This is a genomic window from Nosocomiicoccus sp. HMSC059G07 (assembly GCF_001815515.1).
Lineage (GTDB): Bacteria > Bacillota > Bacilli > Staphylococcales > Salinicoccaceae > Nosocomiicoccus > Nosocomiicoccus ampullae_A.
In genome coordinates this window covers 157,326-272,668 of sequence record NZ_KV820808.1, presented here as the reverse complement: position 1 = coordinate 272,668, position 115,343 = coordinate 157,326, and the positions used below count along the sequence as shown (strand labels likewise).

Here is a 115,343-nt window from a genome sequence, read left to right as displayed (position 1 = left end):
TTTGCGATCACAGTGGTCACACCGGTGTTACAATCTATTTTTTCATCGATGGGCCACTTTAATGCAATTAGTCCGGGACTTGTTGTTGGAATTATGATTTTACCAATGATTACAAGTTTAACTGATGACGCGATTACGAGTGTACCTGATGCAGTTAGAGAAGGGTCTTATGGACTCGGTGCAACGCAGTTAGAAACTGTTTTTAAAGTAGTCTTACCGGCTGCTTTATCAGGGATTTTAGCGTCAATCGTACTTGCAACAAGTCGAGCTATCGGTGAGACGATGATCGTTTCAATTGCAGCTGGGTCAACACCTAATAGCAGTTTCAACTTATTTGAGTCACTTCAAACGATGACAGGGTTTATCGTACAAGTGACGTCTGGTGATGCAGCATTCGGTTCTCAAGTGTATTACAGTTTATATGCTGTTGGTATCACGCTATTTATATTTACTTTAATTATGAACGTATTAGCGATGTGGATTGCAAAAAGATTTAGGGAGGAATACTAATGGCTATGGATGAAGCAGTATTAGTCAAAAGACAATCAAAGCGTCGAATGCTGAATTCTATTATGAGCAAAGTATTCTTCTTATCAACGATGATCGGTATTGTTGTGTTAATTATTCTTTTAGCATCGATTTTAAAACAAGGTGTCGGTGCGTTATCTATTGATTTCTTTACTAACTTTAGTTCAAGTCGACCAGAAAGAGCAGGAATTAAGGGTGCCTTAATTGGTACTTTATGGTTAATGGCTCTAACAACACCTATAGCAGTTATATTATCTGTCGGAACAGCTATTTATTTAGAAGAATATGCGCCGAAAAACAAACTCACTCACTTTATCGAAGTGAATATTTCGAACTTAGCCGGAGTACCATCTGTCGTATTTGGTTTACTTGGTTTAACAATATTTGTAAGACAATTTGGCTTAGGGAATTCAGTTCTCGCTGCGAGTTTAACGTTAGCGCTAATGATAATGCCGGTAATTATCGTATCGAGTAAAGAAGCATTACGTAGTGTGCCAAATTCTATTCGAGAAGGTTCAATCGGACTTGGTGCATCTAAATGGCAAACGATTTATAGAATCGTTTTACCTGCAGCAGTACCTGGTATTATAACGGGTATTATACTAGCGGTATCTCGTGCAATAGGTGAAACAGCGCCACTCGTTGTAATTGGAATTCCAGTTGCATTATTAGCGACTCCAAAAAGTGTTTTTGATTCATTCCAAGCACTTCCAATGCAAATATATAACTGGGTAAAAATGCCACAAGAAGCGTTTGTTAGTTTAACATCAGCTGGAATTATCGTATTACTCGCGATGTTATTACTCATGAACCTTGTCGCAGTACTCATAAGAAATAAATATTCAAAAAGATTTTAGGTGAAATAAGATGGAAGTAAAAGTAAAAGAAGACAATAAAGTAAAAGATATATTAACTCAAGATCAAACTTTAGATAAAACTTCTGGTAAAGAAGTATTTATGACAAATAATTTAAATCTTTGGTACGGAGACACGCATGCATTAAAAGATGTAAACTTAGCATTTAACGAAAAAGAAATTAGTGCGATTATCGGACCATCTGGTTGTGGTAAATCGACTTTCATTAAGACGTTAAACCGAATGGTCGAGCTCGTTCCTAACGTTAGAATTGAAGGAGATATTTTATATAGAGAACAAGATATTTTAAATAAAAAAATGTCTCTTGAATCGTTAAGAACAAAAGTTGGAATGGTGTTCCAAAAGCCGAACCCATTCCCAAAATCTATCTATGAGAATATCGTGTACGGTCCAAGAGTACATGGTATTAAAGATAAAAAGACACTCGATGAAATCGTTGAGAGAAGTTTAAAACAAGCAGCACTTTGGGACGAAGTAAAAGATCGTCTTAAAGATAATGCATATGGTCTATCAGGCGGACAGCAACAACGTTTATGTATTGCTAGAACACTCGCGATTGAACCAGATGTTATATTAATGGACGAACCGACAAGTGCACTAGATCCAATCTCTACAATTAAAATCGAAGATTTAATGCAAGAGTTAAAAGAAAAATATTCGATTATTATCGTGACACACAACATGCAACAAGCAGCTCGTGTTTCAGATAAAACGGCATTTTTCTATAACGGATCGGTAATCGAATATGATGATACTAAAGTCATCTTTGAAAACCCTCGTGATCAACGTACAGAAGATTATGTAACAGGTAGGTTTGGATAATGAAGCCGAGACAAAATTTTATTAATAATTTAGATGAAGTCACTTCATATGTTTTTAGATTATCAAACGAAGTAGAAAAAAGAATTGATAAACTCATTCACTGTATAGAACATAGAAATGTAGATGCGCTAAAAGATATTTCTAAAGAAGATATTGTTGTCAATGACTTAGAGCTTCTAATTAATGAAAAGATTATATCTTTAATTACATTAGAAGCACCAGTTGCCTCTGATTTAAGAATGTTAATCTCTTATATTAAAATCGCAGAAGATTTAGAGCGAGTGGCAGATAACGTTGTAAATATTGCAAACGTAAGTGCTGAATATAATATCGGTTCAGAAGAAATTATCAACAAATTTAAGTCGATGTTACAGCTGTCAAAACTCATGCTTTCAGATGCGACCGTTGCCATGGAAACAAAAGATTTAGCTTTAATTAAAGAACTATTATCTAGAGACGAAGATATCGATATGCTTTATATCGATACGACGTCAGAAGCAATCGAAAAAATTGAAGATAAAGTCATTATGAGTCAAGTTGTGTTAATCGCTAAATATATTGAACGTATCGGTGATCACTTAGAAAATATAAGTGAACATCTATACTATTACTTGACTGGTAGACAGTATCAATAAAACCACTTTATAAAAGTGGTTTTTTTATTTAAACTATTATAATAATATCTGTTAAAATGGAGAGAGAAAGGATGTCTCCATGAGTAAAAAAGAACTACGTCACGAGATGATTGTAAAGTTAAAGTCACTTAATCCAACGGATAAAAGACAAAAAGAACAGAATATATATCAATCTTTAAAGAAATTTATACACGAACACAGTATAAACTCTGTTGGGATTGTTTTATCGATGCCACATGAAATTGATACGCTTCCGATTATTGAATACTTAAACGATAATAATATTGCTGTATATGGTCCAAAATCGAACTATAAAACAAAAGAAATGGACTTTTATAGAGTGAATAGTGCTGATGAAATTTTCAAAGATGAAAAAGGGATTTTTATACCAACATCAAACGAATTAAATAACGACGTCGATTTACTAGTCGTCCCAGGAGTTATATTTAATGATAAAGGTTATCGTACGGGCTATGGTGGTGGCTTTTACGATAGATTTTTAAAGGGTTATCAAGGAAAAACTGTGTCAATTTTATTCGATGAACAGTTCGGTGAGGTGATCGTTGAATCACACGACATGCCTGTCGATTATTTAATCACGCCGACAAAAAATATTAACGCAAGAGAGAATAGACTATGATTAACAAATGGCAAGCAGCGTATGAAATTGTACGTTATACAAAATATGTATTTTCACGTTATGACGAAGTTGCAGACACGATTTGGTTAAAAAACAGAAAAAATCGTTCACTAATGATTTTAGTTGATGGTCAATTTGAGGATGAAGAAATTGAAACTACAACTAAAATATTATATGACAATAAAGCGAATATCGATGCAGCTGTCGATTTTAATGTAAGTAAAATATATGTCCACTATATCGATTGTGAACCATTTAAACGTCAATTTAAGTCTAAAGCTCTAAAAGTTATTCACACAGGTACGGATAGTATTGCAAATGTCATATTAAATCCATTCTATAAAATAGATACGAAATATAAAAAATCTAAACCGCTAGATTGGTATAAGAAGCGTGTTTTATCAAGTAACCCGCTTGAAACGTATCTAATTAAATTTACACCGATGACGTTGATACTTATAATGATCAACACACTCATCTTTTTAACGAATTTATTTTATATTCATATACGTGATTCAGTCCACATCACGAACAACTTAGGTTTAACACATCACGGAGTCAATCAAGATACGGAGTTTTATCGACTCATTTCGAGTGCGTTTTTACATGCAGATGTCGAACACTTTTTATTTAATATATTTGCGATATACGTCCTAGGTAAATTTGTTGAATCGATATACGGCTCTACGAAAATGCTTATAACTTATGTTTTAACAGCAATCGTAGCAAATATTGTTTCTCTTGTGTTTATTACAAATGCACTTTCTCTAGGTGCAAGCGGGGCAACTTACGGTATGATGGGGCTACTCGTTATACATCTACTTGTTTATAAAAAAGTTCAAAAGAAACTCATATTTCAAGTACTCGCTGCCTTTGTTGTCATTGGTATTTTAACGAGCTTCTTTAGTAACATCAATCACTATGCGCATGCAGGTGGGTTTATATATGGGCTTATATTAGGTGTTATTTATAACTTTAAAAAAGTAGATTTCAAAATTGCTATCGGAGCATTTATCTTAATGATTGTTTTACCGGTGTCTATGTGGATGATCCAACGAGATCATGTATCATATCAACCGTATGATGAGGAAGCACTCCGTTATTTTTATGAAAAGGATTACACTCATGCTCTCGAAAAAGTGAACGAAACATTTAAATATGGAAACGAGACGAGTATGAGTTATTATATACTCGGTAAACTTTATGAAGTTGCAGGGGATGATGCAGCCGCTGAGGAAAACTTTAATGTCGCTTTTGAGCTCGATCCAAAGAATGAGTATGTATTAAAACGTAAATTGTTAGAATTACGTAAAAACCAAGACTTTGAAGCGATGGCAAAACTTAGTGAGGATGTTAATGTAAATAAAGTAAAAGATGAAGAACTTTCAGTCATACTTGAAGAATTAAGTTTTAGAGGATATTAAAAAGCTCGCGAATATTCGCGAGCTTTTGTTTTAAAGGTCTGGATAACCAAATGTAAAGATTGTTGCGAGTGAGAAGAATCCGAATGTTGCGATTCCTGCGATACTAAAGATAATACCTAGAATGTTTTTAGATCTTACCGCGTTTATTAATGCGTATACACTTAAAACTGCAATAAGTAACATTAATAGTGACATCGTGTTTACACCAATGTGAATCGATGTACCACCAATTTTAAACAGTTCACCTGTATTAATAAAAGGCATTTTTAATCCCCCAATACTTTTAACATTACGTTAACTCTATTGTATAATTGATACATGTAAATGTCTAGACTATTTTGAGGTGACACTATGGAAATCATTACATTACCACTTGGAGCGTTAAATACAAATTGCTATATTGTTTATAATGAGAAGAAAGATTGTTTGATTTTTGACCCAGCAGATAATAGTGATGAAATTATTCGTACAGTTGAGGAACACGACCTAACCGTCAAAGGAATTTTACTTACTCATTCACATTATGATCATATCGGTGCGTTAGAGGAAGTATCAAAACACTTTAATTTGCCTGTATATATGAGTGAACAAGAGTCAGACTGGTTACTTGATCCGACTAAAAACGGTTCGATTCGTTTTATCGAAGTGATTACTGCTGACGTTGAGAGAGTTTATGTTGGTGAAGGGGAGCTTTCAATTGGAGAATTTGACTTAAAAATACTTCATACGCCAGGTCATTCTCCAGGGAGTTTGAGTTATATATTTGAAGACGATATGTTTATTATTTCTGGAGATGTGCTCTTTAACAAAGGTGTTGGCCGTACAGATTTATATGGTGGTAACACAGAAGCGGTTATGCATTCAATTAAAGAGAAGTTATTTAATTTAAATTTAGAGTATGACGTCTATCCTGGTCACGGTATGCCAACGACATTGCTCGAAGAAAAATACGAAAATCCTAACATAATATGGTAAATAAAAAAAGAGAGTTCAGACAAACGTCTGAACTCTCTTTTATTTTTTTACTGGTTACCAAATGCTGGTTCCATAAGGAAAGTTGAATAGTAAGTAAATCCAACAAAGAATAGCATGAGGTAAGCTGCGAATACATACATATACATTCTTTCAGTCAGTTTCATATATCCAAGTAATATAAAGAAACCAGTTTGACCGATGAAGAAAAACGCCATTTCTGTCATATCACCGACATAGAATAAAATCGCAAAGATTGCTGTCCAAAAACCGAGCGTTTTAAATACTTTATCCATCGTAATCCTCCCACCAAACCATAATCTATTAACTTAATTATAATCAACTCTAATCGATAAGTAAATACCAAATCAGGAATTGTAAATTCTTAAAACTTTTAAAAATAAAAAAAGATAAAACCGACTTTTTGAGCATATGTGTATAGGAGGGATGAAATGGAGAATCTTTTACACCATTTATTAAAACAAAGTATATCTGATTCTTATACAGATATACATATTACATTAGAACACTCACACGGTTTAATTAAAATAAGACAATTTGGCAAAATGAAAAATTTCGCTTGTTGTAATACGCATACGTACAAACAGTTCGTTAATTATTTAAAATTTATTGCTGAACTCGATACGAATGAACATAGAGTCCCCCAAAGTGGCCGAATTGAAAAAGATGTAGATGACGTAACTGTGAATATTAGAATTTCAACGTTGCCTACCTCTTTAATGAATGAGATCGTCGTGATTCGAATTTTAAATAGTGCAAAAGACATCCCTTCTGAAAAGTTATTTAGGAGGCCTGATGAATATAGTCATTTAAAGGAATTGTGTCTGAAAAAAGATGGATTAGTACTATTTACTGGACCAACTGGATCTGGTAAATCGACTGTGATGTTTCGATTGTTAAATGATATTAGAAACGTTGGTGACAAACAAATTATTACGATTGAGGATCCAATCGAATTTGATTTACCAAACATTATACAAGTTGAAATTAATGAAAAAGCAAAACTAGACTACGCACCGATTCTAAGGGGAGTAATGCGCTGCGACCCTGATGTTATTATGTTCGGTGAAATTAGAGATTCAACAATTGCGACAGAACTAGTTAAAGCGAGTCTTTCGGGTCATTTAGTTTATTCAACGTTTCATAGTAATAGTGCATATAGTGCGATACTTCGACTTAAAGAATACGGAATTTACAATGAAGAGCTTGCTGAATCGATACAAGCAATTGTAAATCAGAGAATTATTCATAATAAAAAACAATCTTTTATTCTATATGAATATATTACAAAAAACGATATTAAAAAGATATTGAGTGGTGAATCGATACGTTATGACACGATACAAGATAAACTTAAACAATTATATGAAAACAACTTGATAGAGGCGAATACGTATGAAGCATATAAAGCGTTTGAAAAATAAATTAAAACAGTACGATGCAGAATTTCTTAAAAAGCTCGCGCATCTATTAAGTAATGGTTTTACTCAAAAACAAGCATTAATTTTTTTAGTAGAACAATATGAAGTTCTAAATATCAAAGATAAAACAAAGCTGTTAGAGCTCATACGAGATGGTAAAAATTTAGAAGAAATACTCACATATATTGGTTATAGCCCTGCAATACTTGCTCAAATTAGATTTTCTGCTGTACACGGTGATTTAATTAATATTTTAGAATCGTGTTACTCATATATCACCAAGCGTAGACAAACGATTAAAAATTTAATGAAGTCACTTCAATATCCGATTATTTTAATCTCTATATTTATAGTGATTTTAATCGTATTAAATTACACTGTTATTCCACAGTTCAATACACTATACGAAGCGATGGGTACACATAAAAGTAATTTGATGACAATACTTACATTCATGCTGAACGTATTACCGAAAATCGTACTCGTTATCATATCAATTGCTATGATTTTTCTAATATATATATCAATCATATTGAGGTCTAATAATATAGAGTTAAAACAATCTCACTTATTAAAACTACCAATTATTAGCACTTACTATAAATATAATGTGACGTACAAGTTCTCAAGAGAATTAGGGCTCATGCTAAGTAACGGCATTGAATCAAAAGAAATTGTAAATATATTAAAAAATCAAAACTTGGATAATGAATTAAAGTATTTAGGACAAACTATAGAGAAGTTATTATTGTCAGGTTTTTCGATGAGTGAAGCGGTTAAACAAATTCCACTCATCGATCAACGTATAATCCCATTCATTCAGCACGGAGAATATAATTCAAACGTCGGTAAAGAATTAAGTCTATATAGTGAATATGTCCTAGAAGGAATTATTTTTAAACTTGAAAAATTAACAAAGCGTATTCAACCGATCATATTCGTCATACTCGGTTTACTCGTTATTTGTCTATATCTCGTTATTGTATTACCTGTATTTCAAATGATGTCTGACTTAAATTAGGAGGAAAACAATGAAATTTAATATTAAAAAACTAATTCAAAAAAGTAAACAATCAGAAGGATTTACGTTAATAGAAATGTTACTCGTACTACTCGTCATCTCCGTGCTTATCATCTTAATTATCCCAAATATTGCAGCACAATCTAAAAACGTTCAAAACACTGGCTGTGACGCGCAAGTTAAGATGGTTCAAAGCCAGATTGAGGCATATACGTTAAATGAAGGTGAAACACCAACTAACATTAACCAATTAGTGCCAAATTACTTAACAGATAAGCAAACATCATGTGCCAATGGAACAGGGATCACAATTGTTAATGGACAAGCTACAAAAGAATGATGGATTTACGATGATTGAAATGATACTTACATTATTTATTGTAAGTATCATTTTATTATCTACAATTACCTACATCCCAAGATATAACGAAAACAATTATGAAGATGAACTAAAAAATATAGAATACATATTTCAAAACGCCCAAATTAGAGCTCGTACGTATGATACATATCAACACGTTATTATCTATCATTCGACGAATGAAATTGTTCTGAAAGACTATAAACAATATTATGAAAAAAGGTATCAGCTTACATCTTGTTTTATCGTTGAAGGTGGATTAGAAGACGTCATTTACTATCCAACAGGAAATACATCAAAATTTGGCACGATGATATTAAATTGCGATGACGATGTTATTAAGATAATATTTCAAATTCAAAAGGGGAGGTATCGTATTGAAAGATGATGGTTTTTTATTAATCGATAGTGTCATCTCGTTGAAAATTATGCTTATAATTACGACGATTTTAGTGCCAACAATCATTCATTTAAACCATGTAGACAAACAAGCAGATAATAAACTTGAAATGTTAAGGAGTCTTTATATAGAGATACAAAATAGTGAGGATCAAGATGATTTCTTAAAAAGTGAACGTTATTTTATAAGAGGTGATGAAATTTGTGAAGCGTCTGCAAATAGATGCATTAAAATTAAATGAAGGTTTTACATATATTGAAATGTTACTGAGTCTATTTGTTCTATCTATGATCTTATTTATAACTATTCCAACGATACGACTATTTGGTTCGATTGAATTAAATGAACAGAGTTTTGATATCGATGTTTTTATAGAAGACATTTTTGAAGTAGAAACAAATAAGAAAGATATTGTAATTACAAAAAACAGCCTTACTTTTGATAATGAACACGGAACGATTACGTATCGACTATCTAATAATCGTATTGTCAAATCGATAGACAAAAAAGGCTTTATTCCTTTGATGACGAACGTCCTTGAATTCAACGTTACAGAAGATAAACATCATGTATATATTATGATTGAAGAAGGCGATGAAACATATGAAATGTATATTAAAAAATGATGGATTTATAAGTGTCACATCGTTAATCATATTAGGTTTTATAACAAATGTTTTCTACACATATTATATGCGCTTATATATGATCATTGAGATTAAAATGAATCTTATTTATTATTATGAAAGTAAGGTTAAATTGTTTTTAGGAGCATAGCTATGATATTAATAGGATTTATGGGTGTTGGTAAAACAACTGCTGGTCAAAAGTTAAGTGAGATAACACAAAAGGAATTTATAGACTTAGACGTATATATAGAAAACAAGCATCAAAAAATATCTGACATATTTAAAAATTACGGTGAAAGTGTATTTCGGAAATACGAATATGACGCACTAAAAGAATGTTTAGATGTAGACATACTATCTACTGGTGGTGGGATTGTAGAATATGAACCGTCTCTCAATCTTTTAAAAGAATCTACTCAACTAGTGATCTATATCGATGCACCGTTCGAGGAAATATATAAACGTATTAAAAATGATAGCAGTAGACCCAATGCATTAAGATCATATGAAGAATTACAAGATTTATATGAAAAACGTAGACCTCTATATAAGAGCATTGCTGATATTACGATAAGGAACGAAACGACGGTAGATGAATTAATTCACAAACTTTTAATCGTTGAATAATTGAGTTAACAGTATTTAAGTTGCAATTTGTGAATATAGTATATATAATGAATTCGGATACAAAATCATTGAAAATTGATGTTTTCGGTTGAACGATGTCGGAGAGAACGTATAATTACGTCGCCGAAGGAGCAAGCCTTTTTAGGTGAATCTCTCAGGCAAAAGGACGATATCGTGACGAATCCTGAAGATATTTCAACAGGGCACTTTTTAATTAAAGTGTCCTTTTTTTTATAAAAAAGGGGGATATTATGAGTGAATTAAAGAAAACACCACTTAATGATTATTATCGTGAAGTTGGTGCAAAACTTGTAGATTTTGGCGGCTGGGAAATGCCTGTTCAATTTACGAGTATTATTGATGAACATAACGCTGTACGCGAAGACGTTGGTATTTTTGATGTCTCTCATATGGGAGAATTCAAAGTTACAGGTAGTGAAGCAGTTGACTTTTTAAACTACGCATTAACAAATGACGTATCTAAATTAAAAGTTAATCGTGCGCAGTATACGACAATTTGTAACGAAGACGGTGGAGTAATTGATGATTTATTAATTTATCGTCTAGATGACAATACGTTCTTCTTAGTTCCGAATGCTGGAAACAAAGACACAGATTATGAATGGTTAACTAAGATTGATGGCTATGACGTAGAAATATCAGATGAGTCAGATGATTACGCTGTAATCGCAATTCAAGGGCCAAATTCAAGAGCGATGGTACAAAAACACGTTGACGAAGATCTTTCAGAGATGAAAATGTTCGACGCAAAACAAAATGTATCACTTGCTGGACATGACGTACTATTATCTCAAAGTGGTTATACAGGAGAAGATGGTTTTGAAATTTATATGAAGCCAGATTCATTAGAAGAATTATGGAAACTATTCAAAGATGATGGTGCAACTGAATGTGGTCTTGGTGCGAGAGATACGTTAAGACTTGAAGCTGGTTTACCACTTCACGGTCAAGATTTATCTCCAGAAATTACTCCAATAGAAGCAAGAATCGGATTTGCTGTAAATGCAAACAAAGATAAATTTATTGGTAGTGATATCTTAAAAGATCAAAAAGCAAATGGTGCTCCACGTCGTTTATCCGCATTTGAAATGACTGGTAAAGGTATTCCAAGAACTGACTATGAAGTATTTGATACTGAAGGTAACAAAGTGGGATACGTTACAAGTGGTACAAAATCACCATCCTCTGGTAAAGCAATTGGATTTGCTTTAGTAGACACTGACTTCTATGAAGACGGTAAGGAATTTATCGTTAAAGTTCGTAAACGTGAAATTCCAGCTCAGTTTGTTAAAAATTTTAAATAAAACATTAAACTTTTAAGGAGTGTAAATATGAGTCATCGTTATTTACCAGTAACAGAAAAAGACAAGCAAGAGATGCTAGATGTCATTGGCATTAAAGATGTTAATGAACTATTTTCAGATATCCCTGAAGAAGTAAGATTTAAAGGCGATTTAAATATTGAACCAGCTAAAGATGAACATTCACTAGTGAGAGAAATGACGCAAATTGCTAACAAAAACATTACGTCAGTTACTCACACATCATTTTTAGGTGCAGGTGTATATGATCATTATATTCCTTCGGTTGTAGATTCTATTATCTCTAGATCCGAATTCTATACTGCATACACACCATATCAACCTGAAGTTTCTCAAGGTGAATTACAAGCAATCTTTGAATTCCAAACGATTATCTCAGAATTAACAGGCTTACCAATTGCAAACTCATCAATGTATGATGGAGCAACTGCATTTGCTGAAGGTGCAACGATGGCTGCTGGTGCAACGAGAAAGAAAAAAGTTGTTGTATCAGGTGCAGTTCATCCTCAAACGTTAGAAGTCGTCAAGACTTATGCAAACGCTCAAAATGTAGAAGTAGTTGTCGCTGATTTAGACGGAACTAAGACTGACTTAAAACATCTTGAAGAATTAGCAGATGAAGACACAGCAGCAGTAATGGTACAATATCCAAACTTCTTTGGTTCAATTGAAGATTTAGAAGCAATCGAAAAGATTGCACATAAGCATAAAGGGTTATTCATTGTAAACTCTAACCCACTTGCACTTTCATTACTTACACCTCCAGGTGAATTCGGTGCAGATATCGTTACTGGGGACACACAAGTATTCGGTATCCCGTCACAATTCGGTGGACCACACTGTGGATACTTTGCAGCGACTAAAAAATTAATGAGAAGAATGCCAGGACGCCTTGTCGGACAAACTAAAGATGACGAAGGTAACCGTGGTTTCGTATTAACTTTACAAGCACGTGAACAACATATTCGTCGTGAAAAAGCGACTTCAAACATCTGTTCAAACCAAGCGTTAAACGCTCTAGCATCATCAATTGCAATGAGTGCTTTAGGTAAGTATGGTGCGGTAGAGATGGCAGAAAACAACATCCAAAACGCACATTACGCAAAAGAAGCGTTTAAATCTGCTGGATTTGAAGTATTTGGTGATATGAACTTTAACGAGTTTGTCGTTAAGTTAAACAAAGATGTCACTGAAATTAATGATGAGTTATATGAAGACGGATTTATCGGTGGTTATGATTTAGGATTAGACTTTGAAGCGTTCAAAAATCATATGCTAATCGCTGTTACAGAACTACGTACAAAAGATGAAATTGACGCGTTTGTTGAAAGGTTAGGTGCTTATAATGGCTAAAAAAGGTTCAAGCCCATTAATTTTTGAAAGAAGTATTGAAGATCGTTATGCATATTCGTTACCTAAACTTGAAATCGAGAAAAAAGAACTTTCTAGTTTATTAGATGATAAATTTATCCGTAAAGAAAAAGCTGAGTTACCAGAAATTAGTGAACTTGATTTAATTCGTCACTACACTGAACTCTCAAACAAAAACTGGGGAATCGATTCAGGATTCTATCCATTAGGATCTTGTACGATGAAATACAACCCTAAAATTAACGAACAAGTTGCTCGTCTTGCTGGATTTGCTTATTCACATCCATTACAAAACGAAAAAGCAATCCAAGGATCATTAGAAGTAACTTATCGTTTACAAGAATCATTAAAAGAAATTACTGGGATGGATGAAATCTCATTACAATCAGCAGCAGGAGCTCAAGGTGAGTGGACAGCTTTAATTATGATTAAAGCATTCCACGAAGCAAACGGCGACTTCCAAAGAACAGAAGTAATTGTTCCAGACTCAGCACACGGAACAAACCCAGCTTCAGCAACAGTTGCTGGATTCGATTCAGTTACAGTTAAATCAAACGAAGACGGAACTGTAGATATCGAAGACTTAAAACGTGTTGTAAGTGATAAAACTGCAGCAATCATGTTAACTAACCCGAATACTCTTGGTCTATTCGAAAAAGATATTTTAGAAATTAGAGATATCGTACACGGTGCGGGTGGTAAGTTATACTATGACGGCGCGAACTTAAACGCGATTATGGCTAAAGTTCGTCCTGGAGACATGGGCTTTGACGCAGTACACTTAAACTTACACAAAACATTCACCGGTCCACACGGTGGTGGTGGTCCTGGTTCAGGTCCTATCGGAGTTAAAGCGGACTTAGCGAAATTCTTACCAAAACCTCACGTTAAAAAAGAGGGAGATACGTATAAACTCGATAACGATATTCCACAAAGTGTTGGGCGCGTAAAACCTTACTTTGGTAACTTTGCGATTTACTTACGTGCATACACGTACATCAGAACGATGGGGCCAGAGGGGCTTAAAAAGGTTTCTGAAGATGCAGTGTTAAATGCGAACTACATGATGAGACGTCTTGAAGGTACTTATCATTTACCATACACACAACACTGTAAACACGAATTTGTTTTAAGCGGTGTGAATCAGAAGAAAGAAGGAGCACGTACTCTAGATATAGCAAAACGTTTATTAGATTACGGTTATCACCCACCAACAATCTACTTCCCACTTAACGTTGAAGAAGGTTTAATGATCGAGCCTACTGAAACAGAATCGAAAGAAACGTTAGATGGATTTATCGATGCATTACTAAATATCGATAAAGAAATCAAAGAAGATTTAGACTTGGTATTAGAAGCTCCACATACAACAGTAATCGGAAGACTTGATGAAACACTTGCAGCACGTCATCCAGTATTACGTTATGAAAAAGAAGATATTATCGAAGATAAAAAATAATTGAAAAAAGCGATTCGAATTTTTCGAATCGCTTTTTCTTTATTTAGAATTAATTTTACCAGTCCATTTAGCGATACCACTTTTTAATACGTAAATATCTTTATGACCCTGTTTCTTTAAAATTCTTGCAGCTCTTAGCGCTGTACGACCATTTTGGTCGTATAAGTGTACAGGTTGGTCTGTACGTAGTGATTTCGCTCTCGTATTAAATGTGCTTAGAGGGATGTTACGTGCACCTAATATATGTCCGTGCTTATAAGAATCTTTTTCTCGTAAGTCGACGAGTTGCACTTTACGTAAGTTTTGACTAAATTCTTCTTCACCTACAATATTAACGCCTCTAACACTTAATACAGCATTAATTATAAATAAAACTATTAAAATAGCTAAAACAATTAATAAAATTATTGTCGTAGTACTCACACAATCGCTCCTTTTTAGATACAATATATATTATAGTGTGTTTGTCACAATTTTAAAAGTGTAATCTGGGGGAGAGAAATTTGACAGCAAAATGGAGTTATATTAAAAGTGGTAAACAAGATGCGTTTTATAACATGGCGCTAGACGAATTACTCATGAAGAAAGTTGAGAAGGGTGAGATTAATCCAGTATTACGTTTGTATGAGTGGGAAATCCCAACTCTGTCAATTGGTTATTTTCAAAAGATACATAGAGAAATCGATGTTGAAAAAGTAAAAGAGTATGGCTACCAGCTCGTAAGGCGTAAAACGGGTGGTCGCGGTGTATTACACGATAAAGAACTAACGTACAGTCTCGTGTTACCTGAAAATTACGAAGGAATGCCACATACTGTAACAGAAAGTTATAAAGTATTATCGATGGGATTACTAGAAGGGTTTAAAAATTTAGGTTTAGACGCTTATTTTAGTATTCCGGAAAAAACTAAAACAGAAATACGTTCGAGCGTATGTTTTGATACACCGAGCTGGTATGAACTTGTCGTTGAAGGAAGAAAAATCGCAGGAAGTGCACAGACAAGAAATGATGGTGTTATTATGCAACACGGTTCAATACTTCTAGATGTTGATATCGATCATCTATTTGATATGTTTAAATTTACAAATGAACGTTTTAAACAAAAAATGAAAAGTGATTTTAAATCAAAGGCTGTTCCGATTAATGATCTAACAGACAAAAATATAACAGTCGATGAATTATACATAGCATTTAAAGACGGATTTGAAAAAGGATTATCAATGACAACGACGGAATATACGTTAACAGAAGACGATTTAAACCAACTTGACGTCTTAATCGAGAAATACAAATCTGAAGAATGGAATTATAAACGATAATAAAAAACGTAAGTTTAGAATTAATCTCTAAACTTACGTTTTCTTTTCGTTTTACGGACCGCACGTCTATATTTTCTTTCGTCTTCAGATAAAATGAAGAAGTAATATATACCATAAAAAATTAAACCAATAATGACTAAAGAAACAGCCATATTAAATATTAAATTAAAAACAGTATCTAAATTAGTGAGAAGACCAATAATTGCTATGATAATTACGATATAAAATAATATTTTTTTCAATTGAATCAACCTTTATAAATATTTATTGAGATCTTTGATTTTATTCAGCTGTTTTTCGATATTCTTTTTATCATCTTTACCAATCGCTTCGTTTAAAGTGTTAATCTCTTTAAGTAAGTTACTATTAAACACTTCTATTTTATTATGTTGCCGATTTAACATATCTTGAAGTTTTAATTCATCTACGTCGCTGTTATATGTGTTTATAATCTCTTTTAAATTAGATTCGATATTAGAAACGGTACGTCCGTCAATATCCTCTTCTTCCTTAAAGTTTTCCGCTTCTATTGAAAGAACATCTAACTCTTTTTTAACACCATTTGCATATACACGGACGACATTTTGATATTTAGAGATGTTAGTATCTTTCTTATCACGACTAATACGTGAAATTTCTTCTTCTATATTTTTAAAATCATCTTTCAGTTTTTGATTTTCAACTTCAACAGAGTGTAGCTCCTTTTCAAGCTGTTTAACTCTATTAGATTTTTCTTCATATTTTTCATTTAAATTTTCTGGTGAGCAAGCTACTAAGCAAAGTGAGATTGCTCCAATATATAATGATTTTTTCATTAGAATCCCTCTCAATACTTTATTATTCTACCATTTCTTTAAAATTATTAAAAAGAAAATGAAAAGTCTTTTAAAATACGGTAAACTACGGTTAAGGAGTGATTATGAATGAGCATTATCGAAAAAACAAAAGAGTTACTAAAGAAATATGAAATAGATGCGCTAATCGTATCTAGTACTTACAACAGAAGATACGTCTCAGGGTTCACAGGATCAAGTGGCGTAGTAATAGTAACTGATGAAGGACAGTACTTAGTATCTGATTTTAGATATAATGTACAAGGACGTGAAGAAGCACCTGATTTTGAATTCGTGTTACAAAAGGGAAGTTTAACGTCGTTTGTCATCGAATTTTTAAAAGAAAAAGGCGTTAAAAAACTCGCGTTTGAAGCAGCCTATACGAATTATAATGAGTACAATACATTAAATGAGCATTTTGAACTCGTACCGATTAACAACGAGTTTGAAACTTTCCGTATGGTTAAATCAAATGAAGAAATTGAAAAAATTAAAGTCGCTTGTAAAATCGTCGACGAAGCATATGAACGTATTTTAAAATTTGTAAAAGTCGGTATGACAGAGTTAGAAGTTAAAGCTGAGCTAGAATATATTATGGCGCAACTCGGTTCAGAGGGTCCGAGCTTCGATACGATAGTAGCGAGTGGTCATAGAGGGGCATTACCTCACGCAACACCTTCAGAAAAAGTTATTGAAGATGGAGATCTTGTGACGTTAGACTTCGGTGCAACTTATAAAGGGTATGTTTCAGATATTACACGTACGTTTGGTGTCGGTAATGTTTCAGACGAACTCAAAAAAGTGTATAATATTGTATTAGAAAGTCAGTTAAAATCTTTAGAAACAATTAAAGCTGGATTTACTGGTAGCGAGGCAGATAAGGTAGCTAGAGATATTATTGATCAAAATGGATATGGTGAAAACTTTGGTCACTCACTCGGTCACGGAATTGGTCTAGAAGTACATGAAGGTCCAGGACTCGCAAAAACTGTCGATACAGTGTTAGAAGAAAATATGATTATTACTATCGAGCCAGGTATTTATGTTGAAGGACTTGGTGGCGTTAGAATTGAAGATGACGCGCTCGTAACTAAAGATGGACTTCAAAAACTGACACATAGTAGTAAAGAGTTATTCATAATCAAGTAGGAGGATAATTTAATGATTTCAGTAAATGATTTTAAAACAGGACTTACAATTGAATTTGATAACGGTATTTGGAGAGTTATTGATTTCCAACACGTTAAGCCAGGAAAAGGTGCGGCGTTTGTACGTTCTAAATTAAGAAACTTACGTACAGGTGCAATTCAAGAAAAGACGTTTAGAGCAGGTGAAAAAGTCGGGACAGCACATATCGATAACAATAAGATGCAATTCTTATATAACGATGGTGACGGATATGTGTTCATGGACAATAACACGTTTGAACAAGTAACGATTCCAAAAGAACAGTTAGAACATGAAATTAATTTCTTAAAAGAAAATATGAACGTGTCTATTATGACGTATGAAGGTGAAACTTTAGGTGTTGAACTACCAAAAACTGTAGAGCTTGAAGTAGTAGAAACAGAACCAAGCATTAAAGGGGATACTGTTTCTGGTGCGACAAAAGAAGCGAAACTCGAAACAGGTTTATCTATTCAAGTACCACTATTTGTCAATAATGGTGACGTACTTGTAGTAAATACTGAAGAAAGTTCATACGTTTCAAGAGCATAATCTTTTTAAAAGCAGATATTTTATCTGCTTTTTTTAATTACCATTTGAATTGGTCATACCACTAAAGTAAAATACTATTATAAACAGTTTAGGAGATTTGATTATGAAATTAGAATATATAGACCAACTCATTGAAAAAATGGAAACAGCTAATTTAGTTGAACTCACATATAAAGACAAAGAAGTGGATATTAAACTTAAGCGTGAATCAAAAGTGCCACAATATCAAGCGCAACCTGTACAACCAGTACAGTCTGTCGAAGCACCTGCTCCACCAGCGCCAGTAGCAAGTGTTCCAGAAACTAGCGCTCCTGCTGCTGATACTTCAAACATTCATACGATTAAAGCGCCGATGGTTGGAACATTTTATAAGAGTCCATCACCTGAAGCAGATCCTTATGTTCAAGTCGGCGATAAGATTGAAAACGATACGATCGTATGTATTTTAGAAGCGATGAAACTATTCAACGAAATTGAAGCAGAAGTTTCCGGTGAAATTGTAGAGATTTTAGTTGAAGATGGAGAAATGGTTGAATATAACCAACCATTATTCAAAGTTAAATGATAAAAAAAGTATTAATCGCAAACCGAGGAGAAATTGCAGTACGTATTATTCGTGCGTGTCATGAACTCGGTATTGAAACAGTGAGCGTATACTCAGAAGCGGATAAAGATAGCTTACACCGGAAACTCGCAACTGAGTCGTATTGTATCGGCCCTAAATTATCTAAAGACAGTTACTTAGATATGATTAGTATCATAACAATCGCTCAAAATACAAACTGTGATGCAATCCATCCAGGGTATGGCTTTTTAGCTGAAAACGTCGATTTCGCAGAGATGTGTGATGCGAGTAATTTAATCTTTATCGGTCCACATTATAAAACAATCGCTTTAATGGGTGTTAAGGACGTTGCAAAGGATACGATGCAAAAAGCAAATGTCCCGACAGTTCCAGGATCTGATGGTGTTGTAAAATCACTAGACGATGCAAAGAAAATTTCAGAAGAAATCGGATATCCTGTCATTATTAAAGCAAGCTACGGTGGTGGCGGTAAAGGTATTCGAGTTGCACGTAACGAGCAAGAGTTAATTCAAAACTACAAGTTAACTGAACAAGAAGCCGAAAGTGCGTTTGGGAACAAAGATTTATATATCGAAAAATATATTAGCAATTTTAGACATATTGAAATCCAAGTACTCGGTGATTATCACGGCAATGTCGTTCATCTTGGAGAAAGAGATTGTACTGTTCAACGCCGAATGCAAAAGTTAGTTGAGGAAGCTAAAAGTCCAATTATTTCTGAAGAAGTTCGAGAAGAAATGGGGCAAGCTGCAGTACGTGCAGCGAAATTCATCGACTATGTAAACGCAGGTACAATTGAATTTATATATGACCTTGACGAAGAAACGTATTACTTTATGGAAATGAATACGAGAATTCAAGTCGAACATCCTGTTACAGAAATGATTACAGGGATCGACTTAGTTAAGATGCAAATCAAAATTGCAATGAGAGAAGAAATACCATTCACTCAAGAAGACATTGAGTTTAATGGACATGCGTTTGAATTCAGAATTAACGCAGAAAATCCTTATAAGAATTTTATGCCTTCTGCTGGTAAAATTACGAAGTTTAAAGAACCAGGTGGATTCGGTGTACGTTTAGAAACTGCATGTTATCAAGGATATACAATTCCACCATATTACGATTCGATGATTGCAAAACTAATCGTATATGGAAAAGATAGAGACGACGCATTACAAATTGCACGTCGTGCGTTAGATGAATTCATCGTTGAAGGTATTAATACGACGATTCCTTTCCATCAAAAAATCATTAATAATGAAGCGTTTATTAATAACGATTATAATACGAATATGCTAGAAAACCATGATATAATGAGTGAATGAGGTGATTATAGTGGAAGTATTAGGACACGATGAATCTATTGGTAAAATTAAAATTTCAACAGAAGTACTTGAAGTTATTTCAAGTATCGCTGTTTTAGAAACAAAGGGTGTTTCATCTTTACAAAATAACTTAGCGAGTGGAACAATTGAAAAAATTGGTAAAAAATATCGCGGCAAAGGTATCCGTGTGGATGAGTCAAACGGATATTTAAAAATTTCTGCGTACGTCAATCTATCTGATGGTAGAAATGTGCACAAGATTGCAGAAAATATCCAAGAAAATATAAAACAATCTATCTCAACGATGCTCGATATTAATGTAATTGATGAAATTAATGTTCACATCGTAAATATTGCGAAGTAATAGGTGTTTTTATGAATAGACATGAACAAAGAATCAAAGCATTTCAAATACTATTTCAAATCGATAATGACGCCGTGTCACTAGAAGATGTGAAATTTAAAGAAATGTATAGTAAATATGATTATATTAAGCAATTAGTCGACTATTATATTGAACATCAAAATGATATTGATGATAAAATTAGTAGTTTACTAAAAAACTATACGTTAGATCGTATTAGCAAAGTCGACAGAAATGTCTTACGTGTATCTGTAACAGAGATTATTTCTACAGATATACCGAAAAAAGTGATTATTAACGAAGCTGTAAAAATCACAAAAGTCTATAGTGACGTAAACAGTTTTAAATTCGTAAACGGTGTGTTAAAAAACTTTAAAAACGAGTGATATTATGACGAACGAGCAAGTGCTAACTGTGAGTGCTTTATCATCATATATTGAAGAAAAATTTGTTAGAGACCCGTACTTAGAACGGGTCTTTATTAAAGGTGAGATATCTAATAGTAAATTACATAGTTCAGGTATTTTATATTTCACTTTGAAAGATGAATCGACAACACTACGCGGTATTATGTTTAGTAATAGTGTGAAGCGACTAAAAAAAGTTCCGAGTGATGGGGACGGAGTCATCGTAGAAGGTAGGATATCTGTCTACAAACCCGGAGGATATTATCAAGTTATCGCAAACGATATTGTACTCGATGGTCAAGGACAGTTATATGAAAAGTTAGAACAAAATAAAAAGATGCTTCAAGCGCAGGGTTATTTTGATCCAGCACATAAAAAACAACTTCCTTATTTTCCAAAAACAATTATTTTAGTCACAAGTGCGACAAGTGCTGCATATGAAGACATGATACATGCTGCTGAAAAGCGTTTCCCACTTACAAAAATAAAAGTCATTAATACGTTAATGCAAGGTGAAAAGAGTATCGATTCTGTCATTAACAACTTAGATTATGTAGATCAGTTACATGCTGATGTTGTTATTTTAGCGCGTGGTGGTGGTTCAATTGAAGACTTATGGACATTTAATGAGTTAGAAGTTGCCAAAAAAGTATTTAATATGAAAACACCAATTATCACTGCAATTGGACACGAAACAGATACGACACTCGTGGACTTTGTATCTGATAAAAGAGCGACAACACCAACGCAAGCAATGGAGCATGCTTTGCCTGATCAACGATATTTAAAAGAGAGAGTTATCGAATCACAATTAGTATTGAAAAAGAAAATACAAGATACACTTCTCAACAAACAATCAAAACTTGAAAGCCATAAAAGCTATTATAAATTTAGAATGCCAACACGGTTGTATGACCAACATTTACAACAACTCGTCTATAAAAAAGATCAATTAGAGTCGTTGTATAATAAAAAGTATAATGAAAGACACCATCAATTTAGTCATTTGAATTATAAAATCAATACGCTCAGTCCACGACATATTATTGAAAACGGACAAACACAAAATAAGCAATATCGACAGTCATTAACTAAATTAATGCAATATAAGATAGAACATTCTAAATTGCAAGTAAAAAACAAACTTGAAATTTTAGATAGTTTAAATCCACTAGAAATTCTAAAACGTGGATACTCATTTGTTAGTTTAGATGGACACGTCTTAAAGAGTACAAATGATGTGGATGTCGGAGATGTAATCCAAGTGAAATTAAGTGATGGTCGCTTAGAAACAAAAATTACTGAGGTGTATAAAGATGAGTGAATCAGTAAAGGAAACACAAAGCTTTGAAGAAAAAATGAAAACACTAGAGTCAATCATTGAACAATTAGATCGTGAAGATGTTCAATTAGAAGAGTCTTTAGATTTATATAAAAAAGGTATCGAACTTTCTAAACAGTGTGATGAGATATTAAAAAATGCGCAACTTGAAGTCGAAGCTTTAGAAGGTAATACAGATGATTAATAGCTATCAAAAATATTTAGACGATGTCGATAAACATATTAAACATCATTTAAGTTTAAATCATGTGTCTGATCGTATTAAAGAATCTTCGTTATATTCAATTTCCGCAGGTGGTAAAAAAATACGTCCACTCCTTCTCTTTAAAACGTTGAGAGCACTTAATCACGAATTAAGTAACGGGGTACCTATGGCTGCTGCTATAGAAATGGTCCATACGTATTCATTAATACATGATGATTTACCTGCGATGGATAATGACGATTATAGACGTGGAAAACTGACAAACCACAAAGTGTATGGTGAAGCAACTGCAATTCTAGCTGGTGATAACTTATTAACAGAAAGCATTCATCTATTAACTCTCGCGGATTATAGTAACGATGTTAAAGTTAAACTTATTGAAACTCTTACTTCTGCAGCAGGTCAAAATGGAATGATCAGTGGCCAGATGAACGATATTTTAAGCACAAATGCATCGATTGATTATGAAACGTTAGAACAAATTCATCGTCATAAAACTGGAAAACTAATGGTTGCACCAGTAATATCAGCAGCAATTATTGCAAACCAAAATGAAGATGTTATTGTGACATTACAGCGATTTGCGGAAGAACTAGGATTATTATTCCAAATTAAAGACGATCTTTTAGATGTACAAGGTACTAAAGAAGAAATCGGTAAAGAAGTCGGCACAGACGAAAAAAACAATACGACGACATATGTCTCTTTATTCGGTATTGAAGGTGCGACAGATCTTCTAAAGAAAAAAGAGAAAGAGACGACTGAATTATTATATCGATTAAAAGATGAAATTGATATTATTCATTTAGAAGATATCATTACCATTGTTGTAAATCGTACGAAATGATATTCATACATATGGATATCATTTCTATTTTTATAATCTTTTTTAAATGATATAATTAGAAAAAGATAGGTGGGTGCTATATGAAACTTGAAGAAATAGAAAATCCATCATTTTTAAAAGATAAAAGTGATGAAGAGCTTGAACAATTAGCACAACAAATTCGAGACTTTTTAATAGAATCATGTGCAGTAACAGGTGGGCATATCGGTGCTAACTTAGGTGTCGTCGAGCTCACTTTATCATTACATCGTTTTTATAATTCACCAGAAGACAAACTTTTATTTGACGTTGGTCATCAAGCGTATATCCATAAAATATTAACTGGAAGAACGACAGATTTTAAAACGCTACGTCAATATAAAGGTCTGTCCGGATTTCCTAAAATGTCGGAATCAGAGCATGATGTATGGGAAGCAGGCCATTCATCTACTTCGCTTTCAGCTGCATTAGGTATGGCGAAAGCACGAGATATCAGAAATGAGAAATATGATGTCGTTCCGATTATCGGTGACGGTGCATTAACAGGTGGAATGGCCCTAGAGGCGTTAAACCATATCGGATCTGAAAAAACGAAAATGACGATTATTTTAAATGATAATGAAATGAGTATCGCACCAAACGTCGGTGCAATACACAATATGTTTGGACGTATTCGAACGAATTCAAGCTATAACAAATTTAAATATGATGCTGAAGAATTACTCGAAAGAATTCCGTCATTTGGACCGTCTTTAAGAGATTTAGCTGATAAAGTTAAAGACAGTTTAAAATATTTAGTCGTAGACGGTGTATTTTTCGAAGAACTCGGTATTAAATATATCGGTCCAGTAGATGGACACAATTTTAAAGACATTACTAAAGCTTTAGAATCAACAAAAAATTATGACGGACCAGCAATTATTCATGTCATCACAAAAAAAGGTAAAGGGTATTACCACGCTGAAAATGATGAGGTAGGTACTTGGCATGGACTCGGACCTTATAAAATTGAAACTGGTGAAACAATTGGTGGCAGTGGTACACAGTCGTGGAGTGAATTCGTATCGAATTCAGTATTTGACCATGCGTTAAAAGATGAGCGTATCGTCGCATTAACACCAGCAATGCCGGTAGGTTCGAAATTAACAAAGTTCCAAAACGAGCTACCAGAAAGATTTTTTGATGTTGGAATCGCGGAACAACATGCCGTCACGATGTCTGCTGGACTCGCAGCTTCAGGTATGAAACCATATCTTGCTATTTATTCGACATTTTTACAACGTGGATATGACCAAGTGTTACATGACGTAGATCGTCCAAACTTAAATGTATTTTTTGGAATTGATCGTAGTGGATTAGTCGGTGCTGATGGTGAAACACATCACGGTATTTTTGATGTGAGTTTCTTACTACCACTTCCTAACATGACGATTATGATACCTCGAGACGAAGTTGAAGCGAAGTTAATGATTGACTACGCTGTCGAATACGATGGTCCAATTGCATTACGTTATCCTAGAGGAAATGTTAAAGGTATTGAAGTCACTGAACGTCAGCCAATTGAAAAAGGCAAATGGGAAGTCGTCCATAAAGAAGATAAGAAGGACGTTGTAATCATCAGTTACGGTCCAACGTTAGATATTGCTGAAGAGGCAAAAGACATGCTATCTGAAACGAATATTAATGTTGAAATCGTCAATGCGCGATTTATAAAGCCGGTAGATGAAGAAATGTTACATGAATATGGTAAAGAGAATGTACCGATGTTAATTGTCGAAGAAGTCATTGAAGCAGGTGGTCTTGGCCAATTTATTCAAGGGTTTATGTCGCAACATGACTTTACAAATGATGTTAAAACAATCGCTATTCCTGACTTATATATTGAACAAGGTGACGTTGAACAGTTACTTATAGAAGCAGGAATTACTTCAGATAATATTGTAAATACAATTCAAAAAATGGTAAAACATAATGGCTAAGATCCGTGCAGATCAATATATATTTGAACATTTTAGTCTTGGCACAATTGAAGACGTCAGACGTCTAATTATGGCAGGAAAAGTGTTAAATAATAATGAACCAGTGTATAAACCATCTGATATTATCGATACGAAGAAGGTTGATATTCGCTTTAAAAAAGTGAAAACTTACGTTTCAAGAGGCGGTATCAAATTAAAAGCTGCGATTAATGAATTTAATTTAAACTTAGAAAATTGTATCGTTCTTGATATTGGAAGTTCAACAGGTGGTTTCACAGATTGTAGTTTACAGCATGGTGCAGAGTCTGTTTACGCAGTTGATGTCGGTACAAACCAACTCGACTATAAACTTAGAACAGATTCACGTGTCACAGTGATGGAGCAAACGAATTTTAAGCATACGGCAATTGATGATTTTAAAAATTTACCAAACGTCATGACGATTGATGTGAGTTTTACTTCTATCGTCCCGATTATTAGACACATCACTGAACTTTTCAATCACGAATACACAGTCATTGCATTAATTAAACCACAATTTGAAAGCTATTTAGAAGAAAAAGAGGATACACTGATTATTCAAAGCGACGTGACGAAGAGAAACGTAATAGAGCGCGTTGTTGAAGTATGTACTTCTCTTGGATTATCAACGTATGATATTATTCGTTCACCAATTACTGGTACAAAAGGTAACGAAGAATTTTTACTTCACATAAAAAATGATGGGGAAAATTCAGTGATCGAACAACAAAAAATCGACCAATTATTTTAAACTATCCGTTTTCGGATAGTTTTTCTTTTCTTTTAGTTTGTTATACTACACGAAAACATGATATTATTGAATAAATATTAATGATATACATTGAGGTGACAATTATGTCTAGTAAAGTAGTAAGGCAAATTAAAATTAGAGAAATTATTACGAGTAACGACATTGAAACGCAAGAAGAACTTGTCCAAAAATTACGCGAAAATAATTTCGATGTAACTCAAGCAACGGTGTCACGTGATATTAAAGAATTACAATTATTTAAAGTTCCAAAAGCGGATGGTACGTATATTTACAGCATGCCTGAAGATAGACGTTATCATACTCTTGAAAAACTCGGCCGCTATTTAATGGATAGCTTTGTAAAGCTAGATTATCAAGACAGTTTAATAGTATTAAAAACGTTACCTGGTAACGCACAGTCAATCGGAGCTATTATTGATCAACTCGAATGGGAAGAAGTTATCGGTACAATTTGTGGAGATGATACGTGTCTCATAATCTGTAGAGGGGAAGAAGCAAGAGATAGCGTTAAAGAGAAAATTTTTAATCTGATTTAAGGAGCTGAGCATTATTTTACTCCGTCTAAATATTAATAACTTTGCGGTACTAGAAAATGTAGAGCTTGATTTTTACAACCATTTAACGATTATTTCTGGTGAATCCGGAGCCGGTAAGTCGATGTTAATTGATGCGTTGTCATACTTAGCGGGTAAGCGTGCTTCAATGGATGACATTCGTTATGATACGAGTGGGCTCGTATTAGAAGGGGTGTTTGATTTTCCAAATACCGCTACACTAAACGCCTTACTTGAACAATATAACATCCCAGTTGATGAAGTTTTTATCGTTAAAAGAGAGATAATGCATAACAAAAAAAGTATCGTTAAAATCAATAACCAAATGATTACTCTTGGCCAACTTCAAGAAATTATGCAAGAAGTATTTACTATTCATACGCAACACAAAAACGATGAATTATTAGAAACAAGCCGTCAAATCGATTATCTCGATCGATATATTGAACTCTATGATGAAGAAGATTTTAAACAGTATCAGCAGTTATTTTATCAATATGACTCTATACAAAAACGTATCGCAGAACTCGAATATAAAGATCGCAATCGATTAGAACAACTAGAACTATTAGAACACCAAAATAATGAACTTCAATTAATGAATTTCACGACAGAAACTGAAGAAGATGATTTAGAAAAAGAACTCGAATACTTAATGAATTTTGAAAACGTCAATGAGAAGTTCGAACAAATTAAATCGATTTTAGACGGTGAAATTAGTGTTCAGTCTCTTTTATATGACGTCGTGCATCAACTTGAGGGGATTACACCATTTGATGAAAAGTATTCTATATATACTGAAAAACTCGAAGAGAGTTATCATTTATTAACTGAGCTAAATAGTCAAGTTACGAATGATTTGAGTACGCTTGAATACGATGAAGCGCGTTTAAACGAAATCCAAGACCGTTTAAATAGTATTAATCAGTTAAAACGTAAATTTAATGAGACATTTGAAGGTTTATTACGTTTAGAGCGTAAACTAGAGACGGATATTAATGATTTAAAAAACTTTAGTCAATCATATGAAGAATTAATCAATGAAAAAGAAAAAGTGTTTAAACAATTAAATGTATATGCTAAAAAGCTACATGACATTCGTCTTGACCGTAAAGACTTTTTAGAATCTGCGATTGTGAAAGAACTAGAAGACCTCGATATGAAAGATGTTCAGTTTAAAATCGATGTAAAGGAAACTCAATTTAACACACTCGGATTTTCTAACGTTGAATTTTTCATTACGACAAATAAAGGTGAACCGTTGAAACCATTAAACAAAGTGGCTTCAGGGGGAGAAGTTTCACGTATTAATTTAGGGCTCAGATCGATCTTTTCAATGTTTGAAAATCAAGCCCTCGTAATTTTAGATGAAATCGATTCAGGAGTCAGTGGTAAAGTCGCGACTAAAATGGCAGAAAAAATGAAACTACTCGCAAAGACGAGACAAGTATTTGCGATATCTCATTTACCTCAAGCAGCAGCGGTGGCAGACCATCATTTACACGTGTATAAAACAGTTGTTAATGATCGTACTGTTTCGAAAGCTGAATATTTAGATGAAAATGAACATATTGAAGAGATTGCACGTATGTTAAGTGGGTCTACGATTAATGATGCAGCAATTAAAAACGCGAAAGAATTAATAAAGACGAGTAAACAGTAATTTGTTTACTCGTCTTTTGCTTTAAATCGCTCTTGAACTCGTTTATTTTTTCGCTCTCTATGAAGGACGTATCCTGCAACGAACCAAACTCCGAACACTAAGAGTACTAACCCTACAATAAATTGAAGGACAAGAGAACTAAATGGATCAATTGTGATACCGAATATACTGTCGCGAATTAATTTTACGCCATATCCTGCAATAAAGACAGGAATCACTAATATTAATAGTGCAATTATTTTTTTCATGTAATCAAACACCTTACTCAACATAATTATATAGTCTGTTAATGAAATCATCGTTTGTTAATGTATAATAGGAGATAATACATTTGTTTCATCGTATTTATTCTAGTCTATATAGAAAATGCGAGCAAGTAGTATATTTTTTTACAACTTTCACTGGTCTGACCAGTAACTTATGGAGGGTTTTATGGAAAAGTCATATGACATCGCGATAATCGGTGGAGGTACAGGCGGCTATGTAGCTGCGATACGTGCAAGACAACTCGGCTTTACTGTCGCACTCATTGAAAAAGATAAACTCGGTGGCACGTGCTTACATAACGGTTGTATACCAACGAAAAGTTTGCTGAACACTTCAAATTTAATAAAAACTGCCAATCAGTTATCTGAATTCGGAATTTCTGAAGTATTGAATTTTAATTATGAAAAAATAATTGATAAAAAAAATAAAACTGTAGACACGTTATATAACGGTGTGTCATCACTCATGAAAAAACATCAAATTGACGTTTACTATGGTCATGGGAGGATATTAGGGCCGTCAATTTTCTCACCGATGGCAGGCACAATCGCTGTAGAAACTGAAAACGATTCTATTATTATTAAAAATGATTATGTCATTATAGCGACTGGGTCTAAACCGATCGAACTTGACTTTTTACCATTTGATGGGGAATTTGTATTGTCGAGTAAAGAATTTTTATCTCAAAAAAAATTACCTAAATCTGTAGGTATTATCGGCGGTGGAGTCATTGGATTAGAACTTGCATCTATATTATCTAATTTAAATGTCGACGTGACGATAATTGAAGGTAGTCAAAATATAATTCCTAATGAAGATAAAGACGTTATTCGTACGCTTAAAAAGCATTTAGAACAGAGTAATGTAAAAATTACAACTGACTTTAAAATTAGTAATCAGACCTTTACAGTTGATGACGGTGTTTCTATAAAGTATAACGACGAAACATTGAATTTCGAGCAAGTAATTGTTGCGATTGGGCGTAAAGCCAATATCGATGATATTGGCTTAAACAACACGAAAGCAAAATTCAATACTTATATTGAAACGAATGAATTTTACCAAACAGCAGACAGCCATATATATGCGATTGGAGATGTATTAAATACATATCAACTCGCACATGTTGCTTCAAAAGAAGGCATAATAGCGGTTGAGCATATTAAAGGTTTAAATCCAATCACACTAAATTATGACACTGTACCGAGATGTATATATACGAATTTAGAAGTTGGGGTAGTCGGTCCTACAGAAGAACAGTTAAAACAAAAAGGGATCGAATATAATGTGAGCGTATTACCACTTCAAGCAGTTGGTAAGGCGATTATTGAAAATGGCGGAGAAGGTTTTGTTAAGTTAATTACTGATAAAGATAATATGTTATTAGGCGCATCGATTGTTGGACCAAATGCGACTGAAATTATTAACGAATTATCGCTTGCATCGTTTTTAAATAGTTCGGTAGAAGAACTATATAATTCAGTACATGCGCATCCGTCAATAAGTGAAGGAATTATGGAATCTGCATTACTTATTGACGAAAGAGGGATTCATTTTTAAGGAGAGATTCGAATGATAGATTATAAAACATTAGATTTAACAGAAGACGACTTAAAAGAAATGTATCGTTTAATGTTAACGACACGAAAAATTGATGAACGTATGATGTTATTAAACCGTGCGGGAAAAATTCCATTTGTCGTATCGTGTCAAGGTAAAGAAGCGGCACAAGTCGGTGCAGCTTATGCTTTAAAGAAAAAAGTTGACTATTTAAACCCATATTATAGAGATTTAGGAATGGTAACAACACTTGGTACAACACCCTTAGAAAGTATGCTTGCAGCATTTGCGAAGCGAGATGATACGTCAAGTGGAGGTAGACAAATGCCCGGTCACTTTAGCGATTACGAGTTAAATATTGTGACTCAAGGATCAACTGTAACAACTCAAGTACTTCACGCAGCAGGTATTGCGTATGCATTAAAAATGGATGGTAAAGAAGCTGTATCATTTACTTCACTCGGTGAAGGTTCTACGTCTCAAGGCGATTTTCATGAAGCGCTAAACTTTGCGAGTGTTCATCAATTACCGTATATATGCTTTATTGAAAATAATGGTTACGCGATTAGTGTCCCAAAATCACTTCAATACAATATTGATGACTTATCAGAGCGAAAACATGCATATGGAATACACGGAGAACAAATTAACGGCAATGATCCACTTGAAGTATTTCAATCTGTAAAAGCTGCTCGAACACGTGCTATCAACGGGGAAGGTCCTACGATAATCGATGCGCTAGTTTCGAGAATTGGGGCACACTCTTCAGATGACGATGATTCTTATAGAGATAAAGCACATGTACAAACATTAAAAGACACGGACTGCTTAATCACGTTTAAAGATTATATATTAAAAAATACAACGATAGAAGAAGAGTGGTTCGAAGCAATCGATGAAGAAGTTAAAAATATTATTAACGACGCGACAAAAGAAGCAGAACATGCACCATATGCAGAACCTTCTTATGCGTTAAAACACGTGTATGAGGAGGAATTATAATGACAAAAACGATGACATTGTTAGAAGCAATCCATGACGGATTAGACTATGAGATGGGAAAAGATGAGAATGTATTCGTTCTAGGAGAAGATGTCGGTCAAAAAGGTGGCGTGTTTAAAGTAACGGCTGGACTCCAAGAGAAGTACGGAAAAATGCGAGTGCTCGACACGCCACTCGCAGAATCATTAATTGTCGGTACAGCAATTGGCGCGTCACTCGCTGGTAAAAGACCAGTTGCTGAAATACAGTTTGCAGAGTATATATTACCTGCGACAAACCAGATTATGAGTGAAGCAGCTAAAATTAGATATCGCTCTAATAATGGATGGCATTGTCCAATTGTAATTCGTGCACCATTTGGTGGAGGGATACACGGGGCACTTTATCATTCACAATCGATTGAAAGTGTATTTAGTTCAACACCTGGTTTAAAAGTTGTTATACCTTCTACACCAAGTGATGCAAAAGGATTACTTATTTCCGCAATACGCGATAACGATCCTGTTTTATTTTTCGAGCATAAAAAAGCATATCGTTTACTTAAAGAAGACGTACCGACAGGTGAACATGTTGTACCTATTGGTAAGGCAGATATTAAACGTGAAGGTAAAGATATCACGGTAATAACTTACGGGTTATGTGTTCATATGGCCATTGAAGCGGCTGAACGATTAGAGAATGATGGATACAGTGCTAAAGTTGTTGATTTAAGAACAATTTACCCGCTCGATCAAGAGACGATTATAGAATCTGTTAAAGACACAAGTAAAGTATTACTCGTCACTGAAGATAATTTAGAAGGTAGTGTAATGAGTGAGGTATCTGCGATTATATCTGAACATGCATTTTACGATTTAGACGCACCAGTTATGAGGCTTGCCGCACCTAACGTACCAGCGATGCCATATGCACCACCAATGGAAGACTATTTTATGGTGAATCCAGATAAAATCTATGAAAAGATGAAAGAACTTGCAGAACATTAAAAGAGGTGAAACGATTGATAGAAGTCATTAAAATGCCAAAACTCGGAGAAAGTGTGCATGAAGGAACAGTAGAAGCGTGGCTTGTTGAGCCTGGTAGTAAAGTAAATGAATATGATCCGTTATGTGAAATTTTAACCGATAAAGTAACAGCTGAAGTCCCTTCTAGTTTTGAAGGAGTGATAGAAAAAATACTCGTAGATGTTGGTGAAACAATAGAAGTCGGAACACCAATTTGTGAAATTAAGGTATCTAACAAAGTTCATGAAAAAGAACCAGAACAAAAATCTCAACCACAAACTAATAAAAAAGATAATAATAGTACAGACACACAAAAAGAGATTAAAAGAATATCACCTGTCGTGATGAGATTAGCATCAGAACATAACGTTAATCTAGATGATGTTGAAGGTACAGGACAATTTGGACGTGTTACAAAAAAGGATATTTTATCGTATATCGATAATCCTGTGAAAAATGAAGCACCAAAAACAAATAAATCATCGATCGGTATTAAAACTACTAGTGACACTTCTAGACTAGAATTAACCGGTGTTAAAAAAGCAATCGCAAATAATATGGTGAAATCTAAAACTGAAATTCCACATGCTTGGATGATGATAGAAGTAGATGCAACAGAGCTCGTTCATTTAAGAAATAAATATAAAAATGCATTTAAATCTGAAGGTATTAAATTAACTTATTTTGCATTCTTTATAGAAGCAGTAGCAAAAGCCCTAAATACAAATAAAATACTCAATAGCAGTTGGCAAGGGGATTCTATTAAAATCCACGATTCAATCAATTTAAATATCGCAGTATCCGCTGATGACGACTTATACGTTCCGGTCATTCATAATGCAGATATGTTGTCGATTCGAGGAATCGCAAAAAAACTTGCACAACTTGCTGAAAAAGGTAGAACACATGCGCTAACTTCGGAAGATATGCACGGTGGGACATTTACAATTAATAACACAGGCGCATTTGGTTCTATTCAGTCACAAGGCGTCATTAACCACCCACAAGCTGCTATATTACAAGTTGAATCTATCGTTAAAAAACCTGTTTTTATCGATGAAATGCTCGCAGCAAGATATATGGTAAACCTTTGTTTATCTATCGATCATAGAGTACTGAACGGTGTAGATGCAGGTAAATTTTTACAAGATGTTAAGAAAAATATTGAGTCTATTGATAGTGAAACAACGCTTTAATCTTTACAAATAAAATATTTAACATTACACTTTAATTATTACAGTAAAGAGGTGCTATCTATGGATTTAGATTTTAAAATATATATGGAAGATTTAGTGGAAAATGCGAGAAAAGAACTCACAGATGTTGGGTACGAACAACTTTTAACGCCAGAAGAAGTTAATGAAGCGTTAGACAAAGAAGGTACTGCACTTGTGATGATTAACTCAGTATGTGGATGTGCAGGTGGTATCGCACGTCCAGCAGCGATTCACTCACTAAACTTCGACAAAAAACCAACACATTTATATACAGTTTTTGCCGGACAAGAAAAAGATGCAACTGAAGCAGTTCGTGAACGTACACCAGACTTTTTACCGTCATCTCCAAGTTTTGCGTTTTTCAAAGACGGAAAAGTGGTAGATATGATAGAGAGACATGAAATTGAAGGTCACGATGTCATGAGTGTCATTACAGATCTGCAAGCATGGTTTATGGAACACGGCGATGACATTTAAAAAAGTGGTCCATTGATGGACCACTTTTTCTTATAGTGCTGTGAGATAGCTTAATCCCATTAATAAACCTGAAACAACGATTAAGATAATCATTGCCCAAATGATAATGTTTTGTGCTTTTTTCGGCATATTGTGAACCCTCATTTTCTCAAATTATATAATTTTATATTACTTGTTCAAGTAATAATTTTCAACTAGGAGTGTAATTAATGAACAAAGAAAGAGTAGTAGAACTATTAAAAGAACTCGTAATGATCGATTCAGAATCTGGTGATGAAAGAGAGATAGCTAATCGTTTATTCAAAGAGTTCGATCAACTTAAATTAAAAGGTTTTGAAGATGATACACAATCTGAAACAGGTTACGGTGCAGGGAACTTATTCTTTACACTAGAAGGAAATAAAGAAATAGAGCCGATTTGTTTTATGGTTCATATGGACACTGTTAAGCCAGGTAACGGAGTTAAACCCGAAGTTCGCGATGGATATATGTATTCTGATGGAACGACAATTCTCGGTTCGGATGATAAAGCAGGGATCGCTGCAGTAATTGAAGCAATTCGATCAATTAAAGAAAATAATATCCCACATGGTGATATTGAAGTTATCGTAACAGTTGGTGAAGAAACAGGTCTTGTCGGTGCAAAAGCTTTTGACACTTCAGTTGTTAAAAGTAAAATAGGATACGCAGTAGACGGTACAGGTCAAGTGGGTACAATTGTAAACCGTGCACCTGCACAAAATAAAATTGAAGCACACATTCATGGTAAAAAAGCTCACGCGGGAATCGAACCAGAAGTCGGTGTATCTGCAATTAATATCGCAGCGCTAGCGATAAGTAATATGACACTTGGTCGCGTCGATGAAATGACGACATCAAACGTTGGTATTATTAAAGGTGGGGAAGCGACGAACATCGTATCAGACTATGCATATGTGTTACTTGAAGCAAGAAGTTTAGAAGAGGATCGTCTTGCAAAACAAACAGCACATATTGAATCTGAATTTAAAAAAGCAGCGCATAAACTCGGTGGAGAAGTCGATGTTGACATTGACTTAATGTATCCAGCACTGCATTCAGAGGAAGAATCAGAAGCTGTAAAACTCGCAAGCGATGCTTCCGTAAAAATTGGTCGTGAACCCAATATTATTTCTTTAGGTGGAGGCAGTGACGGTAACATCTTTGCAGGCCAAGGAATCGACACAGTCATTTTAGGCTTAGGATATGAAGAGATTCATACGACATCAGAAAGAATGCCACTCGAAGAATTATATAAAATCACAGAACTTATTATTAAAATGGTTGAGTTACAAGCAACTAAATAATAACAGGCGACATATGTCGCCTTTTTTAATCAATTATGGACTGCCATACTTGTACAATGACTGAATCGTCAATCGAGTGTGTAAGTCCTTTTATTAATTCTATTGAAAATGTTAAGTCTAGCTCAACGTGCTCTTTTACGAGCCATCTTCTAAATATATACTCGTAAAGTTTTTTTGTTTCGACGTCTAATTGACCGTCCGACTCAAAAATTTGATATAAACCACTAGGTGTATACGTCGTTGTAAAAGGTGTATTCATGTCTGATGCTGTGCCGACGAATACTTGAATTTCTCCGTAACTATATCGTTCCATTACGAATAGCCCTTTAATTGGTCCGTTATTATGCTTTAATATTTCGCTAATAATACCGCTATTTAGTAAGTAGTTTAAGTATCGAGTTTTCTTTTTCTCATTATAACTATTCATATTGAAAAATTCTTCGACACCAATTAATCGATACCCATCAAGTGAACGTGTTTCAGAAAAAGGTTCACGTTTTGTCGTAGGGTTTATTTCAAATGAAATACGGTATTGTAGAGGCATTTCTTCGATAAATTTATCAGTATCATACACGCTTATACCGAAGAATTTTTGGTAATCATCTTTAAACTGCGCTAAATCTTTATGGTTATAGTATTTTATAATATCTGTTAAACGTCGATGACCATCATAAACTTCTAAAGCAATTTCAGTTAATTGACGGCGTTTTTGATAGTCTGCTGGAGACATCCCAACGAGAGCAGTAAATAGCGTTAAAAAACTTTTCGATTCAACATCCATTTCCATTAACACTTCATCGAAATCTATGTCTTCACGTAAATGATCTTCTATGAATACAATAAACTGTTCTATAAATTGAATAGAGTCCATAATGTCACCTTACTTTCCTTTATATATTATTCCACGAAGGGGTCTAAAAGACAAGATGACTATGATATAATTAGATTACTTTTATATGGAGGTTACTATGTATATTAATATATTAGGTTCTGCGGCAGGCTTACCTTCAAAAAAACGACATACTCAAGCGATAATTTTAGATATGGTTGATGAGCTCAACGAATATTTTTTAATTGATGTTGGAGAAGCATTTCAACATCGTTTACTAAATACGTCTATTAAACCATCTAAAATTAACCATATATTTATTACGCATTTACATGGTGACCACATTTACGGTTTACCAGGTTTTTTATCGAGCCGTGCGCATCAAGGTGGAGAAGGTAAACCACTAAAAATTTACGGACCAAAAGGACTTTCTGAATGGTTAACAACGACGTTTCAAGTAAGTGAGACAATATTGAATTATCCAGTTGAAATAGTGGAAATTGAAGATGGATCTTTTATCTCGATTAAAGATGTTACTATAGAGGTAAAAACACTTGATCATAATATAGAAAGTTTTTTATATGTATTTAAAGAAAATGATCAAAAAGGTGCGTTAAACGTTCTAAAGTTAAAAGAAATTGGTATACGTCCTGGCCCAATTTATAGTGAAATAAAAGATAGTGATACGTTTGTACATGATGGTGTTACTTATGATACGAACGACTTTTTAGGGCCTGTAATAAAAGGGAGAAAAGTATGTATTCATGGAGATACACGACCGCTTCAAAGTGAAGTATATTTCGATTTACTAAAAGACGCGGACTGCGTTGTTCATGAAGCGACATTTTTAGATCATGAATACGAAAAGGCGTATAGTTACTATCATTCTGAAATACATGACGTGTTAAGTATTCAAAAAGATTTACGTGTGAAACACTATATATTCACACATATTAGTAATCGATATGAGGAGGAATTTATTTCGAACTTTATTAAAACGTTACCTTCAAATGTGTCGGTTGCACACGATTATTTTAAATATGAAATTGCTAGAAAAAAATAAGTCAGCCATTTTTTATGGCTGACTTATTTTTTTACGTAATTTCTTCAAAACATTCTTTTTATCGTTATCTTCTTGATGTGTAACTGTTTTTGGATCTCTATGTTCTTTGTAATGTTTCTTCTCAACTTTAGAACAAATGTCTTCAATTACTTCGTCTCGTATAGTTTTTGCTGTTTCATAATGGCGTAAGTTTTTCTTGAGCTGAGAAACAGTACTTACACCTTGTACGATTACGACATTTTTATTCATTAAATATTTATAAGCGATAGCTTCAAGAGGGTAGCCATATTCTTTGATCATTAATATAATTTCTCTTAATTCATCCTGTGAATATCCCATATAACCATGTTTAAACTTTGTTTTAAGTGCTACATCATAATTTTCAGTGAGGAGTCCTTGCATTAACGGACCTCTGGCTAAAAATACATAGTCGTCAGATAGATATTCTTCACTTCGATTATCGATAATGTTTAGTGGTGCCATCAGTACTGATATATCACTATTTTCAGTGTAGTAGTCAATGACATTTTTACGCGTAGTTGAGATACCGTAACTTTTAATGTCGCCTTTTCTTTTTAATGACTCAAACTCACGGATTGTTTCATCCATATTATCGTGAACAGTTCCACCGTGTAACATTAATAAGTCAATCACATCGCGTGATAAACGAAGTTTTGACTGACTAACAGCATGTTTAATATATTCTGCACTTGGATTCCATTTAATTTTTTCACGAAGTGCTGCATCAAATTCATTACCTACTTTTGTTCCGATATTATATTCGAAAAACTGTCCGTAATCGAATAAAATTGAACCAATAACAGCTTCATTTTTACCATATTGATATAAGTCCGCAGTATCGAAGTAGTTAATACCGGACTCAAATGCTAATCTAATAATCTCACTTAACTCTTCACGGTCATCTAGTGGTAAATTCATCGTACCTAGTGCAAATTGTGAAATGGATTGCTTATCTTTAGTAACAAAATGTTTCAAAATGTCACTCCTAACGTTTACAATATTATATATAAATAAGTATAACTCAATTTAACTACTGAATATAGTGAGGTAATACAAGATGAATCAAAATGATGATCAATTAGTTGAAAAGAAACTATCGCATAAAGATATTTATAAAGGAAAAATTATTGATGTTACTGTGTACGATGTTGAATTACCAAACGGAGAAACGAGTAGTAGAGAAGTTGTGTATCATCAAGGTGCAGTAGGAATTATCGCTGTGCACGATGGATATATGTATTTTGTAAAACAGTATAGAATTGCGGCAGAAGAAGTTTTATTAGAGATTCCTGCTGGTAAGATAGAACCGAAAGATACACCTGAACAAACAGCTATAAAAGAGTTAAAAGAAGAAACGGGTCTAGTCGCTAAAGAGGTTCAATATTTACAAGAGTTTTATGTATCTCCTGGATTTTCTAATGAAATCATCTATTTATTTGAAGCAGATCAATTAGAGCTTGAAGAACAAAAATTAGATGAAGATGAATTTTTAGAAATTGAAAAAATTAAAATAACTGATCTAGAACACTTAATGAAAGAAAACGTGTTTAGAGATGCGAAAACGTTAATCGCAGTTCAACACGTTTTATATTCAAACAATTATAAATAAGAACATAAAACAGTCGTTTTTATTTAAACTATTTTAAATAAGCACCATTTCTAGTATAATTAACTATGAAAATCGGAGTGGTGCAAGTGGAAACTAAATTGAAAACAGTTAAAGAACAGTTACAACAATCAGGTTATAAACTGACACCTCAAAGGGAAGTCACGTTACGCGTATTACTTGAAAATAACAGTAAACATTTAAGTGCAGAAGATGTGTTTCAACGCGTTAAAGAAAAGTATCCTGAAATTGGTCTTGCAACTGTATATCGTACATTAGAATTACTATGTGATCTAAAAATTATTGTTAAAGCAAATTTCGGCGACGGTGTCTCAAGGTATGATTTTAAAGAGCCTGGTGAAAAGCACTTTAATCATCATTTAATTTGCGTAAAGTGTGGAAAGATTATTGAAGTTGAAGATGATCTTTTATATGACGTTGAACAAATCGTCGAACACGAGTTTAATTTTAAAGTACTGAATCATCGTTTGACATTTCACGGTGTATGTCACGAATGCCAAATGAAGGAAGACAATAATGAAAAATAACGAAAGAGATATAGAAGATTATCTGTCGTTTTTAAGAATAGAACGCGGTCTTTCTAACAGTACTTTAGACTCTTACGCACAAGACCTTAATTTATATCGCGATTTTTTAGATAAATTAGACCTTACTTTTAGTACAGTTTCTTCTACTGATATCATTAACTTTTTAAAAGAAGAAAAAGAAAAAGGCAAACGCTCGAAAACACTTGCACGACTCCAGTCAACGTTAAGAAATTTCCATCAATATTTAATTAATGACGGGAAAACAGATAAAAATCCTGCTGCACTTTTGAGTAGTATAAAAATCGAACAATCACTTCCTGACAGTTTAACGATTGAAGAGATGGAACAGCTACTAGATACACCGGAACCTACGACATCAGGCATTAGAGATAAAGTTATGATGGAACTACTCTATGCAACAGGTATCCGTGTTTCAGAACTCATTTCAATGAATACGATCAATGTAAATAGTGAAATGGGTTTTATTACTGTTGTCGGTAAAGGCCAAAAGGAACGTATTATCCCAATTACGGATTACGTCGCAGAGTTATTACAAGAATATATAGTCGATATACGAATCAATCTACTAAAAGATAAAGATACGGATGCATTATTTTTAACAAATCGTGGTAATAGTTTTACAAGGCAAGGCGTATGGAAGATGATTAAAAAGTATAATTTACTGAGTGGTATTTCAAAAAATGTCACACCACATACATTCAGACATACTTTTGCAACACATTTAATTGAAAATGGTGCAGACTTAAGAATTGTTCAAGAACTACTTGGTCATACAGACATTTCAACAACACAAGTATATACACATCTTTCTAAAAAATCAGTGAAAGAAATGTATGACAAATTTCATCCGCGAAAATAAAGGAAGAAGGTTAATTATGTTTAAAAGAATTCATTTAATCGTATTAGACTCTGTTGGAATAGGAGAAGCTAAAGATGCTGAAATCTTTGGTGATAAAGGAGCACACACTTTAAAACACACGTTAGAATCTAAAGCAGTAGATCTTTCAAACCTTGAATCACTTGGTCTAGGATGTATAGAAGAATTACCTGGATTAAATTGTCCTAAACAACTGAATGCATTTTTTGCGAAGATGAGTGAGGTATCACGTGGGAAAGATACGATGACTGGTCATTGGGAAATTGCAGGTTTAAACATTAAAACACCATTTAAAACATATCCAGACGGATTTCCTGACGCACTTATCAAAAAAATAGAAGAAAAAACGAATCGTAAAGTCGTATGTAATTTACCATATTCAGGAACTGAAGTGATCGATGATTACGGTGAAGACCATATGAAGACGGGTGATTTAATCGTCTATACTTCAGCAGACCCTGTACTTCAAATTGCTGCACATGAAGAGGTCATTCCTGTCGATGAATTATATGAGATTTGTGAAACGGTCCGTGAACTGACATTAGACGATGAGTTTTTAGTTGGTCGCGTAATTGCAAGACCATTCATTGGAGAAGGTAAAGGTAAATTTACAAGAACTGAAAATCGTCACGATTATGCACTCAGTCCGTTTGAACCGACTATATTAGATGCGTTAAAAGATAACGATTATACAGTATATGCCGTCGGTAAAATAAATGATATTTTCAACGGTCAGGGTATTACTGATATGGTTCGTACGAAAAATAATATGGATGGTGTCGATAAATTACTCAATGTTATGGATAAAGATTTTGAGGGACTATCATTTACTAACTTAGTAGATTTTGATGCAGTTTATGGTCACCGAAGAGATAGTGAAGGATATGCGGATGCATTAAAAGAATTCGATGACCGTTTACCAGAGATTTTTAGTAAATTAAAAGAAGATGATTTACTGATTATCACTGCAGACCACGGTAATGATCCAACATTTACAGGTACAGACCACACACGAGAGTATGTTCCATTAATTGTAACTTCAAAAAAGCAGTTTGATTACAAAAAAATAAATGACCGTAAAACTTTTAGTGATGTAGCTGCTACTATTGCAGACAATTTTAATGTACAATTTAGTACACATGGTAATAGCTTTTTAGGAGAAATAAAATAGATGGATAAGGCAAAAGTATTTGTATTTCTATTTATATTGATCGTCTCGTTAATTTGGGGTTTCATTTACTGGATATACGTCGTCTAAGACTAAACGTCACGTTTAGTCTTTTTTAATTAAAGATAGGTTGTGAACTTATGAAAAATTATGAAGTAGAGTTAGACGTCTTTCACGGACCACTCGATTTATTACTTCATCTTATTAAAGAGTTAGAAATTGATATTTATGATATACCGATGGCAGTATTAACGGAACAATATATGAATTATATTAAGCAGATGACAGAGCTTGAAATTAACGTTGCGAGTGAATATTTAGTTATGGCGAGCGAGCTTTTAAGAATTAAAAGTAAGATGCTTTTACCTGAACCGCCACTTGAAGAATATACAGAAGATCCGCGTGAAGAGTTAATTTCACAATTGCTAGAGTATCAGAACTATAAAATGTATGCTGAGGAGTTAAAGCAACTAAAAGAAGCAGCTGAACAATTTTTAGTGAAAGCACCTCATGAATTTGAAGAAGTCGAAGTGAGTGATACATTTTCTATTTCCCTAGAAGAACTCATTACAGCTTATAACAAAGTAAGACAAAGAGTTGACGTTCAAAATACACACAGTTTTATTACGACAGAATCGTATACACATGAGGAAGCGACACTCTTTTTAAAAAAACGGTTTGAAAATCAGAATGAATTAACGTTAGAAGAAATGTTTTCGTCTGGCGTAAAACGATATCAAGTCGTTCAAATATTCCTAACGCTGTTAGAAGGTATTAGCCAAAGCACATTTAAGTTCGAAAAAAATAACGATGAATATACATTTATAAAATTAAAGGACGTAGCATAATGAGTGTAGAAAAAATTGATATCGTAGAAGCGATGCTTTATATCGCAGGAGACATTGGTGTGAAAGAGTCATCATTAATTAAAAATATCCCAATTACAAAAGATGAGTTAGAACAATCTGTAGAGTTATACAACAAACATAAAAAACACTTAAATATTCTCGTTCATGATGACATTTATTATTTAAAAACGACTCCGATTGTTGAAGAATACATTCTAAAGTTATTAAAGGAACGTCCAAGTAATAAATTGTCAAACCAAGCTTTGGAAGTATTGTCTATCATTGCGTATAATCAACCAGTAGCAAGAGGTATGATTGAAGAGTTACGAGGTGTATCTCCAGACGGTCCAATTCAGACACTTTTAAATAAAAATTTGATTCAACGTGTATCCATTGAAAATGACCGCCGAACATTTTATAAGACGACACAGACATTTTTAGAGATTTTCGGTCTCGAGACAATTACAGATTTACCAAATGCCGATGAAATTGAAGAAGATGAACATATCGAACTATTCTTTAACCAGTTAAAAGGAGAAAATGATGAGTAAAGTTAGACTAAACAAAAAAATTGCAGATGCAGGTATAACGTCCCGTCGTAAAGCAGAACAATTAATATTAGATGGTCAAGTAAAAGTAAACGATAAAGTATGTAAAGAACTTGCAACGTTCGTTACTGATAAAGACAAGGTAGAAGTTAATGGTATTCCAATTGAAAATGAAACGCCGATTTATATTTTATACCATAAACCGACAGGAGAGGTGTCTACAGTAAGTGACGATAAAGATCGTCGTACGGTTGTAGACAAGTTCGACCACTTAAATACGCGCATTTATCCAGTTGGTCGTCTAGATTACGATACTTCGGGAATTTTATTACTCACAAACGATGGAGAATTTACAAATTATATGACCCATCCACGTTATGAGGTAGAAAAAACATACCGCGCAAAAATAAATAAAAGTTTAACAAATAGAGAACTTAAAGAGTTAGAAAACGGAGTTATGCTAGAAGACGGAAAAACTTCTAAAGCAATCGTTGAAGTTATTAGAGATAAAAAAGATATGGATATGATTGTACAATTAACGATTACTGAAGGTAGAAACCATCAAGTCCGTCGTATGTTTGAATATTTTGATGCAGAAGTAATTAAACTTAAACGTATTGGCTACGATTTCTTAACAATTGAAGGAGTTCCGACTGGTGAATATCGATTCTTAACACCTCACGAAGTTAAACAATTAGTCGGACATGCAAAAGCAGTTTCGAAGTAGTTTAATTGTCAAAGTTCTGTCAAAAACAAGATACTATAACTGCTATAATATATATAAGATATTAAAGAGGGGGGAGCGTTCATTGAGTAGATCCGTACGTAATATCATACGTATAACGATTATTATCGGAATCGTTGTATTAACTGCTGTGACTCTTTGGTTCAATTTTTCATCGAAAAATCAATCGACGAAAGTCGGAGACACCGCTGTAGATTTTAAATTGAAAACAACAGAAGGTGAGGTCATACACCTATATGAACTCACTAAAGAAAAAGGAGTTATCATCAACTTCTGGGGTACATGGTGTAAACCATGTCGTGAAGAAATGCCACACTTAAGTGAAGCGAACGACTTAGGTGAAGGAAGCGATTATGAAATCATTACAGTAAACGTTTCAGAAAACAAACAACAAATTAATCAATTCTTAAATAGCATTGACGAAGAAGTCAATTTAAGAATGGCTATGGATAGTGATCGTAGCGTAACTAAAGCTTATAACGTTGGACCTTTACCAACGACGATTGCTGTTGATAAAAATAATAAAATTGTTAAAAAACAAGAACATCAGTTAACTCAAGAAGACATACAAGATTTTATAAGAGAATTAAATGATAAAGGTGAATAATATGTCTAGCGAAAAGGATTCAATCAAATGCCCGCACTGTGGACATGTCAATCCACCGGGTACTCAATTATGTCAGTCATGTGGATTACTGATTAATGAAGATTATGATAAAAAGAAAATTAAAGATGTCATGCGTTACGATGGAAGTGCAGTTCGTTCTAAAGTAAAATCGTCTTCTTTATTCGATAAAATTTGGATATTTTTCACTTCCATTAGAAACGGTGTTATTATTATCGCGTTAATTGCTATAGCATCGGCAATCGGAACGATTCTACCACAAGAATACTTTATTCCTGTCGGTGTAAATGCAAGTGATTATTACTATGAAAACTACGGTTCGTTTGGAAAATTATATTATAGTTTAGGATTCCATAACTTATATTCTTCATGGTGGTTCTTACTATTAAATGCAATGCTTGCATTGTCTATTATTGCAGCGAGTATCGACCGTGGAGTGCCGTTATTTAAAACACTATATAATCAAGGGGTTAAAAAACACCCTTCATACTATAAAAGACAAAGAATTTACCTACATAATGAAGATGTAGCAAGTGATGATATTGATCATTTAATTAGTGATTTTAAAAAGAAAAAATATAATATTCGTCAAGAAGATAATTCGTACCTCCTTGAAAAGGGGCGTTTGTCACGTTATGGTCCGTACATTAACCATACGGGATTAATCATATTATTAATCGGAAGTATGCTACGTTTCTTCCCTGGAATGTATTTAGATGAACTTGTCTATGCACCTGAAGGAGAGACGGTACAACTTCCAGGTACAGATGGTAAATATTATATTCGTAACGATAAATTTATTATTGACACGTACGATAAGGATTCAGGATCAGTGTTCGATAAATCTTTAAGTACGCAAGGTGAGCTTGCAAGTAACTATCAAACGAACATTACGTTTTATGAAAATGAATCTGCAGATATCGTAGGTTCAGAGCCTGACTTAAAAGAAATCGATCAAGCTGAAATAAAAGTAAACCATCCGTTCATACATGACAGTTATCATTTATACCAGTCGAGCTTTGATATGTCTGCGATGAAATCGATGACATTCGAACTTCAAGATAAAGATGGGAATGTATTATCCGAGCCGTTTGAAATTGTCTTTAAAGATTACTTGGATACGTACAAAGTTAAAGGAAAAGATGGAAATGACTTTGAAGTCCAACTTAGGTCGTTTGCACCAGACTATGCTGGAGTAGGTAATAACGGAACGTTAATTTCTAACACACCTGTTCCACGAAATCCTGCATTCTTATTTGAAGTTAATGACAGTGATGGTAGCGAGGAGTATTCTCTCATTCAAATTCAGAATACGACAGATATTTCTAAAGATAATAAATACAGTATTAAATTTGTTTCGATGGAAAACGAAGTTGTCAGTGTATTAACACTTAAGAAAGATAAAACTATGTTCTTAATCGGTGCAGGTTTTGTTATTTTCCTAATCGGTGTGTTTATCGGTTCATATGTGAACCATAGACGTATATGGATTAATACAGATAATGGTCTTACACTTGCAGCACATACGAATCGTAACTACTACAGTATTACAAAAGAGATTAATGAAGCACTCGATAAATATAATTTAGGCTATGTAGAAGATAGCGACTCTAAAGTTCATAATGAACGAATGAAAGGATAATGGTTATGACCGATCATTTACTATTAAAGATCAGTAACATCTCAATGTTTATTGGATTTATATTATTACTTATATCACTCGTACCACTTGGTATGAGTATTAGTTCTAAACGATCATCACGATATGCGAATATAGCAATTTGGATTGTTACGATCGCATTTATATTAGAACTCACTTATTTTGTGTTTAGATGGCTTGCAACTGGACATGCGCCTGTATCTAACCTTTTTGAATTTATTGCGATGTTCTCTATCATGCTAATTTTTGGATACTTAGTAACGTATCACTACTATAAAACGAAAGTTTTTGGATTGTTTGCGATTCCGGTTTCGTTGTTATTACTCTGGTATGGTGCATTATTCTCAACAGATGTAGCACCACTTATTCCAGCGTTACAAAGTAACTGGCTTGCAATTCACGTCATTACAGTAACGATTTCATACGGGATATTATCGATGAGTGCCGTTGCGGGATTCATTTATTTACTAAAAATTATTCCTGAAAATGAAAAGTCTTGGAGATCATTTTTCTTAGAAACAATTACGTATTTTATAATCGTCATTGTGACATTTATGTTAATGATGGTTCTTATGCGCGGCGTCGTGAAATACGAAGCAGACTTCTTCTATGTTAATCAGCAAGGTAATGAATCCGTTGTAACGTATAATTTACCGAGCTTAATTAACTACAAAGATTCAATTCCAGTTGAGCATTTAGGAAATAATGAATACGATCGTACAGAGCACTTTACAACAGGTATTGAAGTTCCACCGATCATAAAAGCTCATTCATTAAATACGGTAATATGGTCTATCGGTGTCGGTTTAATCGTTTATGGGTTATTACGACTCATTTTAAGAAGACGTATTTACACATTACTTAAACCAGTTGCTAATAAAGCCGACTTAAACTTAATGGACGACATTGGATATCGTTCAGTAATTATCGGTTTCCCATTATTTGCTTTAGGTGGTATTTTCTTCGCAGCTATTTGGGCACAAGCAGCTTGGAGTAGATTCTGGGGATGGGACCCGAAAGAAACATGGGCCTTTATTACGTTTATGTTCTATACAATTTTCTTACACTTACGTATTAATAGAGGGTACGAAGGTGAAAAATCAGCGTGGTTAGCCGTTGCAGGATTTTTCTTAATCTTATTCAACTTAGTCGCAATTAACTTAATTGTCGCAGGCTTACATTCATACGCTTAAAGAGGTGACGAAATGTCGAAACGTAAAGTATTGGTTGTAGATGATGAAGAAAGAATTCGTAAACTCGTCATCTTATATTTAGAAGCAGATGATTATGAAATTACAGAAGCAGATAATGGTGACGATGCTTTAGAACTTGCAATGAATGAAGACTTTGATTTGATTATTTTAGATGTAATGATGCCTGGTAAAGATGGGTTTGAAGTGACGAGAGAGCTAAGAATGCATAAATCAACACCGATTCTCTTATTAACTGCTAAAGGTGAAGAAAATGACGTATTAGAAGGTTTTGAAGCAGGTGCTGATGATTATGTTAAAAAGCCATTCTCTCCACGAGAAGTGTTGCAGAGAACTAAAGCTATTTTAAAACGTTCATCAGAAACTGCGTATATGAAGTTTGATTCATCCAGTCGCGACATTATCGTCTATGAGCATTTAGAAATCGATAACGATGCACACAAAGTAACGGTAGATGGGCAATATGTAAATTTAACGCCGAAAGAGTACGAGTTATTACTATTTTTAGCCGAAAATCCAGACAAAGTATTCGATCGTAAAGAACTGTTAAAAGAAGTTTGGAATTATGAGTTTTACGGTGATTTACGAACAGTCGATACACATATTAAACGTTTGAGAGAGAAGTTAAATGATGTATCTGTCGATGCAAGTTTAATGATTCAAACTGTTTGGGGCGTCGGATATAAATTCGTGGTTACAGAATGACGATTAAAAATAGTTTAGTTGTAAAACTGTGGTTTACTATCATCATGATAGTAACCGCAGTTTTAATTATATTGTCCATTAGTTTAGCTTTTTACTTTAGAAACTACGCTCTAAATAGTAGCGATCAAAAACTATTAAACGATTTAGAGCGTATAGAACAAGAAATACTCAGTCAACACGAACCTGTCATTGAATCTACAAAAGTAATTACTGAAGAGAACTTAATCATTTACCAAGACGGTCAATTTGTATCGAGTAATACAGAGACAGACCGATCTGTGTTTAACTACATTTTAAATAGTGAAGGCCTACAAGAGGATACTTTTTTCGTTAAAGATGAAGAAAACATCGATTACATGGTAAAAGTGCTTAATATGACGCAGTACTATGATACAGATACAATGCTTATAAAATACTCGGATATGTCACCGATTTATAAATCGATACGTGATATTACGATGATTATATCAGTGAGTGCTTTTGTATTATTTATCGTTACGACATTATTTGCTTTTATTTTAATCCAAAGAATTACTGATCCATTAATTGATTTGAGAAATGCTTCGTTAAAAATGGCAAGTGGAAAATTCCAAAAATTAGAAGTTAAAAATTTTGATGAAATCGGAGAATTGACACTTGCATTTAATAAGATGAGTGAAGATATTAAAGGAAATATCGATAACCTCGAGTATGAGAAAAACTTGAGAGAATCAATATTCACATCAATTTCTGATGGTATAGTATTTTTTGATGAATCAAACAGTCAAATTTACCGAAATAAAGAAGGTAATACATGGTTCAAAGAGATTTCACAGCATGAAAGCTTAATAGAAAAAATTAACGAATGTATTATTCGCTGTCGGGAAAACTTTGAATCTTATTCGATTACTGAAGAGCTAGATACAGATACGTATATTGAAATTTTCTTTACACCTGTGAATTATGCAGAGTCAAAAACAGGTGTTACGATGACTATCCGTAACGTGTCGCATGAGAAGAAACTAGAAACAATGCGCGCACAGTTTATATCGAGTGTATCTCATGAGTTAAAAACTCCAATGGTTATGGTCACTGGTTATACTGAGGCATTACTAGATGAAATTGTCACTGATCCAAAAGAAGTAAAGAATATGTTAAGTATTATTAAAGAAGAATCTGACCGTATGAATCACTTAATCAACGAGTTAATTGAAATTAATAAGTTAGAAACTGAATCGGGATTATTTAATATTAAAGAAAATGATTTAAACGTGTTGATGGCTGATTTACAGAAGCGATTTGATTATGAAATGAAGAAAAATCAGTTGAACTTTAAAGTTAAAAATAGGCTAAATAATTCTCTCGTTCCTTTTGACTATGATAAAATGTACCAAGTGTTTACGAATTTAATCGATAATTCAATTAGATATACTTCAGACGGAGATACTATCTCAATAAACATTGACGAAACGAACACTCATGTAGTGATTACATTATCTGATACAGGTATTGGTATGAAAGCTTCAACGCTAAATCGTATATTTGAACGTTTCTATAAAGAAGATAAAGCAAGAACCAGAGGTAAACAAGGTACAGGTCTTGGACTTAGTATCGTAAAAAGTATTATTAATGGCCATAAAGGAACAATTACGGTTGATAGCGAGTACGAAAAAGGCACGACATTTATTATGACGTTAAGTAAAGGAGAACAACTATGAACCAGTCACAGATTTACAAAATAATTATGATTAGTATTTTATCAGCGATTTCTTTTATACTCATGCTGATAAGCGTACCACTACCATTCTTTCCACCATTTTTAAAATTTGATATTGCAGATATTCCTGCCTATATAGGATTTATACTATTCGGTGGTGGAGTCGGAGTTTTAATAATAGCTATAAAAATTATCATATATGGTTTTCTCGTTTCCAGTGAACCAATCGGTCCGATAGCGAATTTACTCGCATCACTTAGTTACTTAATTCCGATATATATTATCTATGTTAAAAGTAAAACGAGCAAAAGTTTAATAACGGGAATTGTCGTCGGTACACTATTCATGACGTTCGTGTTATCGATACTTAATTACTTTATCTTATTACCATTATATGGAATGATTTTAGATCAGCGTGCAGTGTTTGAAAACGTAAAAACACTTGTAACAGTAGGTATCATTCCATTTAACATCGTAAAAGGTATTTTACTCGGTGTAGTCATCTATATCGTTCACACAAAATTAATTCCAATACTGAAAAAGCAAAAAGAAAAGAGTACTCTGTAAAACTGATGTGCTACCCTAAAGTTGGATTTTAGTGTCCAACTTTAGGGGTGCAGCTCATTAAAAACAGAGTACTCTTTTTTATTCAAACTTTAACGGATCTCCGTCGAACGGTTCATCGGCTACTTTTATGGAATCTGTCGGACACCCTAGATACGCCATCTCAAGGTCACCAAGGAGTTCTTCAGGAACAGGTGTTATACCTTCATTGTTATCGAGTATGGAGTACGAAATTCCGTCATCGTCATAATCGAAAATATCCGGCGCTGACGCTCCACATGCTCCACAAGCAATACAAGTGTCCTGGTCAGAAATAGTATATTTAATCGTCACATTGTCACCTCTTAATAACACTATATTAAGGTGTTTATTTCTTCTTTTCAACCAATTGCTTTTCAAAAATTCCTCGCTTTCGAATTCCCTTTAAAAGTATAGGAAAAAAGACTATAATAAAAGTAATAATGTATGTAGGGTAGGAATGTATTATGAAAGATGATTTTTATAAAGATATACAGCATAAACGTACTGATACAAATAAAGATGAACGAACAAGACGTCGATCTAGAAAAAATAAAGTAGACGAACAGTTCAGCCGTAGCGCGAAGTATAATCGTGAAGAAAATAAAACTGTAAAAAATGAAAATAAAAAAGAAAACAAACCTAAAAAAGATGACGATAAGTCTGTAATTGCTGCAATTTTAGCATCCTTCAAGAGTACTTCATCGAAATATGGTGATCAGTTTTCTAAAGAGATGCAGCAATCAAAATCAAAGTTAAAAGATTTTAAAAACAAACATTTAAACACTCAATCAATTAAAAACAATAAAAATAAAAAGTCTCTACTCGTTTTACTCGCACTTTTAATTCCGTTAACTCTCGTTTTAGGTGTAATGATTGTCTCTAACTTTTGGCCTTCAGGTGACGGTATAGATGAACAATCTGTTGCAAGCGATAAAAAAGAAGAGAACACGAGACAAATTGACAAAGAATTTGAAAGTAAAAAAGCTGAATTAGAAAAGCAGTTTGCAAAAAACAAAGATAGTAACTCTAATAAAAAGAGTAAAGATAATAAAGACGGTGAAGAAGTCGCTTCAAATAAAGATGGTAATCTGCCAGCGAAATACTCTGAAGAACAAATCGCAAGTCTTGAAAAGCTTGGTCAATCAGTCATTTCATCTAAGAAAGAATCTGACGTAAAGAAAGCTGAACAAAAAGCTGCTGAAGAAAGAGAACGTGAACGCCAAGCAGAAGAGGCTAAAAAGAAAGAAGAAGAAGAAGAGAATAAAGTCGGAGCGACACACGTTGTTACTGCGCAAGATAACTTATACCGAATCGCACTGAGATATTATGGTTCAGGTTCACAAGAGAACGTCCAAAAAATAAGAGATGCGAACGGTATTCCTGGAAACAACTTAACAGTTGGTCAAGAACTCATTATTCCATAAGAAAAGGTGTCATGAATGTCAAAAATTAATATAACAATTGATGGTCCTGCTGCCGCTGGTAAAAGTACCATCGCAAAAATTGTTGCGAATCAATTAAATTATAAATATTTAGATACTGGTGCAATGTACCGAGCGGTTACTTTATATTCTCTGAATTTAAGTGAATCACTTACTGAATCAAATATTACAGACGCTAAAATAAATTTTAGTGAATCTGGAGATGTATTTTTAAACGATACGAACGTTACAAAAGATATACGTAATAGTGAAGTAACAAATAGAGTAAGTTCTATTGCTTCAATCGATTTTGTACGTGATTATCTTGTCGATATGCAACGCGAAATAGCAGCAGATAAAGGTATCGTAATGGACGGTAGAGATATCGGTACTGTTGTAATCCCAGATGCTGAGTTAAAAATTTATTTAACAGCGAGTCCTGAAATTCGTGCAAAACGTCGACTTATTGAAGAAGAAGCTCGTGGAAATAATATTACATTAGATAATTTAATTAAAGAAATCATTGCACGTGATGAAAGTGATATGAACCGCGAACATTCACCGTTAAAAAAAGCTGAAAGTGCAATAGAGATTAATACTGATAATATGACGATTGACGAAGTTGCGTCGGCAATTTTAAACTATGCACGCGAAAGGATTAACGACAATGTTTTATAAAGTTATGAAAGTATTTGTGACGTTATATTACCGAGTGCGTCATAAAATCACAGTCATCGGTGAAAATAACATTCCAAAAGAAGGGCCTGTTTTACTCGCTGCAAATCACAAATCATTACACGATCCACCAGCGATTGGTATTTCCGTAAAACGTGAGATGTCATTTTTCGCAAAATCCGAGCTGTTTAAAAACAAATTATTCGGTGCAGCAATCCGTAATTTAAATGCAATACCTGTCAATAGAGGTAAAGGAGATCGTGCGGCATTAAAAACGTCGATTGAGGCATTAAAAGAGGGACGCATGCTGTTAATGTTTCCAGAAGGGACACGTAATAAAGATAGAAATGATGAGTTAAGACCTCTTCAAGAAGGTGCAAGCTTTATCGCAATGAGTGCAAAAGCGCCGATTGTTCCAGTTGCTGTACGTGGAAATTATGATGATAAAAAGGGCGTAACGATTATATTCGGTCAACCTATATATACAGATGAGTTAAGGAAAGATGGTTTAAAGAGAAAAGATATTACGAAAATTTTAGAAAATAATCTAAATAATTTGTTAAATGGACCTTTACACCTTGACAAATAGCTAGATTTATAGGAACTTAATAGTATTAAGCGTTTTAAAATTGGAGGATAACGGTATGACAAACGAAGAAAAATTTGAAGAAAACTTAGAAGTTGAAAACACAGAAACTGTTGAGTCTAAATACAACGAAGGCGACGTTGTAACTGGTAAAGTTTCTAAAGTTGAAGAAAAGTTTGTAGAAGTTGAACTTGAAGACGGTACGACTGGAGTCGTTCCAATTAGTCAATTAACTTCAAAACGAATTGATACAACAGATGAGATTGTAAGTCTTGATGATGAGCTTACAGCTAAAGTAATTAAAATCGAAGATGAGTCAACAGTAGTTGTTTCTGTGCGTCAATATGAGACAGAAGAAGCATACAATGACTTAAAATCTAAAAAAGAAAACGATGAAACAATTCAAGCAGAAGTAATTGAGGTTGTTCCTGCTGGATTAGTTGTTGACGTCGGTGCACGTGGTTTCATCCCTGCATCACTTATTTCAACGCAGTTCGTTGAAGACCTTACTCAATTTGATGGTCAAACTCTAGACGTTAAAGTTGAAGACGTTGATCCAGACAATAACCGTATTATTTTAAACAGACGCGTTTTAGAAGAAGCAGCTGAAAAAGAAGAGTTACTTAAAAACTTCGATTCACTTGAAGAAGGTGAAGTCGTTGAAGGTGAAGTCGTTCGTACAACAAACTTCGGTGCTTTCGTTAATGTTAATGGTGTAGATGGGCTCGTACACATCTCAGAAATTGACTACAACAGAGTAGATAGCGTTGAAGATGCTGTTTCAATTGGAGACACAGTCAATGTAAAAATTCTTTCAGTAGACAAAGATAACGAAAGAGTATCACTTTCAATTAAACAAGCTGGAGACAGCCCGTTCGATAAATTCTTCAACGAGCATAAAGTCGGCGACGTTGTAAAAGGAACTGTTAAACGCCTAGTAGACTTCGGTGCTTTCGTAGAAGTTGCTGAAGGTGTAGAGGGGCTTGTTCACGTATCAGAAATTTCATATGATCATGTTGAACACCCACAAGACGTATTAAAAGCAGAAGAAGAAGTCGATGTTAAAATTATCGGATTCAACGAAGAAGACGAGAAAACATCACTTTCAATTAAAGCAACAAAAGAAAAACCACAACGTCCAGTTCAACAAAAAGATAAAACAGTTTATAAAGACGAAGAAGACGATGCACCTACATTAAGAGATATTTTAGGTGACAAACTTAAAGATTTAGGTCTTTAATCATACGTAAAAGAGCGAGGGAACTCGCTCTTTATTTTTTTATAGAATAAAATTAGAGTTATGATAAAATATAAGAGAAATGAGGGAAGTTGAATGATACCTACAGTAGCAGTCGTGGGACGACCGAACGTTGGAAAATCCACGTTATTTAATAGAATTATTGGAGAAAGAAAATCAATTGTAGAAGATACTCCAGGCGTTACAAGAGACCGAATATATGCTACAGGAGATTGGCTCGGTCATGAATTTAATATCATAGATACTGGTGGAATTGAACTCGATGACAACTTATTCCAAAATGAAATTTCAGTACAAGCAGAAATTGCAATTAATGAAGCTGATGTAATAGTAATGGTTGTAAATGGACGTGAAGGTGTTACAAATGATGATGTTCACGTTGCGAATATTTTACATCGTTCAAAAAAACCTGTCGTATTAATGGTCAATAAAATCGATTCATACGAAATGCGTTCAGAAATATATCAGTTTTATGAATTAGGTCTAGGCGACCCTTATCCAGTATCTGGTTCTCATGGTTTAGGATTAGGAGATGTTCTAGATAAAGTCATTGAAAACTTTAGTACATTAAACTATGAAGTCGATGAAGATGACTCAATTAAAGTTTCTTTAATTGGACGACCGAACGTTGGTAAATCTAGTTTAGTCAACGCAATACTCGGCGAAGATCGTGTTATTGTCTCGAATATTGCTGGGACGACTCGAGATGCTATCGATACAAAACTTGAAAAAGACGGGTTTAACTATACATTTGTCGATACAGCGGGTATTCGTAAACGAGGAAAAGTGTACGAAAACACAGAAAAATATTCGGTATTACGAGCTAACGTTGCGATTGAACGAAGCGACGTAGTTTTACTCGTTTTAAACGGCGAAGAAGGTATTCGAGAACAAGATAAACGCATTGCAGGAATTGCACATGAAGCAGGAAGAGCAATTGTTATAGTCGTTAACAAATGGGACGCCGTTGAAAAAGATACACAAACGATGCGTAAATTCGAACTAAAGATTAGAGATCAATTTAGATTTTTAGATTATGCACCAATTGCATTCGTTTCAGCGAAAACTAAAAGTCGTGTGCATACGTTATTCCCACTTATTCATACAGCCGATAATGCACATAAGCAACGCGTTCAATCGAGTGCGTTAAACGAAGTGCTAGTAGATAGTGTTGCAATGAATCCTACACCGACAGATAAGACAGGAAAACGATTAAATATTTTCTACGGGACTCAAGTCAGCGTCGCACCACCGACGTTTGTAGTTTTTGTAAACGATCCAGAGCTCATGCATTTTAGTTATAAGCGATACTTAGAAAATCGTTTAAGAGAAGCTTTTGACTTTACAGGAACACCAATTCATATCATTACACGTCGTCGAAATTAATATAGGAGAGAGTTTTATGAATATAACAATTATAGGGACAGGTAGTTTTGGTACAAGTCTTTCAATGATACTCGATTCTAACAATCATCATGTACTAATGTACGGCAGAAATAAAAGTACTGTTCAAGAAATCAACAAAGATCATACGAACAAAAACTATTTAAAAGATATTACGCTAAGTGAGACAATTAAAGCGACAGATGATCTTAAAGATGCTATTAAGCATGGTGATATATTAATACTCGCAGTTCCAGTAAAAGCAGTCCGAACTGTAAGTAAACAAATTAACGATTATTTAAATGAATTAGATAAACAAGTGTTAATATGTCACGTTGCTAAAGGATTAGAACTAGGTACTCATAAACGTGTGTCTGAAATTATCATTGAAGAAATTGACGAAAAAAATTATATAGACGTCGCAATTTTAAGTGGACCATCACACGCAGAGGAAATCGCATTAAAACAACCGACAACAGTAAGTACAGCCTCAATAAATAAAACAGGTCAAAAGCAAATTCAAGATGTATTTATAAATAAATACTTTAGAGTGTATGAAAACAATGACTTAATTGGCGTGGAAGTAGGCGGTGCGCTTAAAAATATTATCGCCCTTGGAATTGGTATTTTAGATGGTCTAGGATTTGGAGATAATACAAAATCTGCTGTTATTACGCGAGGTCTTCATGAGATCGCAAGACTCGGTACTAAAATGGGTGCGAATCCTTTAACTTTTATGGGATTAACAGGTGTCGGTGACTTAATTGTAACAGCGATGAGTGAACATTCTAGAAACTTCAGATGTGGGAAGATGCTCGCTAGTGGACAGTCACTCGACGATATTGTTGAAAATATGGGAATGGTCGTCGAAGGTGTTAACACGACAAAAGCAGCATACGAGCTTGCAAAAATTCACGACGTCGATATGCCGATTACGAATGTATTGTACGAATATTTATTTGAATCAATCTCTGAGACAGATGCTTTAATCTCTTTAATGATGAGAGAAAGAAAGTCTGAAACGGAAGGTTTATTAGAAATTATGAGAAATCATTTAGAAGCGGAGAAATAAAATGTTTGATATATCTAGAATGGATTTAATGTGGGTGTCGTTTTATTCGATGGGTGCGATGGCACTTGCGGCACTCTTAATATATATCTCACGTTATAAAATGCCATATCGTTTCGTAAGTATTATCATGTCAATTATTGCATGGTTACTTCTAATATTTGCATTTATAACAATGATACTCGTATTAGGAGGCAGTAACCATGCGTAACGCATTAAAACTATTCGTTTTATTATCAGTTTCACTCTTACTAAGTGCTTGTATGTATCCACAGAGTGAGCGTGATAAAAATGCACAGCCAAAAGAATCACAAATTAAAATGGTCGAGAACGCAGTCAAACAATTCCAAGAAGATAACGATGGATTATTACCATTTAAAACAACTGAAAATCATCTAGAAAATAGAGAGTATTTACAATACCAAGTAGACTTTAACAAATTAGTTCCGGACTATATTAGTGATATTCCACCGACAGCGTTTGAAAATGGTGGACATTATCAATATGTCATTATCGATGAAGATACAGACCCTAAAGTAAAAATCGCAGATTTAAGAATTACGAACACAATTCGCTCGTTAACGACTCGTTTAAACGTACTTAGTGATCATGTTAAATTAGGTGATATGGTCGGTCCAAACGTTTATATGTTAGATTTAGACCATTATCATCTCGATCAAAATCCAACAGTTACGAGCCCATATACAGGTAATTCATTAAACGTATATTTTAATGGTGGAGAAGAATTTTTAGTTGATTATCGTGAAGATGTGCAACATATCATTGATGACCAAGAATTATCGTTTAAACCTGGCGAAGACGTACGCCACGTCTTATATGAACATACACCTGTCGTACCGATTTACAGTCCAGAATTAACCGTCGATGAAAACAATAATGTTATCTTTATGACGAGCAAAATAAAAAAAGAAGCAAATAAATAATAATATACTAAAGAATGCTGAAATATGTTGAAGTGACGGCATTCCTGTGGTAAAGTCAAAACATAATGATTAATCATTATATAGAATCTAGGAGGTCATTTAATTATGAACAAGACTGATTTAATTAACGTAGTAAGCGACAAAGCTGATCTTACTAAAAAAGATGCAGGTGCTGCTGTAGACGCAGTTTTCGAAGCAATCCAAGGATCACTAACTAAAGGTGAAAAAGTTCAATTAATCGGATTCGGTACTTTCGAAGTACGTGAGCGTGCTGCACGTAAAGGACGTAACCCACAAACTGGTGAAGAAATTGAAATTGCAGCATCTAAAGTACCAGCTTTCAAAGCAGGTAAAGCTCTAAAAGACGCAGTAAAATAAGAATTTTAATAGACCTAACTGATGTTAGGTCTATTCATTTATAAGGGTGATTTTTTTGTTGGCGTTAAGTGAAATTATGACTTATTTTGATGATGACATTCAAAACAAATATTCAAATTTTGTAAATGAACTAACTGATGATACATATTATTTATTTAAAGATAAAGAAATGATTGAAGCTGTTATAAAATTTAATATCGCATTACTTCTACTCGATGAAGAGCCTAACAAAGATACAGTCGAAACACATATTTTATACAATGATTTATTAATGACAGAGTTTTACAGTGCGATGGCAGATAAAGGTCATTACAAAATACTATCTGATATAGTAGTGCTAACAAAACAATCAATCTCAAAAAAATCAAAATGTTATGAAATGAATCAATTATCGTTTAAAAATAAAAAAGAGTTATTGTTTACGCCGATTGATTATTTAATTTCAAATGGATATATCAGTAACACTATAGATAAAACGATTGAAGCATTTTTAGATGATGGTGAAAATAATGAAAGATAATAAAATACAAAATATATTTAACACAATTTCAAAAGATTACGACCAAATGAATGACATTATAAGTTTTAAACAACATGATGTATGGCGTAAAAAGACGATGTCTGAAATTTTTCTTCACGATGATGATAATGTATTAGATCTATGTTGTGGAACTGGTGACTGGACAATTCAACTTGCTGAAAGTAATCCTAATGTAAATGTAATTGGATTAGACTTCAGTGAAAACATGCTAAAAGTTGCAGAGAGTAAAGTGAAACATCTTCAAAATGTAGAGTTACTTCAAGGTGATGCAATGGATTTACCGTTTGAAGATAATTCGTTTGATTTGATTACGATTGGTTTTGGTTTAAGAAATTTACCAGATTATAAACAAGCGCTTATTGAAGTGGCTAGAGTCCTAAAACCAGGCGGTCATTTCGTTATTCTAGAAACATCTAATCCGAATAACAAAGTCGTTGCGACATTATTTAACATATATTTCGGTAAAATCATGCCATTATTTGGAAAAATCTTTGCGAAAAGTGGCGAAGAGTACAAATGGCTCTATGAGTCAACGAGAGATTTTCTATCAAAAGAAGAGTTAAAAGATTTAATGGATTCAACTGGGTTTACAAATATAAAAATAGTCCCTCATAACATGGGTATGGCTGCAACCCATTTAGCATATAAACCGATTGATTATGACAAAACCGTTTAAATCTTTTATAAAGCCTGATTTAAAGAAAATAGAGGCGTATATTAAAAAGAATCTAGACCCAGGAACTTCTATAGTAAACGATGAAAGTTTTAATTTATACGTCACAGGCGGTAAAAAGCTTAGACCATCACTTGCACTTCTCGTTGGTAAATTAGGGGACAAAGATAAATATAATGATTTAATTAAAACTGCAGCGAGTTTAGAACTAATTCATATGGCAAGCTTAGTTCATGATGATATTATCGATGACTCAGAGACGAGAAGAAAACGTAAGACTACGTTTTATAAACATGGTTACTTTCAAGCAGTTAATACAGGTAACTTTTTAATTTCCAGTGCGATAGAAGCAGTGTCTCACATAGAACATCAAGAGTTTCACGACACATATGCTCTTGCGATGCGTCAAATTGTAGAGGGAGAGCTATTCCAATTCGATACTCAGTTTGACGATATGCAGACAATAGATAATTATTTAGATAAAATTTATAAAAAGACAGCGTTACTCATCGTATTAAGTATTAAACTTGGAGCATTTGCTACCAATGTTGATCGAAAAGTACTTAAATCTTTGATTGAATACGGATATAACGTTGGAATGAGTTTTCAAATTATAGATGACTATTTAGATTTTACAGCTAGTGAAAAAATCCTTGGTAAACCTAAATTTTCAGATTTAAAAAATGGTCATTATACATTACCTGTACTATTACTCAGAAATAAAGATAGCACATTTAGATCAATGTTAAAAAAGTATAGTAAGCATAGAGCAAACAGTGAAGAATTATCCAAATATATATTAGAATCTAATGCGATTCAAGAGTCAAAAGCAATAAGTAATAAATATTTAGATGACGCATTACAAAATGTGACGGATATTGAGTCACCAATTAAAGAATATTTAGTTGAAGTAGTAGAAAAACTGAGAGACAGATTAAATTAAAGTGACATTTATTACTCATAAATGATATGATATACAGAGACTAGTTAAAGGAGATTATGTCAAATGGAAAGAACATTTTTAATGATTAAACCAGACGGCGTTCAAAGAAACCTTATTGGACCAATCGTTGAGCGTTTAGAAAACAAAGGGTTTAAAATTGTAGGTGCAAAATTAATGCAAGTATCAGATGAGCTTGCTAAAACTCACTACGGTGAACACAGCGAAAAGCCATTCTTCGGTGAGTTAGTAGACTTCATTACTTCAGGACCAGTATTCGCAATGGTTTTAGAAGGTGAAAACATCATCAGTACTGCTCGCTTAGTTGTTGGTGCTACAAACCCTCAAGAAGCAGCTCCAGGAACAATCCGCGGAGACTTTGGTTTAACAGTTGGTAAAAATATTATTCACGGTTCAGACTCACCTGAAAGTGCTGAGCGTGAAATTAATCTTTTCTTTGATGAATCAGAGCTTATCGATTATAGCTTAATCAATAAAGATTGGATCTATTAATGATAACAAGGCTGAGTATAACTACTCAGCTTTTTATTTTATATAAATAAGAGGTGGATTCAATGAGATTTTTAACAGCAGGTGAATCTCATGGTAAAAAAGTGACGGCGATTGTTGAAGGATTTCCTTCAAATGTTCCGATCAATAAAGAACGTATGACTAAGGAATTATTCATGCGTCAAGGTGGATACGGTCGAGGTCGCCGTATGCAAATAGAGAAAGACACATTTGAATTTGGTAGTGGCGTAAGACATGGCTATACGTTAGGCAGTCCCGTTCAAATGGAAGTGAATAACGATGATTTCAAACAATGGGTAAACGTGATGCAGTCTGAACCGATTACAGATGAACAAATTAAAAAGATGAGAAGAGTGATTAAAGAACCAAGACCTGGTCATGCTGATTTAGTCGGTGGAATGAAATATAATCACAGAGACTTAAGAAACGTACTCGAACGTTCATCAGCAAGAGAAACGACAGCACGTGTACTCGTTGGAGCACTCTGTAAAGAGTTATTGCACGCTTTAAATATTGAAATGACAAGTCGTGTCGTTCAAATAGGTACAGTTATAGATGACGGCACATATACGTTTGATGAAATTAAAAATAATAAAGAATCATCTTCTGTTCGAATGGTTTCGGATGACAAAACTAAAGAAGCTGAATTGTTAATCGATCAAACAAAAGCAGCTGGAGATACGCTCGGTGGAGTTGTAGAAGTCATCGTTAAAAATCCGATTGTTGGACTTGGCTCACACGTACATTACGATACAAAACTCGATGGTAAAATAGCACAGTCTATCGTTAGCATTAACGCATTTAAGGGTGTAGAATTTGGAATGGGATTCAAGATGGCTGACTATCCAGGCAGTCAAGTCCATGATGAAATTCTATATAATCCTAACGATGGATTTACGAGACGAACAAACAATTTAGGTGGTTTTGAAGGTGGAATGACAACAGGCATGCCTGTTGTCGTACGCGGAGTAATGAAGCCAATACCAACACTTTATAAACCATTAATGAGTGTCAATATCGACACGAAAGAACCATTTAAGGCGACGATTGAACGTAGTGATCCAACTGCTGTTCCGGCAGCGAGTATCGTCGCAGAACATATGGTTGCAATCGAGATTACAAAAGCGATATTGGATAAGTTTGGTAGCGATGATTTCTCAGATATTCAAGAAAATATAAAAAAATATAATCAGCGTTTAGAGGAATACTAATGGACATTAAAACGGCTTATAATGATGACAATTATACGATTCATGTCGGTCATAATATTTATGACACACTTATTCATGATTACACAAAAGACTATAAAGACGTCTATTATATTATCGATGAATATGTATATGAATTATATGAAACTAAATTTTCACAGCTTAATCATGTAATAAAAGCACCGAGAGGTGAAGCTTTTAAGCATATTAATCCCGTTATGAATACAATTGATTCACTATTAGATTTAAATATAAAAAGAAATAGTTTAATCGTCGTTATCGGTGGTGGCGCGACAGGGGATGCGGGTGCGTTATTATCAAGTATTATACTTCGTGGTGTCGATTATATACACGTTCCAACTACACTTCTTAGTCACGACTCATCTGTCGGTGGTAAAACCGCAATTAACCGTCCACATGGAAAAAATTTAGTCGGCACATTTTATCGTCCAAAAGCAGTTATTTTTGATTTAAACTTTTTAAAGACGTTAGATGACGAAGAAATACTCAGTGGATTCGGAGAAGTCATTAAACATGCAATGTTAAATGATCAAATTACTGTAGAAAATTTAATGCATCAAAATAGACGTTGTATAAACATAGAACAACTAGAGCCATTTATTATTACTGGTATTAAAACAAAACTTAGATATGTCACAGAAGATGAAACTGAATCTAACGTCCGTAAAGCATTAAATTTAGGACATACATTAGGTCATGCATTAGAATATGAATATCAATTAAAGCACGGACATGCGGTAGTCTTAGGTTTATTATTTATGCTTTATGTTTCAAATGAGCGACTAAATAAATCATTCAATTTACAAAAATATGTCGAATATTTTAAATCAGTTGGTTATGACGTGTCTTATTTAAACGAACTCAATATTCCGAGTTTAATTGAACGGATGTCACACGATAAAAAGAATAATGAAACTGAAAAAATTCAATTCGTTTTACTTGAAGCATTCGGTACACCAAAGTTTGATAATATATGTATCGATGAATTAACACATTATTTAAAAGAATTTCAGGAGATTATATGATCGATAAATATAAAAAGAGATTTCGAGGCACGATAGAAGTACCTGGAGATAAATCAATTACGCACCGTGCAGTTATGTTAGGGAGTTTAAGTAAAGGTACGACGACAATATATCGTCCGTTAATTAGTGATGATATTTTAATGACAATCGATTCTATGAAACAGCTCGGTGTATCAATTGAATTAATAGATGAGAAAATCGTTATAAAAAGTAATGGTGTGGAGTCACTAAGAGAACCTAGCACCATACTATATACCGGAAACAGCGGTACAACAACAAGACTTTTAACAGGGGTTATTGCGGGTTTAAACTTCAATGCAACTATTAATGGTGACGAAACGATACAAAAACGTCCAATGCAGCGTATAAAGACACCACTTGAGCTAATGGGCGCGTCTATAGAACTTACACGTGAAAATTTTCCTCCAATTAATATTAAAAGAAAATCTCTAAACGGTATTACGTATCATATGCCAATCGCAAGTGCTCAAGTAAAAAGTGCAATTATATTTGCAGCGTTAGGAGCAAAAGGTCCAACGAGGATCATTGAAAAAGATATTTCTAGAGATCATACTGAACGTATGTTAGAAGATTTTGGAGCGAATATTCATACTGATGGTAATACGATTACCGTACACCCTGGCTATAATTTATTAGGAAAAGAGGTTGCCGTTCCTGGTGATATTTCAAGTGCTGCATTTTTAATGGTTCTTGCAGCAATTATTCCTGGAAGTGATATAACTATAGAAAACGTATCTCTAAATAAAACTAGAGATGGCATTATTACTGTTTTTAAAATGATTGGTGCAGATATTAAAGTTTTAGAAAGAAATAACGCCGGTGAACCGTATGGAGATATCCGCGTAAAATATAAGGAAAATCTAAAACCGTTTATTATAGACGGGCCATTAATTCCAAAGCTAATCGATGAAATTCCAATTCTTACAGTCCTCGGACTCTTTACGAATGGTAAAAGTATAATACGGGATGCACACGAATTACGAGTTAAAGAAACTGATCGCATATTAGCGGTCACACGTGAACTAGAAAAATTCGGTGCAGATTTTAATATTTATGATGATGGATTTGAAATATTAGAGAACCAAAACTTACAAAAAGCAAATGAAGAATTAAAAAGTTATAGCGATCACCGAATCATTATGATGCTAATCATTATGACAATAAAAATGAATCAACGACTCAATATCGATGATACGACTCATTTAAACGTGTCGTACCCAAATATATTAAAAGATATTGAATCACTGAAAATAGAGGTGGACTATGAATAATACAATTACGAAGGCAATTGATGAGTTAAAAACAGGAACGTATAATCAAGCGACGATTGAAGCGGTTATTAATCATCTAACTTATTATACAGAAGAAGACGAAGAGCTTCTTTTTGTCTTAGGAGATTTATTAGATTCAATTGGTGAAAAAAATTATGCACTAACAATTTTTAAATATCTATATGAGTCTAATGAACACGATGATAATATACTTTCCTATCTCATTGATATTTATATTACAAATGGCGACATAGATAATGCCTTACTTCTCTTAAATGAGGCAAAAGAAACACCGACTGTGTTATTTTTAAAAGCAGAAGTATTTCAACAAATGCATTTAAACGATGTCGCATTAAAGCATTTAATGAAAGCTCGTTCTTTAAGTAATGACGCAATTATAGATTTTGCAATTGCTGAATTATATTATTATGAAGGTAATTTAACAGAAGCAATTTATTATTATAAAAACACGTTAAAGACAGTTGACCGTATCAACAATATTAACATTAATTTAAGACTTGCTAACATTTATAGTAATTTAATGGAGTCAGAAATGGCATTAAGTTATTTCAATGAAGTAGAGGACCATGAACTAGAAAATGATGACTATTTCTTAAAAGGTCTCGTTCACTTCCAGCTAGAACAATATAATGAAGCTGAGAAAATGTTAGAGAACGTTATAAAAAATGAACCGTACTATACGAACGCATATATTTTACTTATGAAGATTAAAGAAAAAGAGTACGATTTTGAAGGTGCGACTGAGCTATTAAAAGATTACGTCGTCATCGATGATCTAAATCCGTTAATGTTTTACCATCTCGGTCGTTTAAGCTTAAAGCTCGGTTCTTTAGAAGATGCTAAAGGTTATTTTAAGCGTGCAACTGAATTAGATATTGAGTATGAAGATGCACTATTAAAATTATTTCAAAGTATATTAGAGTCCGATACGACTGATGAAATTAACGATTATATAAAACATTTAGATATTAAAGAATTATCACCTGAAGCACTTCATTTACTTGGAACGATTGAAGCGCGAAATGAAAATGATGAAAATGCAATGCAATATTTTGAAGAAGCTGCTAAGTTTTTAAAAGATAACGTTGAATTTTTATCAGATTATTATTCTTATCTAAGCGAAATTAGAGATGAACGACGAGTAGATATCTTACAACAGTTGATTGCACTGGAACCATCAAATCCAGAATGGCAGTTAGAGTTAGAACGTATACAAGATGATATCGATCATTTTTAGAATATAATTATTAAAGAGGGATTTTAATGCTATATAATTATCAAGACTTATCTCTTATACAAGATGAAATTGAATTTGTAGACACTGCGATTATACCTGTCATAGATATTGATATTACAAATAGAAGACAAGAGAACGCAAATAACATTGAACTCATGCAACACGTAATTTATTTGCTAGAGAAACAACTAAAAGGTCGATTACTTATCACACCCTTATTTTCTGTAATTAACAACGACGTGTCACACGTCTCAGATTATGGTGCTCAATTAAAGGAATTTGGCTTTAAACACGTCGTTGTATTAACTGTGAATCCACGTGATATCAACGACTTAGAACTCATTAAGCTAAATAGCATTCCTTTAGAAACAATGGAGCCTGATGTGATGCAATCTCTAGTAAAAGATGAGATGACAAATGTATTAAAACAAATTATTCAATTTTGGAATCAATAAAAGTTTGTCTAAAATATGAAAAGACTTATTGACCGTGCTTATTTAATAGGATAAACTTAATATGTCTTAGTTATTAATATAGAAAAGTTTGTAAGTTTGAGGGGGGAAATGGAATGTCAAATAAAGTTACTCGACGCCAATTTCTAAACTATTCATTAATGGGTGTCGGTTCTTTTATGGCAGCCGGAATGATTCTACCAATGGGTAGATTCGCTTTAGATCCATTATTCCAGACAGATGCTGAAGGTGACGAAATCGTTACGAGCGTTAAAGTAAGTGAAATAACAGAAGAACCTCAAAAGGTTGATTTCACATTTACTCAACAAGATGCTTGGTACGAAAGTGAAGTTACAAACTTCGCATGGGTCTACAAAGATGGTAATAAGCTCATCGGTTTATCACCAGTGTGTAAACACTTAGGTTGTACAGTAACGTGGGCTGGAGACGATGGTAACCCAGATATGTTCTTCTGTCCTTGTCATAACGGACTGTACACTAAAGATGGTAACAACGTACCAGGAACACCTCCACGTGGACCATTAGATGAGTTCGAGGTTGGAGAAAAAGATGGGTACATTACAATTGGTAAGAAAAAAGAGAACACGCTTGTTTGAGTAAAATAGGAGGGATTTTATGCTAAATCGTATCTACGATTGGATTGATGATAGAATTGATATCACTCCGATATGGAGAGACGTCGCTGATCACGAAGTGCCTGAGCACGTTAACCCTGCCTATCACTTCTCAGCATTCGTCTACTGTTTTGGTGGATTAACTTTCTTCATTACAGTAATTCAGGTTCTATCCGGTATGTTTTTAACAATGTATTACGTACCAGACATCGTTAACGCTTGGAATTCTGTATATTACTTACAGAACGATGTTGCGGCTGGTATGATCGTTCGCGGTATGCACCACTGGGGTGCAAGTTTAGTAGTTGTAATGATGTTCTTACATACGCTAAGAGTATTCTTTACAGGTGCTTATAAATCTCCACGTGAGTTAAACTGGGTTGTAGGTGTTCTACTCTTCATGGTTATGCTTGGATTAGCATTCACAGGATACTTACTACCATGGGATATGAAAGCATTATTCGCAACTAACGTTGGTTTAGATATTGCTGAATCAGTTCCATTTATCGGTGAATGGATTAAAACATTACTCGCAGGAGATGCTGAAATTGTAGGAGCACAAACATTAACAAGATTCTTTGCGATTCACGTATTCTTCCTACCTGCGGCATTATTTGTATTAATGGGGATACACTTTATCCTAATACGTAGACAAGGAATTTCAGGTCCACTATAGGACCTAATTTAAGGGGAGGTAGAAATCAATGAAGCGCGGTAAAGGTCTTAAATTTGTTGGAGACTCACGAGTTCAAAGCTACGAAAAGCCGAAATTAAATCGCGACTACTCAGAATTCCCTGGTAGAACAGAAGAATTCTATCCCGACTTCTTATTAAAAGAGTGGTTAACGGGCGCGGTATTCTTAGTCGGTTTCCTATGCTTAATCGTTGCTGACCCGGCACCTCTTGAAAGAATGGCTGATGCAACTGACACAGGTTACATTCCGTTACCTGACTGGTATTTCTTATTCTTATACCAGATTCTAAAGTACACATATGCTTCAGGTCCATTCAACGTAGTTGGTGCGATTATTATTCCTGGTCTAGCAATGGGTGCATTACTATTAATGCCTTGGTTAGATAACTCTAAACATAGAAACTGGAAAAAACGTCCAGTAGCAACAAGCTTAATGGTAGTTTCTGTAGCAATTATTTTCTATGCAACATGGGAATCAGTTGCATATCACGATTGGGAGCAACAATCTGAACAAGGTAAAATTGTGTTTTCTAACTTAGATGCAGAAGATCCAGTATTCAATGAATTAATTAGAACGAACTGTACAAGTTGTCACGGAGGAGAATTAACAGGAGCATCTGGTCCAGACTTAGTAACTCCTGAGCTGGATGAAGCAACTGTTAAAGCTTTCGTAGAAAACGGTACACAAACTATGCCAGCGTTCAAAGATACGCTGACTGAAGAAGAGATTGACGAAATCTCTAAATTCATAGCAAACCTTGAACTTACAGATAAAAAGAACGCTGAAAACACTGGTGAAAAATAATTAAATCGTACCCTCGATGCAAGCACGCATTGAGGGTATTTTTATAGGTGAATATATGATTCATTATCTTTATCAATTAATGTATAATAGAACATTTTTAATTTTGTTATTTATATCTAACTTTTTAGGTACCATTTATGGTTACTACTGGTACCGAGGGCAGTTATCCGTTACTGAATGGTATTTTTATCCATTTGTTCCTGATAGTCCAACTGCAACTTTATTCTTATGTATCGTCATACTAGCGATTTTATTTAATAAAAAATATGGTCTCATCGACGCATTAGCTTTTACGACATTAATCAAATACGGTGTTTGGGCTGTAATTATGAACTTTTTATATTTTATAGAGATAAATATGATAACACCTGTCGGTGTCATGCTTATTTTTTCTCATAGCATTATGGCACTTCAAGCATTTTTATTTTTACCACATTTAGAGATAAAACCGTGGCATTTTTATGTAACAGCCTTTTGGCTATTCCACAACGATGTGATTGATTATGTATATATGCAATACCCAAAATACGGGTCATTAGACCGCTTTAGTGATCATATTGGTTATTTATCGTTTTGGTTAACGGTTATCGTTTTAATACTACTTAAAACGTTAGTTCCAATAAATCGTATGCGTTGACTTTAAATTAATAATTAAAGTATGATGTAAAGTGAGAATAGGAGAGTTGTTTTATGTTAATGTATATTATCTATTTCGCAATTCTATTAATCGTACCTATGCTCGCTCAAATGAATGTTACGTCTACGTTTAGAAAGTATAGTAGAGTACGTTCGACGAGTGGTTTAACTGGTAAGGAAGTTGCGGAGTTAATTTTAAGAGAAAATGGTATTTATGACGTAGAAGTACTAAGAGGCAAAGGCCATTTAACAGACCACTACGATCCAGGGAAAAAAGTAGTCGTATTATCACCAGATAACTATGACAAACCATCAGTTGCTGGTACAGCAGTTGCAGCACACGAAGTAGGGCACGCGATTCAACACGCAACTGGCTACAAATTTTTAAATTTAAGAGCCGCGATTTTCCCTCTTGCACAATTCGGAAGTAACTTTGCTTTCTTCTTGATTATGGCAGGTATCGTTTTAACAGCTGGTATGCAATCATCTGGTCCGACTCTTGGAACTTACCTATTATGGGGTGGTATTGGACTATTTGCATTCGCTGTATTATTCCAAATCGTCACATTACCTGTTGAGTTCGACGCATCAAATCGAGCGATGAAACAAATAGAACGTTTAAATATCGTTAACGAAAAAGAATACAGACATGCTAAAAAAGTATTAAGTGCAGCAGCAATGACATACGTAGCAGCAACAGCAACTGCTATCGCAGAGCTCGTTCGTTTAATACTCATAGCACGTAATAACTAAACTACTCAATATTTATTGAGTAGTTTTTTTAATTCACAATAGAACTATTCTTTATTATACTTATAAAGAATACGTATGTTAGGAGGATTTAAATGAAAATAGGAGTAACATGTTATCCAAGTGTTGGTGGAAGTGGAATTGTTGCGACTGAACTCGCAATTGAGATGGCGAAACTCGGTCATGAAATCCATTTTATATCATCAAGTGTTCCATTTCGTCTCGCAGGAAACTACTCAAACATTTATGTCCATACAGTAGAAATTAATGATTATAACGTTTTTAAATATAGACCATATGATATTACACTCGCGTCGAAAATTGCTGAAGTCATCGATGTACATCAATTAGATTGTATACATATGCATTATGCAATTCCTCATGCGGTTGCAGGTATTTTAGCAAATCAAATGTCAAAACGTGACGTAGGTATTATAACAACACTTCACGGTACAGATATTACAGTACTAGGTCATGATAGAAGTTTAGAGCCTGCAATTCGCTTTGGTATCGAGAAATCTGATATTACAACGGCTGTGTCTTATAGTTTAAAAAAGCAAACAGAAGAAATGATTCAACCTAATAAAGAGATTAAAACAATTTATAACTTTGTCGATGAAAAACGATTTAATCGTGACAATATTAAAGTAGTTAGAAGTCGTATGAAACAGCAGCTTGGTATTGATGAAGATTCTAAAGTCATTGTTCATTCATCCAACTTTAGAAAAATTAAAAACATAACGACAATTGTAGAAGCTTTTAAATTAGTTAGAGAATCAGTTAAAAGTGATCTTGTGTTAGTTGGGGATGGACCAGAAATGAGTGTTGTATATGACTTGGCACATGAACTAGGAGTTGGTGATAACGTACATCTCGTCGGACGACAATCAGATATGACGTCATTTTATAAGATGAGTGACTTATTTATGTTACTGAGTTTAAAAGAAAGTTTTGGTCTTGCACTTCTTGAAGCTATGAACTGTGGCTGTGTTCCAATTGGTTCAAATGCGGGAGGAATTGTTGAAGTGATTCAACATGAAAAAACAGGATTTATCGTTGATCCGATGGATAAAGAAAATGCAGCTCAATATGCAGTAGAGCTTATGACAAACGAAGCGTTATATAACGAGATGAGAGAAGCGATGATTACAGACGTCAGAAGTCGTTTCTCAGAAAAAGAAATCGTCGCTCAATATGAAGACTTATACAGATCGATTATTAAGGACAATAACGATGACAAATAAGAACGCATTTAAAGAAGGACAATTTATTCTAGATACATTAGAATCTAACGGATTTGAAGCATATTATGTTGGAGGATCAGTTAGAGACTATTGTATGGGTAAATCAGTCGGTGATATCGATATCACGACAAATGCGCTACCGAAACAAATTGAAGCATTATTTAAACATACGATAGATGTTGGTATTGAGCATGGGACTATTGTAGTCGTTATTAACAAAACACCTTATGAAGTGACGACGTACCGTACTGAAACGACGTATTCAGACTTTAGACGTCCGGACAGTGTTGAATTTACAACATCGTTAAAAGAAGATCTCGCAAGACGTGATTTTACGATGAATGCAATCGCAATGGACAAACATTTTAAGCTGTATGACCCTTATGACGGACAATCCGCAATAGAGGATAAAGAAATTATCACCGTCGGTAATCCAGACGAACGATTTAATGAAGACGCACTTAGAATGTTACGTGCATTACGCTTTATGTCTCAACTACAATTTGATTTAAATGAAGATTCATATAATGCGATTAAAAAGTTAGTTTCTAACGTTCAACATATATCGGTAGAACGTATTGTGCAAGAATTGAAAAAGCTATATAAGGGTATAAATATAGAAGCGTCTAAAAGATTACTAATAGAAAGCGATATGTATAAATACATTCCATTTTTTAATCGTGTGGGTAAAGATGATTTAAAAAAGTCTGTAGTACATACATTAAATAATGAGATTATTATACAGTTATTATTCAATGATAGTGTCTCATTTAAAAATGAATTAAAACTATCGAATGAAGACAAAAAGTATATAAACACTTCAATTCAATTATACGATGACTTAAAAAACAAATTAGAAACAGTCATTGTTGCCTATAAATACGACACAATGTTGTTAAAAAATATGTTAAAAATCTTAAGTGATAACTCTGCATTAAATATAAATATGGAAGATGACCTATTAGAAGCAATTCAAAAGAAAGAATCATTAACAATTCAAAGTAAAAAAGACCTTGCAGTGAACGGTAACGATTTAATGAATTCTTTAAATAAACGTGGTGGACCATGGCTAAAAGAGTTATTAGATGAAATTGAACGCCAAATATTGTTCGAAACATTACCAAACGATTTTGACGCAATTATAGAGTGGGTGCACAATGAATATCATTAAACAGTCAGTTTTACAATCAGCAGAGAATAGTAAATATTTTAAATATATCATTTTTGAAGATGTCGTGACATCGACACAAACAATAGCTAAAGAGAAACTATTTGAAATTGAAAATTCTTTTGTCGTGTCGTCTCTACATCAAACACAAGGTGTCGGTAGATTTAAAAGAGAATTTGAATCACCAGATAATTGTGGGTTTTATAGCACGTTTGTCGTTCGCCCAAATGTAAATCGAGACAAACTTATGCAGTTTAATTTATTTATTGCTCTCGCTATTACAAAAACAATTGAACGCTTTATAAATCGTCCGATTGGTATAAAATGGCCGAACGATATATACGTAGAAGGCAAAAAACTTTGTGGTTTTTTAACAGAGATGATCCCAGACGGTCAATTTGATACTATCGTTTGTGGTATTGGTGTAAATATTTTCAATTCACCATCTGAAGTAGGTAAGAAAGCTGCATTAGAAACTTTTGCTGATGAAGAGATAGATGTTGGAGCATTTGTAAAAACACTCTTTCAAAATATAGAAAAGTATTATGATTTATTTTTAAAAAATGATTTTAGTATGATTAGAGATACGTATGTCAGTTATTCAACCGTATTAGGTAAAGAAATTATCATCACAACACCTTCAGAACAGTATGAGGCTACAGCGATAGATATAGATGATTTTGGTATACTGAAAGTAATCGACCGAGACGGTCAAATTAAATCAGTTTTGAGTGCAGATATAGAAGAGTAGGGATTTAGTATGTTAGACAGTTGTTTTGCTGTTGTGGATTTAGAAACAACAGGTAATGATCCATTAAAAGATCATATCATCGAGTTAAGCATTGTATTTGTAAAAAATAACGAAGTAATCAATTCATATAGTACTTTATTGTCGGATGCTTCTGATATACCAGCTTTTGTAACAGAATTAACTTCTATTACATTAGAGGATATTAAAGGAGCACCGAAGTTTAACGATATTTCAAATGAAGTATACGAATTACTAGAAAACTGTTGTTTCATCGCACATAATATTGAATTCGATCTTAATTTTTTAAAAGTCGCATTCCAAAATACAGGTATTCATTTTCAACCACACTTAACACTCGATACAGTCGATTTATCTAAAATATTTTTCCCTACACTCAATTCTTATCAACTTGGTATGTTGTCTGAGACTCTTAATTTATCTTTAAAACATGCACATCGTGCCTATGATGATGCACTTGCAACAGCAAAACTATTTATTAAAATTTTAGAGCGAATTAATCAACTCGACAAAGAGACGATAATACGTCTATATAACATTTCAAAATATCTCGAAACAAATGTCAGTGATCTTTTATTTGCTTCTCTAAGTGAAAATAATCATAGAGACGCGGATTATACAGTGCAGTCACTATCTATACAACATCCAAAATTTAACTTTGAATCAAATCACAAAATTACAATAGAGGACTTGTATAAAAATTTTATAGATCAAAATAACTTTAAGCATCGCCAAGATCAACTCGATTTAATATATACGATTTATAGTGCACTAAAAGAAAATAAAAATATTGCTCTAGAAGCTTATACGGGACTAGGTAAAACAGAAGCAATACTAATCGCGAGTATCGTATATACAAATGAGACAAATCAGCATGTATTGATTTCTACAAGTAAGAAGATTTTACAAGATCAAATGTATTATCAAAGTTTAATTCGTCTTCTGGAGTCGTCTAAATTAAATGAATTACCAGTATCTATGTTAAAAGGAAAAACAAATTACGTCGACATAGATACCATTTTAAAGCTCTTAAGTTTTAAAGATGATAACTATGAAATTGTCATGTTAAAAATGAAATTGCTCGTTTGGTTAACAGAGACGATGACCGGTGATTTAGGTGAGATTTCATTAAAAGGACCAGAACGACTTTACTATGACACTGCACATTTTCAAATCAATTCTAATGACAATTATTTTTATAATAGAGCAGTGGAACATGCAAAAAATAGCCGTATTTGCATTACAAATCATTACTTTATTGAAGAGTGCTTATCAGAACTCGATAATAAGTATTTAATTGTCGATGAAGCACACCAAGTGTTAAATACTGTAGAGCGTCAGTCTATCACAGAATATAAATATATGGACCTTAAATTTTTACTATCTCAAATCGGTATAAACAATAAAGATAAAATGTTAAAAGAATATCTTGAACATAATGATATTCGAGCAAAAGACTTTCTTGTACGTATGCTTACAGATTTAAATAAAACAATCGATGATGTATTTTCATCATTACGTATCGAGGAAATAAAACGAGCAATTCAACAATTAAATCACTCAAATTACTTAATCGATTTCGTTCTAAAATCGATTGTCGACACGAACAATTATGAATCTCTTTATAATTATTTAAAGCATTTCCAGTTTAAATTAAAAGATATGCAAAAGAGTTTAACGTTAGATAATTATACTATCCATCAAGACAATAATTATCAAAAAACAGCGTTACTCGTTAACAATAATAGTAAAGACCGTCTATTTCATCATTTAAAAGGGCTACACGGACAAGTTTTAATTTCTGGTACATTAGAAGTTAATGGATCATTTAACCATCTAGAACCGTGGTTTTTAGATGAATTTGATACAAAAATAATTGCTAATGATAATTTGTTTAAAGAAGTAGAACTATTTATACCGAACGATATTCACGACCTAAATGATAGAGATTCATATATTGAAGATTTAGTCGATTATTTATCGACTTATCATTCAATTAAAGAAGATAAAGTAATCGTTTTATTTACGAATTATAAATTGCTAAACGAAGTCTATCAATTTTTACTAGACGGTGAACTGTTTGATATTCCTATTATCAAACAAAATAAAAACGATACACCTAGTAAATTATTACTTCAGTATAATCAACTTCAAAATTGTATATTACTCGCAACTGAAAGTTTTACTGAAGGAATTAATTTGGAAAATCTAAACGATCGTACAATCTTTTTAACTAAGTTACCTTTCCCAGTACCAACAGGTAAAGGTTTTAGACATTTTTATAAACACGACCTGCCTGATGCAGTATTTATGTTTAGACAAATTGTTGGGCGCATTAAAAGAGATGATTCTGACCGTGGCCGTGTTGTGCTATTTGATGAGCGATTGCTCGAGAAACCGTATCGTAATGCATTTTTAAAGTACTTTAATGAGAAAAGTCTTATACACGGTGATAGGACCGCTTTCATTGAGATGTTATCTAGATTATAATTATATTAATATGATTTTTAGGAGGAAACAAAGTGCAAATTTCAAATAGAATGGACCTCTTACAGCCAAGTCCGACAATAGCGATAACAAATTTAGGACGTCGCCTAAAAGAAGAAGGAAATGACGTCATCAGTTTATCTGCCGGGGAACCAGATTTTAACACTCCAAAAAAAGTAATAGAAGCAGCACATGAAGCAGCGTTAAATGGGCAAACAAAATACTCTGCAACACCTGGTATTTTGCCACTACGTGAAGCAATAAAAGACAAAATGAAACGTGATAATAACTTGGATTACTCAGTCGATGAAATTTTTGTCGGTGCAGGTGCAAAGCAAGTATTATTTAATATATTCTTTGCGATTTTAAACCCGGGAGATGAGGTAATTATTCCTTCTCCGTACTGGGTATCTTATGGTGATCAAGTAAAATTTGCAGAAGGTGTACCGGTAATTGCTGAAACGACAAGTGAAACAGACTATAAACTTACACCTGAAATATTAGATCAGTACGTGACAGATAAAACAAAAGCTCTCGTATTAAATTCACCGAACAATCCTACTGGTGCAGTTTACAGTAAAGAAGAGCTTCAAAGACTTGCAGATTACTTAGATGAAACAGATATTATTATCGTTTCAGATGAAATCTACGAAGTGCTCGTTTATGAAGGCGCGCATTACTCAATCGCTCAAATGAGTGAAAAGATGAAACAAAATACAATTGTCGTTAATGGTGTTAGTAAATCATATGCAATGACGGGATGGAGAATCGGCTTTGCTTGTGGTGACAAAGAATTAATCAAAGCGATGTCTAAACTTCAAAGTCAATCTGTCTCAAACGTTACAACACCTGCGCAGTACGCAGCATTAAAAGCTTATGAGTTAGATAATTCATACTTAAAAGAATATAATGAAACATTTAAGAAAAGAAGAGATCACGCATATAGTCAACTTCAAAAGCTTCCGTATATAAAATGTGCAAAACCAAATGGAGCGTTTTACTTATTCCCTGATGTGAGTGAACTCGTTGAAAAATGTAATTTTGAAAGTGTTGATCAGTTCACTGAACAGCTACTGAAAGAACAGTACGTAGCACTCGTACCAGGATCTGCATTTGGTATACCCTCAAACTTACGTTTCAGTTATGCATTAAGTGAAGAAAAGTTTTCTGAAGCGATAGAACGTATTCAAACTTTTGTTAACAAATATTTAAACAAATAATCGATCTAAAGAGATATTAGTTGCTAATATCTCTTTATTGTTAGCGACTAGGAGAGAGTAGGATGGATGAATATATTAAATATATAAATATTCCTGTCAATAAAATTTTAATCGATCACTATGCAACTATTGGGCTCGATGAAAAGATGACGATGCTTTTAATCCGTCTAATGAGTTATAGTAATGACGGTCTAACAGAAGTTACATTTGATGATATTATTGACGGTTCAACTTTTACTCGTGAAGAACTATCAAAGTTAATACAACATTTAATTGCTAATCAATTTATTGGAATTAATAATAAAGTGGTTAGTGGAAAACACGTAGAAAGTTACGATTTTAATCCGCTGTATAAAAAACTTGAAAATATCATAACAAATAAAGCTATCCATACTTATACAAAAAATGATGTGAGTGATCTATTTCAATATATTGAAAAGCTATATGGACGAACGCTCGGACCGAGTGAGTATGAACGTATGACGGCGTGGTTAAGAGATGATGGATATTCTGTAGATCAAATCAAGGAAGGCGTTGATATTGCCTATAAAAATGATATTACATCATTAAGTTATGTCGAAAAAATATTGAATAGTATAAAAAAAGAATCAAACAATGAACCGGTTATTCCGTTTAAAAATTGGTTAAAAGGAGATATTTAGTCGTGCTGAGTAAAGTAAAGACGATGGAAGCACTCGATATTATCCATGAGATGTTTCCAGATGCGGAAGCAGAGCTAAATTATACAAATGATTTTGAACTGACAATTGCAGTATTATTATCTGCTCAAGCAACAGACGTATCTGTAAATAAAGTGACAGATACGTTATTTCAAAAATATAAGACACCTGAAGACTATTTAAGCGTTCCACTAGAAGAACTAGAGAACGATATCAAATCAATTGGACTATACCGTACGAAAGCAAAAAACATACAAAAGTTATGTAGAGATTTAATAGATAAATTTAATGGAGAAGTACCGACGACTTACGAAGAACTCATAACACTCGCAGGAGTCGGTCGAAAGACAGCTAACGTCGTATTAAGTGTCGCGTTTGACACTCCAAGAATCGCTGTCGATACACACGTTGAACGCGTTTCAAAACGACTAGGAATCGCACGTTGGAAAGATAATGTAAACCAAGTCGAAGAAACATTGATGAGAAAAATCCCAGAAAATAGATGGAGTAAAGCGCACCATCAACTTATCTTCTTTGGACGTTATCATTGTATAGCGAGAAATCCTAAATGTTTTGAATGTCCACTTTTATACATGTGCCGAGAAGGACAAAAAAGAGAGAGAAAATTATTAAAACAAAAAGCAAAGTAATTTAGAAATTACTTTGCTCTTTTATTTGTATTAAATTTTACTCACCGCTATCGGTGTCTGGGTTTGTAGTATCTGAATTATCCGTACTGCCATCATCACCATTTTCTGGTGTCTCTACAGGCTTTTCTGGCTCAGTTTCATCGATAACTTCTTCATCAGTATTATCCTCTTCAACCTCAGTTTCTTCCGCAGGTGCTTCGTAATAGTATCGTCTAATTCGATTTGGATTAAATTGGAAAGAACTATTTACTACACCTAATTCTTGACCACCCACAAAAGTCACACTTTCTGGCATCGTGAAGTCTTGACCGTTATACGTGCTAATTTGTGTCATAATATTTTGGAAGAACCACTGTGGTGTGATATGTTCTTGTGTTCCGACAAATGACGTCGCACCGTCTTTTTTAGTACTTGTAAATCCTGTCCACACACTCATCGTATATTCCGGAGTATATCCGACAATCCACGCATCTTTTGCAGCGTTTGAAGGTAAATTATATTCGGTTAATAAACTATCTGAATAAGATGTTGTTCCTGTTTTACCCGCGATATTTAAACCATTCATATTAATATAATCGGCACTTCCATATGGCTGAAACGTACCTTTTAACATATCAGTGATCATATACGCAGTAGAGTCTTTCATTGCTTCGTGGCTTTCATACTCCATATCAACTTGCTCGTTTTCAGAATTTATAATATAACGAACAGCTCCCGCTTCATTGAACGTTCCACCGTTACCAAAGGCCGCGTATGCTTGTGCCATTTGAAGTGGACTAAATCTAGATTCGTTACCTCCGAGAACATCGTTAAATGATAACGTATAATTACCATCAGATTTTTTTGAATAATCTAACCCTAAATCTTTTGCGAACTGTTCAGGTACATTATCTCCTGATTCTTCACGCACTTCTTCAAAAAGCTTAACTGCTGGGATGTTGTAACTTTTACGTAATGCGTCACGCATTGTTACAGTTCCATGGCTTTGGTTATCATAGTTATAAATTTTACCTTCAAAATGTTTTGGGCTATATTCGTATTCATCTTGAATCGTATAGTTCGTCGGCACTTCCATATTTTCAATTGCTGGTGCATATGAAAGAATCGGTTTCATTGTAGAACCTGTATTATGCTGAGTGATTGCTAAGTTTTCTTTAACGACTTCCTGATAATCTCGACCACCACTAATCGCAATTAATGCACCTGACTGTGTATCTATAATTGAAGATGCGATATTAAAATCATCGCTTTTAAATTTATCACCATAGAAAAAGTCTTTATCGTTTACAGTGTTTTGTAACGTACGCTGAATATTTGCATCCATATTTGTGTAAATATCTATACCAGACGAGAGTAGCTCTGAAATATCTATATTTTTAAACTCATCTGATTGTTCAAGTTGTTGCTTGACCACGTTTATATATGATGCATATTGTGGGTCTTTCGGTTCAGTTGAAGAACGTTCTTCATCAGATCTTGCAACTAAATTTGTTGTTAAGTCAGTATTTACTCCTTCGTTATACTCATCTTCAGTAATACGTCCGTGGTGTAACATAAGCGCGAGTACTTGGTTCGCACGTTTATTACCCGCTTCAGCGTCTACATATAAGTTATAAACGTTTGGTAAGTTTGGTAATCCAGCTAAATAAGCCGCTTCTTTTAAGTTTAAGTCATCGAGTTCTTTATCGAAATAATATAAACTTGCTGTTCTTACACCGTAAATACCATCTGAATAATATATTTTATTTAAATACATTTCTAAAATATCGTCTTTCGCATATTCTTGCTCGAGTCGGTACGATAAATATGCTTCTTGAGCTTTACGTTTAATCGTTTTTTCTTCAGTTAAAAACGCACGTTTTACAACTTGTTGAGTAATCGTCGACGCACCTTGAGAACCAAATCCACCTGTTATGTTACTAATAACAGCACCGCCAAGACGTTTGAAGTCAATCGCTCCATGTTCATAGAATCTATTATCCTCAACCGCAAGGACTGCATCCGTAACAAGTTCTGGTGTATCGGTAATATCGATATATTCACGTTCAATACCTTGATAAATTGTTGTAACGAGTTCATCGTTACGGTCAAATACTCTTGAAGGGATAGGGTCTTTTAGCTTTTCAACACTAAATGCTGGCGCAGTCGATGCAAAATAAGCAAATACGACTATCCCTAAAACAAAGATAGAAACAGCTGCCATCATAAAGATTAGTGCAATTCGTTTCCACAATGTTTTCTTATTCATTTTATTCCTTTTATTTCTAGATAAAGGATCTTTCATTCTGCTACCTCATTCCAAAATATAATTCATCTACCACTTGAAGATAATCAAAACGCGGGTTAAATTTTTCTGTAATAATATGACTGTCACGTTTTACGTCCTCATAACGAATGGATTTTCTACCGTTCTTAAGTTTGTAATTGTCCCAGTGGATTAAAAACTTCTCAATCGGATATAAAAACACTTCGTCGTGTGCATGAAATCTCATAATAATAAAAACAATGCCACCGTGCTCGTGACATTTTCTCATATGTTCAACTTGATGTTCATGGATATTAATAAAAGGGAAGCGAGTTTCGTTTCGTGTTTCTTTTACTTCAAAGTCGATATATTTCCCTCTATAAATACCGTTATAGTCACTTGTAGATGGAGTTTTGTAATATGCTTCTGTAATTTTAGCTTTTTGTCTCGATGGGTAATCGACATTTACAACAGTAATCGGCGTCGGTTTTTTATGAATAATCGCGCGATTCGTATTTAAATAATACTTATTTGTCGTGTCAATATCTTTTTCAAGAGTCATCCCACGATGTCCATATTGTACTTTTTTCTTCCTTGAATTACTAGTAACATTACTTTTTTGAATACCAGCAGGGTATTTCACATTAGATCATTCCTTGGCTATATTCATTCATGTTTAGTTATTATACAATAATATACATACATAAATCTAATGTTTTAAAGGGTGATAACGTTGAATAGACCGTACACTAAAGAGTGTCTTTTAAAATATATTGATGACGTAAAACGTAAATACAGATTCGCACAAGATGGGTATGAGTATCATTTTGATGATGAGATCCAACCATTTCTATTAGAAGCAGATGCCCTTGCATCATTTATAGAGTCATTGCCGACTGATCGATACTTTAACGATTCTACACAGTTAAAACTTTCAAAACAGATTACAGAGCTTGCAATGGCGTGTCATAAAAAAGAGTTAAAACCAAGACTTTATAATGAAAAGATTAAATTTATTAATATGTGGTTTAATTATTTTATAAATAAGGAGATTATATGAGAGTACTTATATTAGGGTATAGAGGTTATGAGCTCGGTATATTTAGTCATACTCAAAAAGAGGTAGAAGTATTAAAAGCTTTTTTAAAGATGAAAATAATCGAATACTTAGAAAATGGGGCAGAGTGGTTTATCTTACAAAACTATCCTGGCATCGATATGTACGCAGGAGAAGTGCTACAAGATTTAAAAGACGACTATTCTTTTCAGTATGCGATTTTAAAACCTTTTTATGAATATGACGAGCGATTTAAAGAAGAAGACAAATTAATTTTACAAGATATAGAATCTCATGCAGCGTTTTCTTCGTATGTATATAAACGCACGTACGAAGGTCCACGTATGTTTAGAGAAATCAATCAGTTTTTAATAGACAATACGACAGATGCATTAATTTTTTATGATGAATCTACGGAATCTAATTTAAAGTACATATATGATGATTTACTTGAAAATAGCAGCAAATCTGATTATAATATTGAAAGAATTCAATTTGATGATTTAAATGATTTTATCACTTATCAATATGACAACTAAGAGGTGAAAAAAATGAGTGAATACTCTCTTAACTTGTCTGCAAAAGATATTTTCGAAAAAGAATTTGAAAAAACACTTCGCGGGTATCAACCAATTGAAGTTGATACATTTTTAGATGATGTCATTGCAGATTATCAGCGTATGGCAGATATGAACAAAAACTTACAAAAACTTGAAGAAGAAAACAAACGTTTAAAAAAAGAAATCGAAGAGTTAAGAATTAGAGTCGCGACGCGTTCACGTAGTGATGTGTCAGACAGTCAAAACCAACATATCGATATTTTAAAACGTCTTTCTAATTTAGAGAAAAAAGTATTTGGACAAAGTAAATAATTCCCGGTGGATCGGATAATCGCTAAGGAAACTTAGAGGAAAGTCCATGCTCACACAGTCTGAGATGATTGTAGTGTTCGTGCTTGACGAAACAATAAGTCAAGGTAGCAAATTTTGCTAACGGCAGTTTAACTTTCTAAGTCGTAAGATATGAAAGAAAACTTGAAAGTGCCACAGTGACGATGTTTTACGGAAACGTAAAAAGTGGAACGGGTAAACCCCTCGAGTGAGCAATCCAAATTTGGTAGGAGCACTTTTTCTCTGGAATTCAACAGAAGAAAGAGATATTACGAAAGTAATATAGACAGATGATTATCACTATTGTGTGAGTGTAATCTAGTGCACGTTAGAACACATTAGTACAGAACATGGCTTATAGAGAAGCCGGGCTAGGTGACTCTCCGTATATGTATATGGAGAGTCTTTTTTTAAATATGTATAAACACAATATAAAGGGATGCGTAATATGAAATTTAAATTTTTAGCGAATACGCCAATGGGACTTGAGCGTGTTGTTGCAAATGAAATCGAGTCACTCGGGCTTGAGACGACTTTAGAAAATGGACGCGTATATTTTTCAGGCGATGAAAAAACAATTGTCGAAACGAACTTAAAATTACGAACAGCAGAACGTATCCGTATTATCATTGGGGATTTTAAAGTCACGACGTTTGATGGTCTCTTTGAAGCTGTCAAAGATTTACCATGGTCAGATATTTTAGGCCCTGATGCGAATTTCCCTGTGACAGGTCGCTCACATAAATCAACGTTATATTCTGTACCTGACGTACAGCGTATTACTAAAAAAGCAATTGTTGAACATTTAAAAGAAGCATTTAAGCTCGATGGTAAATTACCTGAAACAGGTGCGCGTTATAAAGTAGACATTAATATATTAAAAGACAGAGCATTACTCACAATTGATACGTCAGGAGATGCGTTACATAAACGCGGGTATAGAGTTCTTCAAGGTGACGCACCGATTAAAGAAACTCTTGCTGCAGCGATGTTGCAACTCGCTAACTATACTGGTGAAAACCCATTAGTTGATCCATTTTGTGGATCTGGAACAATCGCGATTGAAGCGGCGATGATTGCTAAAAACATTGCACCTGGTTCAAATCGAACATTTGACGCAGAAAAATGGGACATTATCCCTGAAGAATTATGGTCAGAGTTAAGAAATCAATGTGAAAATGACGCTCTTTACGATAAAGATGTCGAAATATATGCGAGTGATATCGACGAACGAATGATTGAAGTATCTAAGCAAAATGCAGATGAAGTCGGACTGTTAGAAGAAATACAGTTTAGTGTTAAAAATGTCCATGATATCGATCATTTAAAAGATCATACGCAAATTGTCACAAACCCTCCTTACGGTGAACGTATCGGAGAGGCTAAAGCAGTCGAAGATATGTACCGCAAAATCGGACAATTAATGGAGCAAAATGATACGTTAAACGTTTATTTAATGACGTCTAATAAAGAATTTGAAATCATTATTGGAAAACGTGCAACACATAGAAGGAAATTATTTAACGGCTATATTGAAACAACTTATTATCAGTACTGGGGTAAAAAGTAATGGTAAACGATGATACTTTAAATATTTTATATAAGATTCGAAAAGAAATTAGTAAATCTAACAACAAACAACTTTTGTCAGAAATCGATTATACGATTAAAAAAGTTTATGATGACTTATTTGTCGTGTCGTTTATCGGACATTTCTCTGCCGGGAAATCGAGTTTAATTAACTATTTATTAGAAGATGAAGTGTTGCCTTCTTCTCCGATTCCTACGACGAGTAAAACAGTGCAAATAGAAATCTGCGATGAGACACGTGCGCGTGTCTATATTGATAAAAATCATTATGTAAAACTTAATGACTTAAGCGAAGTAAAACAAATTAACAAAAAAGACGTTGAGATTGAATACGTTAAAATTATGCATGATAGTAAAAATTACAATGATACGTTCGTGTTTCAAGATACTCCAGGAGTGGATTCAAAAACATCAGCACACGAAGAAAGTACGCATAAATTTTTACTCAACTCAGACTATGTATTTTTTACAGTAGAGTATAACCATGTCGAAAGTGAATCAAATTTATCATTTTTAGAAGAAATCGCATCTTATAATATTCCGTTTTCTTTAATCGTCAACCAAATCGATAAACACGACGATAGTGAATTATCATATGATACGTTCATTAATCGCTTAAAGTCGACATTATCAAACCATCACATTCATCCAGAACATATATTTACTACGTCGATTTACGGCACACCATACCGTCAAAACGATCAATTAGAATCATTTTTAAAAGAATTAGACGATTCAAGAGCGTCGTTTAAAAAGCTGTATCATGAACGAATCATTCAAAATATCGAGCAAAAGCATATCGAATATTTAGATGATCAGTTAAATAGTTTAGACGTAGATTCAGAAATAGATTCAGATCTAAAAACACATATCCATTATTTACTAGAAGAAAAACAAGCACACGATGCGTCACATATTAAAAGTGATATTCATAAATTAACTGAATACGTCGATGCGCATGCGAAAGATATTGTAAGTAATAGTTACTTATTCCCACATGACGTAAAGGATAGTATACGAGAGTTCTTCAAAATCAGTACTGGGGACGTACAAGTAAAAGGCTTATTTGGGAAAAAGAAAAAGTTACAAGCGATGAAAGAAGATCAAGTAAAGATTGTGCATCAACTGATGCAAGACGTTATTGATCGTCAAATTAATACGCAAATCAATGACTTGTTTTTAGAGCTTAAAATCTCTTCAAACGAATACTTTAAATATGAGTATCACGACGCTTTACTTACAGATTATGAAATCGTTGAAAGTAATGAGAAGGTTTTAGATGTCTATTTAGGAGAATTAAAACAAATGATTTCTAAAGAAGTAAGAAATCTCCTTAAAGTATTTATAAAACAATTAGATATTAAAGTTCATGATGTTAAAGCAGATGATACGGTAGACGAAGAATTAAATCGTTACAAAAAAGCACTTCAACTCGCTGAGTTAAAATCTGTATTTTTATCTGGTAGCTACAAACATTTATATACGCATGTCGAAGATGAATTAAAAGCATTAAATGAGAACATTGAATTGTCACTCGATACGATAAAAGATTTAACAGAGAAAAAAGAAGACGTTGTGAGTTATGACTTTAAATCAACAGCATTAGATACAGAAAAATTTTATAGCATTACCGATTTAATCAAAGAGTCAAATAACTATCGACATATTTATAAATTATTAACGAATAAACTTAACCGTTTAAAGCATAACGAAGCGAATATCAGTGTATTCGGTGGATTTAGCGCAGGGAAAAGCACTTTTATCAACGCTTTATTAAAAGAAAAACTTCTTACGACAAGCCCTAATCCAACAACCGCTTCAATTACTGAGATTAGTAACAGCGATAAAAGTTATATTCAATATAAATCTGAGGAATCAATCGTTGAATTGTTAGAATCCGTAACTGGAAAGAGCAATTTATCGTTAGATGACCAGGTCAAACATTTAAATAAAATGGATGTGCCGAAATTATTTGTACCACTTAAAAATGGTGTGAATGAAAATTTAGAGACGTATCGACCACTATTCGGTCAAAAGATCGAAACGACTCGAGAAGACATTGATTATAAAACGAGTGAAGACAGACATGCGATATTTATCGATAAAGCGTTTATTGGCCATCATGCACCGTTATTAAATCAATTTACGATTATCGACTCACCAGGTATTAACTCGATAAACGAACGTCATACACAAGAAACTCACCAAATAATTGCAAATAGTGACTTAATCATTTACGTATCGTATTTCAACCATGTGTTTACACAGTCTGATGCGCAGTTTTTAAAGTATATTCAATCGATTAAAGGAAAAGAGTTTCCGTTATCGGTCGTTATTAACGCTGTTGACTTAGCAAAAAATGATAAAGAAATTGAAGACGTTGAAGCGTATATGCATCAGTCACTAAACCAATTAAAAATTCAACATCAGATTTATGGTGTTTCAAGTAAATCTGCATTAGAACATGAAGATGCATCATTTGAAGCGGTGAAATTAGCATTTTTAAAAGATGCAAAAAATAAATCAAAAGAATTACTTGCACTATCTCTTGATGAAAACATTAAGCAGTTTATCGAATTACTTAAATCAAATATTAAACAATTCAATGAAGGTGAGTCGTATATAAACACTCTTAAAGAAAACCGTCAAAATACGTCTCATTTGTTAAATGACTTTACAGCACATACGGTCAAAAATGAAACAGTGAATGAAATCGAAAATTTATTTGCATTCATACGAAAGCAACTAGAGCTTAAATTGTATGATTATCTATCATCTAATATTTCGATGAACGACGTTTCTAAAAAAATGTTAAGTGCAAATCGTCAGTTAATTAAAAACGATATTGAGCAGTATGTAACGATTGAAAGTAATACAATTATCAACAACGTGTATAGATTTATCGATGATTTAGTAAATCAACATATCAATGATTTTAATGTTAAACTGAGAGCAAGCAACGTTGTAGACACGCTACAATATCCAAAAGTAGAACAGCATCAAGTAAAAGTTTCAGTAAATGACACACAGGTGAACGCGGAATTAAAACGCTTCGAAAAATCTGTTAAAACGCATAAACAACTGAGAGAGCAATTATTAGAAGTGAGTAAAACGATTGTAGATTCTATTCAATTAGACGCACTAAAAGATAACGTCATTCAAAATGCGACGTATTATTTTAATAATATCGATCATAAGTTGTTAGAAGATAAAACTAGAGTATTACAGATGTTAAATACACCAATCGAAGCACCAGATGAAGTAATGTACAAAGAAAGTATCGATTTATTAAACGAAATACATTCAATTGTAGGTGAAGAAAATGACAATCATTAATGAAAAAGAGCTACTAGAATTAGACCCTTCCACATTATTACTTGTCGACACGAGAAACGTTATGGGGAACGAAGAGAAGACAAAAGAATTAGTACTTAATGATCCGGTTGAGAATACGATTCACATTCAAGAGAATCCATTTATCGTTGAAGCGGATGGCCATAACAATGGGAGAAGCCCTATACCAACAGCAGGTGTCGTGAAAGGATTATATGATGCATTAAGTCAACCAGGTAAAGAAATTGTATTGTTTGCGAACGACAACAGTTTCTTTCATACACGTTTATATGTTGTTTTTAAACTATATGGCTATGAAACGACGCTATATATCGGTAGTTTAGGTGTGCTAAAAGAAGTTGCGAAAAAAGTTGAATATAATGACGTAACACTACCAACTGTATTTGAAGATGTTGATCAATTACCTGATGAATCTTTATATGCGACGTTTGAAAATGTTAAAAACAGCATAAAAGATCCGAAGCATTTATTAATAGATGTACGTGAACGTTCGCGTTATCTCGGTGAGGGAGATAACATGGATAGTAAAAGTGGTCATATTCCGACAGCCGTTAACATTCCAAATACGACACTATTTAAAAACGGTACGATGTCGTTAGACGTCTTACATGATGAATTAAAAGACATTAAAAAGTTTGATTCAGTGACTGTCTCTTGTGGGTCAGGAATGAGTGCAACACCGATGTTTACGTTTTTACATGAAAATGGCATTCCCGTAAAATTATATGGTGGTAGTTTTTCTGAGTGGATTCGTGAAGATGAACCGATTGTCACGAAAGAAACGACGCTAAAGGAACGTGTATTAAATATTGAGTAAATTATTAATTGTCGACGGAATGGCTCTGTTATTCCGTCACTTCTTTGCAACAAATTTTAGTAAACAATTTTTTTATAACAGCTTAGATCTACCAACAAATGGTGTACAAGGGACAATTCGTCATATTTATAAAGCAATTGAGATCATTCAACCTGAAAAAGTAATCATTACGTGGGATATGGGGAGTGAGACAGTTCGAACAGAGTGGTATGAAAATTATAAATCTAATCGACCAGCACCACCAGAAGAACTCGTTCCTCAATTTGATTTAGTGAAAGATGTACTTGCCGAGCTTGATTTTTATCAAGTTGGGTTAAAAGGGTATGAAGCAGACGACCTCATCGGAACGATTACAAAACACTATGATGATTCGGTGATTATTTCTGGAGATAAAGACCTTTTACAAGTCATTAATGACGATAACGAGTTATGGCTTACGAAAAAAGGGTATACAGAATATGAAATATACGATCTAAATCGTTTTACTGAGGAATTTTCAATTACACCCGAGCAATTTATCGATGTAAAAGCGTTAATGGGAGATAGCGGTGACGGATACTTTGGAGTCACCGGAATTGGTGAAAAGACCGCGTTAAAACTCATCCAAAAACACCAGTCCTTAGACCATTTACTAGAAAATTTAGACACCTTAACAAAACGTCAAAAAGAAAACATTTTAAAAGACTACGACCATTTAATACTCAGCCGACGACTCGCTGAAATTATTACGGATGTTCCGATAAATGTTAACGATGTGATTCAGTATAGTGATTATACATTTAATCTTGACCGTACGTTACAAGTGCTCGATAAATACGACTTAACAATCGCTAAACGTTACGTAGAAGGGTTAGATTTATAATGGCAACGGTACACATCGATGCAGCAACGCGTCAACATCCGCACATTTCTGTTGGTGCAGTGATCATCAAAGATGAAACTACACACGAATTTACATCAGTGTTTCATCATATAGATAACAATGAAGCAGAGTGGGCGACGTTAATGTTTGCTCTTGAAAAGTGTATTGAATTGAATATTAAACAAGCAATAATTTATACCGATTCACAAATTGTCGTCGATTCAATTGAAAAACGTTTCGCAAAAGATCCGCGCTTTAAACAATATTTAACAACATACGTTAATTACGAGACTAAATTTGATTTATTATTAGTTTCTTTTATCACACGTGAGCACAATAAACACGCAGATCATCTCGCTAAAACAGAGTTATATAAATATTTAAACAAATAAAATTAAAAAATATCTCTCAAAATAGTATAATGACTGTAATACGTAAAATAAGGAGAAAGTATATGAATATTATCAAAATCGAACCAACACCAAACCCAAATACGATGAAAGTTGTTTTAGATGAGCAAAAGCCAGATATGAAATCTTCAACACATAGAGAAGTAAGTCCAGAAAATCCGGACTTCATCAACCGTGTACTTGAAATCGATGAAGTGACTAGCGTATTTTACGCTCTAGATTTCATATCTGTAGATAAAGATCCTCGTGCAGAGTGGGACGTTGTTATTCCTAAAATTGAAGCTCAATTTGAAGGACAAGATACAAAAAAGTAATTGCGCACGTCGACGAACACTTTGGCGAAGTAAAAGTGGAATTACTAACATTTAAAGAAATTCCTTATCAAATTAAACTTAATGATGGCGAAGTGAGAGAAGCGTTAAACAATGACTTTTTAAACGCTGTAGAAGCTGCCACACTCCCTGAAGACAATATTATATTTAGTAGAAAATGGGAGTCTCTCGGATACTATTATGGTGAGCTTAATGACGTTCTAACTGAAGTAAAAGAAGAAATCGGTGCCCTTTATACAAAAGAGCGTTTAACTCATCTTGTAAAGGCTGCTAAAGAAAATAAACAACCAGAACCAAAACGCTATTTTAAAATTGATTTAGATACTTTCAAGCAAGAAAAAGATTGGAAGAAGAGACTCTATTATTTAAATCACTTTGATACACCGAATGAAGGCGATTATGAATTATTAACGTTTGCGTTAAACGATTCAAAAGTACAAATTCGTCGTATGGCAGTTTCACTTCTAGCAATGATTGAAAAAGAGGAAACTTTAAATTATTTAAAGCAGGCGCTTCAAGATAAATCCGTTACTGTTCGTAGAACAGCAGGAGATGCATACAGTGATCTTGGTCTTAAGTCTGGTTTAAAAGATATGTATCCGTTACTTGATGATAAAAGTCCAATCGTTCGTTGGCGTGCAGCGATGTTTGTATATGAAGTCGGTGACGATTCTAGTCTTCCATTTTTATATCAATATAGAGATGATTCGTCATACGAATGTAAATTGCAAAAAGAACTTGCGATTTCAAGAATTGAAGAAGGCGAAAGAGCACTTGGAAGTGTCTGGAAACAAATGGAAAAGAGGAATCAATAATGAATCCATATGAAGCATATATGAATGAACTTGTTGATGCTTATAGAAAAGACCTAACAAAATACAATTTTGAAGAATTCACAACTAAAGAAGCGGTCAAAGACTTTATGGACAATGTAAATGACGATGAAACGACTTTCGTTGTTATCAATAGTATGTGTGGATGTGCAGCAGGACTGGCACGACCAGCAGCACGTACAGTCGCATTACAAAACCCAAATACACCAGATCATTTAGTGACTGTTTTTGCGGGACAAGATAAAGAAGCGACAGAAGAAATGAGAACGTATATTGGTCAGGAACCTTCGAGCCCATCAATGGCATTATTTAAAGGTAAAGAGTTAAAATACTTCTTACCGAGAATGTTTATTGAGGGCAGAGAAATTGAAGATATTATGATGGATTTAAAAGACGTCTTTGACGAGTATTGTCAATAAAAAAAGGAAAGCACTGATTATGCTTTCCTTTTTAGTCTATTAATTAGTATTATTCAAAAATACACATCGAAATCATGTAAAGTGAAAGTAATACTAATCCAGTAAACATTACTGCTTCCATCCGGAACACTCCTTCGTTTGAAGTATATATGATTACTTATATTATATTAAAAATACCGAATAAAAGAAAGGAAGATTTTAATGAACACTTTCGATCAAGCGTATCACGACTTACTACAACATGTGTTAGATAAAGGAACAACTAAAGATGACCGCACAGGAACGGGTACAATTTCAACTTTCGGATATCAAATGCGTTTTGACTTAAGTAAAGGTTTCCCGTTACTAACGACAAAACGTACATCGTTTAAACTGATTGCGACAGAACTCATTTGGTTTATGCGCGGAGATACGAATATTAAATACTTGCTACAGTATAACAACAACATTTGGAACGAATGGGCATTTAAACGTTTTGTTGAATCTGAAGATTATCATGGCGAAGATATGACAGATTTTGGCCGACGTGCGTTGAAAGACGAAGCGTTTAACGAAGTATATCAACAAGAAATGGAAAAATATAAAGAACGCATTTTAACAGATGATACATTCGCTAAAAAGTATGGTGAACTCGGAAATGTATATGGTAAACAGTGGAGAGATTGGATCGGACCAAATGGAGAGTCTGTCGACCAACTACAGAACTTAATCGATTCGATTAAAAATACTCCATATTCTAGACGACATATCGTCTCAGCATGGAATCCTGCAGAAATTGAAACGATGGCATTACCGCCATGTCATACGCTGTTTCAGTTTTACGTAAACGATGGTAAGTTAAGTCTACAACTTTATCAAAGAAGCGCGGACGTATTTTTAGGAGTTCCATTTAACATCGCGTCATACAGTCTATTATTGTTACTCGTCGCAAGAGAAACAGGACTAGAAGTCGGTGAATTTGTTCATACTTTTGGTGACGTTCATATTTATCAAAATCATATCGAAGCAGTTGAGACTCAACTCTCTAGAGACGGATTCGACGCACCAACTGTTAAAATAAACACAGATAAATCTATGTTCGATTTAGAATATGAGGACTTTGAACTCGTGGATTATAAAAGTCATAAAAGCATTAAAGCACCAATTGCGGTCTAAAGGAGAAAAATAATGTTATCGTTAATAGTAGCATATGCAAATCAAAACGTTATCGGATTTAAAGGCGACATGCCGTGGCGCTTACCACATGATTTAAAACGTTTAAAAGAAATTACAACAGGACATACAATCGTCATGGGTCGAACGACATATGAGTCACTAGGTCGTCCATTACCGAACAGAAAAAATGTCGTCTTAACGAGTCAAGATATAGATGATGACGGTATTGAGATTATTCGTAGTCTCGATGAAATCAAATCTTTAGACGGTAAAGTATTTGTATTCGGTGGAAGCAAATTATACGATGCAATGATCGATGAAGTAGAAGAGATGTACGTCACTGAAATTTATGAATCGTTCGTTGGAGATACGTTCTTCCCAGAATATGACAAAAATGATTTTGAATTAATATCAAGAGAAGATTATAGTATTTCAGAAGAAGTAAATTATCCGTACGCATATTTACATTACGTAAAGAAGGATTCTTATGAATAATATTTGGAAAGTTTTATTTATAATATTATTTTCCATTAACGCTATAGTTATTGGGACAATTGGTTATAAGGTCATAACGTTACCAGATTATGACCAATTAAGTGAGCCTAGCACACAGTCAAAAGATTCGAACTTACAAGTCGTTGCGAACAACGAAACAATTGAAAAAATTATCAATGACAACATAGATGACAATATGTACGTCAATGTTTCAACAAGTGGCATCGAAATTGAAACGTTATATTCTGTTTTAAACATCGATGTTCCAGTAAACGTTTCAATTGAACCACTTGTAAAAGACGATCAGATTATTTTACAATTAAAAGATATTGATATCGCAAGATTTTCAGTCAGCTTAGATTTAATATATGATACACTTAAAAACCATGTAACATTAGATAATGGCATGGAATTTAGTGATGATGCACCAGAGATTATTATCGATTCAAAAGTTTTTAAACAACAACTTGAATACGACGTTACTATCGATGAAATTGATTATAAAAATGATAAGTGGTATTTTTCAGTTGATGGATTATTTTAGAGGAGTGATATGATGGCAAAAGCGACATTAGCAGGTGGTTGTTTTTGGTGTTTAGTTAAACCATTCGACCAATACGATGGTGTAAATTCAGTAACAAGTGGCTACTCAAACGGCCACAAAGAAAATCCGACATATGAAGAGGTTGGATCTGGTACAACAGGTCATACAGAAGCGGTACAAATTGATTTTGATCCAGATGTTATTTCATACCGTGAAATTTTAAAAGTATTCTTTAAAACATTTGACCCAACAGATAATGATGGACAATTCGGTGACCGTGGATCGATGTATATGCCTGCTGTCTTTTATCATGATGACACTCAAAAAGAAGAAGCAGAGAAATATATCGATGAATTAAACGATTCAAAAGTATTTAACGATCCTGTGATTACACCTGTGTTACCGTATAAGAACTTTTATGCAGCAGAAGATTATCATCAAGATTTTTATAAGAAAAACAGTGCACATTATAATGCGTTTTATAAAGGTTCTGGTCGTAAAGGGTTTATTGAGAAACATTGGAGTGAAAACTAATGAAAAAAGACATTTCTGAACTTACTGAAATGGAATATCACGTCATGAAAGAAAATGGTACTGAACCACCGTTTCAAAATGAGTATGATCAGCACACTGAAGCGGGTATATACGTCGATAAATTATCCGGTCAAGCATTGTTTAGTTCGACGGATAAATATGATGCTGGATGTGGTTGGCCATCATTTACACGTACAATCGATGAATCTGTCTCTGAACATTTTGATGATTCATTTGGAATGCGTCGTATTGAAGTACGTAGCGATACGTCTGATTCACATTTAGGTCATATATTTAATGATGGCCCTGTCGAATCAGGGGGAATGAGATATTGTATTAACTCTGCTGCATTAACTTTTATTCCAAAAGAAGAGTTAAAAGATACAGATTACGAAAAGTATTTAACATTGTTTGAGTGATACTATGAAAAGTTATTCTTTTTATCAGTTTATGAAAACAAAAGTCGGTGAAAAGAGTGAAAGCGGAGTGTTCGCTACACACGTAGTGAATGATTTAGATTTCCCCAAATTTTCTACTGACTATAATAATATTTCAGACTATTTAGAAAAAACACCATACGACGGTGCGTCATTACACACGTTTGATACTTTATTTGAAGAATATGAAAATTGGTTAAAATATTAGGAGGATGAACATGAGCATTCATATTGGTGCAAAACAAGGCGACATTGCAGAAACTATTTTACTACCAGGAGATCCGTTACGTGCAAAATACATTGCAGAAACATTTTTAGAAGATGTTACACAATTTAATGAAGTAAGAAACATGTTCGGTTTTACTGGAACATATAAAGGAAAAAGAATTTCTGTTATGGGTACAGGAATGGGAATTCCTTCTATCTCTATTTATGTCCATGAGTTAATGCGTGATTACGGAGTTAAAAACTTAATTCGTGTTGGTACTTGTGGTGCGATTAAAGAAGATATTAATGTACGTGATTTAATTATCGCTCAAAGTGCATCGACTGATTCTAGTCAAAACACGAAATTATTTAATAATATCAGTTATGCACCGACTTCAGACTTTGAATTACTCGCGTCCGCTTACAATGAAGCAACGAAACGCGGAACGAACGCGATTGTCGGTAACGTATTTACAGCTGATTCATTTTACGATGAAAAAGGAAACATCGAACAACTTGCAGAATACGGTGTACTTGCGTTAGAGATGGAGTCAAGCGCATTATTTACAATTGCTAAAAAATATAACGCAAGAGCGCTGAGTATTTTAACAGTATCTGACCACGTAATAACAGGTGAGGAAACTTCAGCAATGGAAAGACAGACGACATTTAATGAGATGATTGAAATTGCATTAGATGCAGCTCTTCCATTTGCAGAATCATTGTAATATTAGAAATTAGGTGAAACTGTGAACAACGAAATACCAAAAAGTAGTCATCGTTTAAAAGTCAGTTTAAATATATTCTGGTTTATCGTCATCATACTAACGACGATTTTTCTCTCTGTATTAATTACCGCACTAAGTTTAGGTGGAAAAACGGAACGCGCAGTAAACGTCGGAACTGATACGAGACAAGAGTTCGTTAAATTATATAACGTGTACGACACTCTATCTTCAGAATATTATACAGACGTTGACAAAGAACATTTAATTGAATCTTCGATTAAAGGTATGGTGAATGGTTTAAACGATCCATATAGTGAATACATGCAAGTAGACGAAACAGCTGATTTTGAAGAATCAATTACCGGCGAATTTTACGGTATTGGTGCTGAAATTATGCAAGATGATCAAAACGTTATCGTCTCAAGTCCAATGAAAGGCTCGCCAGCGGAAAAAGCAGGCGTTCAGCCTGGAGATAAAATACTCGCAATTGACGGAGAGTCAATTAAAGGTTGGTCTTCACACGAAGCTGTTCAACTTATTCGTGGTGAAGAGGGTACGGATGTCACGTTAACGATTCAAAGAGGTTCTGACAAACCATTTGACCTCGTTATTACTCGTGAAAAAATTCATATCGATAGTGTCACTTCAGAAATTAAAGATGATGTTTCTCATATTAGTATCAATCGTTTCCAACAAGATACTGCGAAAGAATTAAAACTTGCGCTTGAGGATGCTAAAGAGAAAAAAGTTAAAGACGTCGTACTAGATTTTCGTTCAAACCCAGGTGGTCTATTAAACGAAGCTGTTGAGATGATTAATTTCTTCGTAGATAAAGGCGAACTCGTCTTATATCTCGAGCATAAAAATGGTGACCGTGAAGAGATATATGCTGAAAATGATCGATTAGTAAAAGAAGATGACTTTGACAACATCTATATTTTACTCAACGAAGGTTCAGCAAGTGCGAGTGAAGTATTTGCTGGAGCGATGCGAGATTTAACGAAAGCTGAAATCGTCGGTACGAAATCATTTGGTAAAGGTATCGTACAAAGAACGAGTGAATTCAAAGATCAATCATTAGTTAAATATACGAACACGAAATGGTTAACACCAAATGGCGACTGGATTCACGAAAAAGGTATCGAACCTGACTTTGTAATTAACAATCCAGATTTCTATCGAGTGAAGTTCTTAGATAGAGAAGATGCCTATATTGAAACACAAGAGAACGATGATATTATTACGATTAAAGTGATGTTAGAAGCGTTAGGTTATAACATAGAAACAATGGATAACGTCTTTGACGCTAATTTAACAGATGCTGTTAAAAATTATCAAAAAGACAATAACTTAGATGAAAATGGTATCGTTACAGGGGATACGACAGCTCAATTAATGAAAGATATTCGTGAGCACATCCAAGATAATGACACTCAATACGATTATCTATTAGATTATATTAAAGGCGAAAAGTCTAAAGAAGATATTACAAAAGAAATGAAAGAAGAGTCTAAGTACATTCCTGTCGATGATTCTCGTAAACGTTCAAATCAAGACGATGAATAATTCATATAAACACCGTGCATATGCATGGTGTTTATCATTATTTAAAGAAAGAGGATACATATGAAATTAAATGATGATGTAGTCGTATTAACAGGTGGGGGGACAATCGGGCATGTTATGCTCAATACGTTAATCGCTCCAGAGCTGTTAAATGATAACGTAAAGCCATATTATATCGGATCTAAAACAGGTATTGAAAAAGAAATTATCGAAAAATCCGGTATCGAATACTACAGCATTTCAAGTGGTAAGTTACGACGCTATTTATCATTTGAAAATATTAAAGATGTATTTAAGGTGACAAAAGGCATTTTTGATGCGAGACGTATATTAAAAAAGTTACAACCGAAATTCGTCTTTTCAAAAGGTGGTTTTGTGTCAGTACCAGTTGTACTCGCAGCAAAAAGTTTGAATATACCCGTCTATATTCATGAGTCAGATATTTCTCCAGGACTAGCGAATAAAATTGCTGGTAAATTTGCTAAAAAGATATTTGTCACTTTCGAAAAGACGTTAAACTTTGTCGATTCAAATAAATCTGAGTATGTAGGACCTGTCATTCGTGAAGAATTGCTACATGGTAGTAAAGAGATTGCAGAGAACATTACTGGACTAGATCCGAATAAACCGACAATTATGTTTATCGGAGGGAGTTTAGGGGCAAAATCTATAAACGATTTAGTGCATAACCATTTAGATACTTTTGTAGACCAATACCAAGTCATTCATATAACTGGTCCAGATAACATTCGTGAAGATATTAGTCATCCTAATTATCGCCAATATGAATTCGTACAACATGAACTCGCACATTTCTATAAAATTTCTGACGTCGTGATTTCACGTAGTGGAGCAAACGTTATTTACGAATTACTACTCCTTAAGCAACCGATGCTTTTAATCCCATTACCGTTATCTCAAAGTCGTGGAGACCAAATTGAAAACGCTGAGTACTTTAAAAGTAAGGGATATGCTGAAACGATCGAAGATGAATCTATAACTCCAAAACGAATCATTGACAATATTAGGAAAATCGAAAATAATAAACTAGAATACATTAAAAATATGGAGACATTTACAGCGGGGATGACACCAAAACGCTTAACAGAACATCTACTTAAGGAGGAGTAAATATGAGTCGTGACAAGAAAATATCACTGTTTATCGTATTTACTCTAATATTTGGTGTGATTGCAGTGTTTCACGAGTCACGTGTCGGTCGTTTTATCGACCGTGAAGTGTATGAGTTTATCTACGCTTCAGAAAGTTTTTTAACAACTGCATTATTTTTAGGGGTCACTCAACTCGGTGAAGTTATCTCAATGATTATTCTCTCAATCATTGTCATTGCGATTTTACTGTTATACAGAATGAACATTCACGCGTTATTTTTGGTCGTCTCGATGTTAATGTCTAGCATTTTAATTCCTGTTCTGAAACATTCATTCGACAGAGAGCGTCCGGCGTTTTTACGCTTAATTGAAATTGGTGGATTTAGTTTTCCAAGTGGACACAGTCTCGGTTCGACCATATTTTTCGGAAGTTTGATGGTGTTAATAAAACATACGAATTTAAATCATAAAGCTGTACTGTATGCACTTTGTGCTGTCGCAATTTTACTTATTTGCTCGTCACGCGTATATCTCGGCGTCCATTTTCCAACAGACGTTCTCGCAGGCATGGCAATCGGAGCAGCGACAGTTTCTTTAGTATCATGGATATTCCATGGAAAATTTAAAGATATAAAATAATTCATGAAGTAGGTGGATCTATTGATTACTCATTTATATGAATCAATCACTCTTGAGAATGACAGAATTAAATTAATTCCGATGCAGTTGTCCCACGCAAAAGATTTACAAAAGGTAAACCATGAAAGTATATGGACGTATATGTTATATCAAGCTATCACTGAAGAGCAGATGACTGAATGGGTCTCAAGTGCAATAGATTCACGCAATAACATGCAGGCAATTCCGTTTGTCGTCATTTTAAAATCAACAGATGAAGTGCTCGGTAGTACAAGAATTCAGCATATCGACTATGAACGACAAAGTTGTGAAATTGGTGCCAGTTGGTTTGGAACGAGTGCACAACGTACTTTTGTCAACTCTGACTCAAAGTTTTTACTGCTCGAATTTTGTTTTGAAGTAATGGGTATGATGCGTGTTCAAATTCGTGCTGATGAAAGAAATGTGCGTTCAAATAAAGCAATCGAGAGACTCGGATTTACAAAAGAAGGAGTCTTAAGAAAAGAACGTGCACTCCATGGCATACCTAGAAACTTAGTCGTATACTCAATAATTGATGATGAATGGCCAGAAGTGAAAAAGAACTTAATCATACGACAACAAAGCTATAGTAATGATACTCCAGGTAAAGTTTCTGGTGTGTAATAGAACTCCGGTTAAAGTTTTTGCTTTAATCGGAGTATTTTTTATGATAATTTTAGAGATAATATTCAAAATGATATAGTTAACTTGAGGTGAGACGATGCCAAACATTTTAGTTGTCGAAGATGAACAAAATTTAGCACGTTTTCTAGAGCTTGAACTCACTTATGAAGGCTATGACGTAGAAGTAACGTTCGACGGATTAAGTGGGCTAGAACATGCTTTAGACAAAGATTACGACTGTATATTACTCGATTTAATGTTGCCAGAGTTAAATGGATTAGAAGTATGTCGTAAAATTAGAAAAGAAAAAGACACACCAATTATTATGATTACAGCAAAAGATACAACATATGAAAAGGTAATTGGCTTAGATTATGGCGCAGACGATTATATCGTTAAACCATTTGAAATTGAAGAGCTACTCGCACGCATTCGCGTCATTATGAGACGCAGAAAAGTACACGAGTCGAATATATTAGAATCAAACGGTATAACAATTGATTTATCAGCATATAAAGTACTCGTCAATGAAACAGAACTAGACTTAACAAAAACAGAATTCGAATTATTACGATTACTCATTGAAAACGAGAATATTGTATTAAAACGTGAGACGATTCTAGATCAAATTTGGGGATACGATAACGAAGTTGAAACGAACGTCGTTGACGTTTACATTCGTTATTTACGAAATAAGCTCAAACAATATGACCTCGATAAAATTATCGAAACTGTTCGGGGTGTTGGGTATGTGATTCGAGAATGAAAACCTCTCTAAGATCAAGGTGGATGCGGTTAGCAATTTTGATAATCACGGGTTCTTTTATTATGTTCAGTACGTTCTTAATTTATGCAACGAGTATATATTTAAAAGATTTACAGTACCGTGCAGCTGATAGAAGTGCTGTTGAATTACATTCTTTGTATTCAACGACACCGATCAACGCGATTACTGAACGCGAAATTTATACGAGTCTTTATGATAATCAAAAATTTGTACTCTTTACGATGAGCGGTGAAGAAGTGTACCGTTGGCCGAGTAAGGATCAGTCTTATAATGTACCACGTGAACAAATTATTAACCCGGATTTTTATCCGATGGAAATCAATGACAAAAAATATATCGTAAAAACTGTCATGATAGAATCAGAATATTGGAATGGATATATTGCAATCATTCACCCGATGCAAGAGTATTATACAATTTTACAAATGATAATTATTATCGCAACGATTATCGCATTTATGTCGATATCCGTGACATCTGTCATTAGTTACTTTATTTCTGGACAAATGGTACGTCCAATATACCGATTTACAAAGCAACTTCAGTACGTTGAAAATAACGGGTTTTCTGAACGTCTCGATTTACGAACGAATTTATCAGAAATTGATTACATGGTTGTTTCATTTAACAAAATGATGGATACACTTGAAGAGTCATTTAATCAGCAAAAGCAATTTGTAGAAGATGCATCACATGAACTACGTACGCCTCTACAGATCGTTCAAGGGCATTTAAATTTAATAAACCGATGGGGTAAAAATGATAAAGCGGTACTTGAAGAGTCACTTCAAATTTCTATCGATGAGATGGGGCGTATTACTAAATTAATTGAAGAATTGTTAGAGTTAACAAAAAATGAAAACAAACAAAAACTCGTCCTTGAGCCAATTGATTTAAACAATGAAATTTTAAGTCGCGTCAATGCGATGAGGCAACTTCATCCGTCTTATACATTTACTACTGATTTAAAAGATGATTTATATTACGCTATAAGTCAGCATCAGTTTGAACAAATACTCGTTATCTTCCTAGATAATGCCGTAAAATACGATAATAAAAATAAATCAATTCATATCGTATCTAAACAAATGAGTAATAAAATTAAAATTGAAATATCTGACAAAGGAGTCGGGATTCCTAAAGAAGAGGTCAATAAAGTCTTCGACCGTTTTTATAGAGTCGATAAATCAAGAAGTCGTGAACTCGGTGGTAATGGACTTGGATTATCGATTGCTAAAAAAATTATTGAAGCAAACGGTGGAAACGTGTATATCACAAGTAAAATTAATGAAGGAACGACAATTCATATTGAATTTTCTTTAAAGTAAAATTATATCGCTTAAGACAGGTCATTTACTTTAAAGGATAGCTTTAAAATGGTAAACTTATAGCGAGTAACAAATACACAGAAGAGGTGTCTTATATGAAAGAGAAGGCGTATGATCACGCGCCTGTTAGTTTCGGAACAAACCTTGGGTTAATCTTAGAATACTACGATATGTATTTAGAGGACCCGAATAGTGTTTCTGAGGAGATGCAAATTTTATTTGAGTCAATTTTAAACAATGATACTCAATTTAGCGCTCCGAGAACAGGTAGCTCAAGTAGCAAATTAGAGAACATTATTAAGTGGGTAACTGATATTCGTACTTACGGTCATTTAGTGGCTGACGTTTATCCGGTGTATCCTCCTGAAATTAAAAACAATCCTGATTTCAGTTTTGAAAGTTATGGATTTACTGAAGAGGATCTTAAAAACGTTTCTGTTGAAACGATTAGTCCATATTTAGTAGATACTTTTGATAATGCACTCGATGCGATTCATCATTTAAAAGATACGTATACTTCACCATTATCTTTTGAATTCTCACACATTAACAACGAAGAAGAAAGAGAATGGTTCAAAAAGTATACAGAAACAAAAGGGCAACCGAATTATGATAACGATCAAAAAATAGCACTATTTAAAGAATTATCAAAAGTTGAAGGTTTCGAAAAATATTTACAAAAAAACTTCGTAGGAGCAAAACGTTTCTCTATTGAAGGTGTAGACTCTTTAGTACCGATGTTAAATCATCTACTTAAGAAAATGGCCGAAGATAAATTACAACACCTTCAAATTGGGATGGCACACCGTGGACGCCTAAACGTCTTAACTCACGTATTACAAAAACCATACGAAATGATGTTAAGTGAATTCATGTCAACGGACGCTATGAAATTCTTACCAACTGATGAATCTCTAGCAATTACTAACGGTTGGATGGGAGACGTTAAATATCACCTCGGTGGGGTTAAAACATTAAATGATAACGATCTTGAGCAAACAGTTACACTTGCTAATAACCCGTCTCACTTAGAAATCGTTGGACCTGTCGTACAAGGTAAAACACGTGCAGCACAAGAACAAAACGATGTAGCCGGCGAAAGTGTACAAGACAAAAATGCATCATTTGCAGTAGTTGTTCATGGAGACGCTGCGTTTCCAGCTCAAGGTGTAAACCCTGAAGCAATGAACATGAGTGACCTAAATGGTTACACTGTCGGTGGTTCTATTCACATCATTACGAATAACCGTATCGGATTCACAACAGAAGAATGGGACGGTCGTTCAACGCTTTACTCAAGTGATATCGCAAAAGGATTTGATATCCCTGTATTACACGTTAACAACGACAAACCAGAATATGTATTAAAAGCAATTGAACTAGCATTTGAATACCGTCAAACATTCAACCGTGATATCGTTATCGACCTCATCGGATACCGTCGTATGGGGCATAACGAAATGGATGAACCAATGACAACGAACCCAATGCTTTACAATGAAATTAAAAACTATCCAACAATTGAACACTTATATGGTGATCAATTAGTTGAGGAATCAGTAATTTCTAGAGACCAAAAATCAGAAATTATTGATAATGTTGAAAAAGAAATTCGTTCAGCACACGATAAAATCGATAAAAACGATACGATTGTAAGTGGTGAAATCGAACATCCTGAATTCGTGTTCGGTAAACAGAAAAACGAAGCTGACGAAACGATTACGAAAGAACGTTTAGAAAAAATTACTGAAGAATTATTAACTTATAACGGTGATTTTGAAGTATTCAGACGACTTTCTAAAGTTTTAGAAAGAAGAAAGTTAGCATTTGAAGATGACTCAGCTGGTATCGACTGGGGTCACGCTGAAGCACTTGCGTTTGCTACATTACTTCAAGACGGTACACCAATTCGCTTTACAGGTGAAGATGCAGAACGTGGTACGTTCGCACACCGTAACGCTGTGTTACATGATCCTGAAAGCGGAGAAAAATATACACCGTTAAAAAATATTAGTGACGCGAAAGCATCATTTGATATTTATAACTCACCGTTATCAGAACTTGCAGCATTAGCATATGAATATGGTTATAACGTTCAAAATAAAGACGTCTTAACAATTTGGGAAGCACAATACGGTGACTTCGTAAACATGGCACAGCCAATCATTGATACGTTTATTTCTGCAGCGCATTCTAAATGGGGAGAAACGACAGGCTTAACGATGTTACTTCCTCATGCACAAGAAGGACAAGGTCCTGAACACTCAAGTGCAAGAATTGAAAGATTCTTACAGTTATGTGCAGAAAACAACATGATCGTGGCGAACTTATCATCAAGTGCGAACTACTTCCATCTATTAAGACGACAAGCACAAAACTTAAACACTGATTTAATGCGTCCATTAGTACTTACTTCACCGAAAAGTTTACTAAGAAACCAAACAGCATCTAGACCAGTTTCAGAGTTTGTAAATGGTACATTTAAAGAAATCATTTATAATAACGAAAAGCCTAAATCAGTTAAAACGGTTTTAATCGCTAGTGGTAAAGTAGCAGTTGAACTAGAAGAAAATCTTAAAAAAGAAGAAGACACTTCTAAGTTATTAATTAAATTAGAGCAACTATATCCATTCCCAGAGGAAGAAATTAAAGAAGTTCTAAGTACTCTACCAAAATTAGAAGAAGTTAGATTTGTACAAGAGGAGCCTAAAAACCAAGGTTCATATCGTTTTGTAGAACCGTACTTACGCGATCTACTCGATGACAAAATCGCTTTAAGCTATGTTGGAAGAAACGAAAGTGCGTCTCCTGCAGAAGGAAACGCAGGTATTTATAAATTAATTCAAGATAGAATCATTAAAGAAGCATTGAAATAAGAGGAGAAGATAGAGAATGAGTGAAATTATCGTTCCAGAGCTCGCAGAATCGATTACAGAAGGTACGATTGCGACTTGGTTTAAAAAAGTTGGAGACAGTGTTGAAAAAGGGGAAGCTGTTTTAGAACTTGAAACTGACAAAGTCAACGTTGAAATTGTCAGTGAAGAAGATGGTGTAATTTCTGAAGTGAAAGCTGAAGAAGGAGACACTGTTGAAGTCGGACAAGTTGTTGCTGTAGTTGGTGAAGGCAGTGGTGCACCTAAAGCAGAAGAGACTAAAGCAGAAGAAGCTAAAGAAGAGAAAAAAGAAGAAGTTAAAGAAGAAACAATAGTTGAATCTAAAGAAGATTCACAAATCGTTGCAACGCCTTCAGCGCGTAAATTAGCACGTGAAAAAGGCATCGACTTAGCTGACATTAACGCTGCAGATCCAAGAGGTCTAGTACGTTCACATGACGTTAATAATCATGTCAACGCGCCTAAAGAAGCACCTAAGGCAGAACAAGCAAAACCAGAAGTTAAAGAACAAGCTACTTTTGAAAAACCTGTAGTGCGTGAACAGATGTCACGTCGTCGTCAAACGATTGCAAATCGTCTATTAGAAGTTTCTCAATCTACAGCAATGTTAACGACGTTTAACGAAATCGACATGTCTGCTGTTATGGATTTACGTAAACGTAAAAAAGATCAGTTTATGGAAAGAAATGACGGAACGAAACTTGGCTTCATGTCATTCTTTACAAAAGCTGTAGTCGCTGCACTTAAAAAATATCCAGCAGTTAACGCTGAAATCGACGGTAAAGATTTAGTTTACAAACAGTTCTATGATATTGCGATTGCAGTATCAACTGATGAGGGACTACTTGTACCAGTAATTAGAGATTGTGACCGTAAAAACTTTGCTGAAATTGAAAATGATATTATCGATGTTGCGACACGTGCACGCGATAAGAAATTAACGCTTGATGAAATGACAGGTGGATCATTCACAATTACAAATGGTGGAGTATTCGGTTCATTAATGTCTACGCCGATTATTAACGGTACTCAAGCTGCAATCTTAGGTATGCACACGATTCAACAACGTCCAGTAGCAGTAGATGGTAAAGTAGAAATTCGTCCAATGATGTATGTCGCATTAAGTTACGACCACCGTATCATTGATGGTGCTGAGTCTGTTGGATTCTTAAAAACAATTAAAGAATTAATTGAAAACCCTGAAGACTTACTATTAGAAGGTTAATAGAAGAGGTGCAATATGCACCTCTTTCTTTTTAAGGAGAGAATATATGTTACACGAAACTTGGAAAGATAATCATATTAAAGATGTCAAAGTCGTTCATACAGATGCAAAAAAGTTTAAAGTATCTGATATGTTAACAGTTGGTAAAACGTATAAAGTCGTTAATGAAACTGAAGAATATTTGTTTGTCATCGATAATTCTAATAAAGTCGGCGGCTATTATAAAGAATATTTTGAAGAAGTTTAAGATGTGCGTTAAGCACATCTTAATTTTTTTAAAAAAAGTTTTCTGATAATTCGAAAAACATATAGACATAATGAATTAAGTCATGTAATATGTTGTTTATGCAAAAAGATAAATTAATTTTTTGGAGGTTTAGAAATGAATACTAAATATGTATTTGTCGTAGGATTCATGCTGTTCGCGATGTTCTTCGGGGCCGGAAACTTAATTTTCCCACCGTCAATCGGACATGAAAGCGGCGATCACTTTTGGATTGGAATATTAGGATTTGTAATTACTGGAGTAGGGTTACCACTCATTGCAGTAATTGCAGGTGCCATTTCAAAAGGTGGGTACGATGAGTCACTTAATCATATAAGTAAGTGGTTCTCAGTCGTATTTATGGTCGCTATCTTTTTAACAATTGGACCATTCTTTGCGATTCCGAGAACGGCAACAACTGCGTATGAAATGTCAGTATTACCATACTTAAGTGGTACAAGCTCATTAAGTTTACTCATCTTCTCGGTGTTATATTTTGTTATTGTTTTCTTAATTGTTTTAAAGCCAGGATATCTGGTAGATACTATTGGTAAGGCATTAACACCTATTTTATTAATTACTATTATTTTATTAGTCGTTATGGGTATTGTGAGCTACTTAGGTTTAACGCCAAATCCAACGGCTGGTGCATTTTTAGAAAAGAACGCCTTTTCAGTAGGATTTACAGAAGGTTATTTAACGATGGATGCAATTGCAGCACTTGTATTTAGTTTAATCGTTATAAATGCAATACGTGGACTCGGATTCACAGATAAAAAAGATTTACTTAATGGAACAATTAAATCTGCACTCATTGCCGCATCATTACTTGGAGTGATTTATGTATCACTCGCATGGATTGGTAACAGAGTTGCTTTACCTGGAGCATTACCTGAAGGTCAAAACTTAGGAACTTATATTTTAACGTTTGTAGCTGAAGATGTTCTTGGAGGATTTGGAGTATTTATACTAGCAACGATTGTATTCCTTGCTTGTTTAACAACTTGTGTCGGATTAATCGTAGCAGTTGCAGAGTATTTCAATAAATTAATCCCTAAATTAAGTTATAAAGCATGGGCAGCAATTTGGACACTCGTATCATTAGTACTTGCTAACCAAGGTTTAAGTACAATTATCCAAGGGTCAGTTCCAGTACTTATGATCTTATATCCAATCGCAATGACTGTCGTAGCGTTAGTAATTATCACGTATTTTGTACCATCACCAAAGCTTTCAATGCAAGTTCCAGTATACCTAATTTCGGTTGTTTCAATTCTTGCAGTCGTGTATCGATCAGAATATTTTGGAGTAGCAGCATTAGAAAAGCTACCGCTTCAAGTATTAGAAAGTTTACCATTATTCTCTACACAGTTTGAATGGATTCCATTATTAGTTATCGGTTATATCATCGGATATATACTCGGTTCAAAACAAGAAAAAATTGTATACGAATAGAAAAAAGGAAAGGAGAGGACTCCTTTCCTTTTATTTGTATCTATCTTTTATATCTAATAGGCGAGTTTTAAGTTCTTCTTCCATTTGAAGTAATTCTTTTTCAGCAGCTTGACGTTTTGCTTTACCTTCTGTTTGAATGCGTAACGTTTCTTCAATCGTCTCAAGTAGGTTTTCTTGCGTGTATTTAAGCGTTTCGATATCTACGATACCACGTTCGTTTTCTTCTGCTGTCATGAGTGCGTTTTGTTTTAACATCTCACTATTTTTACTTAACAATTCATTCGTCGTGTCCGTTACAGCTTTTTGTGCTTTTGACGCCGATTCTTGGTTTAGTAATGTTAACGCAATCGCCATTTGGTTTTTCCACAGTGGGATAGATGTTAAAATCGAACTTTGAATTTTTTCAGCGAGTGACTGGTTAATATTTTGAATCATACGAATTTGTGGCGCAGATTGTAACGTAATTTGTCGAGATAATTTAAGATCGTGAATACGTTTATCTAATCGATTCATGTACTGAATCATATCGTTTACATCTTGCGTTGCCATTTGATTGTTAGACGCTGTTGCGCGCTGTCTTAACTCAGGTAGTGTTTCTGTCTCAATTTCATTCTTTTTAAGCTCTGCAGCACGTATATAAATGTTTAGCGCTTCAAAATACGCTTTATTTTCTTCATAGAGATTGTCTAATAATTGAACATCTCTAACGAGTAAATCTTTTGAGTTTTCCAGTTGTACACTAATTCTATCTACTTGACTCGCAACACCTTTATGTTTAGCGAGTAATTCATTTACTGATCGATTGACTTTACCAAACATACGCTGAAATACATTCTTATTTTGCTTCGTTAATTGTTCTGGATCAATTTCTTTTAATTTACTCATCAACTGTTTTAAAGAGTCTCCAACAGGTCCTATCTCTTTAGATTGTACTTGATTTAACATATCGTGAGAAAACTGTGACAGTTGGGATTGAGCGTTCGCACCATATGAAATGAGTGCATCGTTGTCGAGTGGTTGTATTTGATTTTTGATCGTTTCTATCTGTTTTAATTCTTCTGCTGTAAATTCATCATCTTTAAATGTTGTTGTCACATTTTGTGAGTGTTCTTCTTTTTGTAACTCCGTAACGGGTTGAAAAGGGTTGTTTAATAATTCATCTTTTTTATTACTTTCTGTCAATATATTCACCTGCTTTTTCTTTCTCTTGAATCACTTTTGAAAAGTCAGGAAGGCGTTCATCTTCCTTCATTTCTAACTGTCTTTTTCTATTATTTCCTTCGGTGCGTTTTAATACATCACGCTCTATTTTAAGCCGCTCATAATCTCGTTTGTTTATTTCTGATAAATCGAGTTCTAAATTTCGTTTTAAATCGAGTAGGCGTAACCTTGCCGTATTGAGTTCAATTTTTTCTTCTTTCGTTTTACCTGGTAAACGATATAAATCTAAATATATTTCGACCATGTTTACCGCTGAATCTAAATTAGAGTGAAAGAATTGTAAACCATTATAAAATAGTTTAGGTTCGTTTTCTACACGTTTCATAATCGCGCGTACGACTCTATTTATATCAAAGATAAGTTTAATATCATTTAAATTTCTAATCTTTTTAAAGCTATTTAAAAGCCGCTTCTGTTTTCCCTTAGCGACCTTTAACTCTTGTTTTATATATTTATATTCACTGCGTGCAAGCTCGTGTTCGTTTAAATACTTTTGTAACGTAAATTGCTGTGTTGTAACATACGTTAAGAGTGCAGCAACACTCGTTGCGATCGCTGACGTTAAAGTCGCTAAATCGAACACCATTAACGACATTAGCCACGTAATAAGCGCAACAGGACTCGCAATCAACACGCCGTACAAATGTGTGAGGTAATCCTTCATAAAACTTCTCCATTCATTTATCTCTTACTATAATTATAAGTCTTTGTCCTTGAATTTGCGAATAATAGGACTATAATAAACTCACTAGAACATTGACTTAAAATGGGGTGTTCATATGTATGAAATAGTCATAATTACAGCCTATTATGAAGGTTGGTGGTTATTTGAAGAGTGGAGGGATGATGTTACAGAGTCGTTCATATTTAATGATTATCCAACGATGAAAATAAAATATGATGAAATCTATCAATTATTACAGGACAAATATACATCCGTAAAAATCGGAAAGTATCATATCCCAGCATTTTTTAATTGTTGTGAGATTCAATACTGCGAAGATTGTGATGATGATGTACAAATATATCACTCTTTAATCGCGTTAGAAAATGATACGATATTAGAAATGAAATAAATGTTACACTTTTTAAGTAGGTCTTTACACAAACGCTTTCATTGATATATAATATGACTGTCGATATTTATTTGAATATTGAACATATTTTTGGAGGATTTTTTAAATGAAACAAGGTAACGTAAAATGGTTCAACGCTGAAAAAGGTTTTGGCTTTATCGAAATCGAAGGAGAAGATGACGTATTCGTACACTTCTCAGCAATTCAAGAGGAAGGTTACAAATCTCTTGAAGAAGGCCAAGCAGTTGAATTCGAAATCGTTGAAGGCGACCGTGGTCCACAAGCGACAAACGTAGTTAAATTATAATACTAATAGCTTTCAATATAAATTGAACCTCTACCAACTAGTAGAGGTTCTTTTGTTTAATATTTGTTTAAAATACCTTTGTCAATTAAGTATTCTTCGTAAGATGTTTCTTTAGTCATTGCTCCGACTTCGTTTAGTTCAATAACTCGGTTTGCGATCGTGTTGATGAATTCAAAGTCATGTGATGTAAATAAAATCGATCCTTTAAACTTAATGAGACCATCGTTCACCGCTTGAATACTTTCTAAGTCTAAGTGGTTTGTCGGTTCATCGAGTAGTAAAACGTTCGCTTTAGATAACATCATTTTAGACAGCATTGCTCGTACTTTTTCTCCACCTGAAAGAACGTGTGCGTGTTTTTTTGCTTCTTCACCGCTAAATAACATACGTCCTAAGAAACCACGTAAAAACGTTTCTGTTTGTTCGTCTTCAGGTGCGTATTGTCTTAGCCAGTCAACGAGTGATAATTCTACGCCTTCAAAGTACTCACTATTATCTTTAGGCATATACGTCTGTGTCGTCGTTACACCCCAAATGACTTCACCTTCGTCAGGTTCAATGACGCCTGCTAAAATGTCGAGTAGAACTGTCTTTTGAATTTCACTATCTCCAACGATAACCGCTTTGTCGTTCGGGTTAATTGTAAAGTTTACATCTTTTAAAATTTCAGTTCCATCAATAGAGTGTGATAAATTTTTAACTTGTAAAAGATCGTTCCCAATTTCTCTTTCTGGCGTGAATCCAACGTATGGATAACGTCTGCTTGACGGTTTAATATCATCGAGTTCAATTTTTTCGAGCATCTTTTTACGACTCGTCGCTTGTTTCGATTTTGCAGCGTTTGCACTAAATCTCGCAATAAACTCTTTTAACTCAGCGATACGTTCTTCTTTTTTCTTGTTTTGTTCTTGCATTAACTCTTTAGCCAGTTTACTTGACTGATACCAGAAGTCATAGTTCCCAACGTAAATTTGAATTTTACCGTAATCTAAGTCTGCGATATGTGTACAGACGTTATTTAAGAAGTTACGGTCGTGTGATACGACGATTACAGTGTTTTCAAAGTTGATTAAAAACTCTTCTAACCACTGGATCGCTTTAATATCTAAACCGTTCGTCGGCTCGTCGAGCAGTAACACGTCTGGGTTACCAAATAAACTTTGTGCGAGTAATACTTTTACTTTTTGGCTGTTTTCTAGTTCAGACATCTTTTTATTAACGAGATCCTGATCAATACCTAAACCGTGCAATAAGTTTTCAGCATCACTATCTGCAGTATACCCACCTTTTTCACCATATAACGCTTCGAGCTCAGCTGCGCGCATACCATCTTCATCATTAAAGTCTGGTTTCATGTAAATCGCATTTTTCTCTTCTGCAATTTGCCATAACTCTTCGTGTCCCATTAATACAACGTCTAAAACTGTCTCATCCTCGTACTGATAATGGTCTTGTTTTAAAAACGCCATACGTTCATTTGGTCCCATCGTTACATGACCCGTTTGAGAATCGATTTCTCCAGATAAGATCTTTAAAAACGTCGATTTACCTGCACCGTTTGCACCAATAAGTCCATAACAGTTACCCGGTGTAAATTTTATGTTTACATCTTCAAATAATTTTCTATCTCCAAATTGTAAACTCACATCACTAACTTGTAACATGTGCATTCTCCTTAATTATTATTACACGTAATTATACTATACATATGCTATGATTAATATATTATAACGACGATTAGGAGATTTTATGAAGAGATTATCAGGAACGACTCAATTTTTAACGTTAGATAGAGTAGAGGGGTCAACGTTATACTTTAAAACTGAAGACGATGAAGTAATTCGTATGAACAAATCATTACAACAAGAGGAGTATGAAGTCGGACAGGACGTTGCGGTATTCATATATCCAAATACGCGTGGAGAGTTATTCGCTTCTCCAGTCATTCCAAAAATTACTCGAGACAAATTTGATTTCGTACCAGTGAGTGAAGTGACGTATGACGGTGTGTACATCGATATCGACGCACCGAAAGATTTTTTAATCCCTTATGAAGATTTACCAAAACTTAAAAAAGTTTGGCCAAAACCTGGCGATAAAGTTATGGCAACTTTACGTGTAGAAAGTGACAACCAAATATACGGTCGATTAATTACAGAAACAGAAGCAAGAGAGATGTCACAACCGTTTGATGAAGAAGTGTTTAAAACACACCGTAACACATGGTTAAACGCAAGACCTTACCGCTTATTAAAGGTTGGTACATTCTTATTAGCTGACGATGGATACAAAGTATTCGTCCATGAATCAGAACGAAAAGAAGAGCCAAGACTCGGTGAAGCTGTAAAAGTAAGAGTCATTGGATTTAATGAGCATAACGAAGTGAACGGTTCATTTATCGAAAAAGCTTACAAAAAGATAGATACCGATGCTGATGAAATTTACGAGTATTTACTTCTTAATGGCGGATCGATGGTCTATAACGATAAATCATCGCCAGAAGATATTAAATCGATATTTAACATGTCTAAAGCGAGCTTTAAGCGCGCATTAGGTAGCTTAATGAAAGATGGTAGAATTACTCAAGATAAAAAAGGCACATACATTAAAAAAGAGCGCGAATAAGCGCTCTTTTTGTTTACACCAATAATATTATGTTAACTTTTATAAGAATAAGTCATATCGAATATGATCATCTTGATTTTCTGTTTCAAAAAAGTCATGTTTTTCTAATACGCTCTCGTAATTAGCTTCTTTAGGCACATTGACATATAAGTGGTTCGCATAGTCATCATATGCATATGATATAACATTTTTTAAAATTGCATTTAACGCATCTTCCTTCAGTAAATTTTCAGAAAGTATCAATTCAGCCATCCATTCATCGTGTTTTTTATAGAGTAGGGTAGCACCATCACTCGTTTGCCACACTTTATCCTCTTTATCAAACGATTTTATATCATTATCTATTTTCTTCTTTTCTACTGACTCTACATTTAATGCTTCTTTGTTATAAATTTTAATGACTTTTAATAATGCATCATTGAATAATTCTTTTTCCTCTTCGGATAGATGTTTGAACGTTTCAGTAAATGACTGTTCTTGTTCTATTTCAATTTGTTTTCTCTTTACATCTCCATCTTTAGTTAGCTTTAAAACAAAACTTCGCTTATCGTGTTTTGACTGCAAACGATCGATTAACTGTTTATTAACAAGACTTTTGATTGTTCTACTTAAAAAGCCTCTATCTATATGAAGTGCTTTCTCGATTTGGCGTGCTGTGACTTGCTCATTTTGACCGACATAGTCAATTACATCTATTTCAGCTTTTGTTAAACCAATTTTAGTAGGGTTCTGACTGTGATTAAGGATCTCATAAAATTGTATAAATTCATAAATCGTCTCTTTTAATTTATTATCCATAACATCACCTAATATAATTGAGTAGGTCAATTATATTAAAATTAGTTGATGAAATCAAATACCCCTTTAGTTTGTCTAAAGGGGTAGTGTAATTATGATAATTTTTCTAATTCGTCGATGAGTTCACCGATATAATTAATTGTATTATCAAGTGGTTCACTTGTTGTAATATCAACACCTGCATGTTTTGCAAGTTCTACTGCATTTTTCTTACCACCGAGTTTTAATACTTCTAACCAGTCATCCACTGCTGGTTGTCCTTCGTTTAAAATTCGCTTAGATACTTCTGTTGAGATCGTAAGTCCTGCAGAATACGTGTATGGATATAATCCCATATAGTAGTGTGGTTGTCTCATCCATGTAAGTTCAGCACCTTCAGTGATTTCTACATCATCACCCCAGAATTCCTCTAGTACTTCACGTTTAATTCGATTTAAATCTGCAGCGGTTACTGTTTCGTAGTTATCGACCATTTTGTACACTTCACGCTGATATGCGGCTTCAAGTAAGTGTGTCACAAAGTTATGGTAATACGTTCTAGAAATAATAGAACTAATGACCCAGCGCTTAAATTTATCGTTATCACTTGTTTTTAATAAGTGATTTGCCATTAACATTTCGTTTAATGTTGATGGTGCTTCTATAAAGTATAGAGAAGGGCGTGTATCGAAAATATTGTTTTCTCTATTTGCATTATAGAAGTGCCCTGCGTGACCAAGTTCATGTGCAAGGACGAATACTTCTTCCATAAGTGACGTCCATGTAATTAAAATATACGGGTGTACACCATATGGGCTCGAACAAAATGCACCTGTTGATTTACCTTTATTCGATACAAAATCAATCCAGCGTTCATCGTATGAACGGTTGATCATGTTTATATAGTCTTCTCCCATAACGCTTAAGCCGTCGAGTATATATTTACGAGACTCATCAATTGTAATTTCTGGTTCTGAATCTGGATCAAGTGAAATTTTTAAGTCTTCAAATTTCATATGTTCGATATTGTTTTCTTTTTGTAAAAGTTTAGCATAGCGTCTCATATGTGGCGCAAGATCTTTCATAATCGTGTCAATTTGACGGTCATATAACTCACGTGGCACTTCTTGATCATGGAGTAGGTAGTCGATGACTGAATCGAATCCACGTAAGTCTGCTTCTGCTTTTTCTTTTTTCAAATGTAAATCATATGTCGCAGCCGTCGTATGCTCATACTTTCTTAGTACGTCGCTAAATTGTCTAAATGCTGTACGACGAACTTCTTCGTCACGGTGTGATTCTAATTCACCTTCAAATGATAAATAAGAAAGTGGGTACTCTTTACCGTCCACAGTAAACGAACCGAAGTCTAAATCGAGTAATTTCGTTTTTAAATACAGTTCGTATGGTCCACTAAATACATTACTAAAACTAGCGAGTGCTTTTTCAACTTTTGGATCGAGTTGATACGGTTTAAAACGTAGTAAGTGATCGATATAACCTGTATATTCTTCTTTATTCTCTTTTATTTGAGTTAAAAAGTCTTCATCTTTACTTAGTAAATCACTCGTTAAAAATGATGTCTCTGTTGAAAATAGAGTAGACGTCGTACCGACAACGCTAGAAAGTTTTTGTGCTTCAGCATCGCTTTGGTCACTCGATAGTTTTAAACTCGAATATGTACTAACAACTACGAGTTGCTCTAGTAGTGAACGATACGCATCAATTGCATCGACTGCAGTGTCAACGTCATTTAAGTTGCCTTCAAACTTTGAATTAAATGCTTGAATTTCTTCTTTTAAAGCAACACATTTCTCTTTTGCTTCTTCGTCATTTTTACATAAATCCGTTAAGTTCCATGTGTAGTTCACATCTACTTCGCTTCTTAAAGGTAATGCCATATATTTTATCTTCCTTTCGGTTTTCGAATTATATTCTTATTATACATTGTATTTCTAAAAAATACAGAAAATTTAATCTTCTATCATATTGCTTATTCATATTGTTTATATTAAAATTAAGTTCATGCAATTGAACATATAAATATTATATAAATAAAGCGAAAAAGCTTTGCTATTTGTTGGCCCTTTATATACCTATATAAGGGGTTTTAAAGTGGACTAATTTAATAATGGATGGTGAAGTGAATGACTGAAAGACATGGCATTTTAACTGCGATTTTAGCATATACATTATGGGGGTTAACGCCTTTATATTGGGCATTATTAGAAGATATTCATCCAATTGAAGTCGTTTTAGTTCGAACGATTATGTCGTTTTTATTTATGATTTTAATCATACCGATTTTTAACCATACGACACAATTTAAGAAGGATTTAAAATATTTAAAAGAAAATAAAAGTAAGATTTTTACGGTAATACTCGCTGGTTTCGTTATCTCAATTAACTGGGGGATGTACGTATACGGAGTAAATTCTGGTCACGCAGTTGAAGTGAGTATCGGATTTTACTTAACTCCGTTAATTACGATTATATTAGCATTTTTATTTTTACGAGATCGATACAAGCTAGTAGAGTGGGTAGCCATCGGAATTACAGTCATAGGTATTATGTATATGATCATAAAACTCGGTACTGTACCATATATTGCGTTTATTATCGGATTATCATTTGCATTTTACAGTTTAATTAAATCATCGTTAAGCATACATGCACTTAGCAGTATTACGCTAGAAACACTAGCATTATTACCATTTGCAATTGGTGGGTTAATTTATATGCATGTGAATTATGGTTTAACAATAGGTATGAACCCGTCAACGTACTGGTTACTATTATCAGGAGCTGTGACAAGCGTGCCACTCGTATTATTCAGTGCAAGTGCAAAACAAGTGCCGCTATCATTAATGGCATTTTTACTATATATCGATCCGACGCTAATTTTTATTCTAGGTATATTTGTCTTTAAAGAACCATTTAGTATGGACGAATTTATCGGGTTCATATTTATATGGATTGCGATGATACTGTACATTTACACGAAATACAATGAAGGTAAAATCGCACAACGTGCATATGATTC

At 34.0% G+C, this 115,343-nt stretch carries 129 protein-coding genes, 1 other RNA gene and 1 riboswitch (1 of these 131 only partly in view); of the genes, 114 read left to right on the top strand and 16 right to left on the bottom strand.

Annotated features, from left to right (window positions below; translation table 11 throughout):
* The 6 genes from pstC to HMPREF3029_RS04420 form a co-directional block, all read left to right on the top strand.
* Positions 1-510 carry the 3' portion of a phosphate ABC transporter permease subunit PstC gene (pstC, locus tag HMPREF3029_RS04445; RefSeq protein ID WP_070709979.1) on the top strand. Its footprint begins 408 nt before the window's first position, so 510 of the gene's 918 nt are visible here — the last part of the coding sequence; the start codon falls outside the window, past its left edge; it ends in the stop codon at positions 508-510.
* Positions 510-1,385 (top strand): phosphate ABC transporter permease PstA, encoded by an 876-nt coding sequence (gene pstA, locus HMPREF3029_RS04440; RefSeq protein ID WP_040928354.1) that lies wholly within the window; start codon positions 510-512, stop codon positions 1,383-1,385. Before pstC ends, pstA begins: the two co-directional genes overlap by 1 nt.
* Before the next feature lie 100 nt (positions 1,386-1,485).
* The gene (gene pstB, locus HMPREF3029_RS04435; RefSeq protein WP_246827362.1) at positions 1,486-2,226 is read left to right on the top strand and encodes a phosphate ABC transporter ATP-binding protein PstB; all 741 of its coding nucleotides are present in this window, start codon (positions 1,486-1,488) and stop codon (positions 2,224-2,226) included.
* The gene (phoU, locus tag HMPREF3029_RS04430; protein ID WP_068128308.1) at positions 2,226-2,861 is read left to right on the top strand and encodes a phosphate signaling complex protein PhoU; all 636 of its coding nucleotides are present in this window, start codon (positions 2,226-2,228) and stop codon (positions 2,859-2,861) included. Before pstB ends, phoU begins: the two co-directional genes overlap by 1 nt.
* 79 nt (positions 2,862-2,940) lie before the next feature.
* Positions 2,941-3,501, top strand: coding sequence for a 5-formyltetrahydrofolate cyclo-ligase (locus HMPREF3029_RS04425; RefSeq protein WP_068128310.1), 561 nt, complete (start codon positions 2,941-2,943; stop codon positions 3,499-3,501).
* Positions 3,498-4,925: a rhomboid family protein gene (locus HMPREF3029_RS04420; protein WP_070709978.1), complete on the top strand. Its 1,428-nt coding sequence runs from the start codon at positions 3,498-3,500 to the stop codon at positions 4,923-4,925. Before HMPREF3029_RS04425 ends, HMPREF3029_RS04420 begins: the two co-directional genes overlap by 4 nt.
* 30 nt (positions 4,926-4,955) lie before the next feature.
* Here HMPREF3029_RS04420 and HMPREF3029_RS04415 read toward each other — a convergent pair whose 3' ends face one another.
* Positions 4,956-5,189 carry a DUF2759 domain-containing protein gene (locus HMPREF3029_RS04415; RefSeq protein WP_040928349.1) on the bottom strand — a complete coding sequence of 78 codons (234 nt, stop codon included), beginning with the start codon at positions 5,187-5,189 and terminating at the stop codon, positions 4,956-4,958.
* An 87-nt stretch (positions 5,190-5,276) separates the two neighbouring features.
* On the opposite strand from HMPREF3029_RS04415, the gene HMPREF3029_RS04410 reads away from it, so the two are divergent.
* Positions 5,277-5,900 (top strand): MBL fold metallo-hydrolase, encoded by a 624-nt coding sequence (locus HMPREF3029_RS04410; protein WP_068128314.1) that lies wholly within the window; start codon positions 5,277-5,279, stop codon positions 5,898-5,900.
* Positions 5,901-5,947: 47 nt separating this feature from the next.
* Here the strand turns inward: HMPREF3029_RS04410 and HMPREF3029_RS04405 are convergent, their stop codons facing one another.
* Positions 5,948-6,193 carry a DUF2626 family protein gene (locus tag HMPREF3029_RS04405; RefSeq protein WP_040928347.1) on the bottom strand — a complete coding sequence of 82 codons (246 nt, stop codon included), beginning with the start codon at positions 6,191-6,193 and terminating at the stop codon, positions 5,948-5,950.
* Between the two features lie 156 nt (positions 6,194-6,349).
* Here HMPREF3029_RS04405 and HMPREF3029_RS04400 point away from each other — a divergent pair, with 156 nt between their 5' ends.
* From HMPREF3029_RS04400 to gcvPB, 10 genes are all read left to right on the top strand, one after another.
* Positions 6,350-7,342 carry an ATPase, T2SS/T4P/T4SS family gene (locus HMPREF3029_RS04400; protein ID WP_070709977.1) on the top strand — a complete coding sequence of 331 codons (993 nt, stop codon included), beginning with the start codon at positions 6,350-6,352 and terminating at the stop codon, positions 7,340-7,342.
* Entirely contained in the window at positions 7,314-8,360 is a 1,047-nt protein-coding gene (gene comGB / locus HMPREF3029_RS04395; RefSeq protein ID WP_083314979.1) for a competence type IV pilus assembly protein ComGB, read from the top strand. Before HMPREF3029_RS04400 ends, comGB begins: the two co-directional genes overlap by 29 nt.
* Positions 8,361-8,370: 10 nt before the next feature.
* Positions 8,371-8,700 (top strand): competence type IV pilus major pilin ComGC, encoded by a 330-nt coding sequence (gene comGC / locus HMPREF3029_RS04390; RefSeq protein WP_068128320.1) that lies wholly within the window; start codon positions 8,371-8,373, stop codon positions 8,698-8,700.
* Complete coding sequence (locus tag HMPREF3029_RS04385; protein ID WP_070709975.1) at positions 8,678-9,109, top strand: type II secretion system protein; 432 nt, start codon at positions 8,678-8,680, stop codon at positions 9,107-9,109. Before comGC ends, HMPREF3029_RS04385 begins: the two co-directional genes overlap by 23 nt.
* A complete protein-coding gene (locus HMPREF3029_RS04380) occupies positions 9,099-9,362 on the top strand; it encodes a hypothetical protein (RefSeq protein WP_070622136.1) in 264 nt (87 codons plus the stop codon). Before HMPREF3029_RS04385 ends, HMPREF3029_RS04380 begins: the two co-directional genes overlap by 11 nt.
* Positions 9,325-9,747 (top strand): competence type IV pilus minor pilin ComGF, encoded by a 423-nt coding sequence (locus HMPREF3029_RS04375; protein WP_068128324.1) that lies wholly within the window; start codon positions 9,325-9,327, stop codon positions 9,745-9,747. Before HMPREF3029_RS04380 ends, HMPREF3029_RS04375 begins: the two co-directional genes overlap by 38 nt.
* A 153-nt stretch (positions 9,748-9,900) precedes the next feature.
* Positions 9,901-10,377: a shikimate kinase gene (locus tag HMPREF3029_RS04370; protein ID WP_070456460.1), complete on the top strand. Its 477-nt coding sequence runs from the start codon at positions 9,901-9,903 to the stop codon at positions 10,375-10,377.
* 88 nt (positions 10,378-10,465) lie between these two features.
* Positions 10,466-10,557: riboswitch (glycine riboswitch) on the top strand.
* Between the two features lie 68 nt (positions 10,558-10,625).
* Entirely contained in the window at positions 10,626-11,702 is a 1,077-nt protein-coding gene (gene gcvT, locus HMPREF3029_RS04365) for a glycine cleavage system aminomethyltransferase GcvT (protein WP_068128494.1), read from the top strand.
* A gap of 27 nt (positions 11,703-11,729) precedes the next feature.
* Complete coding sequence (gene gcvPA, locus HMPREF3029_RS04360; RefSeq protein WP_068128328.1) at positions 11,730-13,073, top strand: aminomethyl-transferring glycine dehydrogenase subunit GcvPA; 1,344 nt, start codon at positions 11,730-11,732, stop codon at positions 13,071-13,073.
* Complete coding sequence (gene gcvPB / locus HMPREF3029_RS04355; RefSeq protein WP_068128329.1) at positions 13,066-14,550, top strand: aminomethyl-transferring glycine dehydrogenase subunit GcvPB; 1,485 nt, start codon at positions 13,066-13,068, stop codon at positions 14,548-14,550. Before gcvPA ends, gcvPB begins: the two co-directional genes overlap by 8 nt.
* 39 nt (positions 14,551-14,589) lie before the next feature.
* Here the strand turns inward: gcvPB and HMPREF3029_RS04350 are convergent, their stop codons facing one another.
* The gene (locus tag HMPREF3029_RS04350) at positions 14,590-14,973 is read right to left on the bottom strand and encodes a rhodanese-like domain-containing protein (protein ID WP_068128333.1); all 384 of its coding nucleotides are present in this window, start codon (positions 14,971-14,973) and stop codon (positions 14,590-14,592) included.
* An 80-nt stretch (positions 14,974-15,053) separates the two neighbouring features.
* Between HMPREF3029_RS04350 and HMPREF3029_RS04345 the strand changes: the two genes are divergently transcribed.
* Positions 15,054-15,869 carry a lipoate--protein ligase family protein gene (locus tag HMPREF3029_RS04345; RefSeq protein WP_070622135.1) on the top strand — a complete coding sequence of 272 codons (816 nt, stop codon included), beginning with the start codon at positions 15,054-15,056 and terminating at the stop codon, positions 15,867-15,869.
* A 20-nt stretch (positions 15,870-15,889) separates the two neighbouring features.
* Here the strand turns inward: HMPREF3029_RS04345 and HMPREF3029_RS04340 are convergent, their stop codons facing one another.
* Both HMPREF3029_RS04340 and HMPREF3029_RS04335 read right to left on the bottom strand, forming a co-directional pair.
* Positions 15,890-16,111 (bottom strand): SA1362 family protein, encoded by a 222-nt coding sequence (locus HMPREF3029_RS04340; RefSeq protein ID WP_068128337.1) that lies wholly within the window; start codon positions 16,109-16,111, stop codon positions 15,890-15,892.
* A gap of 12 nt (positions 16,112-16,123) precedes the next feature.
* Positions 16,124-16,684: a coiled-coil domain-containing protein gene (locus HMPREF3029_RS04335; protein WP_070622134.1), complete on the bottom strand. Its 561-nt coding sequence runs from the start codon at positions 16,682-16,684 to the stop codon at positions 16,124-16,126.
* 108 nt (positions 16,685-16,792) lie between these two features.
* Here HMPREF3029_RS04335 and HMPREF3029_RS04330 point away from each other — a divergent pair, with 108 nt between their 5' ends.
* The 13 genes from HMPREF3029_RS04330 to recN all read left to right on the top strand — a co-directional run bounded on the left by HMPREF3029_RS04330 (position 16,793) and on the right by recN (position 28,468).
* On the top strand, positions 16,793-17,851 hold the full coding sequence (locus HMPREF3029_RS04330) for a M24 family metallopeptidase (RefSeq protein WP_068128341.1): 1,059 nt from the start codon (positions 16,793-16,795) through the stop codon (positions 17,849-17,851).
* Positions 17,852-17,863: 12 nt separating this feature from the next.
* Entirely contained in the window at positions 17,864-18,421 is a 558-nt protein-coding gene (gene efp / locus HMPREF3029_RS04325; RefSeq protein WP_040928337.1) for an elongation factor P, read from the top strand.
* Between the two features lie 103 nt (positions 18,422-18,524).
* Positions 18,525-18,986, top strand: a complete 462-nt coding sequence (gene accB / locus HMPREF3029_RS04320; RefSeq protein WP_070622131.1) for an acetyl-CoA carboxylase biotin carboxyl carrier protein — start codon at positions 18,525-18,527, stop codon at positions 18,984-18,986.
* The gene (gene accC / locus HMPREF3029_RS04315) at positions 18,986-20,335 is read left to right on the top strand and encodes an acetyl-CoA carboxylase biotin carboxylase subunit (RefSeq protein WP_070709987.1); all 1,350 of its coding nucleotides are present in this window, start codon (positions 18,986-18,988) and stop codon (positions 20,333-20,335) included. Before accB ends, accC begins: the two co-directional genes overlap by 1 nt.
* Positions 20,336-20,345: 10 nt before the next feature.
* On the top strand, positions 20,346-20,699 hold the full coding sequence (locus HMPREF3029_RS04310) for an Asp23/Gls24 family envelope stress response protein (RefSeq protein ID WP_083314977.1): 354 nt from the start codon (positions 20,346-20,348) through the stop codon (positions 20,697-20,699).
* 11 nt (positions 20,700-20,710) lie between these two features.
* Positions 20,711-21,085, top strand: coding sequence for a transcription antitermination factor NusB (gene nusB / locus HMPREF3029_RS04305; RefSeq protein WP_070709973.1), 375 nt, complete (start codon positions 20,711-20,713; stop codon positions 21,083-21,085).
* Positions 21,086-21,089: 4 nt separating this feature from the next.
* On the top strand, positions 21,090-22,430 hold the full coding sequence (gene xseA / locus HMPREF3029_RS04300) for an exodeoxyribonuclease VII large subunit (protein WP_070456469.1): 1,341 nt from the start codon (positions 21,090-21,092) through the stop codon (positions 22,428-22,430).
* Positions 22,423-22,632, top strand: a complete 210-nt coding sequence (xseB, locus tag HMPREF3029_RS04295; RefSeq protein ID WP_068128354.1) for an exodeoxyribonuclease VII small subunit — start codon at positions 22,423-22,425, stop codon at positions 22,630-22,632. The genes xseA and xseB overlap by 8 nt, the downstream gene beginning before the upstream one ends.
* Positions 22,625-23,500, top strand: coding sequence for a polyprenyl synthetase family protein (locus HMPREF3029_RS04290; protein ID WP_070709972.1), 876 nt, complete (start codon positions 22,625-22,627; stop codon positions 23,498-23,500). Before xseB ends, HMPREF3029_RS04290 begins: the two co-directional genes overlap by 8 nt.
* A gap of 80 nt (positions 23,501-23,580) precedes the next feature.
* A complete protein-coding gene (gene dxs / locus HMPREF3029_RS04285; protein ID WP_070709971.1) occupies positions 23,581-25,458 on the top strand; it encodes a 1-deoxy-D-xylulose-5-phosphate synthase in 1,878 nt (625 codons plus the stop codon).
* On the top strand, positions 25,451-26,230 hold the full coding sequence (locus HMPREF3029_RS04280) for a TlyA family RNA methyltransferase (protein ID WP_068128361.1): 780 nt from the start codon (positions 25,451-25,453) through the stop codon (positions 26,228-26,230). The genes dxs and HMPREF3029_RS04280 overlap by 8 nt, the downstream gene beginning before the upstream one ends.
* Before the next feature lie 104 nt (positions 26,231-26,334).
* The gene (gene ahrC / locus HMPREF3029_RS04275; protein ID WP_070622128.1) at positions 26,335-26,787 is read left to right on the top strand and encodes a transcriptional regulator AhrC/ArgR; all 453 of its coding nucleotides are present in this window, start codon (positions 26,335-26,337) and stop codon (positions 26,785-26,787) included.
* 4 nt (positions 26,788-26,791) lie between these two features.
* The gene (gene recN / locus HMPREF3029_RS04270; protein ID WP_371327368.1) at positions 26,792-28,468 is read left to right on the top strand and encodes a DNA repair protein RecN; all 1,677 of its coding nucleotides are present in this window, start codon (positions 26,792-26,794) and stop codon (positions 28,466-28,468) included.
* Between the two features lie 5 nt (positions 28,469-28,473).
* Here the strand turns inward: recN and HMPREF3029_RS04265 are convergent, their stop codons facing one another.
* Positions 28,474-28,716 (bottom strand): DUF2627 domain-containing protein, encoded by a 243-nt coding sequence (locus HMPREF3029_RS04265; protein WP_040928330.1) that lies wholly within the window; start codon positions 28,714-28,716, stop codon positions 28,474-28,476.
* Between the two features lie 184 nt (positions 28,717-28,900).
* Between HMPREF3029_RS04265 and lpdA the strand changes: the two genes are divergently transcribed.
* From lpdA to HMPREF3029_RS04235, 6 genes are all read left to right on the top strand, one after another.
* The gene (gene lpdA / locus HMPREF3029_RS04260; RefSeq protein ID WP_070709969.1) at positions 28,901-30,295 is read left to right on the top strand and encodes a dihydrolipoyl dehydrogenase; all 1,395 of its coding nucleotides are present in this window, start codon (positions 28,901-28,903) and stop codon (positions 30,293-30,295) included.
* Positions 30,296-30,307: 12 nt separating this feature from the next.
* Positions 30,308-31,297, top strand: coding sequence for a thiamine pyrophosphate-dependent dehydrogenase E1 component subunit alpha (locus HMPREF3029_RS04255; protein WP_070622125.1), 990 nt, complete (start codon positions 30,308-30,310; stop codon positions 31,295-31,297).
* Positions 31,297-32,283, top strand: coding sequence for an alpha-ketoacid dehydrogenase subunit beta (locus tag HMPREF3029_RS04250; protein ID WP_068128373.1), 987 nt, complete (start codon positions 31,297-31,299; stop codon positions 32,281-32,283). Before HMPREF3029_RS04255 ends, HMPREF3029_RS04250 begins: the two co-directional genes overlap by 1 nt.
* A gap of 32 nt (positions 32,284-32,315) precedes the next feature.
* Positions 32,316-33,497 (top strand): dihydrolipoamide acetyltransferase family protein, encoded by a 1,182-nt coding sequence (locus HMPREF3029_RS04245; protein WP_070709986.1) that lies wholly within the window; start codon positions 32,316-32,318, stop codon positions 33,495-33,497.
* Positions 33,498-33,557: 60 nt separating this feature from the next.
* On the top strand, positions 33,558-33,995 hold the full coding sequence (locus HMPREF3029_RS04240) for a BrxA/BrxB family bacilliredoxin (protein ID WP_040928324.1): 438 nt from the start codon (positions 33,558-33,560) through the stop codon (positions 33,993-33,995).
* A gap of 209 nt (positions 33,996-34,204) precedes the next feature.
* On the top strand, positions 34,205-35,320 hold the full coding sequence (locus HMPREF3029_RS04235) for a M20/M25/M40 family metallo-hydrolase (protein WP_070709968.1): 1,116 nt from the start codon (positions 34,205-34,207) through the stop codon (positions 35,318-35,320).
* Between the two features lie 25 nt (positions 35,321-35,345).
* Here the strand turns inward: HMPREF3029_RS04235 and HMPREF3029_RS04230 are convergent, their stop codons facing one another.
* Positions 35,346-36,191, bottom strand: coding sequence for a helix-turn-helix transcriptional regulator (locus tag HMPREF3029_RS04230; RefSeq protein ID WP_068128376.1), 846 nt, complete (start codon positions 36,189-36,191; stop codon positions 35,346-35,348).
* Positions 36,192-36,288: 97 nt separating this feature from the next.
* Here HMPREF3029_RS04230 and HMPREF3029_RS04225 point away from each other — a divergent pair, with 97 nt between their 5' ends.
* Complete coding sequence (locus HMPREF3029_RS04225) at positions 36,289-37,212, top strand: MBL fold metallo-hydrolase (RefSeq protein ID WP_070709967.1); 924 nt, start codon at positions 36,289-36,291, stop codon at positions 37,210-37,212.
* A 12-nt stretch (positions 37,213-37,224) separates the two neighbouring features.
* On the opposite strand, the gene HMPREF3029_RS04220 is transcribed toward HMPREF3029_RS04225, so the two are convergent.
* A complete protein-coding gene (locus HMPREF3029_RS04220; RefSeq protein WP_070709966.1) occupies positions 37,225-38,208 on the bottom strand; it encodes an aldo/keto reductase in 984 nt (327 codons plus the stop codon).
* An 82-nt stretch (positions 38,209-38,290) separates the two neighbouring features.
* Here HMPREF3029_RS04220 and HMPREF3029_RS04215 point away from each other — a divergent pair, with 82 nt between their 5' ends.
* The 13 genes from HMPREF3029_RS04215 (at position 38,291) to HMPREF3029_RS04155 (ending at position 50,058) form a co-directional block, all read left to right on the top strand.
* Positions 38,291-38,842: an NUDIX hydrolase gene (locus HMPREF3029_RS04215; RefSeq protein WP_070456489.1), complete on the top strand. Its 552-nt coding sequence runs from the start codon at positions 38,291-38,293 to the stop codon at positions 38,840-38,842.
* 86 nt (positions 38,843-38,928) lie between these two features.
* A complete protein-coding gene (locus HMPREF3029_RS04210) occupies positions 38,929-39,387 on the top strand; it encodes a ferric iron uptake transcriptional regulator (protein ID WP_070709965.1) in 459 nt (152 codons plus the stop codon).
* A complete protein-coding gene (gene xerD / locus HMPREF3029_RS04205) occupies positions 39,377-40,267 on the top strand; it encodes a site-specific tyrosine recombinase XerD (protein WP_068128387.1) in 891 nt (296 codons plus the stop codon). The genes HMPREF3029_RS04210 and xerD overlap by 11 nt, the downstream gene beginning before the upstream one ends.
* Before the next feature lie 16 nt (positions 40,268-40,283).
* The gene (gene deoB / locus HMPREF3029_RS04200; RefSeq protein WP_070709964.1) at positions 40,284-41,456 is read left to right on the top strand and encodes a phosphopentomutase; all 1,173 of its coding nucleotides are present in this window, start codon (positions 40,284-40,286) and stop codon (positions 41,454-41,456) included.
* A gap of 137 nt (positions 41,457-41,593) precedes the next feature.
* The gene (locus tag HMPREF3029_RS04195; protein ID WP_068128390.1) at positions 41,594-42,301 is read left to right on the top strand and encodes a segregation and condensation protein A; all 708 of its coding nucleotides are present in this window, start codon (positions 41,594-41,596) and stop codon (positions 42,299-42,301) included.
* The gene (scpB, locus tag HMPREF3029_RS04190; protein WP_070709963.1) at positions 42,301-42,852 is read left to right on the top strand and encodes an SMC-Scp complex subunit ScpB; all 552 of its coding nucleotides are present in this window, start codon (positions 42,301-42,303) and stop codon (positions 42,850-42,852) included. Before HMPREF3029_RS04195 ends, scpB begins: the two co-directional genes overlap by 1 nt.
* Positions 42,845-43,576: a pseudouridine synthase gene (locus HMPREF3029_RS04185; RefSeq protein ID WP_070709962.1), complete on the top strand. Its 732-nt coding sequence runs from the start codon at positions 42,845-42,847 to the stop codon at positions 43,574-43,576. The genes scpB and HMPREF3029_RS04185 overlap by 8 nt, the downstream gene beginning before the upstream one ends.
* An 82-nt stretch (positions 43,577-43,658) precedes the next feature.
* Positions 43,659-44,201 carry a redoxin domain-containing protein gene (locus HMPREF3029_RS04180; RefSeq protein WP_070709961.1) on the top strand — a complete coding sequence of 181 codons (543 nt, stop codon included), beginning with the start codon at positions 43,659-43,661 and terminating at the stop codon, positions 44,199-44,201.
* A 1-nt stretch (position 44,202) separates the two neighbouring features.
* Positions 44,203-45,861, top strand: coding sequence for a cytochrome c biogenesis protein ResB (locus tag HMPREF3029_RS04175; RefSeq protein ID WP_070709960.1), 1,659 nt, complete (start codon positions 44,203-44,205; stop codon positions 45,859-45,861).
* Between the two features lie 5 nt (positions 45,862-45,866).
* Complete coding sequence (ccsB, locus tag HMPREF3029_RS04170; protein WP_070709959.1) at positions 45,867-47,072, top strand: c-type cytochrome biogenesis protein CcsB; 1,206 nt, start codon at positions 45,867-45,869, stop codon at positions 47,070-47,072.
* A gap of 12 nt (positions 47,073-47,084) precedes the next feature.
* Positions 47,085-47,795, top strand: coding sequence for a response regulator transcription factor (locus HMPREF3029_RS04165; RefSeq protein ID WP_070709958.1), 711 nt, complete (start codon positions 47,085-47,087; stop codon positions 47,793-47,795).
* Positions 47,792-49,492 carry a HAMP domain-containing sensor histidine kinase gene (locus HMPREF3029_RS04160; protein WP_070709957.1) on the top strand — a complete coding sequence of 567 codons (1,701 nt, stop codon included), beginning with the start codon at positions 47,792-47,794 and terminating at the stop codon, positions 49,490-49,492. Before HMPREF3029_RS04165 ends, HMPREF3029_RS04160 begins: the two co-directional genes overlap by 4 nt.
* Positions 49,489-50,058, top strand: a complete 570-nt coding sequence (locus HMPREF3029_RS04155) for an ECF transporter S component (RefSeq protein ID WP_070709956.1) — start codon at positions 49,489-49,491, stop codon at positions 50,056-50,058. The genes HMPREF3029_RS04160 and HMPREF3029_RS04155 overlap by 4 nt, the downstream gene beginning before the upstream one ends.
* A gap of 78 nt (positions 50,059-50,136) precedes the next feature.
* On the opposite strand, the gene HMPREF3029_RS04150 is transcribed toward HMPREF3029_RS04155, so the two are convergent.
* A complete protein-coding gene (locus HMPREF3029_RS04150; RefSeq protein WP_102167314.1) occupies positions 50,137-50,388 on the bottom strand; it encodes a ferredoxin in 252 nt (83 codons plus the stop codon).
* 152 nt (positions 50,389-50,540) lie between these two features.
* Between HMPREF3029_RS04150 and HMPREF3029_RS04145 the strand changes: the two genes are divergently transcribed.
* The 30 genes from HMPREF3029_RS04145 to nth all read left to right on the top strand — a co-directional run bounded on the left by HMPREF3029_RS04145 (position 50,541) and on the right by nth (position 77,469).
* Entirely contained in the window at positions 50,541-51,500 is a 960-nt protein-coding gene (locus HMPREF3029_RS04145) for a LysM peptidoglycan-binding domain-containing protein (protein WP_070709955.1), read from the top strand.
* 15 nt (positions 51,501-51,515) lie between these two features.
* Entirely contained in the window at positions 51,516-52,175 is a 660-nt protein-coding gene (cmk, locus tag HMPREF3029_RS04140) for a (d)CMP kinase (RefSeq protein WP_070709954.1), read from the top strand.
* On the top strand, positions 52,165-52,761 hold the full coding sequence (locus HMPREF3029_RS04135) for a lysophospholipid acyltransferase family protein (RefSeq protein ID WP_040928147.1): 597 nt from the start codon (positions 52,165-52,167) through the stop codon (positions 52,759-52,761). The genes cmk and HMPREF3029_RS04135 overlap by 11 nt, the downstream gene beginning before the upstream one ends.
* 55 nt (positions 52,762-52,816) lie before the next feature.
* The gene (gene rpsA, locus HMPREF3029_RS04130) at positions 52,817-53,998 is read left to right on the top strand and encodes a 30S ribosomal protein S1 (protein WP_070709953.1); all 1,182 of its coding nucleotides are present in this window, start codon (positions 52,817-52,819) and stop codon (positions 53,996-53,998) included.
* 93 nt (positions 53,999-54,091) lie between these two features.
* Entirely contained in the window at positions 54,092-55,402 is a 1,311-nt protein-coding gene (der, locus tag HMPREF3029_RS04125) for a ribosome biogenesis GTPase Der (protein ID WP_070709952.1), read from the top strand.
* Positions 55,403-55,418: 16 nt separating this feature from the next.
* The gene (locus HMPREF3029_RS04120; RefSeq protein ID WP_070456515.1) at positions 55,419-56,471 is read left to right on the top strand and encodes an NAD(P)H-dependent glycerol-3-phosphate dehydrogenase; all 1,053 of its coding nucleotides are present in this window, start codon (positions 55,419-55,421) and stop codon (positions 56,469-56,471) included.
* A 1-nt stretch (position 56,472) separates the two neighbouring features.
* A complete protein-coding gene (locus HMPREF3029_RS04115) occupies positions 56,473-56,679 on the top strand; it encodes a DUF2768 domain-containing protein (RefSeq protein ID WP_083314976.1) in 207 nt (68 codons plus the stop codon).
* A complete protein-coding gene (locus HMPREF3029_RS04110) occupies positions 56,672-57,412 on the top strand; it encodes a hypothetical protein (RefSeq protein ID WP_070456517.1) in 741 nt (246 codons plus the stop codon). Before HMPREF3029_RS04115 ends, HMPREF3029_RS04110 begins: the two co-directional genes overlap by 8 nt.
* Positions 57,413-57,517: 105 nt before the next feature.
* Complete coding sequence (locus tag HMPREF3029_RS04105; RefSeq protein WP_070709951.1) at positions 57,518-57,790, top strand: HU family DNA-binding protein; 273 nt, start codon at positions 57,518-57,520, stop codon at positions 57,788-57,790.
* 58 nt (positions 57,791-57,848) lie between these two features.
* The gene (locus tag HMPREF3029_RS04100) at positions 57,849-58,310 is read left to right on the top strand and encodes a hypothetical protein (RefSeq protein WP_068128423.1); all 462 of its coding nucleotides are present in this window, start codon (positions 57,849-57,851) and stop codon (positions 58,308-58,310) included.
* Positions 58,300-59,007: a demethylmenaquinone methyltransferase gene (locus tag HMPREF3029_RS04095; RefSeq protein ID WP_068128425.1), complete on the top strand. Its 708-nt coding sequence runs from the start codon at positions 58,300-58,302 to the stop codon at positions 59,005-59,007. Before HMPREF3029_RS04100 ends, HMPREF3029_RS04095 begins: the two co-directional genes overlap by 11 nt.
* Complete coding sequence (locus tag HMPREF3029_RS04090; protein WP_068128503.1) at positions 58,991-59,947, top strand: polyprenyl synthetase family protein; 957 nt, start codon at positions 58,991-58,993, stop codon at positions 59,945-59,947. The genes HMPREF3029_RS04095 and HMPREF3029_RS04090 overlap by 17 nt, the downstream gene beginning before the upstream one ends.
* Positions 59,948-60,010: 63 nt before the next feature.
* A complete protein-coding gene (gene ndk, locus HMPREF3029_RS04085; RefSeq protein WP_068128426.1) occupies positions 60,011-60,457 on the top strand; it encodes a nucleoside-diphosphate kinase in 447 nt (148 codons plus the stop codon).
* Between the two features lie 62 nt (positions 60,458-60,519).
* Positions 60,520-61,686, top strand: coding sequence for a chorismate synthase (aroC, locus tag HMPREF3029_RS04080; RefSeq protein ID WP_068128428.1), 1,167 nt, complete (start codon positions 60,520-60,522; stop codon positions 61,684-61,686).
* Entirely contained in the window at positions 61,686-62,729 is a 1,044-nt protein-coding gene (locus tag HMPREF3029_RS04075) for a 3-dehydroquinate synthase (protein WP_070709950.1), read from the top strand. Before aroC ends, HMPREF3029_RS04075 begins: the two co-directional genes overlap by 1 nt.
* Entirely contained in the window at positions 62,726-64,021 is a 1,296-nt protein-coding gene (gene aroA, locus HMPREF3029_RS04070; RefSeq protein ID WP_083314975.1) for a 3-phosphoshikimate 1-carboxyvinyltransferase, read from the top strand. Before HMPREF3029_RS04075 ends, aroA begins: the two co-directional genes overlap by 4 nt.
* Positions 64,014-65,279, top strand: a complete 1,266-nt coding sequence (locus tag HMPREF3029_RS04065) for a tetratricopeptide repeat protein (RefSeq protein WP_070709948.1) — start codon at positions 64,014-64,016, stop codon at positions 65,277-65,279. Before aroA ends, HMPREF3029_RS04065 begins: the two co-directional genes overlap by 8 nt.
* Before the next feature lie 26 nt (positions 65,280-65,305).
* Positions 65,306-65,734, top strand: coding sequence for a DUF2487 family protein (locus HMPREF3029_RS04060; protein ID WP_068128434.1), 429 nt, complete (start codon positions 65,306-65,308; stop codon positions 65,732-65,734).
* A 113-nt stretch (positions 65,735-65,847) separates the two neighbouring features.
* Entirely contained in the window at positions 65,848-66,348 is a 501-nt protein-coding gene (locus HMPREF3029_RS04055; RefSeq protein ID WP_068128436.1) for a Rieske (2Fe-2S) protein, read from the top strand.
* Positions 66,349-66,367: 19 nt separating this feature from the next.
* Positions 66,368-67,042, top strand: coding sequence for a menaquinol-cytochrome c reductase cytochrome b subunit (qcrB, locus tag HMPREF3029_RS04050; protein ID WP_040928134.1), 675 nt, complete (start codon positions 66,368-66,370; stop codon positions 67,040-67,042).
* Between the two features lie 28 nt (positions 67,043-67,070).
* Complete coding sequence (locus HMPREF3029_RS04045) at positions 67,071-67,865, top strand: menaquinol-cytochrome c reductase cytochrome b/c subunit (protein WP_070456528.1); 795 nt, start codon at positions 67,071-67,073, stop codon at positions 67,863-67,865.
* 55 nt (positions 67,866-67,920) lie between these two features.
* The gene (locus tag HMPREF3029_RS04040) at positions 67,921-68,502 is read left to right on the top strand and encodes a DUF1405 domain-containing protein (protein WP_070456530.1); all 582 of its coding nucleotides are present in this window, start codon (positions 67,921-67,923) and stop codon (positions 68,500-68,502) included.
* A 53-nt stretch (positions 68,503-68,555) separates the two neighbouring features.
* Complete coding sequence (locus tag HMPREF3029_RS04035) at positions 68,556-69,254, top strand: zinc metallopeptidase (protein WP_068128442.1); 699 nt, start codon at positions 68,556-68,558, stop codon at positions 69,252-69,254.
* Positions 69,255-69,346: 92 nt separating this feature from the next.
* Complete coding sequence (bshA, locus tag HMPREF3029_RS04030) at positions 69,347-70,495, top strand: N-acetyl-alpha-D-glucosaminyl L-malate synthase BshA (protein ID WP_068128444.1); 1,149 nt, start codon at positions 69,347-69,349, stop codon at positions 70,493-70,495.
* A complete protein-coding gene (locus tag HMPREF3029_RS04025; protein ID WP_068128449.1) occupies positions 70,485-71,666 on the top strand; it encodes a CCA tRNA nucleotidyltransferase in 1,182 nt (393 codons plus the stop codon). Before bshA ends, HMPREF3029_RS04025 begins: the two co-directional genes overlap by 11 nt.
* Positions 71,653-72,414: a biotin--[acetyl-CoA-carboxylase] ligase gene (locus HMPREF3029_RS04020; protein WP_068128451.1), complete on the top strand. Its 762-nt coding sequence runs from the start codon at positions 71,653-71,655 to the stop codon at positions 72,412-72,414. The genes HMPREF3029_RS04025 and HMPREF3029_RS04020 overlap by 14 nt, the downstream gene beginning before the upstream one ends.
* A gap of 9 nt (positions 72,415-72,423) precedes the next feature.
* Positions 72,424-74,922, top strand: coding sequence for an exonuclease domain-containing protein (locus HMPREF3029_RS04015; RefSeq protein ID WP_070709947.1), 2,499 nt, complete (start codon positions 72,424-72,426; stop codon positions 74,920-74,922).
* Between the two features lie 32 nt (positions 74,923-74,954).
* Positions 74,955-76,139 carry a pyridoxal phosphate-dependent aminotransferase gene (locus HMPREF3029_RS04010; protein WP_144265401.1) on the top strand — a complete coding sequence of 395 codons (1,185 nt, stop codon included), beginning with the start codon at positions 74,955-74,957 and terminating at the stop codon, positions 76,137-76,139.
* A 62-nt stretch (positions 76,140-76,201) separates the two neighbouring features.
* Positions 76,202-76,801 carry a DnaD domain-containing protein gene (locus tag HMPREF3029_RS04005; protein ID WP_070709946.1) on the top strand — a complete coding sequence of 200 codons (600 nt, stop codon included), beginning with the start codon at positions 76,202-76,204 and terminating at the stop codon, positions 76,799-76,801.
* A 2-nt stretch (positions 76,802-76,803) separates the two neighbouring features.
* Positions 76,804-77,469 carry an endonuclease III gene (nth, locus tag HMPREF3029_RS04000; protein ID WP_070709945.1) on the top strand — a complete coding sequence of 222 codons (666 nt, stop codon included), beginning with the start codon at positions 76,804-76,806 and terminating at the stop codon, positions 77,467-77,469.
* A gap of 37 nt (positions 77,470-77,506) precedes the next feature.
* Here the strand turns inward: nth and HMPREF3029_RS03995 are convergent, their stop codons facing one another.
* Both HMPREF3029_RS03995 and recU read right to left on the bottom strand, forming a co-directional pair.
* Positions 77,507-79,753 (bottom strand): transglycosylase domain-containing protein, encoded by a 2,247-nt coding sequence (locus HMPREF3029_RS03995; protein WP_070709944.1) that lies wholly within the window; start codon positions 79,751-79,753, stop codon positions 77,507-77,509.
* A 4-nt stretch (positions 79,754-79,757) separates the two neighbouring features.
* The gene (gene recU / locus HMPREF3029_RS03990; RefSeq protein WP_068128459.1) at positions 79,758-80,357 is read right to left on the bottom strand and encodes a Holliday junction resolvase RecU; all 600 of its coding nucleotides are present in this window, start codon (positions 80,355-80,357) and stop codon (positions 79,758-79,760) included.
* A gap of 90 nt (positions 80,358-80,447) precedes the next feature.
* On the opposite strand from recU, the gene HMPREF3029_RS03985 reads away from it, so the two are divergent.
* From HMPREF3029_RS03985 to brnQ, 29 genes are all read left to right on the top strand, one after another.
* Positions 80,448-80,774 carry a hypothetical protein gene (locus HMPREF3029_RS03985; RefSeq protein ID WP_068128461.1) on the top strand — a complete coding sequence of 109 codons (327 nt, stop codon included), beginning with the start codon at positions 80,448-80,450 and terminating at the stop codon, positions 80,772-80,774.
* Complete coding sequence (locus HMPREF3029_RS09560; protein ID WP_070709943.1) at positions 80,771-81,310, top strand: SLOG family protein; 540 nt, start codon at positions 80,771-80,773, stop codon at positions 81,308-81,310. Before HMPREF3029_RS03985 ends, HMPREF3029_RS09560 begins: the two co-directional genes overlap by 4 nt.
* 12 nt (positions 81,311-81,322) lie before the next feature.
* Positions 81,323-81,643 (top strand): cell division regulator GpsB, encoded by a 321-nt coding sequence (gpsB, locus tag HMPREF3029_RS09555; RefSeq protein WP_040928122.1) that lies wholly within the window; start codon positions 81,323-81,325, stop codon positions 81,641-81,643.
* A 7-nt stretch (positions 81,644-81,650) separates the two neighbouring features.
* An RNA gene (gene rnpB, locus HMPREF3029_RS03970) (RNase P RNA component class B) lies at positions 81,651-82,024 on the top strand.
* A gap of 85 nt (positions 82,025-82,109) precedes the next feature.
* Positions 82,110-83,231, top strand: a complete 1,122-nt coding sequence (locus HMPREF3029_RS03965; RefSeq protein WP_070709942.1) for a THUMP domain-containing class I SAM-dependent RNA methyltransferase — start codon at positions 82,110-82,112, stop codon at positions 83,229-83,231.
* A complete protein-coding gene (locus tag HMPREF3029_RS03960; protein ID WP_070709941.1) occupies positions 83,231-86,587 on the top strand; it encodes a dynamin family protein in 3,357 nt (1,118 codons plus the stop codon). The genes HMPREF3029_RS03965 and HMPREF3029_RS03960 overlap by 1 nt, the downstream gene beginning before the upstream one ends.
* Positions 86,574-87,422 carry a sulfurtransferase gene (locus HMPREF3029_RS03955; RefSeq protein WP_068130105.1) on the top strand — a complete coding sequence of 283 codons (849 nt, stop codon included), beginning with the start codon at positions 86,574-86,576 and terminating at the stop codon, positions 87,420-87,422. Before HMPREF3029_RS03960 ends, HMPREF3029_RS03955 begins: the two co-directional genes overlap by 14 nt.
* On the top strand, positions 87,412-88,284 hold the full coding sequence (locus HMPREF3029_RS03950; RefSeq protein ID WP_070709940.1) for a 5'-3' exonuclease: 873 nt from the start codon (positions 87,412-87,414) through the stop codon (positions 88,282-88,284). The genes HMPREF3029_RS03955 and HMPREF3029_RS03950 overlap by 11 nt, the downstream gene beginning before the upstream one ends.
* Positions 88,284-88,676: a ribonuclease HI family protein gene (locus tag HMPREF3029_RS03945; protein ID WP_070456557.1), complete on the top strand. Its 393-nt coding sequence runs from the start codon at positions 88,284-88,286 to the stop codon at positions 88,674-88,676. The genes HMPREF3029_RS03950 and HMPREF3029_RS03945 overlap by 1 nt, the downstream gene beginning before the upstream one ends.
* A 62-nt stretch (positions 88,677-88,738) precedes the next feature.
* Positions 88,739-89,008, top strand: coding sequence for a NifU N-terminal domain-containing protein (locus HMPREF3029_RS09630; RefSeq protein WP_246827345.1), 270 nt, complete (start codon positions 88,739-88,741; stop codon positions 89,006-89,008).
* Positions 89,009-89,043: 35 nt separating this feature from the next.
* Positions 89,044-89,841, top strand: coding sequence for a virulence factor (locus HMPREF3029_RS03940; RefSeq protein ID WP_246830699.1), 798 nt, complete (start codon positions 89,044-89,046; stop codon positions 89,839-89,841).
* Positions 89,841-90,278, top strand: coding sequence for a BrxA/BrxB family bacilliredoxin (locus tag HMPREF3029_RS03935; protein WP_068130097.1), 438 nt, complete (start codon positions 89,841-89,843; stop codon positions 90,276-90,278). Before HMPREF3029_RS03940 ends, HMPREF3029_RS03935 begins: the two co-directional genes overlap by 1 nt.
* Before the next feature lie 201 nt (positions 90,279-90,479).
* Complete coding sequence (locus HMPREF3029_RS03930; RefSeq protein ID WP_070709939.1) at positions 90,480-91,433, top strand: thymidylate synthase; 954 nt, start codon at positions 90,480-90,482, stop codon at positions 91,431-91,433.
* Between the two features lie 12 nt (positions 91,434-91,445).
* Positions 91,446-91,928 carry a dihydrofolate reductase gene (locus HMPREF3029_RS03925; RefSeq protein WP_070709938.1) on the top strand — a complete coding sequence of 161 codons (483 nt, stop codon included), beginning with the start codon at positions 91,446-91,448 and terminating at the stop codon, positions 91,926-91,928.
* Entirely contained in the window at positions 91,921-92,472 is a 552-nt protein-coding gene (locus tag HMPREF3029_RS03920; RefSeq protein WP_068130088.1) for a DUF2140 family protein, read from the top strand. Before HMPREF3029_RS03925 ends, HMPREF3029_RS03920 begins: the two co-directional genes overlap by 8 nt.
* A gap of 12 nt (positions 92,473-92,484) precedes the next feature.
* A complete protein-coding gene (gene msrA / locus HMPREF3029_RS03915) occupies positions 92,485-93,006 on the top strand; it encodes a peptide-methionine (S)-S-oxide reductase MsrA (RefSeq protein ID WP_070622734.1) in 522 nt (173 codons plus the stop codon).
* A complete protein-coding gene (msrB, locus tag HMPREF3029_RS03910) occupies positions 93,006-93,425 on the top strand; it encodes a peptide-methionine (R)-S-oxide reductase MsrB (protein ID WP_070709937.1) in 420 nt (139 codons plus the stop codon). The genes msrA and msrB overlap by 1 nt, the downstream gene beginning before the upstream one ends.
* A 4-nt stretch (positions 93,426-93,429) precedes the next feature.
* Positions 93,430-93,651 (top strand): YozE family protein, encoded by a 222-nt coding sequence (locus HMPREF3029_RS03905; RefSeq protein WP_068130076.1) that lies wholly within the window; start codon positions 93,430-93,432, stop codon positions 93,649-93,651.
* 10 nt (positions 93,652-93,661) lie between these two features.
* Positions 93,662-94,378 (top strand): purine-nucleoside phosphorylase, encoded by a 717-nt coding sequence (gene deoD, locus HMPREF3029_RS03900; protein WP_068130073.1) that lies wholly within the window; start codon positions 93,662-93,664, stop codon positions 94,376-94,378.
* 21 nt (positions 94,379-94,399) lie between these two features.
* Positions 94,400-95,944, top strand: a complete 1,545-nt coding sequence (locus HMPREF3029_RS03895) for a S41 family peptidase (RefSeq protein ID WP_070709936.1) — start codon at positions 94,400-94,402, stop codon at positions 95,942-95,944.
* A 60-nt stretch (positions 95,945-96,004) separates the two neighbouring features.
* On the top strand, positions 96,005-97,075 hold the full coding sequence (locus tag HMPREF3029_RS03890; protein ID WP_070709935.1) for an undecaprenyldiphospho-muramoylpentapeptide beta-N-acetylglucosaminyltransferase: 1,071 nt from the start codon (positions 96,005-96,007) through the stop codon (positions 97,073-97,075).
* Positions 97,076-97,077: 2 nt separating this feature from the next.
* Positions 97,078-97,695 (top strand): phosphatase PAP2 family protein, encoded by a 618-nt coding sequence (locus HMPREF3029_RS03885; protein WP_070709934.1) that lies wholly within the window; start codon positions 97,078-97,080, stop codon positions 97,693-97,695.
* Between the two features lie 21 nt (positions 97,696-97,716).
* The gene (locus HMPREF3029_RS03880) at positions 97,717-98,340 is read left to right on the top strand and encodes a GNAT family N-acetyltransferase (RefSeq protein ID WP_083286822.1); all 624 of its coding nucleotides are present in this window, start codon (positions 97,717-97,719) and stop codon (positions 98,338-98,340) included.
* Between the two features lie 97 nt (positions 98,341-98,437).
* Entirely contained in the window at positions 98,438-99,106 is a 669-nt protein-coding gene (locus HMPREF3029_RS03875; protein WP_068130063.1) for a response regulator transcription factor, read from the top strand.
* A gap of 23 nt (positions 99,107-99,129) precedes the next feature.
* The gene (locus HMPREF3029_RS03870) at positions 99,130-100,455 is read left to right on the top strand and encodes a sensor histidine kinase (protein WP_246830698.1); all 1,326 of its coding nucleotides are present in this window, start codon (positions 99,130-99,132) and stop codon (positions 100,453-100,455) included.
* A gap of 95 nt (positions 100,456-100,550) precedes the next feature.
* The gene (locus HMPREF3029_RS03865; RefSeq protein ID WP_070709932.1) at positions 100,551-103,331 is read left to right on the top strand and encodes a 2-oxoglutarate dehydrogenase E1 component; all 2,781 of its coding nucleotides are present in this window, start codon (positions 100,551-100,553) and stop codon (positions 103,329-103,331) included.
* 16 nt (positions 103,332-103,347) lie between these two features.
* Positions 103,348-104,574: a 2-oxoglutarate dehydrogenase complex dihydrolipoyllysine-residue succinyltransferase gene (gene odhB / locus HMPREF3029_RS03860; RefSeq protein ID WP_070709931.1), complete on the top strand. Its 1,227-nt coding sequence runs from the start codon at positions 103,348-103,350 to the stop codon at positions 104,572-104,574.
* 46 nt (positions 104,575-104,620) lie between these two features.
* Positions 104,621-104,821, top strand: coding sequence for a DUF6501 family protein (locus tag HMPREF3029_RS03855; RefSeq protein WP_040928100.1), 201 nt, complete (start codon positions 104,621-104,623; stop codon positions 104,819-104,821).
* Positions 104,822-104,956: 135 nt separating this feature from the next.
* Complete coding sequence (gene brnQ, locus HMPREF3029_RS03850) at positions 104,957-106,294, top strand: branched-chain amino acid transport system II carrier protein (RefSeq protein WP_070456585.1); 1,338 nt, start codon at positions 104,957-104,959, stop codon at positions 106,292-106,294.
* Positions 106,295-106,324: 30 nt separating this feature from the next.
* On the opposite strand, the gene HMPREF3029_RS03845 is transcribed toward brnQ, so the two are convergent.
* A complete protein-coding gene (locus tag HMPREF3029_RS03845; RefSeq protein WP_070456588.1) occupies positions 106,325-107,476 on the bottom strand; it encodes a toxic anion resistance protein in 1,152 nt (383 codons plus the stop codon).
* On the bottom strand, positions 107,463-108,179 hold the full coding sequence (locus HMPREF3029_RS03840) for a 5-bromo-4-chloroindolyl phosphate hydrolysis family protein (RefSeq protein ID WP_070456591.1): 717 nt from the start codon (positions 108,177-108,179) through the stop codon (positions 107,463-107,465). Before HMPREF3029_RS03840 ends, HMPREF3029_RS03845 begins: the two co-directional genes overlap by 14 nt.
* Positions 108,180-108,294: 115 nt before the next feature.
* Between HMPREF3029_RS03840 and HMPREF3029_RS03835 the strand changes: the two genes are divergently transcribed.
* On the top strand, positions 108,295-108,591 hold the full coding sequence (locus tag HMPREF3029_RS03835) for a DUF1033 family protein (RefSeq protein WP_070709930.1): 297 nt from the start codon (positions 108,295-108,297) through the stop codon (positions 108,589-108,591).
* A 106-nt stretch (positions 108,592-108,697) separates the two neighbouring features.
* Positions 108,698-108,898 (top strand): cold-shock protein, encoded by a 201-nt coding sequence (locus tag HMPREF3029_RS03830; protein WP_040928095.1) that lies wholly within the window; start codon positions 108,698-108,700, stop codon positions 108,896-108,898.
* A 56-nt stretch (positions 108,899-108,954) separates the two neighbouring features.
* Here HMPREF3029_RS03830 and HMPREF3029_RS03825 read toward each other — a convergent pair whose 3' ends face one another.
* Entirely contained in the window at positions 108,955-110,562 is a 1,608-nt protein-coding gene (locus tag HMPREF3029_RS03825; protein WP_040928094.1) for an ABC-F family ATP-binding cassette domain-containing protein, read from the bottom strand.
* Positions 110,563-110,647: 85 nt separating this feature from the next.
* Here HMPREF3029_RS03825 and HMPREF3029_RS03820 point away from each other — a divergent pair, with 85 nt between their 5' ends.
* On the top strand, positions 110,648-111,523 hold the full coding sequence (locus HMPREF3029_RS03820; RefSeq protein WP_070709929.1) for a CvfB family protein: 876 nt from the start codon (positions 110,648-110,650) through the stop codon (positions 111,521-111,523).
* Between the two features lie 39 nt (positions 111,524-111,562).
* Here the strand turns inward: HMPREF3029_RS03820 and HMPREF3029_RS03815 are convergent, their stop codons facing one another.
* Positions 111,563-112,321, bottom strand: a complete 759-nt coding sequence (locus tag HMPREF3029_RS03815) for a MarR family winged helix-turn-helix transcriptional regulator (protein ID WP_070456606.1) — start codon at positions 112,319-112,321, stop codon at positions 111,563-111,565.
* Between the two features lie 92 nt (positions 112,322-112,413).
* On the bottom strand, positions 112,414-114,201 hold the full coding sequence (gene pepF, locus HMPREF3029_RS03810; RefSeq protein ID WP_070622739.1) for an oligoendopeptidase F: 1,788 nt from the start codon (positions 114,199-114,201) through the stop codon (positions 112,414-112,416).
* A gap of 246 nt (positions 114,202-114,447) precedes the next feature.
* Here pepF and rarD point away from each other — a divergent pair.
* Positions 114,448-115,343 (top strand): EamA family transporter RarD (rarD, locus tag HMPREF3029_RS03805; protein ID WP_070709928.1); only part of this gene is annotated, 896 nt, incomplete at its 3' end.

Coding starts and splice junctions, on each gene's coding strand:
- HMPREF3029_RS04035 (WP_068128442.1), top strand. CDS start 68,556: ATGTTAATGTATATTATCTATTTCGCAATTCTATTAATCGTACCTATG.
- lpdA (WP_070709969.1), top strand. CDS start 28,901: ATGGAAAAGTCATATGACATCGCGATAATCGGTGGAGGTACAGGCGGC.
- HMPREF3029_RS04290 (WP_070709972.1), top strand. CDS start 22,625: ATGATTAATAGCTATCAAAAATATTTAGACGATGTCGATAAACATATT.
- HMPREF3029_RS03935 (WP_068130097.1), top strand. CDS start 89,841: ATGAATCCATATGAAGCATATATGAATGAACTTGTTGATGCTTATAGA.
- HMPREF3029_RS03830 (WP_040928095.1), top strand. CDS start 108,698: ATGAAACAAGGTAACGTAAAATGGTTCAACGCTGAAAAAGGTTTTGGC.
- HMPREF3029_RS03870 (WP_246830698.1), top strand. CDS start 99,130: ATGCGGTTAGCAATTTTGATAATCACGGGTTCTTTTATTATGTTCAGT.
- HMPREF3029_RS04280 (WP_068128361.1), top strand. CDS start 25,451: ATGGCTAAGATCCGTGCAGATCAATATATATTTGAACATTTTAGTCTT.
- HMPREF3029_RS04330 (WP_068128341.1), top strand. CDS start 16,793: ATGAGCATTATCGAAAAAACAAAAGAGTTACTAAAGAAATATGAAATA.
- xseA (WP_070456469.1), top strand. CDS start 21,090: ATGACGAACGAGCAAGTGCTAACTGTGAGTGCTTTATCATCATATATT.
- HMPREF3029_RS03855 (WP_040928100.1), top strand. CDS start 104,621: ATGTTACACGAAACTTGGAAAGATAATCATATTAAAGATGTCAAAGTC.
- HMPREF3029_RS03920 (WP_068130088.1), top strand. CDS start 91,921: ATGAATAATATTTGGAAAGTTTTATTTATAATATTATTTTCCATTAAC.
- comGB (WP_083314979.1), top strand. CDS start 7,314: ATGAAGCATATAAAGCGTTTGAAAAATAAATTAAAACAGTACGATGCA.
- phoU (WP_068128308.1), top strand. CDS start 2,226: ATGAAGCCGAGACAAAATTTTATTAATAATTTAGATGAAGTCACTTCA.
- HMPREF3029_RS04240 (WP_040928324.1), top strand. CDS start 33,558: ATGGATTTAGATTTTAAAATATATATGGAAGATTTAGTGGAAAATGCG.
- der (WP_070709952.1), top strand. CDS start 54,092: ATGATACCTACAGTAGCAGTCGTGGGACGACCGAACGTTGGAAAATCC.
- HMPREF3029_RS04045 (WP_070456528.1), top strand. CDS start 67,071: ATGAAGCGCGGTAAAGGTCTTAAATTTGTTGGAGACTCACGAGTTCAA.
- HMPREF3029_RS04020 (WP_068128451.1), top strand. CDS start 71,653: ATGAATATCATTAAACAGTCAGTTTTACAATCAGCAGAGAATAGTAAA.
- aroC (WP_068128428.1), top strand. CDS start 60,520: ATGAGATTTTTAACAGCAGGTGAATCTCATGGTAAAAAAGTGACGGCG.
- cmk (WP_070709954.1), top strand. CDS start 51,516: ATGTCAAAAATTAATATAACAATTGATGGTCCTGCTGCCGCTGGTAAA.
- ndk (WP_068128426.1), top strand. CDS start 60,011: ATGGAAAGAACATTTTTAATGATTAAACCAGACGGCGTTCAAAGAAAC.
- gpsB (WP_040928122.1), top strand. CDS start 81,323: ATGAGTGAATACTCTCTTAACTTGTCTGCAAAAGATATTTTCGAAAAA.
- HMPREF3029_RS04255 (WP_070622125.1), top strand. CDS start 30,308: ATGATAGATTATAAAACATTAGATTTAACAGAAGACGACTTAAAAGAA.
- accB (WP_070622131.1), top strand. CDS start 18,525: ATGAAATTAGAATATATAGACCAACTCATTGAAAAAATGGAAACAGCT.
- HMPREF3029_RS04370 (WP_070456460.1), top strand. CDS start 9,901: ATGATATTAATAGGATTTATGGGTGTTGGTAAAACAACTGCTGGTCAA.
- HMPREF3029_RS04015 (WP_070709947.1), top strand. CDS start 72,424: ATGTTAGACAGTTGTTTTGCTGTTGTGGATTTAGAAACAACAGGTAAT.
- HMPREF3029_RS03905 (WP_068130076.1), top strand. CDS start 93,430: ATGAAAAGTTATTCTTTTTATCAGTTTATGAAAACAAAAGTCGGTGAA.
- aroA (WP_083314975.1), top strand. CDS start 62,726: ATGATCGATAAATATAAAAAGAGATTTCGAGGCACGATAGAAGTACCT.
- ccsB (WP_070709959.1), top strand. CDS start 45,867: ATGACCGATCATTTACTATTAAAGATCAGTAACATCTCAATGTTTATT.
- HMPREF3029_RS04215 (WP_070456489.1), top strand. CDS start 38,291: ATGAATCAAAATGATGATCAATTAGTTGAAAAGAAACTATCGCATAAA.
- HMPREF3029_RS04250 (WP_068128373.1), top strand. CDS start 31,297: ATGACAAAAACGATGACATTGTTAGAAGCAATCCATGACGGATTAGAC.
- gcvPA (WP_068128328.1), top strand. CDS start 11,730: ATGAGTCATCGTTATTTACCAGTAACAGAAAAAGACAAGCAAGAGATG.
- HMPREF3029_RS04265 (WP_040928330.1), bottom strand. CDS start 28,716: ATGAAAAAAATAATTGCACTATTAATATTAGTGATTCCTGTCTTTATT.
- HMPREF3029_RS04110 (WP_070456517.1), top strand. CDS start 56,672: ATGCGTAACGCATTAAAACTATTCGTTTTATTATCAGTTTCACTCTTA.
- HMPREF3029_RS04400 (WP_070709977.1), top strand. CDS start 6,350: ATGGAGAATCTTTTACACCATTTATTAAAACAAAGTATATCTGATTCT.
- efp (WP_040928337.1), top strand. CDS start 17,864: ATGATTTCAGTAAATGATTTTAAAACAGGACTTACAATTGAATTTGAT.
- HMPREF3029_RS04065 (WP_070709948.1), top strand. CDS start 64,014: ATGAATAATACAATTACGAAGGCAATTGATGAGTTAAAAACAGGAACG.
- HMPREF3029_RS03955 (WP_068130105.1), top strand. CDS start 86,574: ATGACAATCATTAATGAAAAAGAGCTACTAGAATTAGACCCTTCCACA.
- HMPREF3029_RS04105 (WP_070709951.1), top strand. CDS start 57,518: ATGAACAAGACTGATTTAATTAACGTAGTAAGCGACAAAGCTGATCTT.
- bshA (WP_068128444.1), top strand. CDS start 69,347: ATGAAAATAGGAGTAACATGTTATCCAAGTGTTGGTGGAAGTGGAATT.
- HMPREF3029_RS04405 (WP_040928347.1), bottom strand. CDS start 6,193: ATGGATAAAGTATTTAAAACGCTCGGTTTTTGGACAGCAATCTTTGCG.
- pstA (WP_040928354.1), top strand. CDS start 510: ATGGCTATGGATGAAGCAGTATTAGTCAAAAGACAATCAAAGCGTCGA.
- HMPREF3029_RS03865 (WP_070709932.1), top strand. CDS start 100,551: ATGAAAGAGAAGGCGTATGATCACGCGCCTGTTAGTTTCGGAACAAAC.
- HMPREF3029_RS04175 (WP_070709960.1), top strand. CDS start 44,203: ATGTCTAGCGAAAAGGATTCAATCAAATGCCCGCACTGTGGACATGTC.
- HMPREF3029_RS04055 (WP_068128436.1), top strand. CDS start 65,848: ATGTCAAATAAAGTTACTCGACGCCAATTTCTAAACTATTCATTAATG.
- HMPREF3029_RS04225 (WP_070709967.1), top strand. CDS start 36,289: ATGTATATTAATATATTAGGTTCTGCGGCAGGCTTACCTTCAAAAAAA.
- HMPREF3029_RS04120 (WP_070456515.1), top strand. CDS start 55,419: ATGAATATAACAATTATAGGGACAGGTAGTTTTGGTACAAGTCTTTCA.
- scpB (WP_070709963.1), top strand. CDS start 42,301: ATGAGTGTAGAAAAAATTGATATCGTAGAAGCGATGCTTTATATCGCA.
- HMPREF3029_RS04235 (WP_070709968.1), top strand. CDS start 34,205: ATGAACAAAGAAAGAGTAGTAGAACTATTAAAAGAACTCGTAATGATC.
- HMPREF3029_RS03875 (WP_068130063.1), top strand. CDS start 98,438: ATGCCAAACATTTTAGTTGTCGAAGATGAACAAAATTTAGCACGTTTT.
- msrA (WP_070622734.1), top strand. CDS start 92,485: ATGGCAAAAGCGACATTAGCAGGTGGTTGTTTTTGGTGTTTAGTTAAA.
- ahrC (WP_070622128.1), top strand. CDS start 26,335: ATGTCTAGTAAAGTAGTAAGGCAAATTAAAATTAGAGAAATTATTACG.
- HMPREF3029_RS03930 (WP_070709939.1), top strand. CDS start 90,480: ATGAACACTTTCGATCAAGCGTATCACGACTTACTACAACATGTGTTA.
- HMPREF3029_RS04160 (WP_070709957.1), top strand. CDS start 47,792: ATGACGATTAAAAATAGTTTAGTTGTAAAACTGTGGTTTACTATCATC.
- HMPREF3029_RS04135 (WP_040928147.1), top strand. CDS start 52,165: ATGTTTTATAAAGTTATGAAAGTATTTGTGACGTTATATTACCGAGTG.
- HMPREF3029_RS04095 (WP_068128425.1), top strand. CDS start 58,300: ATGAAAGATAATAAAATACAAAATATATTTAACACAATTTCAAAAGAT.
- HMPREF3029_RS04025 (WP_068128449.1), top strand. CDS start 70,485: ATGACAAATAAGAACGCATTTAAAGAAGGACAATTTATTCTAGATACA.
- HMPREF3029_RS04385 (WP_070709975.1), top strand. CDS start 8,678: ATGGACAAGCTACAAAAGAATGATGGATTTACGATGATTGAAATGATA.
- dxs (WP_070709971.1), top strand. CDS start 23,581: ATGAAACTTGAAGAAATAGAAAATCCATCATTTTTAAAAGATAAAAGT.
- HMPREF3029_RS04115 (WP_083314976.1), top strand. CDS start 56,473: ATGTTTGATATATCTAGAATGGATTTAATGTGGGTGTCGTTTTATTCG.
- HMPREF3029_RS04040 (WP_070456530.1), top strand. CDS start 67,921: ATGATTCATTATCTTTATCAATTAATGTATAATAGAACATTTTTAATT.
- HMPREF3029_RS03815 (WP_070456606.1), bottom strand. CDS start 112,321: ATGGATAATAAATTAAAAGAGACGATTTATGAATTTATACAATTTTAT.
- brnQ (WP_070456585.1), top strand. CDS start 104,957: ATGAATACTAAATATGTATTTGTCGTAGGATTCATGCTGTTCGCGATG.
- HMPREF3029_RS03965 (WP_070709942.1), top strand. CDS start 82,110: ATGAAATTTAAATTTTTAGCGAATACGCCAATGGGACTTGAGCGTGTT.
- HMPREF3029_RS04075 (WP_070709950.1), top strand. CDS start 61,686: ATGGACATTAAAACGGCTTATAATGATGACAATTATACGATTCATGTC.
- HMPREF3029_RS04415 (WP_040928349.1), bottom strand. CDS start 5,189: ATGCCTTTTATTAATACAGGTGAACTGTTTAAAATTGGTGGTACATCG.
- comGC (WP_068128320.1), top strand. CDS start 8,371: ATGAAATTTAATATTAAAAAACTAATTCAAAAAAGTAAACAATCAGAA.
- deoB (WP_070709964.1), top strand. CDS start 40,284: ATGTTTAAAAGAATTCATTTAATCGTATTAGACTCTGTTGGAATAGGA.
- HMPREF3029_RS03945 (WP_070456557.1), top strand. CDS start 88,284: ATGGCAACGGTACACATCGATGCAGCAACGCGTCAACATCCGCACATT.
- HMPREF3029_RS04145 (WP_070709955.1), top strand. CDS start 50,541: ATGAAAGATGATTTTTATAAAGATATACAGCATAAACGTACTGATACA.
- HMPREF3029_RS04165 (WP_070709958.1), top strand. CDS start 47,085: ATGTCGAAACGTAAAGTATTGGTTGTAGATGATGAAGAAAGAATTCGT.
- gcvPB (WP_068128329.1), top strand. CDS start 13,066: ATGGCTAAAAAAGGTTCAAGCCCATTAATTTTTGAAAGAAGTATTGAA.
- deoD (WP_068130073.1), top strand. CDS start 93,662: ATGAGCATTCATATTGGTGCAAAACAAGGCGACATTGCAGAAACTATT.
- HMPREF3029_RS04230 (WP_068128376.1), bottom strand. CDS start 36,191: ATGGACTCTATTCAATTTATAGAACAGTTTATTGTATTCATAGAAGAT.
- HMPREF3029_RS03890 (WP_070709935.1), top strand. CDS start 96,005: ATGAAATTAAATGATGATGTAGTCGTATTAACAGGTGGGGGGACAATC.
- HMPREF3029_RS09560 (WP_070709943.1), top strand. CDS start 80,771: ATGAGAGTACTTATATTAGGGTATAGAGGTTATGAGCTCGGTATATTT.
- qcrB (WP_040928134.1), top strand. CDS start 66,368: ATGCTAAATCGTATCTACGATTGGATTGATGATAGAATTGATATCACT.
- HMPREF3029_RS04090 (WP_068128503.1), top strand. CDS start 58,991: ATGACAAAACCGTTTAAATCTTTTATAAAGCCTGATTTAAAGAAAATA.
- HMPREF3029_RS04335 (WP_070622134.1), bottom strand. CDS start 16,684: ATGAAAAAATCATTATATATTGGAGCAATCTCACTTTGCTTAGTAGCT.
- HMPREF3029_RS04420 (WP_070709978.1), top strand. CDS start 3,498: ATGATTAACAAATGGCAAGCAGCGTATGAAATTGTACGTTATACAAAA.
- HMPREF3029_RS04410 (WP_068128314.1), top strand. CDS start 5,277: ATGGAAATCATTACATTACCACTTGGAGCGTTAAATACAAATTGCTAT.
- HMPREF3029_RS04425 (WP_068128310.1), top strand. CDS start 2,941: ATGAGTAAAAAAGAACTACGTCACGAGATGATTGTAAAGTTAAAGTCA.
- HMPREF3029_RS04005 (WP_070709946.1), top strand. CDS start 76,202: ATGGATGAATATATTAAATATATAAATATTCCTGTCAATAAAATTTTA.
- HMPREF3029_RS04185 (WP_070709962.1), top strand. CDS start 42,845: ATGAGTAAAGTTAGACTAAACAAAAAAATTGCAGATGCAGGTATAACG.
- HMPREF3029_RS04195 (WP_068128390.1), top strand. CDS start 41,594: ATGAAAAATTATGAAGTAGAGTTAGACGTCTTTCACGGACCACTCGAT.
- msrB (WP_070709937.1), top strand. CDS start 93,006: ATGAAAAAAGACATTTCTGAACTTACTGAAATGGAATATCACGTCATG.
- HMPREF3029_RS03960 (WP_070709941.1), top strand. CDS start 83,231: ATGGTAAACGATGATACTTTAAATATTTTATATAAGATTCGAAAAGAA.
- HMPREF3029_RS04155 (WP_070709956.1), top strand. CDS start 49,489: ATGAACCAGTCACAGATTTACAAAATAATTATGATTAGTATTTTATCA.
- xerD (WP_068128387.1), top strand. CDS start 39,377: ATGAAAAATAACGAAAGAGATATAGAAGATTATCTGTCGTTTTTAAGA.
- pepF (WP_070622739.1), bottom strand. CDS start 114,201: ATGGCATTACCTTTAAGAAGCGAAGTAGATGTGAACTACACATGGAAC.
- HMPREF3029_RS03835 (WP_070709930.1), top strand. CDS start 108,295: ATGTATGAAATAGTCATAATTACAGCCTATTATGAAGGTTGGTGGTTA.
- HMPREF3029_RS03825 (WP_040928094.1), bottom strand. CDS start 110,562: ATGTTACAAGTTAGTGATGTGAGTTTACAATTTGGAGATAGAAAATTA.
- HMPREF3029_RS03885 (WP_070709934.1), top strand. CDS start 97,078: ATGAGTCGTGACAAGAAAATATCACTGTTTATCGTATTTACTCTAATA.
- pstB (WP_246827362.1), top strand. CDS start 1,486: ATGACAAATAATTTAAATCTTTGGTACGGAGACACGCATGCATTAAAA.
- HMPREF3029_RS03840 (WP_070456591.1), bottom strand. CDS start 108,179: ATGAAGGATTACCTCACACATTTGTACGGCGTGTTGATTGCGAGTCCT.
- HMPREF3029_RS03995 (WP_070709944.1), bottom strand. CDS start 79,753: ATGAAAGATCCTTTATCTAGAAATAAAAGGAATAAAATGAATAAGAAA.
- odhB (WP_070709931.1), top strand. CDS start 103,348: ATGAGTGAAATTATCGTTCCAGAGCTCGCAGAATCGATTACAGAAGGT.
- HMPREF3029_RS04245 (WP_070709986.1), top strand. CDS start 32,316: ATGCCAAAACTCGGAGAAAGTGTGCATGAAGGAACAGTAGAAGCGTGG.
- HMPREF3029_RS09630 (WP_246827345.1), top strand. CDS start 88,739: ATGAATATTATCAAAATCGAACCAACACCAAACCCAAATACGATGAAA.
- HMPREF3029_RS03925 (WP_070709938.1), top strand. CDS start 91,446: ATGTTATCGTTAATAGTAGCATATGCAAATCAAAACGTTATCGGATTT.
- rpsA (WP_070709953.1), top strand. CDS start 52,817: ATGACAAACGAAGAAAAATTTGAAGAAAACTTAGAAGTTGAAAACACA.
- nusB (WP_070709973.1), top strand. CDS start 20,711: ATGAATAGACATGAACAAAGAATCAAAGCATTTCAAATACTATTTCAA.
- xseB (WP_068128354.1), top strand. CDS start 22,423: ATGAGTGAATCAGTAAAGGAAACACAAAGCTTTGAAGAAAAAATGAAA.
- HMPREF3029_RS04060 (WP_068128434.1), top strand. CDS start 65,306: ATGCTATATAATTATCAAGACTTATCTCTTATACAAGATGAAATTGAA.
- HMPREF3029_RS03820 (WP_070709929.1), top strand. CDS start 110,648: ATGAAGAGATTATCAGGAACGACTCAATTTTTAACGTTAGATAGAGTA.